General features: G+C 62.9%; 104 protein-coding genes, 2 tRNA genes, 2 rRNA genes, 1 other RNA gene and 1 pseudogene. 60 read left to right on the forward strand and 50 right to left on the reverse strand.

What is annotated here, in order from left to right; translation table 11 throughout:
* The first annotated feature begins 7 nt into the window (after positions 1 to 7).
* From rrf to FCL40_RS13850, 4 genes are all read left to right on the forward strand, one after another.
* Positions 8 to 122, forward strand: a 5S ribosomal RNA gene (rrf, locus tag FCL40_RS13835).
* Between the two features lie 60 nt (positions 123 to 182).
* Positions 183 to 258, forward strand: a tRNA-Thr gene (locus FCL40_RS13840).
* A gap of 60 nt (positions 259 to 318) precedes the next feature.
* Positions 319 to 394, forward strand: a tRNA-Thr gene (locus tag FCL40_RS13845).
* Between the two features lie 130 nt (positions 395 to 524).
* Entirely contained in the window at positions 525 to 1826 is a 1302-nt protein-coding gene (locus tag FCL40_RS13850; protein ID WP_136853897.1) for a CinA family nicotinamide mononucleotide deamidase-related protein, read from the forward strand.
* Here the strand turns inward: FCL40_RS13850 and FCL40_RS13855 are convergent.
* The 3 genes from FCL40_RS13855 to argE form a co-directional block, all read right to left on the reverse strand.
* A complete protein-coding gene (locus FCL40_RS13855) occupies positions 1823 to 2383 on the reverse strand; it encodes a DUF1439 domain-containing protein (RefSeq protein WP_169307132.1) in 561 nt (186 codons plus the stop codon). The genes FCL40_RS13850 and FCL40_RS13855 overlap by 4 nt on opposite strands.
* Positions 2384 to 2428: 45 nt before the next feature.
* Positions 2429 to 5071, reverse strand: coding sequence for a phosphoenolpyruvate carboxylase (ppc, locus tag FCL40_RS13860; protein ID WP_136853899.1), 2643 nt, complete (start codon positions 5069 to 5071; stop codon positions 2429 to 2431).
* Between the two features lie 100 nt (positions 5072 to 5171).
* Complete coding sequence (gene argE / locus FCL40_RS13865; protein ID WP_136853900.1) at positions 5172 to 6332, reverse strand: acetylornithine deacetylase; 1161 nt, start codon at positions 6330 to 6332, stop codon at positions 5172 to 5174.
* Between the two features lie 205 nt (positions 6333 to 6537).
* Here argE and argC point away from each other — a divergent pair, with 205 nt between their 5' ends.
* The 5 genes from argC to argH are packed head-to-tail and all read left to right on the forward strand — an operon-like array spanning position 6538 to position 12332.
* Positions 6538 to 7545, forward strand: a complete 1008-nt coding sequence (gene argC, locus FCL40_RS13870) for an N-acetyl-gamma-glutamyl-phosphate reductase (protein ID WP_136853901.1) — start codon at positions 6538 to 6540, stop codon at positions 7543 to 7545.
* Positions 7542 to 8312, forward strand: a complete 771-nt coding sequence (argB, locus tag FCL40_RS13875) for an acetylglutamate kinase (RefSeq protein ID WP_136853902.1) — start codon at positions 7542 to 7544, stop codon at positions 8310 to 8312. Before argC ends, argB begins: the two co-directional genes overlap by 4 nt.
* Positions 8313 to 8322: 10 nt before the next feature.
* Complete coding sequence (locus FCL40_RS13880; RefSeq protein WP_136853903.1) at positions 8323 to 9225, forward strand: ornithine carbamoyltransferase; 903 nt, start codon at positions 8323 to 8325, stop codon at positions 9223 to 9225.
* A gap of 10 nt (positions 9226 to 9235) precedes the next feature.
* Positions 9236 to 10444, forward strand: coding sequence for an argininosuccinate synthase (locus FCL40_RS13885; protein WP_136853904.1), 1209 nt, complete (start codon positions 9236 to 9238; stop codon positions 10442 to 10444).
* 1 nt (position 10445) lies between these two features.
* The gene (argH, locus tag FCL40_RS13890) at positions 10446 to 12332 is read left to right on the forward strand and encodes an argininosuccinate lyase (RefSeq protein WP_136853905.1); all 1887 of its coding nucleotides are present in this window, start codon (positions 10446 to 10448) and stop codon (positions 12330 to 12332) included.
* Positions 12333 to 12381: 49 nt separating this feature from the next.
* Here the strand turns inward: argH and FCL40_RS13895 are convergent, their stop codons facing one another.
* The gene (locus tag FCL40_RS13895; RefSeq protein WP_407644153.1) at positions 12382 to 14937 is read right to left on the reverse strand and encodes a penicillin-binding protein 1A; all 2556 of its coding nucleotides are present in this window, start codon (positions 14935 to 14937) and stop codon (positions 12382 to 12384) included.
* A 163-nt stretch (positions 14938 to 15100) separates the two neighbouring features.
* On the opposite strand from FCL40_RS13895, the gene pilM reads away from it, so the two are divergent.
* The 9 genes from pilM to FCL40_RS13940 all read left to right on the forward strand — a co-directional run bounded on the left by pilM (position 15101) and on the right by FCL40_RS13940 (position 23718).
* Positions 15101 to 15994, forward strand: coding sequence for a type IV pilus biogenesis protein PilM (gene pilM / locus FCL40_RS13900; protein ID WP_136853906.1), 894 nt, complete (start codon positions 15101 to 15103; stop codon positions 15992 to 15994).
* Positions 15991 to 16542, forward strand: a complete 552-nt coding sequence (locus FCL40_RS13905) for a PilN domain-containing protein (RefSeq protein ID WP_136853907.1) — start codon at positions 15991 to 15993, stop codon at positions 16540 to 16542. Before pilM ends, FCL40_RS13905 begins: the two co-directional genes overlap by 4 nt.
* A complete protein-coding gene (locus FCL40_RS13910) occupies positions 16539 to 17129 on the forward strand; it encodes a type IV pilus inner membrane component PilO (protein ID WP_136853908.1) in 591 nt (196 codons plus the stop codon). Before FCL40_RS13905 ends, FCL40_RS13910 begins: the two co-directional genes overlap by 4 nt.
* The gene (locus FCL40_RS13915; protein WP_136853909.1) at positions 17126 to 17644 is read left to right on the forward strand and encodes a pilus assembly protein PilP; all 519 of its coding nucleotides are present in this window, start codon (positions 17126 to 17128) and stop codon (positions 17642 to 17644) included. The genes FCL40_RS13910 and FCL40_RS13915 overlap by 4 nt, the downstream gene beginning before the upstream one ends.
* A complete protein-coding gene (locus FCL40_RS13920) occupies positions 17641 to 19638 on the forward strand; it encodes a type IV pilus secretin PilQ (protein ID WP_136853910.1) in 1998 nt (665 codons plus the stop codon). The genes FCL40_RS13915 and FCL40_RS13920 overlap by 4 nt, the downstream gene beginning before the upstream one ends.
* 147 nt (positions 19639 to 19785) lie before the next feature.
* A complete protein-coding gene (gene aroK, locus FCL40_RS13925) occupies positions 19786 to 20301 on the forward strand; it encodes a shikimate kinase AroK (protein ID WP_136853911.1) in 516 nt (171 codons plus the stop codon).
* 23 nt (positions 20302 to 20324) lie between these two features.
* Entirely contained in the window at positions 20325 to 21407 is a 1083-nt protein-coding gene (aroB, locus tag FCL40_RS13930) for a 3-dehydroquinate synthase (RefSeq protein ID WP_136853912.1), read from the forward strand.
* Complete coding sequence (locus FCL40_RS13935) at positions 21400 to 22854, forward strand: AAA family ATPase (RefSeq protein WP_136853913.1); 1455 nt, start codon at positions 21400 to 21402, stop codon at positions 22852 to 22854. The genes aroB and FCL40_RS13935 overlap by 8 nt, the downstream gene beginning before the upstream one ends.
* A 39-nt stretch (positions 22855 to 22893) precedes the next feature.
* Entirely contained in the window at positions 22894 to 23718 is an 825-nt protein-coding gene (locus FCL40_RS13940; protein ID WP_136853914.1) for a Dam family site-specific DNA-(adenine-N6)-methyltransferase, read from the forward strand.
* Positions 23719 to 23728: 10 nt separating this feature from the next.
* Here the strand turns inward: FCL40_RS13940 and FCL40_RS13945 are convergent, their stop codons facing one another.
* The 3 genes from FCL40_RS13945 to FCL40_RS13955 form a co-directional block, all read right to left on the reverse strand.
* Entirely contained in the window at positions 23729 to 23908 is a 180-nt protein-coding gene (locus tag FCL40_RS13945) for a DUF2970 domain-containing protein (protein ID WP_229360337.1), read from the reverse strand.
* Complete coding sequence (locus FCL40_RS13950) at positions 23905 to 24159, reverse strand: hypothetical protein (protein WP_136853915.1); 255 nt, start codon at positions 24157 to 24159, stop codon at positions 23905 to 23907. The genes FCL40_RS13945 and FCL40_RS13950 overlap by 4 nt, the downstream gene beginning before the upstream one ends.
* A 99-nt stretch (positions 24160 to 24258) precedes the next feature.
* Positions 24259 to 24900: a TorF family putative porin gene (locus FCL40_RS13955; protein ID WP_136853916.1), complete on the reverse strand. Its 642-nt coding sequence runs from the start codon at positions 24898 to 24900 to the stop codon at positions 24259 to 24261.
* A 188-nt stretch (positions 24901 to 25088) separates the two neighbouring features.
* Here FCL40_RS13955 and rpe point away from each other — a divergent pair, with 188 nt between their 5' ends.
* The 3 genes from rpe to trpS are packed head-to-tail and all read left to right on the forward strand — an operon-like array spanning position 25089 to position 27461.
* Complete coding sequence (gene rpe / locus FCL40_RS13960; protein WP_136853917.1) at positions 25089 to 25763, forward strand: ribulose-phosphate 3-epimerase; 675 nt, start codon at positions 25089 to 25091, stop codon at positions 25761 to 25763.
* Positions 25763 to 26467 (forward strand): phosphoglycolate phosphatase, encoded by a 705-nt coding sequence (locus tag FCL40_RS13965; RefSeq protein ID WP_136853918.1) that lies wholly within the window; start codon positions 25763 to 25765, stop codon positions 26465 to 26467. Before rpe ends, FCL40_RS13965 begins: the two co-directional genes overlap by 1 nt.
* Positions 26460 to 27461, forward strand: a complete 1002-nt coding sequence (gene trpS / locus FCL40_RS13970) for a tryptophan--tRNA ligase (protein WP_136853919.1) — start codon at positions 26460 to 26462, stop codon at positions 27459 to 27461. The genes FCL40_RS13965 and trpS overlap by 8 nt, the downstream gene beginning before the upstream one ends.
* 64 nt (positions 27462 to 27525) lie before the next feature.
* Here the strand turns inward: trpS and dolP are convergent, their stop codons facing one another.
* From dolP to FCL40_RS13990, 4 genes are read right to left on the reverse strand one after another with little or no spacing between them, the layout of a single operon-like run.
* A complete protein-coding gene (dolP, locus tag FCL40_RS13975; protein WP_136853920.1) occupies positions 27526 to 28086 on the reverse strand; it encodes a division/outer membrane stress-associated lipid-binding lipoprotein in 561 nt (186 codons plus the stop codon).
* A 1-nt stretch (position 28087) separates the two neighbouring features.
* A complete protein-coding gene (locus FCL40_RS13980) occupies positions 28088 to 28678 on the reverse strand; it encodes a phosphoheptose isomerase (protein WP_136853921.1) in 591 nt (196 codons plus the stop codon).
* Between the two features lie 9 nt (positions 28679 to 28687).
* Positions 28688 to 29023, reverse strand: a complete 336-nt coding sequence (locus FCL40_RS13985; protein WP_136853922.1) for a YraN family protein — start codon at positions 29021 to 29023, stop codon at positions 28688 to 28690.
* Complete coding sequence (locus FCL40_RS13990) at positions 29020 to 30846, reverse strand: penicillin-binding protein activator (RefSeq protein WP_136853923.1); 1827 nt, start codon at positions 30844 to 30846, stop codon at positions 29020 to 29022. The genes FCL40_RS13985 and FCL40_RS13990 overlap by 4 nt, the downstream gene beginning before the upstream one ends.
* A gap of 87 nt (positions 30847 to 30933) precedes the next feature.
* On the opposite strand from FCL40_RS13990, the gene rsmI reads away from it, so the two are divergent.
* Together rsmI and rnpB are read left to right on the forward strand one after the other, a co-directional pair.
* On the forward strand, positions 30934 to 31773 hold the full coding sequence (gene rsmI, locus FCL40_RS13995) for a 16S rRNA (cytidine(1402)-2'-O)-methyltransferase (protein WP_136853924.1): 840 nt from the start codon (positions 30934 to 30936) through the stop codon (positions 31771 to 31773).
* 19 nt (positions 31774 to 31792) lie between these two features.
* Positions 31793 to 32170: RNase P RNA component class A (gene rnpB / locus FCL40_RS14000), an RNA gene on the forward strand.
* 356 nt (positions 32171 to 32526) lie between these two features.
* Here the strand turns inward: rnpB and FCL40_RS14005 are convergent.
* The 3 genes from FCL40_RS14005 to FCL40_RS14015 all read right to left on the reverse strand — a co-directional run bounded on the left by FCL40_RS14005 (position 32527) and on the right by FCL40_RS14015 (position 36244).
* The gene (locus FCL40_RS14005; RefSeq protein ID WP_136853925.1) at positions 32527 to 34992 is read right to left on the reverse strand and encodes a prolyl oligopeptidase family serine peptidase; all 2466 of its coding nucleotides are present in this window, start codon (positions 34990 to 34992) and stop codon (positions 32527 to 32529) included.
* Between the two features lie 89 nt (positions 34993 to 35081).
* Positions 35082 to 35660: an anthranilate synthase component II gene (locus FCL40_RS14010; protein WP_136853926.1), complete on the reverse strand. Its 579-nt coding sequence runs from the start codon at positions 35658 to 35660 to the stop codon at positions 35082 to 35084.
* Between the two features lie 152 nt (positions 35661 to 35812).
* On the reverse strand, positions 35813 to 36244 hold the full coding sequence (locus FCL40_RS14015) for an autonomous glycyl radical cofactor GrcA (protein ID WP_136853927.1): 432 nt from the start codon (positions 36242 to 36244) through the stop codon (positions 35813 to 35815).
* A gap of 276 nt (positions 36245 to 36520) precedes the next feature.
* Between FCL40_RS14015 and FCL40_RS14020 the strand changes: the two genes are divergently transcribed.
* From FCL40_RS14020 to FCL40_RS14040, 5 genes are all read left to right on the forward strand, one after another.
* A complete protein-coding gene (locus FCL40_RS14020; protein ID WP_136853928.1) occupies positions 36521 to 37606 on the forward strand; it encodes an HDOD domain-containing protein in 1086 nt (361 codons plus the stop codon).
* A gap of 339 nt (positions 37607 to 37945) precedes the next feature.
* Complete coding sequence (locus tag FCL40_RS14025) at positions 37946 to 39157, forward strand: aspartate aminotransferase family protein (RefSeq protein ID WP_407644154.1); 1212 nt, start codon at positions 37946 to 37948, stop codon at positions 39155 to 39157.
* A gap of 40 nt (positions 39158 to 39197) precedes the next feature.
* Complete coding sequence (gene astA, locus FCL40_RS14030) at positions 39198 to 40220, forward strand: arginine N-succinyltransferase (RefSeq protein ID WP_136853930.1); 1023 nt, start codon at positions 39198 to 39200, stop codon at positions 40218 to 40220.
* A 10-nt stretch (positions 40221 to 40230) separates the two neighbouring features.
* Positions 40231 to 41691: a succinylglutamate-semialdehyde dehydrogenase gene (gene astD, locus FCL40_RS14035; RefSeq protein ID WP_136853931.1), complete on the forward strand. Its 1461-nt coding sequence runs from the start codon at positions 40231 to 40233 to the stop codon at positions 41689 to 41691.
* A gap of 9 nt (positions 41692 to 41700) precedes the next feature.
* On the forward strand, positions 41701 to 42498 hold the full coding sequence (locus FCL40_RS14040; RefSeq protein ID WP_136853932.1) for a DUF1338 domain-containing protein: 798 nt from the start codon (positions 41701 to 41703) through the stop codon (positions 42496 to 42498).
* Positions 42499 to 42590: 92 nt separating this feature from the next.
* Here FCL40_RS14040 and crp read toward each other — a convergent pair whose 3' ends face one another.
* From crp to FCL40_RS14075, 7 genes are all read right to left on the reverse strand, one after another.
* Complete coding sequence (crp, locus tag FCL40_RS14045; RefSeq protein WP_028109677.1) at positions 42591 to 43226, reverse strand: cAMP-activated global transcriptional regulator CRP; 636 nt, start codon at positions 43224 to 43226, stop codon at positions 42591 to 42593.
* Between the two features lie 211 nt (positions 43227 to 43437).
* Positions 43438 to 44352, reverse strand: a complete 915-nt coding sequence (locus tag FCL40_RS14050; protein ID WP_136853933.1) for a phosphoribulokinase — start codon at positions 44350 to 44352, stop codon at positions 43438 to 43440.
* A gap of 73 nt (positions 44353 to 44425) precedes the next feature.
* The gene (locus FCL40_RS14055; protein ID WP_136853934.1) at positions 44426 to 44677 is read right to left on the reverse strand and encodes a YheU family protein; all 252 of its coding nucleotides are present in this window, start codon (positions 44675 to 44677) and stop codon (positions 44426 to 44428) included.
* Between the two features lie 2 nt (positions 44678 to 44679).
* Positions 44680 to 45627 carry a DUF3187 family protein gene (locus FCL40_RS14060; RefSeq protein ID WP_136853935.1) on the reverse strand — a complete coding sequence of 316 codons (948 nt, stop codon included), beginning with the start codon at positions 45625 to 45627 and terminating at the stop codon, positions 44680 to 44682.
* 64 nt (positions 45628 to 45691) lie between these two features.
* Positions 45692 to 46654 (reverse strand): hydrolase, encoded by a 963-nt coding sequence (locus tag FCL40_RS14065; protein ID WP_136853936.1) that lies wholly within the window; start codon positions 46652 to 46654, stop codon positions 45692 to 45694.
* A 91-nt stretch (positions 46655 to 46745) separates the two neighbouring features.
* A complete protein-coding gene (locus FCL40_RS14070) occupies positions 46746 to 47246 on the reverse strand; it encodes a TIGR02444 family protein (RefSeq protein WP_136853937.1) in 501 nt (166 codons plus the stop codon).
* A gap of 1 nt (position 47247) precedes the next feature.
* The gene (locus tag FCL40_RS14075) at positions 47248 to 49149 is read right to left on the reverse strand and encodes an ATP-binding cassette domain-containing protein (RefSeq protein ID WP_136853938.1); all 1902 of its coding nucleotides are present in this window, start codon (positions 49147 to 49149) and stop codon (positions 47248 to 47250) included.
* Between the two features lie 56 nt (positions 49150 to 49205).
* Here FCL40_RS14075 and FCL40_RS14080 point away from each other — a divergent pair, with 56 nt between their 5' ends.
* Positions 49206 to 49415 (forward strand): YheV family putative zinc ribbon protein, encoded by a 210-nt coding sequence (locus FCL40_RS14080; protein WP_407644155.1) that lies wholly within the window; start codon positions 49206 to 49208, stop codon positions 49413 to 49415.
* Positions 49416 to 49435: 20 nt separating this feature from the next.
* Here FCL40_RS14080 and lpoB read toward each other — a convergent pair whose 3' ends face one another.
* The 4 genes from lpoB to FCL40_RS14100 are packed head-to-tail and all read right to left on the reverse strand — an operon-like array spanning position 49436 to position 52146.
* Positions 49436 to 50029, reverse strand: coding sequence for a penicillin-binding protein activator LpoB (gene lpoB / locus FCL40_RS14085; protein ID WP_136853939.1), 594 nt, complete (start codon positions 50027 to 50029; stop codon positions 49436 to 49438).
* A gap of 14 nt (positions 50030 to 50043) precedes the next feature.
* A complete protein-coding gene (locus FCL40_RS14090; protein ID WP_136853940.1) occupies positions 50044 to 51393 on the reverse strand; it encodes a COG3014 family protein in 1350 nt (449 codons plus the stop codon).
* Positions 51390 to 51932, reverse strand: coding sequence for a peptide deformylase (gene def / locus FCL40_RS14095; RefSeq protein ID WP_136853941.1), 543 nt, complete (start codon positions 51930 to 51932; stop codon positions 51390 to 51392). The genes FCL40_RS14090 and def overlap by 4 nt, the downstream gene beginning before the upstream one ends.
* Before the next feature lies 1 nt (position 51933).
* The gene (locus tag FCL40_RS14100) at positions 51934 to 52146 is read right to left on the reverse strand and encodes a SlyX family protein (RefSeq protein ID WP_136853942.1); all 213 of its coding nucleotides are present in this window, start codon (positions 52144 to 52146) and stop codon (positions 51934 to 51936) included.
* 142 nt (positions 52147 to 52288) lie between these two features.
* Here FCL40_RS14100 and FCL40_RS14105 point away from each other — a divergent pair, with 142 nt between their 5' ends.
* Entirely contained in the window at positions 52289 to 52645 is a 357-nt protein-coding gene (locus tag FCL40_RS14105) for a YacL family protein (RefSeq protein ID WP_136853943.1), read from the forward strand.
* Positions 52646 to 52666: 21 nt separating this feature from the next.
* On the opposite strand, the gene FCL40_RS14110 is transcribed toward FCL40_RS14105, so the two are convergent.
* Positions 52667 to 53290: a response regulator gene (locus tag FCL40_RS14110; protein WP_136853944.1), complete on the reverse strand. Its 624-nt coding sequence runs from the start codon at positions 53288 to 53290 to the stop codon at positions 52667 to 52669.
* Positions 53283 to 54983 (reverse strand): nitrate/nitrite two-component system sensor histidine kinase NarQ, encoded by a 1701-nt coding sequence (narQ, locus tag FCL40_RS14115; protein ID WP_136853945.1) that lies wholly within the window; start codon positions 54981 to 54983, stop codon positions 53283 to 53285. Before narQ ends, FCL40_RS14110 begins: the two co-directional genes overlap by 8 nt.
* 152 nt (positions 54984 to 55135) lie before the next feature.
* On the opposite strand from narQ, the gene nrfA reads away from it, so the two are divergent.
* The 4 genes from nrfA to FCL40_RS14135 all read left to right on the forward strand — a co-directional run bounded on the left by nrfA (position 55136) and on the right by FCL40_RS14135 (position 59473).
* Positions 55136 to 56485, forward strand: a complete 1350-nt coding sequence (nrfA, locus tag FCL40_RS14120) for an ammonia-forming cytochrome c nitrite reductase (protein WP_136853997.1) — start codon at positions 55136 to 55138, stop codon at positions 56483 to 56485.
* Positions 56486 to 56709: 224 nt separating this feature from the next.
* Positions 56710 to 57048 (forward strand): P-II family nitrogen regulator, encoded by a 339-nt coding sequence (gene glnK / locus FCL40_RS14125; RefSeq protein WP_136853946.1) that lies wholly within the window; start codon positions 56710 to 56712, stop codon positions 57046 to 57048.
* Positions 57049 to 57061: 13 nt separating this feature from the next.
* The gene (locus FCL40_RS14130; RefSeq protein ID WP_136853947.1) at positions 57062 to 58312 is read left to right on the forward strand and encodes an ammonium transporter; all 1251 of its coding nucleotides are present in this window, start codon (positions 57062 to 57064) and stop codon (positions 58310 to 58312) included.
* 234 nt (positions 58313 to 58546) lie between these two features.
* On the forward strand, positions 58547 to 59473 hold the full coding sequence (locus tag FCL40_RS14135; protein WP_136853948.1) for a Dyp-type peroxidase: 927 nt from the start codon (positions 58547 to 58549) through the stop codon (positions 59471 to 59473).
* A 55-nt stretch (positions 59474 to 59528) separates the two neighbouring features.
* On the opposite strand, the gene argR is transcribed toward FCL40_RS14135, so the two are convergent.
* Positions 59529 to 59999, reverse strand: coding sequence for a transcriptional regulator ArgR (gene argR / locus FCL40_RS14140; protein ID WP_028109695.1), 471 nt, complete (start codon positions 59997 to 59999; stop codon positions 59529 to 59531).
* A 212-nt stretch (positions 60000 to 60211) separates the two neighbouring features.
* Here argR and mdh point away from each other — a divergent pair, with 212 nt between their 5' ends.
* A complete protein-coding gene (mdh, locus tag FCL40_RS14145; RefSeq protein ID WP_136853949.1) occupies positions 60212 to 61150 on the forward strand; it encodes a malate dehydrogenase in 939 nt (312 codons plus the stop codon).
* A gap of 62 nt (positions 61151 to 61212) precedes the next feature.
* Here mdh and ispB read toward each other — a convergent pair whose 3' ends face one another.
* A complete protein-coding gene (gene ispB / locus FCL40_RS14150; protein ID WP_136853950.1) occupies positions 61213 to 62181 on the reverse strand; it encodes an octaprenyl diphosphate synthase in 969 nt (322 codons plus the stop codon).
* A 277-nt stretch (positions 62182 to 62458) separates the two neighbouring features.
* Here ispB and rplU point away from each other — a divergent pair, with 277 nt between their 5' ends.
* The 7 genes from rplU (at position 62459) to FCL40_RS14185 (ending at position 66941) form a co-directional block, all read left to right on the forward strand.
* Positions 62459 to 62770 (forward strand): 50S ribosomal protein L21, encoded by a 312-nt coding sequence (gene rplU, locus FCL40_RS14155; protein ID WP_028109698.1) that lies wholly within the window; start codon positions 62459 to 62461, stop codon positions 62768 to 62770.
* A gap of 17 nt (positions 62771 to 62787) precedes the next feature.
* Positions 62788 to 63045: a 50S ribosomal protein L27 gene (gene rpmA / locus FCL40_RS14160; protein WP_136853951.1), complete on the forward strand. Its 258-nt coding sequence runs from the start codon at positions 62788 to 62790 to the stop codon at positions 63043 to 63045.
* Between the two features lie 125 nt (positions 63046 to 63170).
* Positions 63171 to 64337, forward strand: coding sequence for an Obg family GTPase CgtA (cgtA, locus tag FCL40_RS14165; RefSeq protein ID WP_136853952.1), 1167 nt, complete (start codon positions 63171 to 63173; stop codon positions 64335 to 64337).
* A gap of 174 nt (positions 64338 to 64511) precedes the next feature.
* Entirely contained in the window at positions 64512 to 65219 is a 708-nt protein-coding gene (locus FCL40_RS14170; protein ID WP_229360340.1) for a threonine/serine exporter family protein, read from the forward strand.
* Positions 65216 to 65677 carry a threonine/serine exporter family protein gene (locus tag FCL40_RS14175; protein WP_136853954.1) on the forward strand — a complete coding sequence of 154 codons (462 nt, stop codon included), beginning with the start codon at positions 65216 to 65218 and terminating at the stop codon, positions 65675 to 65677. Before FCL40_RS14170 ends, FCL40_RS14175 begins: the two co-directional genes overlap by 4 nt.
* Before the next feature lie 255 nt (positions 65678 to 65932).
* Positions 65933 to 66424, forward strand: a complete 492-nt coding sequence (gene folA / locus FCL40_RS14180) for a type 3 dihydrofolate reductase (protein WP_136853955.1) — start codon at positions 65933 to 65935, stop codon at positions 66422 to 66424.
* A 127-nt stretch (positions 66425 to 66551) separates the two neighbouring features.
* Complete coding sequence (locus tag FCL40_RS14185; RefSeq protein WP_136853956.1) at positions 66552 to 66941, forward strand: DUF3718 domain-containing protein; 390 nt, start codon at positions 66552 to 66554, stop codon at positions 66939 to 66941.
* Positions 66942 to 67012: 71 nt separating this feature from the next.
* Here FCL40_RS14185 and FCL40_RS18840 read toward each other — a convergent pair whose 3' ends face one another.
* The 7 genes from FCL40_RS18840 to lptD all read right to left on the reverse strand — a co-directional run bounded on the left by FCL40_RS18840 (position 67013) and on the right by lptD (position 75833).
* A complete protein-coding gene (locus tag FCL40_RS18840) occupies positions 67013 to 69037 on the reverse strand; it encodes a methyl-accepting chemotaxis protein (RefSeq protein WP_136853957.1) in 2025 nt (674 codons plus the stop codon).
* Between the two features lie 118 nt (positions 69038 to 69155).
* The gene (locus FCL40_RS14195) at positions 69156 to 69974 is read right to left on the reverse strand and encodes a symmetrical bis(5'-nucleosyl)-tetraphosphatase (protein ID WP_136853958.1); all 819 of its coding nucleotides are present in this window, start codon (positions 69972 to 69974) and stop codon (positions 69156 to 69158) included.
* A gap of 2 nt (positions 69975 to 69976) precedes the next feature.
* Positions 69977 to 70351 (reverse strand): Co2+/Mg2+ efflux protein ApaG, encoded by a 375-nt coding sequence (gene apaG / locus FCL40_RS14200; protein ID WP_136853959.1) that lies wholly within the window; start codon positions 70349 to 70351, stop codon positions 69977 to 69979.
* 7 nt (positions 70352 to 70358) lie between these two features.
* Positions 70359 to 71159, reverse strand: coding sequence for a 16S rRNA (adenine(1518)-N(6)/adenine(1519)-N(6))-dimethyltransferase RsmA (rsmA, locus tag FCL40_RS14205; RefSeq protein ID WP_136853960.1), 801 nt, complete (start codon positions 71157 to 71159; stop codon positions 70359 to 70361).
* Positions 71156 to 72142 (reverse strand): 4-hydroxythreonine-4-phosphate dehydrogenase PdxA, encoded by a 987-nt coding sequence (gene pdxA, locus FCL40_RS14210; RefSeq protein WP_136853961.1) that lies wholly within the window; start codon positions 72140 to 72142, stop codon positions 71156 to 71158. The genes rsmA and pdxA overlap by 4 nt, the downstream gene beginning before the upstream one ends.
* On the reverse strand, positions 72139 to 73428 hold the full coding sequence (gene surA / locus FCL40_RS14215) for a peptidylprolyl isomerase SurA (protein WP_136853962.1): 1290 nt from the start codon (positions 73426 to 73428) through the stop codon (positions 72139 to 72141). The genes pdxA and surA overlap by 4 nt, the downstream gene beginning before the upstream one ends.
* A gap of 83 nt (positions 73429 to 73511) precedes the next feature.
* Positions 73512 to 75833 carry an LPS assembly protein LptD gene (lptD, locus tag FCL40_RS14220; protein ID WP_136853963.1) on the reverse strand — a complete coding sequence of 774 codons (2322 nt, stop codon included), beginning with the start codon at positions 75831 to 75833 and terminating at the stop codon, positions 73512 to 73514.
* A gap of 277 nt (positions 75834 to 76110) precedes the next feature.
* On the opposite strand from lptD, the gene FCL40_RS14225 reads away from it, so the two are divergent.
* From FCL40_RS14225 to FCL40_RS14245, 5 genes are all read left to right on the forward strand, one after another.
* Positions 76111 to 77106 carry an aminoglycoside phosphotransferase family protein gene (locus FCL40_RS14225; RefSeq protein ID WP_169307133.1) on the forward strand — a complete coding sequence of 332 codons (996 nt, stop codon included), beginning with the start codon at positions 76111 to 76113 and terminating at the stop codon, positions 77104 to 77106.
* Positions 77103 to 77774: an N-acetylmuramate alpha-1-phosphate uridylyltransferase MurU gene (murU, locus tag FCL40_RS14230; RefSeq protein WP_136853965.1), complete on the forward strand. Its 672-nt coding sequence runs from the start codon at positions 77103 to 77105 to the stop codon at positions 77772 to 77774. Before FCL40_RS14225 ends, murU begins: the two co-directional genes overlap by 4 nt.
* Positions 77758 to 78519: a co-chaperone DjlA gene (gene djlA, locus FCL40_RS14235; protein WP_136853966.1), complete on the forward strand. Its 762-nt coding sequence runs from the start codon at positions 77758 to 77760 to the stop codon at positions 78517 to 78519. The genes murU and djlA overlap by 17 nt, the downstream gene beginning before the upstream one ends.
* Positions 78520 to 78773: 254 nt before the next feature.
* Entirely contained in the window at positions 78774 to 79727 is a 954-nt protein-coding gene (locus FCL40_RS14240; RefSeq protein ID WP_136853967.1) for a D-2-hydroxyacid dehydrogenase, read from the forward strand.
* Positions 79728 to 79838: 111 nt separating this feature from the next.
* Positions 79839 to 81779 carry an exoribonuclease II gene (locus FCL40_RS14245; RefSeq protein ID WP_136853968.1) on the forward strand — a complete coding sequence of 647 codons (1941 nt, stop codon included), beginning with the start codon at positions 79839 to 79841 and terminating at the stop codon, positions 81777 to 81779.
* A gap of 75 nt (positions 81780 to 81854) precedes the next feature.
* On the opposite strand, the gene FCL40_RS14250 is transcribed toward FCL40_RS14245, so the two are convergent.
* The 3 genes from FCL40_RS14250 to FCL40_RS14260 all read right to left on the reverse strand — a co-directional run bounded on the left by FCL40_RS14250 (position 81855) and on the right by FCL40_RS14260 (position 87437).
* Positions 81855 to 82274 carry a YbaN family protein gene (locus tag FCL40_RS14250; protein ID WP_136853969.1) on the reverse strand — a complete coding sequence of 140 codons (420 nt, stop codon included), beginning with the start codon at positions 82272 to 82274 and terminating at the stop codon, positions 81855 to 81857.
* Positions 82271 to 85942: a response regulator gene (locus FCL40_RS14255; RefSeq protein WP_229360338.1), complete on the reverse strand. Its 3672-nt coding sequence runs from the start codon at positions 85940 to 85942 to the stop codon at positions 82271 to 82273. The genes FCL40_RS14250 and FCL40_RS14255 overlap by 4 nt, the downstream gene beginning before the upstream one ends.
* A gap of 103 nt (positions 85943 to 86045) precedes the next feature.
* Complete coding sequence (locus FCL40_RS14260; RefSeq protein ID WP_136853971.1) at positions 86046 to 87437, reverse strand: PhoH family protein; 1392 nt, start codon at positions 87435 to 87437, stop codon at positions 86046 to 86048.
* 193 nt (positions 87438 to 87630) lie between these two features.
* On the opposite strand from FCL40_RS14260, the gene rapA reads away from it, so the two are divergent.
* A complete protein-coding gene (rapA, locus tag FCL40_RS14265; protein ID WP_136853972.1) occupies positions 87631 to 90537 on the forward strand; it encodes an RNA polymerase-associated protein RapA in 2907 nt (968 codons plus the stop codon).
* A gap of 49 nt (positions 90538 to 90586) precedes the next feature.
* Here the strand turns inward: rapA and FCL40_RS14270 are convergent, their stop codons facing one another.
* Entirely contained in the window at positions 90587 to 90859 is a 273-nt protein-coding gene (locus FCL40_RS14270) for a hypothetical protein (RefSeq protein ID WP_136853973.1), read from the reverse strand.
* A 138-nt stretch (positions 90860 to 90997) separates the two neighbouring features.
* Here FCL40_RS14270 and FCL40_RS14275 point away from each other — a divergent pair, with 138 nt between their 5' ends.
* On the forward strand, positions 90998 to 91594 hold the full coding sequence (locus FCL40_RS14275; RefSeq protein WP_136853974.1) for a DUF3530 family protein: 597 nt from the start codon (positions 90998 to 91000) through the stop codon (positions 91592 to 91594).
* 206 nt (positions 91595 to 91800) lie between these two features.
* Positions 91801 to 93144: a magnesium transporter gene (mgtE, locus tag FCL40_RS14280; protein WP_136853975.1), complete on the forward strand. Its 1344-nt coding sequence runs from the start codon at positions 91801 to 91803 to the stop codon at positions 93142 to 93144.
* Between the two features lie 51 nt (positions 93145 to 93195).
* Here mgtE and FCL40_RS14285 read toward each other — a convergent pair whose 3' ends face one another.
* Positions 93196 to 95016 carry a protein kinase domain-containing protein gene (locus FCL40_RS14285; RefSeq protein ID WP_136853976.1) on the reverse strand — a complete coding sequence of 607 codons (1821 nt, stop codon included), beginning with the start codon at positions 95014 to 95016 and terminating at the stop codon, positions 93196 to 93198.
* A gap of 175 nt (positions 95017 to 95191) precedes the next feature.
* Between FCL40_RS14285 and FCL40_RS14290 the strand changes: the two genes are divergently transcribed.
* Together FCL40_RS14290 and FCL40_RS14295 are read left to right on the forward strand one after the other, a co-directional pair.
* On the forward strand, positions 95192 to 95551 hold the full coding sequence (locus FCL40_RS14290) for a hypothetical protein (protein WP_136853977.1): 360 nt from the start codon (positions 95192 to 95194) through the stop codon (positions 95549 to 95551).
* Positions 95552 to 95611: 60 nt separating this feature from the next.
* Positions 95612 to 96265 carry a thiopurine S-methyltransferase gene (locus FCL40_RS14295; RefSeq protein ID WP_136853978.1) on the forward strand — a complete coding sequence of 218 codons (654 nt, stop codon included), beginning with the start codon at positions 95612 to 95614 and terminating at the stop codon, positions 96263 to 96265.
* Positions 96266 to 96283: 18 nt separating this feature from the next.
* On the opposite strand, the gene FCL40_RS14300 is transcribed toward FCL40_RS14295, so the two are convergent.
* Positions 96284 to 97186, reverse strand: a complete 903-nt coding sequence (locus FCL40_RS14300) for a lysine exporter LysO family protein (protein WP_136853979.1) — start codon at positions 97184 to 97186, stop codon at positions 96284 to 96286.
* Between the two features lie 266 nt (positions 97187 to 97452).
* Here FCL40_RS14300 and FCL40_RS14305 point away from each other — a divergent pair, with 266 nt between their 5' ends.
* A complete protein-coding gene (locus FCL40_RS14305; RefSeq protein WP_136853980.1) occupies positions 97453 to 98772 on the forward strand; it encodes a DEAD/DEAH box helicase in 1320 nt (439 codons plus the stop codon).
* 47 nt (positions 98773 to 98819) lie between these two features.
* On the opposite strand, the gene FCL40_RS14310 is transcribed toward FCL40_RS14305, so the two are convergent.
* From FCL40_RS14310 to prmA, 6 genes and pseudogenes are all read right to left on the reverse strand, one after another.
* Positions 98820 to 99176 (reverse strand): ribonuclease E inhibitor RraB, encoded by a 357-nt coding sequence (locus FCL40_RS14310; protein WP_136853981.1) that lies wholly within the window; start codon positions 99174 to 99176, stop codon positions 98820 to 98822.
* A 90-nt stretch (positions 99177 to 99266) separates the two neighbouring features.
* Positions 99267 to 99488: pseudogene (locus tag FCL40_RS14315) on the reverse strand (RNA-binding S4 domain-containing protein); the annotation flags it as partial.
* A gap of 107 nt (positions 99489 to 99595) precedes the next feature.
* Complete coding sequence (locus tag FCL40_RS14320) at positions 99596 to 100015, reverse strand: glutaredoxin family protein (protein WP_136853983.1); 420 nt, start codon at positions 100013 to 100015, stop codon at positions 99596 to 99598.
* A gap of 340 nt (positions 100016 to 100355) precedes the next feature.
* Positions 100356 to 100661, reverse strand: coding sequence for a DNA-binding transcriptional regulator Fis (gene fis / locus FCL40_RS14325; protein ID WP_028109733.1), 306 nt, complete (start codon positions 100659 to 100661; stop codon positions 100356 to 100358).
* A gap of 25 nt (positions 100662 to 100686) precedes the next feature.
* Entirely contained in the window at positions 100687 to 101646 is a 960-nt protein-coding gene (gene dusB / locus FCL40_RS14330; protein WP_136853984.1) for a tRNA dihydrouridine synthase DusB, read from the reverse strand.
* 197 nt (positions 101647 to 101843) lie between these two features.
* Positions 101844 to 102728, reverse strand: coding sequence for a 50S ribosomal protein L11 methyltransferase (gene prmA, locus FCL40_RS14335; protein WP_136853985.1), 885 nt, complete (start codon positions 102726 to 102728; stop codon positions 101844 to 101846).
* A 258-nt stretch (positions 102729 to 102986) separates the two neighbouring features.
* Between prmA and FCL40_RS14340 the strand changes: the two genes are divergently transcribed.
* The 3 genes from FCL40_RS14340 to FCL40_RS14350 are packed head-to-tail and all read left to right on the forward strand — an operon-like array spanning position 102987 to position 106374.
* Positions 102987 to 103685 carry a fumarate reductase cytochrome b subunit gene (locus FCL40_RS14340; protein WP_136853986.1) on the forward strand — a complete coding sequence of 233 codons (699 nt, stop codon included), beginning with the start codon at positions 102987 to 102989 and terminating at the stop codon, positions 103683 to 103685.
* Between the two features lie 11 nt (positions 103686 to 103696).
* The gene (locus tag FCL40_RS14345; protein WP_136853987.1) at positions 103697 to 105646 is read left to right on the forward strand and encodes a fumarate reductase flavoprotein subunit; all 1950 of its coding nucleotides are present in this window, start codon (positions 103697 to 103699) and stop codon (positions 105644 to 105646) included.
* Positions 105643 to 106374: a fumarate reductase iron-sulfur subunit gene (locus FCL40_RS14350; RefSeq protein WP_136853988.1), complete on the forward strand. Its 732-nt coding sequence runs from the start codon at positions 105643 to 105645 to the stop codon at positions 106372 to 106374. The genes FCL40_RS14345 and FCL40_RS14350 overlap by 4 nt, the downstream gene beginning before the upstream one ends.
* A gap of 51 nt (positions 106375 to 106425) precedes the next feature.
* Here FCL40_RS14350 and maoP read toward each other — a convergent pair whose 3' ends face one another.
* Entirely contained in the window at positions 106426 to 106803 is a 378-nt protein-coding gene (maoP, locus tag FCL40_RS14355) for a DUF413 domain-containing protein (RefSeq protein ID WP_136853989.1), read from the reverse strand.
* Between the two features lie 205 nt (positions 106804 to 107008).
* Here maoP and FCL40_RS14360 point away from each other — a divergent pair, with 205 nt between their 5' ends.
* The 3 genes from FCL40_RS14360 (at position 107009) to FCL40_RS14370 (ending at position 108737) form a co-directional block, all read left to right on the forward strand.
* Positions 107009 to 107347 carry a DUF3302 domain-containing protein gene (locus FCL40_RS14360; RefSeq protein ID WP_136853990.1) on the forward strand — a complete coding sequence of 113 codons (339 nt, stop codon included), beginning with the start codon at positions 107009 to 107011 and terminating at the stop codon, positions 107345 to 107347.
* 3 nt (positions 107348 to 107350) lie between these two features.
* Positions 107351 to 108346: an efflux RND transporter periplasmic adaptor subunit gene (locus FCL40_RS14365; protein WP_136853991.1), complete on the forward strand. Its 996-nt coding sequence runs from the start codon at positions 107351 to 107353 to the stop codon at positions 108344 to 108346.
* A 112-nt stretch (positions 108347 to 108458) separates the two neighbouring features.
* On the forward strand, positions 108459 to 108737 hold the full coding sequence (locus FCL40_RS14370; protein ID WP_229360339.1) for a helix-turn-helix domain-containing protein: 279 nt from the start codon (positions 108459 to 108461) through the stop codon (positions 108735 to 108737).
* 71 nt (positions 108738 to 108808) lie between these two features.
* Here the strand turns inward: FCL40_RS14370 and udp are convergent, their stop codons facing one another.
* Positions 108809 to 109573, reverse strand: a complete 765-nt coding sequence (udp, locus tag FCL40_RS14375) for a uridine phosphorylase (RefSeq protein ID WP_136853993.1) — start codon at positions 109571 to 109573, stop codon at positions 108809 to 108811.
* Between the two features lie 530 nt (positions 109574 to 110103).
* On the opposite strand from udp, the gene FCL40_RS14380 reads away from it, so the two are divergent.
* Positions 110104 to 110218: ribosomal RNA gene (locus FCL40_RS14380) — 16S ribosomal RNA — on the forward strand; the annotation flags it as partial.

Raw genomic sequence — 110218 nt, forward strand, 5'->3', positions numbered from 1 at the left:
AATTTCGTCTGACGACCATAGCGCTGTGGTCCCACCTGATCCCATGCCGAACTCAGCAGTGAAACACAGTAGCGCCGATGGTAGTGTGGGAGTTCCCATGTGAGAGTAGGTCATCGTCAGGCACCAATTCCTTGATGTGAGAGTGCTAATTAGGTTCTTGCGTCAGGCACCAAATACAGTGTGCTGATATAGCTCAGTTGGTAGAGCGCACCCTTGGTAAGGGTGAGGTCCCCAGTTCAAATCTGGGTATCAGCACCAGTTACATGGAACCCCGGTTTAACCGGGGTTTTCCATATCCGCAGAGCGGATGCCGAGTCTGCTGATATAGCTCAGTTGGTAGAGCGCACCCTTGGTAAGGGTGAGGTCCCCAGTTCAAATCTGGGTATCAGCACCAGATTAAGCCCCGACCGAAAGGTCGGGGCTTTTTTGGTTTCTATGCCATAAAACTGATTTTACGGATAGATCTCCTTACTATTGCCATCGTTTCAACCCTGCTCTAGTGTGAGTCTCACAAGGAGGAGCCTATGAAGATTGAGATGATCTGCACCGGCGAAGAGGTGCTGTCGGGCCAAATCGTGGATACCAATGCCGCCTGGGTGGCCAACACCCTGATGGAGAGCGGCTACGAACTCAGCCGCAAGACTACGGTGGGTGACCGGCTGGAGGACCTGGTGCAAGCGTTCCGGGAGAGCGCCGCCAGGGCCGAACTGGTGATCGTCAATGGTGGCCTCGGTCCCACCAGCGATGATCTCAGCGCCGAGGCCGCCGCCCAGGCCCTGGGAGAGCCGCTGGTGATGTTTGAGCAGTGGCGTGCCGCCATGGAGCAGATGTTTGCCGCCCGGGGCAGGACCATGACCTCCAGTAACCTGAAGCAGGCGATGCTGCCCACCTCTGCCGTCGTGGTGGATAACCCGGTGGGTACCGCCTGTGGTTTCCGGGTTAAGCTGGGTGACGCCTGGTTGTTCTTCACTCCGGGCGTGCCCCACGAGCTGTTCCGTATGGTGAAGGAGCAGTTGTTGCCCTTCCTGGTGGATCTGGACCCCAACAGCGGTGGGTCGGTAACCGTGCACAAGCTGCTGACCCTGGGACAGGCGGAGTCCGCCATGGCTAATGATATTGATGAGATTGTCATGGCCTGCCCCGACGGCGTCAGTATCGGTTACCGCGCCTCCATGCCCCATATCGAGGTGAAGTTGTTCCATCGTGCTCGGGTGGATGAGACGCAGTGGCAGGCCTACCTGGCCGAAGTCAGACGGGTACTTGGTGATTCCCTGGTGGGCGAGAACCAGAAAAGCATGGGGGAGATCCTTCACTCACTGTTGGTCGATTGCGGTCAGACCCTGGCCCTGGCAGAGTCCTGCACCGGTGGCATGGTAGCGGATCAGCTGGTGACCCAGGCGGGGAGTTCCGCCTACCTGCTGGGTTCGCTGGTGACCTACAGCAACAGCGCCAAGCAGTCCCAATGCGGGGTCCGGGCGGATACCCTGGCGAAGCACGGGGCGGTGTCGCTGGAGACGGTGGCGGAGATGGCCGCAGGGGCACGCCGTGCCCTGGGCAGTGATTATGGCGTCAGTGTCAGCGGCATCGCCGGGCCAGATGGTGGCACCGAGGAGAAGCCGGTGGGAACCGTCTGCTTCTGCGTCTGCAGTGACCGGGGCCGCTGGAGTCAGGCCCTGGCGTTTGGCAGCGGTGGCAACCGGTCGCGCACCCTGATTCGGAAGCTCTCCACCGCTGTGGCCCTGGATATGCTCAGGCGTCATCTGCTGGGGCTGGACCCCGTGGCCGACTACCCCTTCCTCACCCGGATCGAGGCCCGACGCGGCTAGTCACTGTGGCCATCCAGGTGGAAGCGGATCACCCCGGGCTCGATGGTGATCTCCCGGCCGAATCGGCCCAGAATACCCTGGGCCCAGTCGCCGTCATCCAGGGTATAGATGGGCTGGCTGGCCAGGAACAGTTTGACCGCCATCAGGCTTTCCTGGCCCAGGCGCTCCAGCGGCAGTGACAGGTCGTCCGGCTCTGCCTTGACCTCCACCAGGGTGAGATCCCTCAGGTAGATTCCCCTGTCTTCCGGACGGTACCAGGGGGTGGCAGCCAGGGTGGCCGTCAACGACGCCCGCAGTGGCAGCAGCGGGGTACGTACCACGAACTCCGACCGGGTGGTGACCTGCACCTGGTTCTTCCGGTGGCGACCGATCTCCACGTCGATGTGGTTGAGGCGGATCTCGGTATCCAGTACCGGAACAGGCGAGTGCCGCTCCTCGATGGTGAGCTTCTCCCGCAGGTAACCCTCCACCTCCCTCTCGTCGAGGGTATAACTGGTCGCGCATCCCGCCAGCAGCGCGGGCAGTGCAACCAGAATCAGCCTCTGTCGCAGTCTCATCGACCCCTCCATAAAGAGAAAGCGGGCCTGAGCCCGCTTGTTGTCTTAGCCTGTGTTGCGCATACCGGCGGCGATGCCGGCGATGGTGACCATCAGAGCCTGCTTGATGTCATCCAGCTCCTCCTCCTTGCCCCGGCAGCGGCGCAACAGCTCCGCCTGCAGGAAGTTGAGGGGATCGATATAGGGGTGGCGCAGCTCGACCGATTCCCGGTTCCACGGGGTGTGCTCCATCAGAGTCTGCTCCTGGGTCAGCTGCAACACGGTGCGGATATCCTGTTCCAGCTGTTCGCGCAGGGCATGTCCCAGGCCATGAAGCTCCTCGGGCACCAGTACACGATCGTAGTAGGCGGCCAGGTGGGGTTCCGCCTTGGCGTACACCATCTCCAGCATGGAGAGGCGGGTGCGGAAGAAGGGCCAGGACTGGAACATGGCGGTCAGCGTCGGCTGTTCACCGCCATCGATCGCCTCCTTGAGGCCGGCGCCGGCCCCCAGCCAGGCGGGCAGCATCAGCCGGTTCTGGGTCCAGGCAAAGATCCAGGGGATCGCCCGCAAGGACTCCACTCCGCCGTCGGCGCGGCGCTTGGCGGGGCGGCTGCCCAGGGGCAGATCCGCCAGCTCCTGCTCCGGTGTGGCGGCGCGGAAGTAGGCAACAAACTGGGGCTCCTCCCGAACCACGGCGCGATAGGCGGTGACCGAGGTATCGGCGATGCGATCCATCAGGTCACGCCAGGCCTGCTTGGGCTGTGGCGGAGGCAGTAGGGTGGCCTCTAGCACCGCAGAGGTGTACAGCGCCAGACTCTGAACCGCCACCTTGGGCAGGCCGAACTTGAAGCGGATCATCTCCCCCTGTTCGGTGACCCGCAGACGGCCATCGACGGAGCCCGGGGGCTGGGACAGGATTGCTTCGTGGGCGGGGCCGCCCCCGCGGCCGATGCTGCCGCCGCGGCCGTGGAACAGGGTCAGGGCGACATTGGCCTGCTTGCACACTTCGACCAGCGCCTCCTGGGCACGGTACTGGGCCCAGGAGGCGGCCATCACCCCGGCATCCTTGGCCGAGTCCGAGTAGCCGATCATCACCTGCTGCTTGCCGCGGATGTAGCCCAGATACCAGTCGATGGCCAGCAGCTGCTCGATACACTGAGCCGCATTCTGCAGGTCGTCAAGGGTCTCAAACAGCGGTACGATGGGCATGGCAAAGGTGCAGCCACACTCCTTGAGCAGCAGTGCCACCGCCAGAACATCTGAGGGGGCGCTGGCCATGGAGATCACGTAGGAGCCCAGGGCCTCCGGATGCTGCTGGGCGATCAGCTTGCAGGTGTCCAGCACCTCCCGGGTATCCTCGGTGGGCGACCAGGTGCTGGGAAGCAGCGGACGACGGTTGGCCAGCTCCCTCAGCAGGAAGGCCTGTTTCTCCTCCTCCTGCCAGTGCTCGTAATCCCCGAGGCCGAGATAGCGGGTGATCTCGGCCAGGGCGCTGGTGTGACGGGCTGAGTCCTGGCGGATGTCCAGCCGAATCAGGCCAACACCAAAGCAGTGCAGCCGTCGCAGGGTGTCCAGCAGCAGGCCGTTGGCGATCAGGCGCATCCTGGATTGCACCAGGCTGTCGTAGATCAGCTGCAGCGGCTCCAGCAGCTCCTCCTTGCTGGTGATCTTCTGCTCCGGTTCCAGATAGGGGGGATAACCGTCGAGGCAGGCATGCACCTCCTCCAGGTTGATCACCAGCTTGTCCCTCAGCTGGCGCAGCGCCACCCGATAGGGTTCATTGGATTCGCCGACCCGGGCCCGCAGTGCTTCGGTGCATTCCGCCATGGAGAGTTCACTGATCAGCGTCTTGATGTCGGCCAGGTACAGGTTCAGGGCAATCTTACGGTTCTTCAGCAGAACCCTGGAGGTCACCTTGGCGGTGACATTGGGGTTGCCGTCACGGTCGCCGCCCATCCAGCTGGAGAACTTCACCGGTACGGTGTCCGGCGGCAGCTGTACGCCGGCGTGGGCTTCGAGGCGGTCGTTGACCTGGCGCAGGAAGTCCGGCACCGCCTGCCACAGGCTGTCCTCGACCGCAGCCCAGCCCCAGCTGGCCTCATCTTCCGGTGTGGGACGCTGGGTACGGATCTCATTGGTGTGCCAGATCTGGGCGATCAACTGGCGCAGCCTCAGCCGCTGCTGCTGCAGCTCCCGCTCGCTGAGCTGGGGATTCTCCAGTTCGGCCAGGCATTCGATGATGGCACTGTACTTGGTGATCAGGGTGCGGCGGGTCACCTCTGTGGGGTGGGCGGTGAGCACCAGATCGATCTCTAGCCGTCCCAGCTCCTCCAGCAGCCTCTGGGGATCCAGCTGCGCTTTGCCATTGAGCAGTCGGCCCAACAGCAGATCGACCGGATCCGGTACGCACACCAGCTGGTCGCAGTTGCGGGAGATGGTGTGGAACTGCTCCGCTAAGTTGGCCAGATTAAGGAACTGGTTGAAGGCGCGAACAAAGGGAACAAGCTCTTGATCGCTCAGCTGATCCAGCAGCTCCAGCATCTTGTGACGCGCACCGGGCTCGCGTTTCCTGGAGGCCTTGGAGAGCTGGCGGATGGACTCCACTTTATCGACGAAACCTTCACCCAAATGGTCGCCGATGGTCTCCCCCAGCAACTGCCCCAACATGCTGATGTTGGCCTTGAGTGGTGCGTTGATGTCGCTCATGTTGATGGTTCTCCCTCTGCATAAATACCGCACTGCGATCGGTCAAAGTATCACGAATGGCTGGGCTCAGATAGTCCGGCCAGTGATATTAAACAGTCGTTTACTCCCCAGATAAGCAAAATTTATTGATGAAGTGGCCAAGCAGCCTTGGGGTAGAGGTGAGATATTCCATGGCCAGGTACTCATCGGGCTGGTGGGCCTGCTCAATGCTGCCCGGCCCCAGCACCAGGGTCTGGCACCCCAACTGATTGATGTAGGGGGCCTCGGTGGCGTAGTTCACCGCCCTGGCCTCCTCGCCACAGAGTTGGGCCGCCAGTTTCAGCAGGGTGTCCTCTCCCTGATAGGCGAAGGGCTCCGAACCCGGGTAGAGGTGACTGAGACTGACCGCGCCGGGATAGCGGTCGTTGACCGGCTTGAGCGCCTGCTCCAGAAGCTGCTGCAGCTGTTCCAGGCTCATCCCCGGCAGGGGGCGCAGATCCAGGTGTAGGGTGCAGCAGCCGCAGATTCGGTTGACCGCATCGCCGCCGTGGATGTGACCCAGGTTGAGGGTGGGGTAGGGGACGGTGAACTCCGCCTGGTGGAACTCGCTGACCAGGGTGCGCTTGAGTTCAAGCAGCCGGCCAATTACCAGGTGCATCACCTCGATGGCGTTGAGCCCCTTGTCGGGATCCGAGGAGTGACCGCTGCGGCCGGTGACCCGGATGCCCAGGGCGGCGTGGCCCTTGTGCATATGGACCGGCTTAAGGCCGGTAGGCTCGCCGATAAGGGCGTAGTCGGGAGAGATCGCCGCGCCGGCGGCAAACGCCTTGGCGCCGGCCATGGTGGTCTCCTCGTCGGCGGTGGCCAGCACATAGAGGGGGCGGGTCAGCTTGGCGAGATCCACCGACAGCGCCGCCTCCAGCACCAGGGCAAAGAACCCCTTCATGTCGCAGCTGCCCAGACCGTACCAGCGGTTGTCCCGCTCTTCCAGGATAAAGGGATCCCGGCTCCAGCGTCCTTCATCATAGGGGACGGTGTCGGTATGCCCCGCCAACAGCAGCCCACCAGGCAGATTGGGGCCGATGCGGGCCAGCAGGTTGGCCTTGCCCGGCTGGCCCGCCAGGGGCAGAATCTCACACCGGAATCCCAGCTGGCTGAACCAGTCCTCGAGCAGTTCGATCACCGGCATATTGCTCTGGTCCCACTGGCTCTCCAGGGCGCTGATGGAGGGGGTGGCGATCAACTGCTGGAAGCGGTGCTTCAGGTCCGGAATCTTCTTCATAATTAAAAATTCAAAAAGGTTGCATAAATATATGTTGATGGTAGTCTATCAAGGTCGCAGCCGTTAGACGATAGCCAAGGTTATGAAAACTCAAATCAGCACAGTACAGACTCCCCTCCTACGACGACGATAAACCTTTATCGTTGCCGCCCCTGCTGGCGCCTCTCCGCTACCCTTATATTTGCTAGTTAACGGACACAACCTCATGACCACTATAGCCGTAATCGGTGCCTCCGGGTACGCCGGCGCCACCTTGGCCAAACTGATTGCCAGTTCGCCGGCCCTGACCCTGGGCGGACTCTATGTTTCTGAAAACAGCCTGGATGCAGGCAAGCCGCTGAGCCAGCTCTACCCGGGGATGTTGGGCGTGGTGGATCTTCCCCTGCAGGGGCTGAGTGCCCAGGCACTGGCCGGGTTGTGTGCCCAGTGTGACGGGGTGGCCCTGGCTACCGAGCACCTGGTGTCGGCCTCCCTGGTGCCCCAACTGCTGCAGGCGGGGTTGTCGGTGTTCGATCTCTCCGGCGGCCACAGGTTCAAAGACGCGGCCATCTACCCCACTTACTACGGCTTCGAACACCCTCACCCGGCCCTGCTGCTGGAGGCGGAGTATGGCCTGGTGGACTGGTACGCCCACACCCTGAAGGGCTGCAAGCTGATCGCGGTGCCGGGCTGCTACCCCACCGCCTCGCTCCTGGCTCTCAAGCCCTTGAAGCAGGCCGGCATTTTTCAGGAGTCGACCATGCCGGTGATCAATGCGGTCAGCGGGGTCAGCGGCGCCGGGCGCAAGGCCCAGCTCAATACCCACCTGTGTGAGGTGAGCCTGACCCCCTATGGGGTGCTGGGACACAGACACCAGCCCGAGATCGAGACCTACCTGGGACAGCCGGTGGTGTTCACCCCCCACCTGGGCAACTTCAAGCGGGGCATCCTGGCCACCATCACCTGCCAGGTGAAGCCGGGCACCACGGAGGCGGAGATCGCGGAAGCCTTTGAGATATATCAGGGTAGTGACAAGGTGAAACTGCTGCCGGCAGGCAGTTGGCCTAAAGTAGATGATGTGGCGGGCAGCGATCTCTGTCTGCTGGCGTGGAAGCTGGATTCCCAGCGTAACGTCCTGGTGGTGGCCAGCGCCATCGATAATCTGATGAAAGGGGCGGCCAGCCAGGCGCTCGAATGCATAAACATTCATTTTGGTCATGAGGTGTATTCATGAAGCTGATGGTGATTAAGGTGGGGGGCGCCCTGCTGGAGTGTGACAAGGGGATGAGCCGGCTGTTCGATACCCTGACCAAGCTGACCGCCCAGGGGTGGCAGCCGGTGCTGGTCCACGGTGGTGGAGTGCTGGTGGAGCAGCAGTTGAGTGCCAACGGCATGACCTCCACCAAGCATCAGGGCCTGCGCGTCACCCCAGAGGAGCAGATGCCCATCGTTGCCGGTGCCCTGGCGGGGATTGCCAACACCAAGCTGGTGGCCGCCGCCAAGGCGTCCGGACTCAACCCGGTGGGCCTGACCCTGGCGGATGGTGAGATGGTCAGCGCCCGGGTGCTGGACCCCCAGCTGGGCTGTGTCGGTCAGGTCGCGCCCAAGAGTGGTGCCTTGCTGTCGGCCCTGCTGACCTGCGGCATGCTGCCCATCATCAGCTCCGTCGCCGCCGACGAGCAGGGGCAGCTGCTCAACGTCAACGCCGATCAGGCCGCCACGGTGATCTGCCAACTGCTGAAGGCGCCGCTGACCCTGCTCTCGGACGTGTCCGGGGTACTGGATGGCAAGGGTCAGCTGATCGCCGAATTGACTCCGCAGTTGGCCCAGGAGCTGGTACGCAGCGGCGTCATCGAGGGCGGAATGAAGGTCAAGGTGGAGGCGGCCCAGGCGGCGGCCCAGGCGATCAACAACAAGGTGACGGTGGCCAGCTGGCGCCACCCGGAACAGCTGGCGGGCCTGGTGGATGGCCACAGCGTCGGTACCCAGATTTTTCCATAAGGAGCGTCGGATGCAGCATCTGTTAACCCTGAAACACTGGAGCAGCGCCCAGATCGAGGCGGTGCTGGAGAAGGCCCTGGCCCTGAAGGCGGACTACACCCCCTATCAGGAGGCCCTCAAGGGCAAGAGTGTGGCCACCCTGTTCGAGAAGCCCTCGTTGCGGACCCGGGTCAGCTTCGATGTGGGGATCAACAAGCTGGGAGGCCATGCGGTCTATCTGGATCAGCAGAACGGCGCCCTGGGTCAGCGGGAGTCGGTGAAGGATTTTGCCCAGAACCTGTCACGCTGGTGCGACGCCATCGTCGCCCGGGTGTTCGAACACACCACCCTGGAGGAGCTGGCGGCCCATGCTACGGTGCCGGTGGTCAACTCCCTGTGCAATCTCTATCACCCCTGCCAGGCGATGGCGGACATGCTGACCCTCAAGGAGAGGTATGGCTCGCTGAAGGGCAAGACCCTGGCCTACGTCGGCGACGGTAACAACGTCACCCATTCGCTGATGATCATCAGCGCCAAGCTGGGGGTGAACATGGTGGTGGTGTGCCCCCCCGGTCACTTCCCCGATGGCCAGCAGGTGGTGGAGGCCCAGGCCCTGGCGGCGGAGCATGGCACCACGCTGACCCTGAGCAGCGAGCTTACGGCCCTGAAAGGGGTGGACGCCATCTATGCCGATACCTGGATCTCCATGGGCGACGACACTCCCATGGAGCAGATCACAGCCAAGTTCGCCCCCTATCAGGTGAACGCCAAGATGATGGCCGACAGTGGCGCCAGCTACTTCCTCCACTGTCAGCCGGCCCACCGCGAGGTGGAAGTCACTTCAGAGGTGATGGATTCGGAGCTCTCCCTGGTAATGGACCAGGCGGAGAATCGGATGCATGCCCAAAACGCCATACTTCTGACCCTAATTTGAGGACAACTCTATGACAACCATTAAAAAAGTCGTTCTGGCCTACTCCGGCGGCCTGGATACCTCTGCCATCATTCCCTACCTGAAGGAGCAGTATGACTGCGAAGTCGTCGCCTTCGTGGCCGATGTGGGCCAGGGGGCCGAGGAGCTGGAAGGGGTGGAGCAGAAGGCCCTGGCCTCCGGCGCCTCCAGCTGTCATGTGGTGGATCTCAAGGATGAGTTTGTCGCCGACTACATCAACCCCATCCTCAAGACCGGCGCCCTCTATGAAGGCACCTACCTGCTGGGGACCGCCATGGCCCGGCCCATCATCGCCAAGGCCCAGGTGGAGCTGGCCCTGCAGGTGGGCGCCGACGCGGTGGCCCACGGTTGTACCGGCAAGGGCAACGATCAGGTGCGTTTCGAATCCACCTACGCCGCCCTGGCGCCCCAACTGAAGGTGATCGCCCCCTGGCGGGATTGGACCATGAAGTCCCGGACTGACCTGCTGAACTACCTGGCCAGCAAAAATATCCCCACCACCGCCAGCGCCGAGAAGATCTACAGCCGTGACGCCAACTGCTGGCACATCTCCCACGAAGGGGGCGAACTGGAGGATCCCGCCTGTGAGCCCAGCGACCAGGTGTGGACCTGGAGCGTCTCGCCTGAGCAGGCGCCGGACCAGGCCGAGTACGTCACCCTGGCGTTCGAGGCCGGTGTGCTGACCCAGGTGAACGGTGAATCGATGACCCCCTACAACGCCCTGGTGCTGCTGAACGAGCTGGGTGCCAAGAATGGCGTGGGCCGCATCGACATCGTCGAGAATCGGCTGGTGGGGATGAAGTCCCGTGGCTGTTATGAAACTCCCGGGGGCACCATAGTCAATGCCGCGCTGCGCGGTCTGGAGACCCTGGTGCTGGACAAGTCCGCCTTCAAGTTCCGTGAGCAGGTGGGCCTGGAGTTCTCCCATGTCCTCTATGACGGCCGCTGGTTCACCCCGGTGGCCAAGGCGCTGCTGGCGGCGGCCACCAGCCTGGCCGAGCCCCTGACCGGTGAGATCACCGTCAAGCTTTACAAGGGCCAGGCGGTGGTGGTGAAGCGGTCCAGCCCCAACAGCCTCTATTCCGAAGCCTTCTCCACCTTCGAGGAGGATGAGGTGTACAACCAGAAGCACGCCGAGGGCTTTATCCGGCTGTTCTCCCTCTCCAGCCGGATTGCGGCACTGCATAAGGAGCAACACTGATATGGCGCTATGGGGTGGACGGTTCAGCGGCCCGGCAGACAGCCGCTTCAAGCAGTTTAATGACTCCCTGCCGGTGGACTACCGGCTGGTGCAGCAGGACATCACCGGTTCCATCGCCTGGGCCGGCGCCCTGGTGCAGGTGGGGGTGCTCAATGAGCTGGAGCACGGTCAGTTGATCCGTGCCCTGCATCAGCTGGCCCAGGAGGTGACCGACGAGCAGATCCTGGCGTCCGGTGCCGAGGATATCCACAGCTTTGTGGAGCAGCAGCTGATCGCCAAGGTGGGCGATCTGGGCAAGAAACTGCATACCGGCCGCTCCCGTAACGACCAGGTGGCCACCGACCTCAAGCTGTGGTGCAAGGACCAGGGTCAGGAGCTGATCGAGGCGCTGGTCAAGGCCCAGCAGCAGCTGTTGACCCTGGCGGAGCGGGAAGCACAGACCGTGCTGCCTGGCTACACCCACCTGCAGCGGGCCCAGCCGATCACCTTCGGTCATTGGTGCCTCTGCTATGTGGAGATGCTGGAGCGGGACCTGACCCGGCTCAAGGATGCCCTGACCCGGCTGGATACCTGTCCCCTGGGCAGCGGAGCCCTGGCCGGTACCGCCTACCCGGTGGACCGTTTCGCCCTAGCGGCGGAGCTGGGCTTCCGTGGCCCGGTGACCAACAGTCTGGACGCGGTCTCCGACCGGGACCACGTGGTGGAGCTGTGCAGCGCCGCCGCCACCTCCATGATGCACCTGTCACGGATGGCGGAGGATCTGATCTTCTACAACAGCGGCGAGGCGGGCTTTATCGAGTTGTCTGACGCGGTGACCTCCGGCTCCTCGCTGATGCCGCAGAAGAAGAACCCCGACGCCCTGGAGCTGATCCGCGGCAAGGCGGGCCGGGTCTATGGTGCCCTGATGGGGATTCTGACCACCATGAAGGCCCTGCCGATGGCGTATAACAAGGATATGCAGGAGGACAAGGAGGGGCTGTTCGATGCCATCGACTCCTGGCTGATGTGCCTGGATATGCTGACCCTGGTGCTGGAAGGGGTGAAGGTCAACAGCCAGCGCACTCTGGCGGCGGCTCAGCAGGGGTACGCCAATGCCACCGAGCTGGCGGATTACCTGGTGGCCAAGGGGATCCCCTTCCGCGAGGCCCACCACATCGTCGGCGAAGTGGTGCTGGGCGCCATCGCCCAGGGCAAGGCCCTGGAAGATTTCACCCTACAGGAGTTGCAGGAGTACAGCGACACCATCGAATCGGATGTCTATCAGCACCTGACCATCGAGGCGACCCTGGCCAAGCGGGAAGCCCTGGGGGGTACCTCCATCAAGCAGGTGCAGCAGGCGCTGGCACTGCAGGCGGTCTCCCAGATCGAGGTACCCGCCATTGAGGAGGCCCTGGGGGCCAGCCAGCAGCGGCTCAATGCTCACGTGGCGGAGATCCTGATGGTGCGTCCTGCCCGCCTCTCCGACGTGGATGCCATCACCGGCATCAACGATCACTGGGCGCTGCAGGGGGAGACCCTGCCACGCAGCCGCGACCAGGTTCTGAGGGACATCCTCGACTTCGCCGTGGCTGAAACCGAAGGCCAGGTGGTGGGTTGTGCGTCCCTCTACATCTATGAGACCGGGCTGGCGGAGATGCGCTCACTGGGGGTGTCTCCCGAGCACCAGGGTCACGGTCAGGGCAAGGCCCTGGTGGATTACATGCTGCAACGGGCCAGGGAGCTGGAGCTGCAGCGGGTGATCGTCCTCACCCGGGTGCCCAAGTTTTTCGCCAAGTCCGGCTTCGAACTGACCGAGATGGAGAGTCTGCCGGAGAAGGTGATGAAGGATTGCGAGCTGTGCCCGCGCAAGCACGCCTGCGATGAGGTGGCCATGGAGTACCGCTTCTAGCCGAGTGGCCAAGAGAAAGGGGACGCCTCGGCGTCCCCTTTTTGTTGGTCTAGAACAGCTCCTCGGTCTCCTGCTCGAACACCGGCTGTTCGCTCTGCTGGGACTCGGCGTACTCCGTGGGTTCGGTGCCGGCGATGAAGTACTCGAACATGGAGCTGTAGTCGTTGCGCCGGGACAGCTTGCCGGTGGCCAGATCGATGCGGGCGGTGACCACCCCTTCAGGGGGAGTACGGCTCTCGCTGGGTACGCCCTGAAGGTAGTGGTACATGAACTGGTTCCAGGCGGGGCCGGCGGTCTTGGCCCCGGACTCTGCGCCGGTGATCTGGCCCCGGGGACCGTAGTTGTCCCAGGCGGTGCGCCCCAGCTCGCGGCTGTGGTCGTCGAAGCCGACCCAGGCGGTGGCGACGATGCCTGGACCGAAGCCGGAGAACCAGGTATCCCTGGATTCATTGGTGGTGCCGGTCTTGCCGCCGATGTCCCGGCGTTTAATCAGCTGTGCCGCCCGCCAGGCGGTGCCGTTCCAGCCGGTGCCCTGACTCCAGTCGCCCCCTCCCCAGACCACGCTGCGCAGGGTGTCCTTGATCAGGAAGGCCACCTGGGGGGAGAGGATGATCGGCGCCAGCTGTTCTTGAGGGATGGGGCAGACGGCCGCCAGGCTGTTTTCTTCAGGCTGGGAAGGCTGCGCCAGGGCCTTCAGGCACTCGTCACAGGCCAGCCTGGGCTGGGCCTGGTAGAGCACCTGGTCCAGGGCGGAGTCGACCCGCTCGATCACGTAGGGGTCCACCTTGAAGCCACCATTGGCAAAGGTGGCGAACCCCCGGACCACCTCCATCGGGGTGGCAACGGCGCTGCCCAGTGCCAGGGATTCGTTGCGGGGCAGATCGTCTCGGTTGAAGCCAAACTTCACCAACTGGTCGATGGCGCCGTCGATGCCGACGTGGCGCAGGGTTCGCACCGCCATCACGTTGACCGACTGGCCCAGGCCCTTACGTACCCGGGTGGGGCCGGTGTAGACATCCGGTGAGTTTTTCGGGCGCCATGCGGTGCCCTGGCTGCGATCCCACTGGTTGATGGGGGCGTTGTTCACCAGGGTGGCCAGGGTGTAGCCGTGCTCCAGGGCGGCGGAGTAGATAAAGGGTTTGATGTTGGAGCCCAACTGGCGCTTGGCCTGGGTCACCCGGTTATACTGGTTGTTGCGGAAGTCGTAACCGCCCACCAGGGCCTGGATGGCGCCGTTGTCCGGTCGCATCGCCACCAAGGCGCTGCTGACCTCGGGGACCTGGGCCAGCATCAGGCTCTCTTCGACCTGCCGTACCCAGATCAGATCACCCCGGCTGAGTACCTCGCCAGCACTGTTGATGGCGGGTCCCTGGCGGGTATCGGAGATGAACTCCCTGGCCCAGTTCAGCCCCTCCCAGGGAATGAGGCGATGCTGGCCATCGCGGGTGAACACCCAAGCCTGCTTCTCTTCGACCCCGGTAACCACCGCCGGCTCGAGATCCTCCACCGGGGTCACGCTGGCCAGCCTCTCCAGCATCTGCTCCCGGGTCCAGGTGGGATCCTCCGCCGGGGCCACGGCCCGGGCAGGGTCCGTTTCCGCACCTGGCTGGGCGTTTGGCTCGGGCATCTGCCACAGGGAGGCGATGGGGCCGCGGTAGCCGTGGCGACGATCGTAGGCGTAGAGGTTCTCCTTGACCGCCTGCCGAGCCATCGTCTGCGCTTCGGAGGTGATGGTGGTGTAAACCTTGTAGCCGCCGGTGTAGGCCTCCTCCTCACCATAGCGCTGTACCATGAAGTCGCGGGCCATCTCGGCCACGTAGGGGGCACTCAGCTCGATTTCGGCGCCATGATAGCGGGCGCTGACCGGTTCCAGCCGGGCCAGCTCGAACTCCTCCTGGCTGATGGCACCCACCTCCAGCATCCTGCTCAGCACCACATTGCGCCGTTTCATGGCGCGCTCCGGGTTGCGGATGGGATTGGCGGCGGAGGGGGCCTGGGGCAGGCCGGCGATCATCGCCATCTGGGCCAGGTCCAGCTCGCCTACCTCTTTGCCGTAATAGACCTGTGCAGCGGCACCCACCCCGTAGGCGCGGTTACCCAGGAAGCTGCGGTTGAGGTAGAGCTCGAGGATCTGCTCCTTGGTGAGCAGCTGTTCGATCTTCAGTGCCAGGAAGATCTCCTTCACCTTGCGAATGTAGGTCTTCTCGCGGGTCAGGAAGAAGTTGCGCGCCACCTGCATGGTGATGGTGCTGGCGCCCTGGGCCTTGCGGCCGGTGGTGATCAGCACCACGGCGGCTCGGATCACGCCGATGGGATCCACCCCCTTGTGCTCGAAGAACCGGGCGTCTTCGGTGGCCAGGATGGCATTCACCAGTTGGGAAGGCACATCGTCGTAGCGAACCGGAATGCGGCGCTTCTCACCAAACTGGGAGATCAGCTTGCCGTCGGCACTGTAGATCCGCATCGGGGTCTGCAGCTGCACCGTCTTCAGGCTGGTGACATCGGGCAGGCTCGGGGCCACCCAGAAGTAGAGTCCGGCGATGCCCGCCACACCCAAGAGTCCACATACCAGAAAAATCCAGAAAATTCGCTTTAACCAGCTCACCAGCCACCTACATCAGGGTTGATTCAAGCCCACCAGTATACCGGTTCGCGGCCAATGCTCAAAAAACAACTCGGGGGCCGAACCGGGCGAAAGCTCAAAAATCCATCCCTGTGCTACGCTCAAAGTACGCAAAAGGAGTTGCGCAGGAACAGGATAAGCAAGGATGTTTTTTCGGTTCACTAGGCCGGTCCTCCCCCTGGTGGGGGTGGACATCGGTTCCTCCCATCTTAAGGCGGTGATGCTGCAGCGGGATGACAGCGGCTACCGCGTGTCTCTGGCCCTCGCCCTGCCTCTGGCCGACGGCGACCCCGATGCGGCCCTGGCCCGGCTCAAGTCGCTGCTGCCCAAGGGCGCGACCCGGGCGGCGGCGGCCGTCAGTGGTGCCACGGTGATGACCAAGGTGATCACCATGGATGCCACCCTCTCCGATGTTGAGCTGGAAACCCAGATAGAGATCGAGGCGGACAACCTGATCCCCTACCCCCTGGATGAGATCAACCTGGACTTTGAACCCACCGGCCGCCCCTCGTCCTCCGGACAGGTGGAGGTGTTGCTCAGTGCCTGTCGCACAGAGGATGTGCAGGCCAGGGTGCGGGCCCTGGCGCGGGCCGGGCTCAAGGCGGAAGTGATCGATGTGGAGGGCTACGCCCTGGGGCGGGCCCAGGTTCTGCTGGAGGAGGATCAACAGGGTGACCTGGCCCTGGTGGAGGCCGGAGCCTGCAAGAGCCTGCTGGCGATAAACCAGGATGGCGAGACGCGGTTTGTCCGGGAGATCTCCCTGGAGAGGGCACGCTTCGCCGAATTTTCAGAGTGGGTGGAGCAACTGGCTCAGCAACTGCAGCGCAGCCTCCAGATCTACCTGGGAGGCGGAGAGGGGCGGGGGGTGCCCAGGCTGGTGATCTGCGGCCACAACCCGAAGGCTCTGGCGTCGCTGCTGGCGCCGCGGCTCGGGTTACCCTGCTGCGGCGCCCGATTGAAGTGCGGCGCCGGCGTCGAGCTGCAGGACCCCGCCCGCTTCCTGCTGGCTGCCGGCCTGGCGATGCGGGAGGCACCATGAGTCGAATCAACCTGTTGCCCTGGAGAGAGGCGCTGCGACGGCGGCAGAAGCGCGACACCGCAGTCGGGTTGGCCGGAATCGCGATGGCCGCTCTCCTTCTGGTGGTGCTGGCCCACCTGCTGGTGGGAGCCAGGGTCGAAGCGCAGAGGGCGAGAAACGGCTACCTGCAGGAGCAGATCACCCTGGTCGAAGCCCGCATTCAACAGTTGGGACTTATTGAGCAGCAGACGCAGCAGCTGATGCAACGCATGGGGCTCATCGGCCGGCTGCAGCAGGAGCGAAGCCGGCCGGTGCACCTGCTCAATGAGCTGCACAGGGTGGTGGTTCCCGGGGTTCAACTCAGCCGGTTGCAGATGGAGGGCGGGCATCTCAGCCTCGCCGGTTACTGCGAGTCCAACAACCAGCTGGCGGAGCTGCTCAGGCGAGTGGAAGCCTCCCCCTGGCTGGAGCACCCCAGGGTTCAGCGGATCCGGGCGGATGATGACGGCCAGAGGCGCCGTCACCGCTTCGAGCTGACCCTGGCACTGAGGCGGGAGGCGGCGGAATGACCCTGGAGGAGCTGAAGGCGCTCGAACTGGAAAACCTGGGTCAGTGGCCGACACCGGTCAAGCTGGCTGCCGCGGCGATGCTGGCGCTGGGGATCCTGGGACTCGGGAGCTACCTGCTGCTGGCCGAGGACCTGGCCCTGCTGAGCGCCGAGCGGCAGCGGGAGAGCCTGCTCAGGCAGGAGTTCAGGGACAAGTATCAGTTTTCCGCCCACCTGGATCGTCATCGGCAGCGGCTGGTTGAGACTCAGGTCGCCCTGAAGCAGCGGTTGGGGATGTTGCCCAAAGAAGATGAGATGCCTGGGCTGCTGGATGACATCACCTACCTAGCCACTCGCACGGATCTGCGCATCGAGGGGATCGGCTGGTTGCCGGAACAGCCGGGTGAGCTCTACGTGGCGCTGCCGCTGAAGATGGAGCTTATCGGGGATTATGCCCAGTTTGGCGAGTTTGCCGCCAGCCTGGCGGCCCTGCCGAGGATCGTCAGTCTGCAGGAGCTGTCGATGAGTGCTCAGCAGCAGGGATTGAGCATCGAACTGGTGGCCCGCACCTACCGGCTGGCTCCCGCCGCCGGGGAGGGGCAGCAATGAGGTGGGGGGCACTGAGTCTGCTGCTGCTGGCGGGGTGCGGCGGCGACAGCGGCGATCTGCACGCCTATGTGCGTCGGGTGCAGGCCAATCCCCCTCCCTACGAGCAGGCGTTGCCGCCGATGCCCCAGTTCGAGGCGGTCGCCTATCAGCCCGGCGAGCGTGTCAGTCCCTTCGTCGATGACGTCCGGCCGGATCTCAGCCCGCACCACGCCCGCCCCGGCTGCCTGGGGCCTCTGGGCGGACCGACGCCGCCGCTGGCGCGGGTGGCACTGGATTCTCTGTCGATGCGGGGCATCCTGATGGAGGGGGAGCGGCGCTGGGCGCTGGTACAGAGTGCTGACGGCCGGATTCACCGGGTCAGGGTCGGCGATCGCCTCGGGTTGTTTGGCGGCCGGGTGGTGGGGATCTCTGACCAGGCGATAGCGCTGGTGGAGCGGGTCGAGCAGGGGATGGGGTGTTACGTGGAGCGGCAGGCCAATCTGAGTCTGCAAGTGCCGGGAGGGGAGAGTCTATGACGCGACGTGTGTGCTGGCTGCTGCTGATGCTGCTGGGATTGCCCCTGGGGGCCGCCGAACTCAGGGAGGTGCGGCTGCTGGACCTTCCGGGAAGCCGCCTCTCTCTCCAACTGGTGTTTGATCAACCTGGTCCCGAGCCTCAGCTGGTCCTGTCGGAGGAGGGGGCCACCCTGAGCCTGTGGTTCGCTCACGGGCGCACCGCCCTTCCCGCCGAACGGGTTCCGGTGTCGACACCGGAGGTCCGGTCACTCAGCGCCCGCAATGAGGGGGAGGGGGTGATGGTGACCCTGGAGCTGGCGCGCAGCGGGCCCTACCGAGGCCGGTGGCAGGACAACCTCTACCTGCTGACCTTCGCCGATCGATCCGGGGTCGCCGCCGCCCTGAAGCAGGAGACGGAGCATGCTCTGCCCGAGGTCCGGGTGGAGTCGATCCGGTTCCGGCCCCGCGGCCGGGGTGGCGAGCTGGTCCTCAGCCTGGACCGTCCGCCGGGCAATGCCAGAATAACCCAGCAGCCGGGGCGGCTGTCGCTGGTGCTGCCTCATACTCATCTGCCCCGGGAGGCGCAGCGGGTAATGGACCTGTCCGAGCTTGGGACCCTGGTGCGCAGCTTCGAGAGCTTCAGCGAGCCGCTGCAGACCCGGGTGGTGCTGCAGCTGGACGGGGAGCTGCGCAGCAGTCAGCAGCGCCGGGGCAACCAGTTGGTGCTGACCCTGACGCCCATGGTCGCCCATGGCGCGCAGCCGGGGTACCAGGGGAACCGCATCTCGCTGAATTTCCAGGATGTGCCTGTGCGCAGCGTGCTGCAAATCCTGGCGGAGCACAAACAGCTGAACCTGGTCACCAGCGACTCGGTGGACGGCAACCTGACCCTGAGGCTGGACGCGGTCCCCTGGGATCAGGCTCTGGCCCTGGTACTCAAGGTGCGCGGACTGGCCAGTCGCCGTGAGGGCAATGTCCTGCTGGTGGCCCCGAGGGAGGAGCTGGCGGCGCAGAAGCAGGCGGAGTTGCAGCTGCAGCGGGAGTCTCAGCAACTGGCGCCCCTGGTTTCACGACACTACCAGATCAACTATGCCAAGGCCGATGACATCGCCACCCTGCTTCGTGGGGCGTCCGGCAGCAACCGGTTGCTCAGTGAGCGGGGATCGGCCACGGTGGATGAGCGCACCAATATCCTGTTGCTGCAGGACAGCGCCCAGCGGCTGGCGGAGGTGGAGGCCTTGATCCGGGTGCTGGATGTGCCGGTCCGCCAGGTGGTGATCGAGTCGAGGATGGTCAATGTTCGCGATAACGTGGACAGTGAGCTGGGGATTCGCTGGGGCCTCGCCTCCGGGCAGAGCGACGGCTCGGTGTCCGGCTCCATCGAGGGCAATGACAGCATCCGCCAGGGGGTGGTGCCCGACATCGGCGATCGCCTCAACATTAACCTGCCGGCGGTCAGCAGCAACGCCTCCAGCTTCGCCTTCCAAGTGGCCAACCTGGGGGACGAGTTCATCCTGGATCTGGAGCTGTCGGCGCTGGAGGCGGAGGATAAGGGGGAGATCATCGCCAGTCCCAGGTTGACCACTTCCAATCAGTACACCGCCTCCATCGAGCAGGGGGAGGAGATCCCCTACGAGGAGAGCACCTCCAGCGGCGCCACCTCCATCGCCTTTAAGAAGGCGGTGCTCAGCCTGACGGTGACGCCGAGGATCACGTCCGATGACAAGGTGGTGCTGGATCTGCTGGTGACCCAGGATACCCGGGGGCGGGAGAGCGCCAGCGGGGAGGTAGGGATCAACACCCAGCGCATCTCCACCCAGGTTCTGGCCAGAAACGGCGAAACCGTGGTGCTGGGGGGGATCTTCCAGCAGCAGGAACTGAAGACGGTGAGCAAGGTGCCGCTGCTGGGTGACCTTCCCTACGCCGGCTGGCTGTTCCGCCATACCCGTAACACGGCCATCAAGTCAGAGCTGTTGATCTTCGTCACGCCCAGGATAGTAGTGGAGAGCTTTTAGCCTGCGCCGTCACCACTGGAGGCCCCTCTATTGCCTTCACCGGGCCTTCCTTGCGATAATCGTCCACCAAATTTATGTCACAGTGGTGTTTTTAAGCCATCTGCTGATGGTCGACTAATTGAAGAATTGAGTATTTAGACGTAGAAAATGGCTGAGAAAAGAAACATTTTCCTTGTGGGCCCCATGGGCGCAGGCAAGAGTACTATTGGCCGTCATCTGGCCCAGATGCTGCACCTGGACTTCTATGATTCCGACCAGGAGATCGAAGCCCGCAGTGGCGCCGACATCGCCTGGGTGTTTGACGTAGAGGGCGAAGAGGGGTTCCGTGTCCGCGAAGCCCGTGTCATCGAAGAACTGACCGAGAAGCAGGGCATCGTCCTGGCAACCGGCGGCGGCTCCGTCAACAGTAAGGATATCCGCAACCGTCTGTCTGCCCGTGGTATTGTGGTTTACTTGGAGACCACCATCGACAAGCAGGTTGCCCGTACTCAGCGCGATAAACGCCGGCCCCTGCTGCAGGTGGACGATCCGCGTCAGGTGTTGGAAGACCTGGCGGAGCAGCGTAACCCTCTCTACCAGGAGATCGCCGACATCACCATCCGCACCGACGATCAGAGTGCCAAGGTGGTCGCCAGCCAGATTGTCGAGAAGCTGGGCTTCTAGGGCTTACCAACGTTGGGGGATGCATGGAGCAGATTCAGGTTGAACTGGGGGCGCGCAGCTACCCCATCATGATCGCCGAGGGGGTGTTGGACCAACCCTCTCTGTTTCGGCCCTATGTGGATAACCGCCGCCTGCTGGTGGTCAGTAACGACACCGTGGCTCCCCTCTATCTCGATACCCTGACAGACACTCTCACCCAGGCGGGAGCCCGGGTGGAGAGTCTGGTGCTGCCCGACGGTGAGCAGCACAAGAACCTGGACAACCTCAACGCCATCTTCACCCGCCTGCTGGAGGCCAACTTCGGCCGGGACACCCTGTTGGTGGCCCTGGGCGGGGGAGTGATCGGCGACATGGTCGGCTTTGCCGCCGCCTGTTATCAGCGTGGTGTGCCCTTCCTGCAGGTGCCCACTACCCTGCTGTCCCAGGTGGACTCCTCCGTGGGTGGTAAGACCGCCATCAACCATCCATTGGCCAAGAACATGATCGGCGCCTTTCACCAGCCCCAGGCGGTGTTCATCGACACCGCCTGCCTGACCACCCTGCCTGCCAGGGAGTTTGCCGCAGGCATGGCTGAGGTGATCAAGTACGGCATCATCTGGGACGCCTCCTTCTTCGACGAACTGGAGCGGCAGAGCGAGCGGCTGAAGAGGCTGGAGCCTGCTCTGCTGGCCCGCATCATCGCCCGCTGCTGTGAGATCAAGGCGGAGGTGGTGGCCGAGGATGAGACTGAGCGGGGGGTGCGCGCCCTGTTGAACCTGGGGCATACCTTTGGCCACGCCATCGAGGCGGATCAGGGCTATGGGGTGTGGCTGCACGGTGAGGCGGTGGCCGCTGGCACCGTGATGGCCGCCAGGCTGGCCCATCGCCGCGGTCAACTGACTGCCACCGAGCTGGAGCGTATCATCGCCATTCACCAGGCCTATGATCTGCCGGTTGCCCCTCCGGGGGAGATGACCCTGGAGCGCTTCCTGGCGCCGATGCAGAAAGACAAGAAGGTGGTGGCTGGTACCCTGAGATTTGTCCTGCCCCGCTACATCGGTCAGGCGGAACTGGTGGCGGACGTCTCACGGGGCGAACTCGCCGATCTCGTGTTCGCCGATGAGTGACACCACCCCCTCCCTGCTTCCCAGCCAGCAGGTGTTGCTGGAACGACTGAAGTACCTGATTGAGTATGGTGAGCACGCCATCCTGCTTCATGGCCGGCCGGGGGTGGGCAAGAGCACCATGGCCCAGTCACTGCTGGGCTGTGCCGAGGGATTCAACCAGGGGCTGGTGGTGTGTCCTCCCCAGCCGGATCCTGCCCAGCTCAGGGTGGAGATTCTCCACCAGCTGTTTACCGATCCCCTGTTCGATCCCCATGAACCCCTGATCGACAGTTTCGAACGACTGCTTCAGGGAAGCGGGCAGCGTCTGTTGCTGGTGATCGACGATGCCCACAGCCTGCCGCAGGTGATCCTGGCCGAGTTGCTGGCGATGCTGCTGGAGCAGGGGCAGCGCAGTTGGCGAATGACCCTGGTGCTGGTCTCCCAGCCCAAGCTGGTGCAGCATCTGCTGGCGGAGTTGCCCGCGGAGTGCCAGCAACATCTGTTACCGGTAATCATCGAGCCCCTCTCCCTGAGTGAGCAGAAACAGCTCTACCGGATGCTGACCGCAGACCGGCCTCTGTCCCGGTTTATCAACCAGCTGGGGATCGAGCCCCAGCTGCAGGGATCCGATGGCAGCGCTCAGGCGGTGGTGGAACTGGTCAGCGGTCAAGGGGAGGTCACCCCTGCCCAAGCCGGGCTGCTGCGTCACCGTAACCTGATCCTGGTCCTGCTGGGGCTGGTGGCGTCGATGGCGCTGTGGGTCGCGATGGTTCCTCCGGGGCCCAAGACCGAATCCGGTGGCGGCGGCCGTTCTGACAGCGTCCGGCTGATGGAGGTAGCTCCCGGGTTGGCGGAGCCGGCCCGGTCCAGTTCGGCACCTGCGCTGGCGTCCGCTAAGGGTGAGGCGCTGGGGCTGGCCGGCGAGTGGCAGGCGATCAACACTCCCCAGGCCAAGCCCCAGACCGGGGAGGAGGACCCCCTGCTGCAGTCCGCCCGGGAGGGGCTGGTCGATCTTGAGCAGCAACTGGCTGCCAAACAGGCGGCTGCCAGGCCGGCTGTAGAACCGGCTTCTCCCGACCCGGCCCAGGCTGACGAGCCGGACCCTGAGACGCCCCAGGCCAAGGAGGCGCCGCAGCCCCGGTTGCCCCTGGCGCAACGGTCGCTGATGGAGCGGCCGGCGGACAGCTACACCCTGCAACTGGCGGTCTACTCCTATCCCAAGCTGGCGGCTCGCTATCTGAAGCAGCTGCCGTTGCAACAGGGGCTGGCCCTCTACGTCAACAACCGTCAGCCCCGCCCCTGGTATGTGGTGGTCTACGGCGGTTTCGAGGATAAGGGAAAGGCCCAGGCGGCGGTCTCTGCCCTGCCCGAAGCGGTGCGCAGCACCAGTCCCTATGTCAAACCGATGCAAGACGTGCACGAGGAGTTGGTCGAACAACTCGATTTAGCTGCGTTTTTGTCGGAGTGACGGTAGAATCCTATCTTTTCCACGGTGGTCCGCGAGCCAATGACAACGAAAACAAGGGCTTTTTTGAAATGGGCGGGGGGTAAGTTTGCCCTGGTCGAGGAGATCGCCCGCCGTCTGCCGGACGCCGACAGGTTGGTTGAGCCCTTCGTGGGGGCTGGCTCGGTGTTTCTCAACACCAATTACCCCTCCTATCTGCTGAGCGACATCAACCCGGACCTGATCAACCTGTATCAGACCCTGAAGCACGATGCGGACCACTACATCGTCGAGTCCCGCAAGCTGTTTGTGGCCGAGCAGAACAACAAGGAAGCTTACTACCTGGCCAGGCAGAGGTTTAACGACACCAACGATCAGTTTGAGCGAGCGATGCTGTTCCTCTACCTCAACCGTCATGGCTACAACGGCCTTTGCCGCTACAACAAGAAGGGGGGCTTCAACGTGCCGTTCGGCTCCTATAAGCGTCCCTACTTTCCCCAGAAGGAGATGGAGTTCTTCGCCGAGAAGGCCCAGCGGGCCACCTTCCTCTGTGCTGACTACCACACCACCTTCGCCCAGGTGCGCAGCGGTGATGCGGTCTACTGTGATCCGCCCTACCTGCCTTTGTCTGCCACCGCCAGTTTCACCAGCTATGCCAGCGGCGGGTTTAACCTCGAGGCCCAGCACGCCCTGGCCGGCTGTGCCCGTGACGCGGCCGCCAAGGGGGTCAGTGTGCTGATCAGCAATCATGACACCGGTGAAGCCCGCGAGATCTATCAGGAGGCGGACCGGCAGGAGTTCCTGATGGTAAAGCGCACCATCAGTCCCAAGGGGAACGGTCGAAAGAAGGTCAATGAGATTTTTGCCGGCTACGGCCCAGCCCGTTAACTCGGCGGTGCTAGACCAGGACCCGGTTCACCAGGGCGATCAGTCCCAGAACAAACAGGGTGACCAGCACCACGCCGGTCAGGATAAAGGGCAGGGGAGAGGTTTGGCTGAAGTCGCGCTGGCGGTTGGCTTCACTCTGAACACCAAACAGGGCCGCCAGGACGCTGGCCACCACCTTCAGCGGGCTCACTGCCGGTCCATGAAGGCGTTTTGCTTCTCCTGATCGTCATCGTGGGTGGCACGATAGAGCAGTTCGAGGAGATCGATGAAGTGGTATTGACTGGAGCCGCTGCTGCCGGCCAACCAGGTACGCCACTTGATGGAGGCGATCTCAGTGTGGTCACACTCCTGACCACACTGGTGGAGATTCCAGGCGACCGTGCCTGCAAGCGGCAGGGACAGGGCCAACGCTAACAGCCAAATTTTCCTTTTTTTCAGCATGATGACGCATTCCTAGAACACACAAGTTTCCCGAGTATAACAGTGCGATGAGAAATTGCACAGCCCCGCCAGCGGCGGGGCTGTGATCTTCATCAACCGTTAGAAGTAGACGGATACCCCCACCAGGTAGGTTTCATCTTCCTCTTCGTGATAGGCCACGCCGCCGTAGAGATCGACGTTGCCGTTGACGCTGTAGTTGAGGGTGGCCATCAGGTCGTAGGCACCGTCGCCCTTATCGGGCTCGGCGTAGCCGCCGTGCAGGCTCAGACTCAGGGGATCGGTCAGGGTGATGTCGTAGTTGGCCTCACCATACCAGGCTTCCAGGGTCTGGTCGTAGTGCAGGGCGGTACCGACGCCGTACAGGTCCAGGCCAACGTGCCACTCGGTGGTGTGGCCGCCCACATCGGCGTAGTAGTAGCGCACACCGCCAAGGTCGACGCTGACGTCATCGCTCAGGTTGAAGCTGTAACCTGCGTACCAGTCCACTTCGACCTCGGTGTCACCGCCGTCGTCGTAGCTGGAGGCCCAGATGCCGGCGTAGAGGCCGCTGTCGTGGGCATAGTCCACTCCGCCCTGGAGGGCCGGATCTTCATCGGACAGGGAGACGCCTCGGAAGATGTAGTTGCTCACCAGGCTGGCGTTAAAGCTGACCTCGTGACCACCTTCAAACTCAACGGCGGCAACGGAAGTGGAAGCCAGAACCAGTGCGGCAATGGCGGAAGTTTTGAACAGAGTTTTCATGTGTCCAGACCCTTATTAAGTAACCGGCGGATTTTGCCATAAAAAACGAAAAAAGGAGTTGGACCTGGGGGTCTTTCTGACAGTAATTACTTTTTGATAACAATGCAAGGGATTTGCCGCTTGGGTCGCGTCCCCATAGGGGCTAAAATATGCGCCAGTTATCTGACTATACCGAATAAGGAATGGCGATGAGCAAGTTTCTGATTGCGCCCTCTATCCTCTCTGCCGATTTCGCCCGCCTGGGTGAAGAGGTGGAAAATGTCCTGGCCGCCGGCGCCGATGTCGTTCACTTCGACGTGATGGACAACCACTATGTGCCCAACCTGACCATCGGCCCCATGGTGTGCCAGGCCCTGCGAGACTACGGCATCCAGGCTCCCATCGATGTGCACCTGATGGTGAAGCCGGTGGATCGCATCATCCCTGATTTTGCCAAGGCGGGGGCGTCCATCATCACCTTCCATCCCGAGGCGTCCGAACATGTGGACCGCACCCTGCAACTGATCAAAGATCACGGATGTCAGGCGGGCCTGGTGTTTAACCCGGCCACGCCGCTGCACTACCTGGACTATGTGATGGACAAGGTGGACGTGATCCTGCTGATGAGCGTCAATCCCGGCTTCGGCGGTCAGTCCTTCATTCCCGCCACCCTGGACAAGATCCGCCAGGTGCGTCAGCGTATCGATGCCTGCGGCCGCGACATCCGCCTGGAGATCGACGGTGGCGTTAAGGTGGACAACATCGCCGAGATCGCCGAGGCCGGCGCCGACATGTTCGTGGCCGGCTCCGCCATCTTCGCCAAGGAGGATTATCAGGAGGAGATCGACAAGATGCGCGCCGAACTGGCTAAGGTAGCCGGCTGATGAACGCCCTCTCCGCCATTCGCGCCATCGCCTTCGATCTGGACGGCACCCTGGTGGACAGTGTACCGGACCTGGCGGTGGCCTGCGACGGGGCCCTGAGGCAGTTGGGGCACCCAGGCTGCAGCGAAGCCCAGGTGCGCAACTGGGTGGGCAATGGTGCCCGGGTGCTGATGCGGCGGGCCCTGGCCTCGGTGGGCATCGACGCCGATGAGGCCCAGTCTGACCAGGCCCTGGCCGCCTTCCAGCACCACTATCGCCAACATTTGAGCGGTGGCAGTCGCCTTTACCCCGGTGTGTCTGATACCTTAGCCTGTCTGGCCCGGCGTGGTTACCGGATGGCGCTGATCACCAACAAGCCGATGGAGTTTGTCCCCGATCTGCTGAAGGCCCTGGAGATCGACGGTTACTTCGACCTCTGCCTCGGTGGCGACTCCCTGGCGGAGAGGAAGCCCTCGCCCCTGCCCCTGAACCATGTGCTGGGCCTGTGGCAACTGGCCCCGGAGCAGATGCTGATGGTGGGGGACAGCCGCAACGACATCCAGGCCGCCGCGGCGGCGGGCATCGCCAGCGTTGGCCTGAGCTACGGCTACAACTATGGTGAGGATATCCGCGACAGCGGCCCCACCCTGGCCCTGGACCACTTTGAAACCCTGCTGGCACACCTGCCGGCACTGAACCAAGAAGAGAACACTGAACATGAGTAAACCTGTAGTATTGAGCGGCGCCCAGCCCTCCGGCGAACTGACCATCGGCAACTACATGGGTGCCCTGCGCCAGTGGGTCAAGCTGCAGGAAACCCATGACTGTCTGTTCTGCATCGTCGATCAGCATGCCATCACCGTGCGTCAGGAGCCCGAGGCCCTGCGCAAGGCCTGCCTGGATACCTTGGCCCTCTACCTGGCGGTGGGCATCGATCCCAAGAAGAGTACCGTCTTCGTCCAGTCCCAGGTACCCGAGCACGCCCAACTGGCCTGGGTGCTCAACTGCTACACCCAGATGGGCGAACTGAATCGGATGACCCAGTTCAAGGACAAGTCCCAGAAGCACTCCGGCAACATCAACGTCGGCCTGTTCAGCTACCCCACCCTGATGGCGGCGGACATCCTGCTCTACCAGGCCAACGAGATCCCCGTGGGCAATGACCAGAAACAGCACCTGGAGCTGACCCGGGACATCGCCACCCGCTTCAACAACGTCCACGGTGACATCTTCACTGTGCCTGAGCCTTTCATCCCGCCGGTGGGTGCCCGGGTGATGAGCCTGCAGGATCCCACCAAGAAGATGTCCAAGTCCGACGACAACAACGCCAACGTCATCGGCCTGCTGGAGGACCCCAAGAAGGTCACCAAGAAGATCAAGCGGGCGGTCACCGACTCCGACGAGCCGCCGATGGTGCGCTTCGATGTGGAGAACAAGCCCGGCGTCTCCAACCTGCTGAGCATCCTCTCCGGTGCCACCGGCAAGGGGTTCGACGAGTTGGAGAAGGAGTTCGAGGGCAAGATGTACGGCCACCTCAAGGGCGCCACCGCCGAGGCGGTGGTGGCGATGCTGGAGCCGCTGCAGGAGCGCTACCACGCCATCCGCAACGACCAGGCGTACCTGGAGACGGTGATGCGCGACGGTGCCGCCGAGGCGCGCCAGCGTGCCGCCGTGACCCTGAAGAAGGTGTATCAGGCCATCGGCTTCCCCGTGCTGTAACGGGCGGGGCGATAGAAAAGCCGGGCAGAAGCCCGGCTTTTTTGTGCGTCACTTTTGGTGGAGCTCAGAGCATCTCGAACACCTTGACCACCTTGCGCACCCCGCTGGTGGTGCGGGCGATCTCCACCGCCTGGGCGGCCTCCGCCCGGGTCACCAGCCCCAGCAGGAACACCTCGGCGTTCTCGGTGATCACCTTGACCCGGGTGCTGTCAAACTTGTCGTCCGCCAGCATGCGGCTTTTCACCTTGGTGGTGATCCAGCTGTCGTTGCTAAGGGTGCTGAACCCCACCGGGTTGCCGATGCGGATCTGGTTGTGCACCATGCGCACCCCCTGAAGAGCCCTGGCCTTGGCCACCGCCCGGTCTCGTAGCATGGTGTTGGGGGCCTGGCCCACCAGCAGCACCGACTGGTTCATGCTGATGGCGGTGATGCGGGTCTGGTTCTTGATCCCCTCATCCTCATCCAGGGCGCGTCGCAGTTGCACCTCCAGGGTCTGGTCGTCGATCTGGCTGCCCACGGTGCGGCGATCGTTGACCATCATGGCACCGCCGACGGTGCCCAGCATCACCGCACCGGCACAGCCGTTGAGGATCAGCACAATCAGAGCGGTAACGGCCCAGCGCATATCAATCCTCCTGTTGGGGGAACAGAGTGCGATCGATGGCGTCGCACAGGCAGTGGATCGCCAGCAGGTGCACCTCCTGGATGCGGGCGGTGCGGTTGCTCGGCACCCGGATCTCCTCGTCCCGGTCGGAGAGCAGGCCGGCCATGGCGCCACCATCTTTGCCGGTCAGGGCGACGATGGTCATATCCCGGTTGACCGCTGCTTCCATTGCCTTGATGACGTTGTCGGAGTTGCCGCTGGTGGAGATCGCCAGCAGCACGTCGCCGGGTTGGCCCAGGGCCCGCACCTGCTTGGAAAACACCTCCGAGTAGCTGTAGTCGTTGGCGATGGAGGTGAGGGTGGAGGAGTCCGTGGTCAGGGCGATGGCCGGCAGGCTGGGGCGCTCGGTCTCGAAGCGGTTCAGCAGCTCCGAGGAGAAGTGCTGGGCATCGCCGGCGCTGCCGCCGTTGCCGCAGCTGAGGATCTTGTTACCGTTGAGCAGGCACTGAACCATGATGTTGGCCGCCTTCTCCAGGCTCTCCGGCAATGCCTCCAGGGCATCGATCTTGGTCTGGATGCTTTCGGTAAAACTCTCTTTGATCCGCTCTAACATTGAAACCTCTTAAAATGCGTTTTGAATCCAGTCGATCTGGCCACCCTCCACGGTGACCACATCGAAGCGGCAGGGGCGGTCGCTCCACCCCTGCTGCTGCAGATAGAAGGCTGCGGTACGCCGCAGTTTGTGCTGTTTGCTCGGGGTGATGGCGGCCAGGGCGCCGCCGTAGCCTGGCGTTTTCCGGTATTTTACCTCAACGAACACCAGCTCGTTACCCTGGGTCATCACCAGGTCCAACTCCCCGAAGCGGCTGTGGACATTGCACGCCAGCGGTGTCAGCCCCTGGTCTGCCAGCCAGTGCTGTACCTGCCGTTCAACGATGTGACCCTTGTGACGGCTCATGGTTCGGCGCGCAGGCGTCCGCGGCGATACTGGGCCCAGCCCAGCTGTCGGCTCAGCACCCCATTTTCTGTTACCGCCAGTTGGCCGGAGAGGCCCTGGATGCGGTAGCCGGAGAACACCCGCATCTGCGCCAGACGATCGATCAGCGCCCAGCTGTCGTGGCCCATGGCGTAGAGGCGCAGCTGGCTGTCGCTGCGATCCGGCCACAGTTGCGCCACCTGGCTGCGCATGGGGGTCTCTCCCAGCAGCCAGGGCATGTCGCTGATGTAGAGTCGGTCCAGCTCCCGGCGCTCCTGGCCGTTGTTCGCCTTGGCGTTGGCGCGGCTGCTGGTGTACAGCTGCGGTGGCTGGGCAAACACCGAGATGTTGACGTCGATGAAGGGCTTGAGCAGGCGGATCTCGCCGGCGTCGGCGATGAGGAAAATGGCGTCCACGTCGTCCCGGGAGCGGAAGTCGGCCTGGGTGCCGCGGCCAAATGCCTGTTTCACCGCCCGGATTCTTTCCAGGCTGGCATCTACCTGCAGGGCGCTGCGCACCGAGTCCTGCATGGTGTCGGTGCGGTCGAAGTAGTGCACCTCCACCGGTTCCTCGGTGAGGGTCTGCCAGGTGGCGTCGAACTCCCGGGCCATGCGCCGCCCCAGAGAGGAGGCGGGGGCCAGCACCAGGGGATGCAGTCGGCCATCCTGGAACAGCTTTTCGGCGACGTGCATCGCCTCCTCCTCGGGGGAGAGGGCGAAGAAGTAGTGGTGCTCCCTGGGCTCCGGCAGCTCTGCGGGCTGGTTCAGCAGCAGCATCGGCAGCTGCGGATCGGCCACCGCCAGCACCTTGTCGACGTTGGCCTTGAGCAGCGGGCCGATGATGAACTCGGCGCCGTCGGTCACCGCGGCCTGGTAGGCCTCGGCGGCGTCCTGGGCACCGGTGTCGTAGAAGCGCAGCTGGCGGCCGCCATCCTGCTCCAAGGCCCGGGAGAGCAGTCCATCCTGGATCGCCTTGGCCTGGGCAGCAACCCGGCCGGTGAGAGGCAGCAGTACCGCCACGCTCTGGGGGCGATAGGGCTGAACCGTCAGCGCTCGCTGCAGATCCGCCGGCAGGGCGCGGGCGGCGGGGTGGCCGGGGTTGTCCCGCTGCCAGCGGGCCAGCTCACCCACCAGGGTGGAGGGCTGGATGGCAAAATGCTTGGCCAGCCAAGCCAGTTCCAGCCAGCCACGCCACTGGGGATCCTGACTCTGGCCGACGGCGCTCAACAGTGCCTGCTCATCCACCTGGCCCAGGTTGTGCCACAGCCGCTCATGGCTCTCCGGCCGCTCTGCCTTTTCCTGATATTGGCCCAGGGTGTAGTAGGCGGCTGCGGCGGGCAGTGGCGCTGCCGACAGCTGGTACAGCTCACCCTTGAGACGGTAGTAGTGTTGCCACTGGGCCCGGTCCAGCGTCCAGTCGGAGGGCCAGTCCAGCCGGGCTAGGGCGTTGCCACGGTTCTGCTCCGCCTTGGCCAGCTCGCTCATCAGCAGGGCGAACTCCGCCTGCAGCCTGGGGGCCGGGTCCAGCTTGCCGTCGAGGGAAGCCAGCAACTGGGCGGCAGAGGCGATATCGCCCTGGGCGATGTAGGCCCGGGCCGCCAGCAGCAGCCACTGCTGCCGGGTGTCGCCCTCGCTACTGGACGCCTTCTGCAGGTACTGGGCGGCACTCTGGGTGACTCTGCCCATCTCGACCTTGGCTTCGGGTGCCTCGGGGGAGGGGGCGGGGCCAGTGGCGCAGGAGGCCAGCAGGGCGGTCAGCAGCAGGGGCAGCACCCTTTTGGTCAATTTGCAGGAGAAGTTTTTCAACAGCCAAACCCACTCTGATAAAATCACAGCCAATAGTGTAACCCCCCGTCGATGCTAAACCAATCAACAGACACCAAGAGATTTTCCATGGAATCCACAGCAACCCTCTATATTGTGCCCACCCCCATCGGCAACCTGGCGGACATCACCCAGCGGGCACTGACCGTGCTGGAGCAGGTGGATCTCATCGCCTGTGAAGATACCCGCCACAGCGGCAAACTGCTCAGCCACTTCGGCATCGGCACCAAGACCGTGGCCATCCACGACCACAACGAGCGGCAGCGGGCCCAGTGGGTGATTGGCCGTCTGGAGCAGGGGCAGTCCATCGCCCTGGTCTCCGATGCCGGCACCCCGTTGATCTCCGATCCCGGCTACCACCTGGTGACCCAGGTGCGGGAGGCGGGACACCCCGTGGTGCCTCTGCCGGGCCCCTGCGCCGCCACCACCGCCCTGTGCGCCGCCGGCCTGCCGTCGGACCGGTTCAGCTTCGAGGGTTTCCTGCCCGCCAAGGGCAAGGGGCGGCTGGATCGGCTGGGCGTCCTGGCCAGGGAGCCACGAACCATGATCTTCTATGAGTCTCCCCGGCGGGTGCTGGATACCATCGCCGACATCATTGAGGTGATGGGGCCGGATCGCCCCCTGGTGCTGGCCAGGGAGCTGACCAAAACCTTCGAGACCATCGAGGGGCGGCCCGCCGCTGACCTGCTGGCCTGGCTCAAGGAGGACGACAACCGCACCCGGGGGGAGATGGTGCTGATGGTCCACGGCCACAAGGCCCAGGAGGATGAGCTGGATGGTCAGACGGTTAAGACCCTGAAACTGCTGGCCAAGGAATTGCCGCTGAAGCGGGCGGCGGCGCTGACCGCCGAGATCTTTGGTCATAAAAAGAACGCCCTGTACAAGTACGGCTTGGAGCAGGGCTGGTAGCGGGTTATACTCCGCCTCCGGAGTCGGCCAGACAATCGCTGCCTTGTCGTTGTGCGGGTTCGCTCGCAGACGGGCAAGGGGGAGGAAAGTCCGGGCTCCACAGGGCAGGGTGCCAGGTAACGCCTGGGGGGCGCAAGCCTACGACCAGTGCAGCAGAGAGCAGACCGCCGATGGCTCCCTCGGGAGCACAGGTAAGGGTGAAAGGGTGCGGTAAGAGCGCACCGCGCGGCTGGTAACAGACCGTGGCACGGTAAACTCCACCCGGAGCAAGACCAAATAGGCCCCCATTGGCGTGGCCCGCGTTGGGGGCGGGTAGGTTGCTTGAGCCCAGGAGCGATCCTGGGCCTAGAGGAATGATTGTCCACGACAGAACCCGGCTTATCGGCCGACTCCAACCTACAACCTAGAGAAGCCGCTGTTTCATCAGAAGCAGCGGCTTTTTCTTTATCCGAAGCTTGGGTGCTCGCAGGCCACCGTTGTGGTGGGCGGATGATTGTCCACTCCGCTTACACCAGGATCGCGGTTTATCGGCCGATGCCACCAGGTCGTACGGTGTCTTCGCCTGGCATCCCGGCGCAGGTCCCTGCCGAAGGAAACGGCAATAAAACGCCCCGCCAAACTCCCTGGCGGGGCGAAGAGGACAAACACAACCATTCAAGGCAGCCACCATGCAGTGACCCATCCAATCTAGAATGGGCTGCTCAAACATTCAACTGTGAATGGGCAAATGATCGCCATCCCGGGAGGGGTCCTTCAAGGGTTGAGATTCTCCTCGAACAGCCTGAAGATGCGGCGGTACTCGTCCAGCCAGCTGGAGGGCTGACGGAAGCCATGGGGCTCCACTGGGTAGATGGCGGTCTCGAACATCGGTTTCTCCAGTTCGATCAGCCTCTGTACCAGGCGCACGCTGTCTTGGAAGAACACGTTGTCGTCCAGCACACCGCTCATGATCAGCAGTGGCTTCTGCAGTCCCTGGGCGAACTCGATGGGAGAACTGCGCTCATAGGCGATGGGATCCAGATCCGGCGTATTGAGGATGTTGGAGGTGTAGCCATAGTTGTAGTGGGCCCAGTCGGTCACCGGGCGCAGGGCGGCGCCGGCCTGGAAGCGCTCGGGCTGGGTGAACAGCGCCATAAAGGTGAGGAAGCCGCCGTAGGAGCCGCCGTAGGTGCCTACCCGCTGCGGGTCGACCGATTGGGTAGCGGCCATCCAGTCGATGCCGTCGATCATATCCTCCACTTCGCTGTGGCCCATGTTGCGGTAGATGGCGGTGCGCCAGTCGCGGCCATAGCCCTTGGAGCCTCGGTAGTCGATGTCCATCACCACATAGCCATGCTGGGCCAGCAGGTTGTGGAACATGAATTCACGGAAGTAGCCGGACCAGCCGAAGTGGCCGTTCTGCAGGTAGCCGGCACCGTGGTTGAAGATCACCGCCGGGTATTGGCCGTTGCGCTTCCTGCTGTCATTGAGGGGGCGGAACAGGCGGGCGTACACCGGTTTGGCCTGGTGGCTGGAGGGGATGGCCACCACCTCAGGCGCCTGCCAGGGGTACTTTAGGAACTCACTGCTGGTGGTGTGGGTCAGCTGGCTGGGGCGGCCCGACAGGGGCTGCAGGAACAGCTCCGGTGGCCGGGTGCGGCTGGAAGCGGTCAGCAGCAGCCGGGATTCATCCGGGCTGAGGTGGTAGTCGAGGCTGCCCTTGAGATCGGTCTCCTGGCGCAGCTTGCCGCTGTCGGTGGCGACGCTGAATACCTCGTACTGGCCCGGGTGATGACGGTTGGCCTTGAAGAAGAAACGGTCGCCGTCCCGGCTCTGGGTGACGCTGCTAACCACGAACTCACCCTGGGTCAGCGCCCTGGCCTGGCCGGTCAGGGGCTTGAGGTACAGCTGGGAGTAGCCGCTCTCCTCGGAGAGGTAGTAGAGGCTTTGGCCATCGCGGCTCCAGCCGAACTCGTTATGGGTGTAGTTGACCCAGGCCTCGTCGTGCAGCCGGTGCTGGGTGGTCAGCCTGCCTGTGGTCAGATCGACGGTCGCCAGCCAGCGATCCTTGTTGTCTGCTTGGGCTTCCAGCATCAACGCCAGCTTGTCCCCCTGGGGGGACCACTGGATGGGGCTCTGGCTCCAACCCCAGTCCTGCATCAGGGTAATGACTCGCAGGGCCGGCGCGCTGTGGTAGTGCTCGCCGCGGCGTGCGGCGTTCTCCGCCTTGACGCCGGCCAGCACATCCTCCTCGAACCCCGCCAGTCCCTCCCAGCTGATGTGGGTGGTGGTGCCGGTGACGGTGTCCAGCAGCATCAGTCGGTGGGGCGCCACTTCGGCCTCGGCCACCCGGGCACGGGCCGGCTGGGCCGCCACATAGCCCTTTTTGTCCAGGTAGTTGGGCATGATGTCGTGATCCTGGCGCCAGCGGTTCTCCTTGTCGGTGACTACCGCCAGCAGCATCCGGCCGCTGGGAGAGGGACTCAGGGTCACCAGGCGTTCGCTGGCGTTGAGGTAGAAGGGCTCAGGCGCCAGGCTGGCATCGGCGGCGCGGCGCTCCGCCTGGCGGGCGGCCAGATCGGCGGCGTCCCTGTACTGGTTGTCCACATAACGGATCAGCCGCTTCTGCTGCCTGGCCAGGTAGCTGTCGGTTACCTGGGCGTTGTCCGGCTTCTGGCCAAACACCAGTTCGGCCTGGAGCAGGCTGCGGCCGGTGGCGGGGTCAATGCGGTAGAGCTTGTTGCCGCGGCGCACCAGCAGCCGGTTGTCCAGGGTGAAGCTGAACTGGTCGACGGCGCTGCTGTCCCGGGTCAGCTGTCGGGGAGGGTGGCCGGCCTGGGCGACGAACAGGTTGCCCTCGTAAAGCCAGGCGGCCAGGGTACGGTCGGCGCTCAGGGTCTTCTCCTGGGCCAGGACCCAGTCGCTGTAGGGCAGGGCGCCGCCATTGCCCTGGGCGTCCACGGCAAAGGCGCGGCTCAGTTTGGATCCCTGCTCTTTCTGCCAGTAGTAGATGCGGCGGCCGTCCAGGGACCACTGCGGGGTCTGGGGGGCGTTACCCATCCAGTCCGGATCCGCCATGATCCGCTTCAGGGTCAGCGGATCGGCGGGTGACAGCGCCGGCACCGGCAGGGGGGGGAGCTGTTGACTGAGGGGGGCGGGGCTGGCCGTGGGGGGCTCGGGGGTGGCGGCGCAGGCGCTTACCAGGCTGAGGGTTAGGCCCAGACTAATCCATTTTTTCATTGTTGTAGGGGGTCCTTGGCTTTGCTGTGACCGTGATTTATATCACAGCCTCCCCAAGTGCTGGAGTCCTGGCGAAGAGAGAGGGGGGTTCAGTATTGTTTCAAGAAGTTATCCAGCAGGGCCAGCCCCTGTTCGGTAAGCACCGATTCCGGGTGGAACTGCACCCCCTCCACGGGCAGGCTCCGGTGTTTCAACCCCATGATTTCCTGTTGGCCCAGTTCGTTCCGGCACCAGGCGGTGACCGCAAGGGTTTCCGGCAGCGAGTCGGGGGCGACCACCAGGGAGTGGTATCGGGTCACGGTCAGGGGATCGGGCAGCCCCCGGAACACGCCGCAGCCATCATGGCGGATGGCGGAGGTCTTGCCGTGCATCACCTTGTGGGCCCGGACAATGCGGGCGCCCAGGCTCTGGGCGATGGTCTGATGCCCCAGGCAAACCCCGAGGATAGGCAGCCGTCCGGCAAAGTAACGGACCAGATCCAGGGCGATGCCCGCCTCGTTGGGGGAGCAGGGGCCGGGCGAGATCACCAGGTACTCGGGATTCAGGCGCTCGATCTCGGCGAGGCTGGTGGCATCATTGCGACGCACCTCCACCCGCTGTCCCAGCTGCTGGAAGTACTGCACCAGGTTGTAGGTGAAGGAGTCGTAGTTGTCGAGCATCAGCAGCATGGGCGATCCCTGTCGGCGTAGGTGAAGCGCAGGCATTCTACCTGTTGGACGCAGAGAGATCATCCCGGTTGACGGGCATCGCGGCGAGCGGTGGGGGAAGCGACAACGCCGCCGGCAGGCGGCGTTGTCATCACCAGGAAGCGCAGTCTGGCTTACATGCTCTCGGTGAAGGTCCGGGCGATAACGTCACGCTGCTGCTCGAGCGTCAGGGAGTTGAAGCGGACGGCGTAGCCGGAGACGCGGATGGTCAGCTGGGCGTTGTCGCTGATCAGGGCGTAGTCGTCGTCGTTGGCGGAGCCGGCTTCCACCCGCTCACGGGCTGCCATCAGCTTCTGCAGAACGTCACGCTGCAGGACGTTGACGTTCAGGTGCTGGCCACCCTCACGTCCGGTGGCGTTGGCGGACTCGACGGGCAGCTCGCGGGACTCGAACTCACCCAGCTCGGCCAGGGAGACCACCTGGTCGGCCTGATACTGCTCTTTGGCCGCCACGCAACGGGCTTGGCCGGCTTGTTTGTCTACCAGCCAGATGCTGCCTACCAGGGCGTCATTGGCGGATTGAGTGATCTGGATTCCTGTTACCATCTTGTTACTTCCTAATCGTGAGGACTGGCTCAAGATTACGTGATCCCACCCCCGTTGACACATGACTTATTTCATGGTGGTCAATGAAGTCCGCTCATCCGATGGGGTTTTTCGTGATCCGAATCTGTGTTAGGGCGGCGGGAGCGGAGCGTCGACAGCCGGTTGCCCCATTCTGGGGCGTCCGGCGCTTCCGGGGCGGAAAAACCGTTCCGGGAGTCGGCACATCCCTAAGTGCTTGTGATATAACAGTCAAAAAGGCCCAACCCTTGGTTAACCGTGAGTACACAACTACCCAAACCCAGGCTGCTGGATCAGCTTGAACAGCAATTTTGGCAGTATCAGAGCCTGTCGGAACCCATCCATGCCCCCAGTCCGACCATGGAGGATGAGGTGGCGTTTGTCTGGCGCTATAAGCTGGCGGTGGAGCGGGCCGCCGAGTTCAAGCGGATCCAGAAGAATCAGCAGCGGAGCGAGCAGCAGCAGAAACTTAGGCAGTTTTTCTGCCGGGCCTTTGAGGCTGAACTGGGCAGGTTGTTGGCCCAGCCGGAGGGGGCGCGCAAGGTGATGGGCATCGAGGTGGCTCAGTTGGATATGCTCGAGTTGCTGCTGGATCCGGACGGGGATGTGCGTCGCCTGACCCGCTGCATCGAACTGGATCCCTGGCTGAGCCAGGCGCTGATTCGCCACATCAACTCCAACCGTTTCGAGTTTCGCCGCGCCAGTGAGCTCCACGACGTACAGCTGGCCATCAACTACCTGGGCTATGAGAAACTGTGCCAGCTGATCCCCAGCCTGGTGTATGAGCACTGGAGCTGGTCGCCGGACCAGAGCCAGGGGCTGCACCAGCGCAAGCTATGGCGCTGGTGTCGCCTGTTGAAGAGCCGGGCCGAGTACTGGCTCGGGGAGGAGGGGATCGGTGGCGACTCGGCCCGCATCTACGCCTGCCTGTTTGCCCTCGGGCCTATCCTGGTGCATCGTCAGGCCACCCACCTCTATCAGAGGATGCGGGGGGAATGGATGAACCAGGCGCGGCTTGAGCCGGAAGGGGATCTTTCTGAGGGGCTGCGTCATCTGCGTCTGCCCTGCGAGCCGGTGGCGGAACATCTGCAGCGACATCTGGCGATTGCCCGTCGCTTCCTGGAGGGGGTGGGCTACAGCGGACGCTTTCTCCGGTTGCTGACTGCCCTGGAACAACCCTGGATGCAGTCGGAGCCGGCGGCACGGGCGCTGAGCCGGGCCTTTGGAGAGGTGGTCTACCTGACCCTGTCGGGACGGGTCATGAAACAGGAGGACGGGCTGGAGGTGATCACCGGCTACTACCAGATCCCCGAGGCCAGGGTGAGGGTCCTTCACCGGGGGTGAATCGATTTTTTTTGATGAATGAGGCGGCGATATTGCTGCATAGATAACGTAAAACGGGGGTTTGCTAGAAAAATTCTTCATAACGCGCAATAAGTTGGCGTAATTCAAAGATATTCTTTCTTAACAGTAGGTTAATTACTGTTCGACTATTATATATGGATACATCAGTGTCTTTAATGGTGAATAATTACCCTGATTTTGCGCTTTTGTCCCTAAGTTCACCGTTTTGACTGCAAAGCGACAATTTTATATGGTTGGTTGTTATCAGAATGATAATTAGGTCACATTTGCGTCCTTCACACGGAAGGGGCAAAGAGAAAGACCAAGGAGAACATGACAATGCAATCACAGCTAAACCGCGCCCTGTTTGACCAGGTAATGGTCCCCAACTACAACCCCTCCAGCGTCATCCCCGTCCGCGGCGAAGGCGCCCGCGTCTGGGATCAACAGGGGCGAGAGTATATCGACTTTGCCGGCGGCATTGCCGTGAACTGCCTGGGGCACTGCCATCCCGCCCTGGTCGGGGCCCTGAAGGAGCAGGGAGAAAAGCTGTGGCACCTGTCCAACGTGATGACCAATGAGCCGGCCCTGCAACTGGCCAAGACCCTCACTGAGGTGACCTTTGCCGATCGCGTCTATTTCGCCAACTCCGGCGCCGAGGCCAACGAGGCGGCGCTGAAGCTGGCCCGCCGCTGGGCCCTGGAGCAGGGGGGGGAGGAGAAAAACCAGATCATCGCCTTTACCAAGGCGTTTCATGGCCGCACCTTCTTCACCGTAACCGTTGGCGGCCAGCCCGCCTACTCCGACGGCTTCGGTCCCAAGCCGGAAGGGGTGGATCACATCGAGTTCAATGATCTGGCCGCCCTGGAGGCGGTGATCTCCGACCGCACCTGCGCGGTCATGTTGGAGCCGATCCAGGGCGAGGGCGGCATCATCCCCGCCACCCAGGAGTTTATGGAGGGGGTGCGCGCCCTGTGTGACAAGCACAACGCCCTGCTGATCTTCGACGAGGTCCAGACCGGTGTTGGTCGTACCGGTGCGCTGTATGCCTATCAGCACTACGGCGTCTCGCCCGACATCCTCACCACCGCCAAGGCCCTGGGCGGTGGCTTCCCTGTGGCTGCCATGCTGACCAGGGCGGAGGTCGCCAGCAGCCTCAAGGTGGGTACCCACGGCTCCACCTATGGGGGGAACCCCCTGGCCTGTGCCGTGGCCAACGCGGTACTGAGCGTGGTCAATACTCCTGAGGTGCTGGAAGGGGTGATCGTCAAGCATCGCAAGTTTCTCGATGGCCTGAGCGCCATCAACGACAAATACCAGGTATTCTCCGAGGTGCGGGGCCAGGGGCTGTTGATCGGCGCCGTGCTCAATGACGAGTTCCAGGGCCGTGCCCGTGACTTCCTGGTGGCTTCCGCCGACGCCGGCCTGATGTGCCTGGTGGCCGGTGCCAACGTGGTGCGCTTCACCCCGTCACTGGTGATCAGCGACGAAGAGATTGAACAGGGACTGGCGCGCTTCGAGCAAGCGGTCGCCAAGGTTAAACAGGGCTAACTCCCTCCCCGCCAGGGGCGGGCTGGAGAGGAGACCGGCCATGCTTAGAGTACGACCGATCGCCGAGCGGGACTATCCCGCTCTGCTGCAGATTGCCGAGGATTCGGGACACGGATTCACCTCGTTGCCAATCGACGAAACACTGCTGAAGAGCAAGATTCAGCGCTCTGTCCGCAGCTTCGCCAAGGAGGTGAAGCGGCCGGGGGATGAGCTGTACCTGATGGTGCTGGAGGAGAGGGAGACTGGCGAGGTGGTGGGCACCTGCGCCATCGAAGCGGCGGTCGGTATCGAGGATGCCTTCTACCACTATCGCCTGGGCAAGGATGTGCACGTCTCGCCGCAGTTGGGCATTCGTCGCGAAGTGCACACCCTGACCCTGTGTAACGACTACACCGGAGCGGCGGAGTTGTGCACCCTGTACCTTAAGCCTGAGTGGCGCAAAGGGGACAATGGGCGCTTCCTGTCCATGTGCCGATTCCTGTTGCTGGCGGCCTTCCCCGAGCGCTTCGGTGACAAGGTGATCGCCGAGATGCGCGGCGTCAGCGACCACAACGGCGGTTCCCCCTTCTGGCAGTGGCTGGAGGATCATTTCTTCGGCATCGACTTCCCTACCGCCGATTACCTCACCGGCATCGGTGACAAGGTGTTCGTGGCGGAGCTGATGCCCCGCCACCCCATCTACGTCGACCTGCTGAGCCCCGAGGCCCAGGCGGTGGTGGGTGAGGTGCACGAGACCACCCGGCCGGCGCTACGGCTGCTGCAGAGCCAGGGCTTCCGCTGTCAGGGATATGTGGACATCTTCGATGCCGGCCCCACGGTGGAGTGTCAGCGGGAGGAGATCAAGGCGGTGCGCGAATCTGCCAGGCTGACCCTGCAGGTGGGTGAGCATGACGGCGATGACAGGATGATGGTGACCAACGCCGATCTGAACAATTTGACCATCATCAAGGCCAGGGCCAAGGTGGATGAGCAGGCCGGGGTGATCACCCTGAGCCGGGCCGACGCCGACGCCCTGGGCTGTGACAGTGGGGCCGAACTGTGGGCCCTGGCGATGAATCGATAAGGATGTAGTGATGAGCCATTTGATTAACGGCCAGTGGGTCGATGGCCTGGGCCATGAGATGCACTCGGTCAATCCGGCCACCAACCAGGTGATCTGGCAGGGGCGCAGTGCCACCGAAGAGCAGGTGGATGCCGCCCTCAAGGCCGCACGTGCCGCCCAGTTCCGCTGGTTTAGCCAGGGACTGGAGGCGCGCCTGGCGATCATCAACGCCTACAAGGCGCAGTTGGAAGCCAACAAGGAGCAGATGGCGCTGACCATCGCCGAGGAGACCGGCAAACCTCTGTGGGAGACCCGCACCGAGGCCGCCGCTATGATCGGCAAGGTGGGTCTGTCCATCACCGCCTACCAGGAACGCACCGGCTCCAAGGAGGGGGAGACCCCCGCCGGTCGCGCCGTGCTGCGTCATAAGCCCCACGGCGTGGTGGCGGTGTTTGGTCCTTACAACTTCCCGGGTCACCTGCCAAACGGCCACATCGTGCCGGCGTTGATCGCCGGCAACACCGTGGTGCTGAAGCCCTCCGAGCAAACCCCCAGGGTGGCGGAGCTGATGCTGAAGCTGTGGCAGGAGGCGGGCCTGCCCTCCGGCGTCGTCAACCTGGTACAGGGTGAGCTGGATACCGGCAAGGCCCTCGCTTCCCACCCGGAGATCGACGGCCTGTTCTTTACCGGCAGTTCCCGCACCGGTCACCTGCTGCACCAGCAGTTCGGTGGGGAGCCGGGCAAGATTCTGGCCTTGGAGATGGGGGGCAACAACCCGCTGATCGTTCGCCAGGTGGCCGACGAAGCGGCGGCGGTGCATGACATCATTCAGTCTGCCTTCATCTCCTCCGGTCAGCGCTGTACCTGCGCCCGTCGCCTCTACCTGCCCCGTACCGACCAGGGAGATGCCATCCTGGCGCGCCTGGTGGAAGCCACCGGCAAGATTCGCGTGGGCAAGTTTGACGCCGAGCCCCAGCCCTTCATGGGGTCGATGATCTCCGCCTCGGCCGCCCAGGCGATGGTGGATGCCCAGGCCAGGTTGCGCGATCTGGGGGGAGAAACCCTGGTTGAGCTGCGCCAGCTGGAGGCGGACACCGGCCTGGTGAGCCCCGGCATCATCGACGTCACCGCCATCGGCGATCTGCCGGACGAGGAGTACTTCGGTCCGTTGCTGCAGGTGATCCGCTACGACGACTTTGACCAGGCCATCGAGCTGGCCAACCGCACCCGCTACGGCCTCTCGGCCGGCCTGCTGTCCGACAGCCGTGACGAGTGGGAGTATTTCCTGGCCCGCAGCCGTGCCGGTATCGTCAACTGGAATAAGCAGATCACCGGCGCCGCCGGTTCCGCCCCCTTCGGTGGCATCGGCGCCAGTGGCAACCACCGTGCCAGTGCCTACTACGCCGCCGACTACTGTGCCTACCCTGTCGCCTCGGTGGAAGCGGATCGGGTGTCCCTGCCCGCGACCCTGGCCCCGGGCCTGGAGATCTAGAGGAGCTTATTGGAAATGGATATTCAAAACCTGTTCGGCCAGCTGTGGCAGGACTATCTGAAGCAGTGCCCCAGCGCCGACCAGGTGCACCAGTTGCTGGGCAGGGGCGAGGCGATCATCAACGACCATGTGGCGTTCCGCACCTTCCGGGCCCCGGGTCTGGGGATCGACAAGCTGGCCCAGCACTTCCTGGCCCTGGGCTATGTGCAGAAGGGGGAGTACCAGTTCGAGCAGAAGAAGCTGTACGCCCGCCACTATGAGCACCCGGACAGCACCCAGCCTAAGGTGTTCATCTCCGAACTGAAGCTGGAGGAGTGCAGCGAGCAGCTGCAGCAGATCGTCGCATCGCTGCTGGCCCAGCTGCCCGAGGGACTGGTCGATGATGTGGCTCACGTCTACGGTGGCGCCCCGTGGAAGGCCACCCAGGAGCAGTACCGCACCCTGCTGGCGGAGAGCGAGTACGCCGCCTGGCTGGCAGCCTTCGGTTTCCGCGCCAACCATTTTACCGTCAGCGTCAACCATCTGAGCGAGTTCGGCACCTTGGAAAGCGTCAACCGCGCCCTGAAGGAGGCCGGGTTCGAACTCAACGGCTCCGGCGGCGAGATCAAGGGCAGCCCCGAGGTCCTGCTGGAGCAGTCCTCCACCCTGGCCGACAAGGTGGCGGTCACCTTTGCCGACGGTCAGATGGTCATCCCCGCCTGCTTCTACGAGTTTGCCCTGCGCTACCCCATGGCCGATGGCGAACTCTACAGCGGCTTCGTGGCCGCGTCCGCCGACAAGATCTTCGAGTCCACCAACGCCCGTTAGAGTCAAAACTCGGCAGGGGCGCCGCCAGGCGCCCAGTTTCAGGCATTAAAAAACCCCGCATCGGCGGGGTTTTTCGATTCTGAGCCCTGTCCTTAGCGAGTGCCGTAGACCACGATGGTCTTTCCGTGCGCCTGGATCAGGTTCTGCTCTTCCAGCATCTTCAGGATGCGGCCGACGGTCTCACGGGAGCAGCCGACAATCTGACCGATCTCCTGGCGGGTGATCTTGATCTGCATGCCGTCTGGGTGAGTCATGGCGTCGGGCTGACGGGCCAGGCTCAGCAGAGTCTGGGCGATGCGGCCAGCCACATCGAGGAAGGCCAGGTCGCCCACCTTCTGAGAGGTGTTTTGCAGGCGGTTGGCCATCTGAGCGGACAGCTTCATCAGGATGTCAGGGTTGACCTGAATCAACTGACGGAACTTCTTATAGGAGATCTCGGCGATTTCACAAGGAGACTTGGCGCGAACCCACGCGGTCCGCTCTGGCTGCTCTTCGAACAGGCCCAGCTCTCCGATGAAGTCACCCTGGTTCAGGTAGGACAGGATCATCTCCTTGCCCTCTTCATCCTTGATCAGTACCGCGACGGAGCCCTTGACGATGTAGTACAGGGTGTCGGACTCTTCACCGGCGTGGATCAGAGTGCTCTTGGCTGGGTACTTGTGGATGTGGCAATGGGAGAGGAACCACTCAAGAGTTGGATCCGGTTTTGGCTTGCCAATTAGCGCCATAAGTGCTGTCCCTCAGTTTGGTAAGGAAAAGATAAACAACTCAGAATTCTAGGTTCAAATGTTAAATAGGTCTAGCCCAAAGCTCTATGACCTTGATCCAAGTTTTTTATATCCATTGAAAAAAAAGCTCGGATTAAGAAGATGATCTGCCCGAAAAGACCCAACTTGGTCAAACAACATTACTGATGACGGGATCCTGGGTTATTTCAGGTCAGCTCAGCTCTCCGTTATTTCCCTGTTCAAACTGCTCTTTGATCAGGGTTTGTTTACGCTGCTGTATCAATTTTTTGATCACCGGCGTCAAGATCAGCTCCATGGCCAGCCCCATTTTGCCGCCGGGGACCACCAGGGTATTGATCCTGGACATAAAACTACCCTGAATCATCCTCAAATAATAGGGGAAATCCACATCTTTCAGGCCGCGGAAGCGGATCACCACGAAGCTCTCATCGTCGCTGGGAATGTCTTTGGCGCTGAAGGGGTTGGAGGTGTCCACCGTGGGGACCCGCTGGAAATTGATGTGGGTACGGGAGAACTGCGGGGTCATGTGGTTCACATAGTCCTCCATGGAGCGGACGATGCTGCCCATCACCTTCTCCCGGCTGTGGCCCCGGTCACCGGTGTCGCGGATGATCTTCTGGATCCACTCCAGGTTGACGATGGGCACCATGCCGATGAGCAGGTCCACCTTCTCGGCCACGTTCACCTCGTCGGTGACCACTCCGCCATGGAGTCCCTCGTAGTAGAGCAGGTCGGTGTCGGCATCCAGGGGCTGATAGGGGGTGAAGGTGCCGGGCATCTGGTTGAAGGGCACCGCCTCGTCGAAGGTGTGCAGGTAGCGGCGTACCTGGCCCTGGCCAGATTGACCATAGGTCTCGAACAGCGTTCCCAGGGCGGGGAAGTCGTTGGCTTCGGGACCGAAATAGCTGATGCTCTTGGCCTCCTCCCTGGCCCTGCGGATTGCCAGCTCCATCTCCGCCCTGGTGTAGCGGTGGAAGCTGTCCCCCTCCACCAGCGCCGCCGTCACGCCGAGCTGGCGGAAGATGTGTTTGAACGCCTTGGTGGTGGTGGTGGTGCCGGCGCCGCTGCTGCCGGTGACCGCGATGATGGGGTGCTTGGCTGACATATCCTTGGGCCCTTCCCTGTTGTTGGTCTTTTGTTATAAAAGTGTTGGTCCGGTGGGTCAAGGGTCGGCGCCTTCAGGCGGGGAGGCCGCAGGCCACCTGATCCGCCGGGCGAATCGCCACCGACTCCTCCTCTTCGCTGTACTCCACCACCAGTTCACCCCGCCTGAGGGCGGCTTCCACCCTCGGCAGCGCCTCGGCCAGCACCCGGTCGTCGGTCTGGTCGAAGCCCTGATCGGTGATCTGCTGCAGCAGGAACTCCCGCATCAGGTTGGTCAGCGCCTCGGCGGACAGGCTCTGTTTCAGTTGGTCGTAGGGGATCAGCATGGTCAGAACTTGTATCGGATCTTGGCCACCAGCGCCACATCGGCACTGTTGTCCGGGTATTTGAAGTTCTCCATGATAACCCCTTCCAGGGCCAGATTGCGAACCTGGTAGCGGTAGCCGGCATTGATCTCGTGGACCGAATTGGCGAACTGCCCCAGATCCGGCAGGATGCCGTCGGAGGCGTTGTACTCCAGCAGCAGTTGGTGACGCTCGCCGAAACGGCGGCGGTAGCCCAGGCCCCAGTGCCAGCTGGATCCCTCCATGTCGAAGCCGAAGATGGCGTCGCCGTCTGTCCAGGCCATGGCACCCATCAGGTAGAGGGCATTGCTGCGCCAGGCGTACTGGTAGTCCAGTTGTACGCTGCCATCCCAGCCGCCACCGCTGCGGGGGTTGGTGTCGTCCTCGTAGGCGACCACCACAGTCCCACTCAGATCGTGGCGGTGGTGGTGGTAGAGGGCGTAGCCCAGGGAGAGCTCCAGCTGACGGCCGATCGCCTGACCACTGAAGTCCTCGATCAGCAGATCCGCCTTGGGGATCTCCAGATAACTGCGGTGTTTGGCCACCTGGTCTCGGCCGTTCTGGGAGATGCCAAACAGCTTGTGGAAGGAGAGGGTCAGCTGATCCAGGTGGGCGTCATCCGTGGTGTGGCTGGCGATGGAGGCCCCCAGCTGCCAGCGGTCAGACAGGCTCCAAAGCAGGCTGAAGCGGTATTGGATGGTGTAGTAGTCCATCAGGTAGTCATCGTCGACGGCCCAGATGCTGGCGGCATAGAAGGCGGCGTCGGCCACCAGGTCGCCCTGGGTGTAGCTGGCCGGGCGGAAGATGGGACTGAGGACCAGGGACTTCACTGGTGCCTGGGAACGCACCATCAGCGGACCGTCGGCCCAGTAGCGACCGTGGGCCGGTGCGGTGGCCAGCAACAGGCCACCGAGGATCCAGACAGCTTTCATCCCAGCCTCCTTTGCGCACTCTTTAGGATCTCAGTGTAGGAGGCGGACGGAGGAAGTGCCGGATTTATGGGGATTCATTCAAGAAACTCAGCGCCCTGGGCTCGAGGTAGAAGGTGGGGCGCCACAGGGGGCCACCGCTGATAAAGCCCACGTGGCCGCCGAAGGGACACAGCTCCAGGGTGACGCTGGCGGCCAGTTCATGGGGCGCAGGAATGACGGCGGCGGTCATAAAGGGATCGTCGGCGGCGTGCAGCACCAGCAGGGGGGTTCGAACCCCCTTGAGGAACTGCTTACCGCTGGCGCGGCGGTAGTAGTCGTCGGCGCCGTCGAAGCCGTGCAGTGGGGCGGTGACCCGGTGGTCGAACTGGTAGAAGGTGGTCAGTCGGTCACACTCCTCCAGATCGATCGGCATGGCGCTGGCGTGAGGACCGTTGAGTTTCTGGCGTATCTTGCCGCGCAGCCGGGTCAGCAGGTGGTGCTGGTACAGTCTGGAAAACCCCCGCTCCATCCGTCGGGCACAGGCGGCGAGGTCCAGTGGCGGCGATACCGCCACCGCCCGCCGGATCAGGCTGGCCTCTCCCCGCTCTCCCAAGTATTTGCACAGCAGGTTGCCACCGAGGGAGTAGCCCACCGCCAGGATCGGTCGGGAACCAAACCTCTGGGTCAGGTGGGACAGCAGTTGGCCCAGGTCGGCGGTTTCGCCGCTGTGGTAGGTGCGGGGCAGGCGGTTCAGTTCACCGCCGCAGCTTCGCTGGTGCATCACCAGGGCGCAGGCATTCCGGGCATTGAGCCGGTGCAACATTCGCCTCACATAGTGTGAGTCGGCCCCCCCTTCGAGGCCGTGGAGGATCAGATAGAGGGGCCCCTCTGCGTTGCGGTTGAGCCAGTCCAACTGCAGGAAATCACCGTCATCCAGGGTAAAACGCTGCCGGGTCAGGGGCAGGGGGGCGGGTCTGACCATCAGCGGCCAGATGGTCTGCAGGTGCGGGTTGCGCCACCAGAGGCTAGGGGTAAATGGGCCGGTCATCCGTGTCGTCGAATCCATGAGGGCAGGCTGTTAAGGGTAGCCGAAACCGCAGGCCAGGCAAAAGAGAGGGCCCCTTGAGGCCCTCGGTGGGTTAGGGCACCGCCCTGAGGGCGGGCTGGTTGATCGCCTGGCTGGCCAGATCAAACAGCTCCGACAGCTGTCCCAGCAGCTCCGAGGGCAGGTCCCCAGGATTGAGGTCATGGGCCTGCAGGCAGGCGGTGAGATTGTCTCCCTCCTGCTCCACCCTGAGGTGCTGCAGCGCCTTGACCATCAGCCGTTGACTGCGTTTCTCCATCACCAGCTCCACCTCCAGCATCTGGCGGTAGCTCTCTTCCGGCAGGCTGGTCTTGGCCAGCTTGCGCAGTTGGCGGTAGGGGCCGACCATCCTCTGCTCCCACTCGTCCTTGGCCTTGCGCAGGGTGGTGAAGCGCTCACCGTCGAGGAACATCTGCTCATGTTCCATCAGGATGGCCAACAGCAGCAGGTTGGGGTCGATATGGTACTGATCCTGCATCAGCAGGCAGATCTGCCGCGCCTGTTCATGCTGCCAGATCTTGTCGCCGAACTGCCACAGGCTCTCGTGACTGATCATTCTATTGCTCCTTCGCGGTGTCCCGGATGGCTTCCATCTGTTCCTGAATCTCCAACCACTCCAGCTCCTGCTGTTCCAGTTGGGATTGCAGTTCGCCGCGCTCCTTCAGCAAGCCATTGAGTTCAGATTTACACTCCTCGCTGTAGAGGCGACTGTCCGCCAGGGACTCTTCAATCTCGTTCAAACGAGTGTGCAATTTTGACATCCGTTTATCGATGGCAGTTTCCAATTTTTTGAGGGGCGACAGCTTTTGGCGAAGTTCCGCCTCGAGGCGCTTGCGATTTCGCTTCTGTTCTGACTGCGAGGGGCCGCCATCGGCGGCCTCTGACGTTCGGGCCTGCTGAATCAGCCACTGGTGGTAGTCCTCCAGGTCACCGTCGAAGTCGTTGACCCGACCGCCGTCCACCAGGTAGAACTCGCTGCAGGTGGCACGCAGCAGGTGACGATCGTGGGAGACCACCACCATGGCGCCATCGAACTGCTGCAGCGCCAGGGTCAGCGCTTCTCTCAACTCCAGGTCCAGGTGGTTGGTGGGCTCATCCAGCAGCAGCAGGTTGGGTCGCTGCCAGATCAGCAGTGCCAGCACCAGCCGCGCCTTCTCGCCGCCGGAGAAGGGGGCCACCGGCTCCTTCGCCTTGTCGCCGCTGAAGCCGTAGCCGCCCAGGTAGTCCCTCAACTGCTGCTCGTTGGCATCCTGGGCGATCAGCGCCAGGTGTTGCAGCGGACTCTGCTCTGGGTGCAGGGTTTCCAGCTGATGCTGGGCAAAGTAGCCGATCTTCAAGGCTGGGTTGGGGGCCAGCTCGCCGCTCATGGGCTTGAGCTCTCCGGCCAGCAGCTTGATCAGGGTGGACTTACCGGCACCGTTGCGCCCCAGCAGGCCGATGCGGCTGCCCGGCACCAAGTTGAGCTTGATCTGCTCCAGCACCGTCTTGTCGCCGTATCCGCCCTGGACCTGTTCCATCTGGATCAGCGGGTTGGGTAGGGCGTCGGGCTCACGAAAACGGATATTGAAGCTGTTCTGGGCATGCAGTGGGGCCAGCTCAGTCAGTTTCTCCAGCGCCTTGAGGCGGCTCTGGGCCTGGCGGGCCTTGCTGGCCTTGTAGCGGAAGCGGTCCACGAAGGATTGCATGTGGGCCCGCTGGCGCTGCTGCTTCTCAAACTGGGCCTGCTGCTGGGCCAGTTGCTCGGCGCGTTGGCGCTCGAACTGGCTGTAGTTACCCTTGTAGTGGTTCAGCTTTTGATGCTCGATGTGTACCACCTCGCCCGCCACCTGATCGAGGAAGTCGCGGTCGTGGCTGATTAGGATCAGGGTACCGGGATAGCGTTTGAGCCACCCCTCCAGCCAGATCAGGGTGTCCAGATCCAGGTGGTTGGTGGGTTCGTCCAGCAGCAGCAGGTCTGAGGGCACCAGCAGGGCCCGGGCCAGGTTGAGGCGCATCCGCCAGCCACCGGAGAAACTCTTTACCGGCTGGCCCTGAGCCGCCTGGTCGAAGCCCAGGCCGTCCAGCAGCTCCGCTGCCCGGGCGGGGACCTGATAGCCGTGGTAGGCCTCGAAGGCATCGTGGGCGGCGGCGATGGCCCGGCCGTCGCCGCTTTCCTGGGCCCGGCCCAACTCCTGCTCCAGGCCGCGGTAGCGGCCGTCGCCGTCGAGCACATAGTCCAGGGCGGTTACCGACAGTGCCGGGGTCTCCTGGTCCACGGTAGCCATCCGCCACCCCTTGGGCAGGCTCAGGTCCCCTGCATCCGGGCTGACCTGTCCGGTGAGCATCGCCAGCAGGCTGGACTTGCCGCAGCCATTGGCGCCCACCAAAGCCACCTTGTGGCCGGGATAGATGGTGAGAGAGGTGTCATCCAGCAGCCGCTTGGCGCCGCGGATGAGTTGCACCTGATTTAGCGTTATCATGGGTCCGGTATTCAGATAGGAAGTGGCCGCAGTGTATCACAGGCCAAAGGAGAAAGATGACCATGGACGCCACCCGCAAGAAGCGGTTTATCGCCGGGGCCAGCTGCCCCCAATGCCAGGCCATGGACAGCATCATGCTGTTCACCGAGCAGGGGGTGGAAGTGATGGAGTGTGTCGAGTGCGGCCACCAGCAGCGTCGGGCCGAGGCGCCCGCCGAGAAACGGGCAGGCGCCGGCCAGGTGATCGGGGTGTTTAACCCCGATTAGAAGCGTCGCACTCCCATGCCCTACAGGCCTAGGAAGGAGCGGTTCTTCTGCTTGCGGATCTCCTTCTCATCCGCCCATTCGATGAGGCCGCTCTCCAGATCCATCAGGCGCATGGTCATCTTGTAGTAGACATCCTTGGTGGAACCATCCTGCTTGACGATGCTGGAGAGGTTACCGTACAGCATGTACTGGGCGCCGATTTGACGGCCGAACTGGATGGCGGTGGCCGGGTTCACCAGGCCACCGTTGTTCTGGAAGTCCAGCTGCCTGCGGACGGTTTCCACCTTGGTCATGTCCACGAAGCGGAACTGACCGCTGCGCAGAAGACGGGTGCTGATGGTATCGGTGATGGACTCGGTGTCGATGTGTTCCGAGGTTTTGTTCTTGATCTTGTCGACAAACACCACGGGACGGCTGTCGCCGGTGAGGCGGATCACCGAGGGGGTGGTCAGCATCGAGTCCACCATCTTGGCGGCCACCGACTGCAGGTCCGAAGAGCCAAACTCGACGGTCACGGTCTCGGTCTCCGTGGCGTCCCGGTACTCCACCTTGGACTGGCAGCCGCCGAGCAGGGCGATGGCCGCGACGGCCATGATCAGTTTTACGCTTTTCATCTTGGGTCTTCCTCTTACAAAATCACTGAGTGCATCCGGATCCCCGGGCCGGCTTTTACCGCCCACACCAGGGTGGTTCGTCCCGCTCTGACCTCTACCGGCTGCGGGTTGCCGTCGATGGCCAGCCGATACTGGCCCGGAGCGACCGCCTTGGGCCACATCCATGCTTGGTGGGGCAGGGTAAGCCAGCTGCGCCGGTCCGCCTGCTCCGTTAGGGCATTGAAAATCTGCATGGCGATGGCGCCCACCTCGCCCCCCTTCTTCTCCGCCCACTGGTTGGTGCCCGCCTTGGCGGCCACCCTCAACGCCTGGCGCAGGACGATGGCGGGGTACTGCTCCTGCAGGGCGCGTATCGCCAGGGTGTCGATCTCACCGATCAACTGGGCCTCGCCCCGATGCCGCTCACTGCCCTCCAGGCTCAGCTCGACCCGGGCGGGGACGGCCTGGTTTCCCCGGTAGGTGGGCAGGGAGACCTGCTGGTAGTAGCCGTCGATGGTGAAGGGCAGGGTCACCGACTCCTTAGCGGGGACGTAGCCGGTCTCCAACAGCACCACCAGCCGGCCCTGGCCGGCCCCGACCTCGGAGGGGGCACCAAACTGCCTGCGGGCGTCGTCACAGTCGATGGCCAACTGGCAGGAGAGGCGGACATACTCCGCCGCCAGCAGCCCGTTGTCCGGGTAGGCCTGCAGCGCCTTGCGCAGATCGATCAGGGCGTCGTTGAGCTCACCCTGGGCTTCGAACAGCACTGCGTTCTGATACAGGGTGTAGCCGTTGATAAAGGAGTGGGTGGCGTTGCCCCCCAGTGACGCCAGCCTGGCCAGTTCACGGTTGAGGCCGGCGCTGCGCAGGGTCTTGATCTCCTCCCTCTCCTCATAGGCCCTTAGGGCCAGGGTCTGGGCCTGGTCGGCCCGCCGGGCCTCCACGGTGGCACCGGTCAGGTCGCCACTGAGCAGGTAGTTGAGGGACTGGTACTGGTGTACCAGGATCCGCTCGTAGGCCTGGCCCGGGTAGGGGATCAGGTTGTCGGAGAGGGTCGCGCCCGCCGCCTGGCTGGTGAGATCGCTCAGGCTCACCAGGGCGATCCAGTCTCGCTGGTCATACAGGGCCAGGGCCTGGTCGAAGTAGCGACGGCTGGCGTCGAAATCACCCTGGAGCTGGGCCACCCGCCCCGCCTCCTGGGCATAGAGCAGGCGGTCCTGGCCCTGGAGGCCGGCTTCCAGGGGCTTGAGCGGCTGACCCTGGCCCCTGTTCAACTGGGCCTTCACCTCGCCCATCTGGGCCGGGTAGGGCAGGAACAGCGAGTTGGAGGCGCAGCCTCCCAGCAGCAGGGCCGTCAGCGCCAGGGCGCCGAGTGCGACTTTCATCGGCCTCGCTCCCTCAGCCATACCTCGGTGGCCAGCAGATCCCGGTTGTTGTCCACCCGGTCCAGGAAGGTCAACCCCTGCAGGTGATCCAGCTCGTGACAGAAGATGCGAGCGGCGAACCCCTCCAGCCTGGTGTGATGCCGGTAGCCGTCGAGGGTGTCGAAGCTGACCTTCACCCACTGCGGCCGGGCGACCAGGCCACGGATCCCCGGCACCGACAGGCAGCCCTCCCAGTCCCGCACCCGCTGTGGCGACTGGGCGGTGATGGTCGGGTTGGCCATCACCAGCGGAGCCATCTGCGGCGCGTCCGGATAGCGTGGGTTGGGTCTTGAGGCGACGATCATCAGCGCCAGGCTGTGGTGCAACTGGGGGGCGGCGATGCCGACGCCGCCCCGGTCGGACATCACCTGCATCATCGTCTCCGCCAGCCGCTCTATCTCGGCATCGGGCAGGCTGACTGCCTGGGCGGACTGGCGCAGCACCGCCTCGCCCAGCAGGGCGATGGTCAGTGGATGGCTGGTCCGGGGCGTGGTACTCATATCAGTAATGGGGGGGTGGGGTCTCTTCCGCCTGGGTGGCGATCTGGCTCGGGCCGGTGGCCATCATCTTGTCGGCCAGCTGCTTGAGCTGACGCTGCATCAGATCCAATCGCCGGTTCAGCTCCACCACGGTGTGGTTGAGGCTGTCGATGGTCTCCTCCTGGAAGGCAACCTTGGTTTCCAATTCACTGACTCTCTGTTCGGTTAGGGACATACTGCTGTGCTCAATAAGAGTTGACTCACTATCATAGAGGAATGGCCCATCGGTTGCATGTGTGGATGTGCAGGGTTTGGACTGCAGCCCCTGAGACCCTGGGTTACACTGTAGGTCGTGATCGTGAAAGTAAGACCCTGATATGGAATATGAGTTCAAGCAAGGCCTCACCGGAGAGCGGGAGGCACGGCTCTCCATGGGCCATGAAGCGTTCGGCCGGCTGCTTACCGAGGAGCTGGGCCGTCCCGAGCGGGTGAGCGAACTGCTGGAGACGCTGATGCGCACAGATGGCCTGGCGGAGAGACGGATCGGCCTGGGGGAGTGGACCCTGACCCTGGAGCTGGGGGAGATCCTACTGAGTCACAACGCCCTGGGCATTGCCGAGGAGCAGGAGCTGGATCCCGAAGTCGAACTCTACGATCAGGAGAGTGAGGCCTGCTGCGGCCTGGAGGATCTGTGCCAGCTGTTGGAGAGCTGGCAGCAGTTCCTCGGTCGTTAGGGGCCGCCCACCTTCGCCGAATTACCTCTGCAGTACCTTCACCGCCAGCTCCACCCGGGAGCGGCAATCGGTTTTCCTCAGCAGGTTCTTCACATGCACCTTGACCGTGCCCTCGCTGATGAACAGTTTCTCCGCCAACAGTTTGTTGCTCATCCCCTCGGCGATCAGCCGGGCAATCTCCTGCTCCCTGGGGGTGAGCTCCTGCCACCAGCTGTCATTGTCATCCGCTGAACCCTGCAGGTAGGCCTGCAGCCGCTCGGTGATCACCTGCCTGCCGGTGAGCACCTGCTCCACCTGGTCGAGGATCTGTTCGGGCTCGCTGTCCTTGAGCAGGTAGCCGTCGGCGCCGGCCTGGATCAGGGCGCGGACGTCCTCGGCGGCATCGGAGACCGTGAGGATGACGATGTGGCTGGTGATCTCCTCCTGGCGCAGGGCGTTGAGGGTGTCCAGGCCGGACATCCCCTTCATGTTCAGATCCAGCAGGATCAGATCCGGCTCATCCTCAGCGACCGCCGCCAGGGCGTCCACCCCGGAGCCCACTTCGGCGAACAGGTTGTAGCGCTCGTCCAGGGTCAGCAACTGACAGATGCCTCTGCGCAGCAGGGGGTGGTCATCCACGACCATCACGCTCCAGGGCTTACTCATGCTTATCGTCCTCTTGTGGTCTGAAGGTCACTTTCACGCACAGGCCGCCGCCGGAGTTGGAGATAAACTGCAGTTCGCCTCCGAGCTTGCGTGCGCGCTCGTGCATGATACCAATTCCGAAATGGTTTTCTCTCTCTTTCAGGTTTTCAATCCCTACGCCGGTGTCGCAGACGCTCAGCTCGATGCGGCCGTCGTCGGTGGAGAGGGCACTCAGGGTGATGGTGTCGGCGCCGGAGTGCTTGATGGCGTTCAGTACCGCCTCCCGGCTCAGTTGCAGCAGGTGGACATGCTGCTGTGGTGAGAGAGAGGGGGTGTTGAGGTGGTAGTCGAGCAGCAACTGGCTCTCGGTGCGTGCCTCCAGCTGCTCCAGCATCTGTTCCAGGCTGGCACGCAGATCCTGCTCCGAGATGGTCAGGCGGAAGGTGGAGAGCAGCTCACGCAGCTGCTGGTAGGCCTGGTTGGTGCCGGAGACGATCTCCTCCATCGCCTGATCCCGCAGCTCCCGGTTGCCGGCGGCAATGGCCCGTTTCAGCAGTGAGGTCTGGATCTTCATGTAGGCCAGCACCTGGCCCATGGAGTCGTGCAGCTCCCGGGCGATGGTGCCCCGCTCCTCCATAAGGGTCAGTCGCTCACGCTGTTGACTGGCCCGGTCCAGCAGCACCGCCCGGGCGACGATGATGGCAAAATTGTGCAACATCTGCGGCGGCAGGGGGTGATGGCCGATCAGCGCCAGGGTGCCCAGACGTTCGTGCTCAAACACCAGGGGCTCGGTGGTGGAGATGGGGCTGTTGCGGCTGGGATCCCCCAGGGCCATGGTCAGGTCGCTGCGCCCGTCGATGGCGAGGGTGACCCCATGGGCGCCGGTGTGCTTCTGCAGCCGCTCCAGGGCCTGAAGCATGGAGTCGGCGCCGAGGCGGTCCCGATGGAACCACAGGGAGGTCTGGTAGAGGAACAGCAGGCCAGCGTTGGCCTGCTCCAGTTCCCGGGTCTTCTCCTCCACCTGCTGCTCCAGGTTGCTGTAGAGCGCCTCCAGTTCGGCGGCGGTCTCCTTGAAGGTGTCGCTCAGGGTCTGCAGCTCATGGTACTCACTCTCGGGCAGATCCAGGGTGAACTTGCGGCGGCTGATGGAGAGGGCCGCCTCCTCCAACTGGTGCAGGGGGCGCAATACCCGTCTGCCCACGGCCCGCATCAGCAGGAACCCCATGGCCATCACCGTCAGCAGCCCCAGAAGCTGGGTGGCCAGCAGCAACAGGATCTTTTTCTCCGCCTGGTTCTCCAGCATGTCCACCAGCATGTCGATCTCATCGACAAACTGGCGCACTTCGTTGACGTAGGCGCGGGAGTTGCCGTTCATGGCATACAGTTTCATCTGATGCCAACTGGCGATCACCTGATCGTACTGGGCATGGGTGGAGCCGGGGTTGTACCAGCTGCGCGCTTTCCCCAACTCGTCCGAATAGAGGATCTCCTCGAACTCGGCGATCTTGCGATCCACCACCGAACTGCCGGAATTGGCCAGGAAGATCAGCTGATAGGAGCGCATCCGCAGTGAGCCCGAGGCGTTGATCGCCTTAGCGTCGTCCACGCTGTACATCAGGGTGATCACCGAGAAGACCGCCAGGCCGCCAAAGATGAAAATCACGCTGACAATCAGTGACAACACTGTGGTGGAGAGGCTTTTGTTGTGGCGCATGACGGGCCCTGTTGACGAGGTTTGCTGCAAGCCTATCGCCAAGCTTCGGTAAATGACAAGAGAAGTGGATGATTAACGGGCGAAATTGGCCAGGTACTCTATCCTTAGGTGGCCACCCAAAACAGCAATAATGGAGCGCAATCGTGAACAGGATGAAACTCATTGCGGCGCTGATCTGCCTGGCTGCGCCGCTGGCCACCGCCAAAGAGGTGACCGAAGCGGACAGCAGTAAGTTCGCCAAATTCAGCAAGCAGTACGCCAGCTGGCAGCAAACCGAACAGAGCCGGGAGATCGTCGACGCCCTGGCCGAGGACCCCAGGCTGGTGGTGCTCTGGGCCGGATACGGCTTTGCCAAGGATTACAACAAGGCCAGGGGCCACCATTACACCATTACCGACCTGCGCAATACCCTGCGTACCGGGGCCCCGACCGGCAAGGAGGATGGCCCCATGCCGATGGCCTGCTGGTCCTGCAAGAGTCCCGATGTGCCCAGACTGATCGATACCCTGGGTGAAAAGGAGTATTTCCACGGCAAGTGGGCCAAGCGGGGTGACCAGATCACCAACGAGATCGGCTGTGGCAACTGCCACACCAACAAGGGCAAGCTTCGGTTGTCGGTGCCCTTCGCCGAGCGCGGCCTGGCCACGGTCGGACTGGAGTGGCAGAGTGCCTCAAAGTCTGACAAGCAGACCATGGTCTGTGCCCAATGCCATGTGGAGTACTACTTCACCAAACCCGACGTGATGGTGAAGTTCCCCTGGGATAACGGCACCTCGGTGGAGGCGATGGAGGCCTATTACGATGCCCTGGAGTTCAAGGACTGGACCCATGGCCTGTCCAAGGCGCCGATGCTTAAGGCGCAGCATCCGGGATTCGAGACGGCCCGCACCGGTCCCCACGGCCGCAACAATGTCTCCTGTACCGATTGCCACATGCCGCGGGTGACCAATGCCGAGGGCAAGAAGTTTACCGACCACAACGTGGGCAACCCTTTCGACCGCTTCGAGTTCACCTGTGCCCGTTGTCATGAGCAGGGCAAGGAGGCGCTGCAGGAGGTGGTGGCCAACTACAAGAAGATGGTCACCGACCTGAAGATTCAGGCTGAGGATCAATTGGTCAAGGCTCACTTCGAAGCGAGGGCGGCCTGGGATGCCGGGGCCACCGAGGCACAGATGAAGGGGGCCCTGACCGCCATCCGTCATGCCCAGTGGCGCTGGGATTACGCCATCGCGTCCCACGGGGTGCATGCCCACAACCCGGCCGAGGCGATGCGGGTGCTGGGCACCTCCCTGGAGCGCAGTGCCGAGGCCCGTGCCATGCTGGCTCGGATCCTGGCCGCCAATGGGGTCACCGCCGAGGTGCAGTTGCCGGACATCTCCACCAAGGCCAAGGCCCAGGCGGTGGTCGGACTGGATATGGATAAACTCCGTGCCGACAAGGCGGCCTTCAAGGAGACCCTGGTGCCCCAGTGGGACAGGGACTACCCAGGTAAGACTGACTAGCCGGCAGATCCTGTCGCAAGCCCCGCCCTGAGCGGGGCTTTTTTGTGGCCTCCTTTGCTGCACCAAAAGGGTGCGCGGGGCGCATAGGTGTGCGGTCTATGGTGCATGGTCAGTCACTTTGTCTGGGGTGTATTTAAATAAGTTCATGTTTTATTTAGAAAAAGAAAAAGTGGCACGCCGCTTGTAGAGAGTATCACATCAGCACTGGATGAGGGATTGGGAAGATGAAATTGGTAAGCGTCATTATCAAGCCGTTCAAACTGGACGATGTGCGGGAGGCGATCGCCGACCTGGGGGTCGACGGGCTGACGGTGACCGAGGTCAAGGGGTTCGGCCGCCAGAAGGGGCATACCGAGCTCTATCGGGGGGCCGAATACCAGGTGGATTTCCTGCCCAAGGTGAAGCTGGAGATCGCCACCTCCGCCGACAAGGTGGATCACCTGATCGAGGTGATCAGCCAGGCGGCTCACACCGGCAAGATCGGCGACGGCAAGATTTTTGTTTATGACCTCGAGCGGGCGGTGCGGATTCGTACCGGTGAGCTCGATGCGGAAGCGATTTAAAGGGGGACGAGAGATGGAAGAGTTAACCAAGCTGGGCACCACGGTGTCTGAACTGCGATTTGCCCTGGATACCTTTTACTTCCTGATGTCCGGCGCCCTGGTGATGTGGATGGCGGCGGGGTTCGCCATGCTGGAGGCGGGATTGGTGCGCTCCAAGAACACCACCGAGATCCTCACCAAGAACATCTGCCTGTACGCCATCGCCTGTGCCATGTACCTGCTGGTGGGTTACAACATCATGTACGTGGACAATGTCGAGGCGAGCTGGCTGCCCAGCCTGGGTGGCCTGATTGGCAGCCAGGGGGCCGATGCCGACCATGCCCTGGAGTCTGACTTCTTCTTCCAGGTGGTGTTCGTGGCTACCGCCATGTCCATCGTGTCCGGTGCCGTGGCGGAACGTATGAAATTGTGGGCATTTCTGGCGTTTGCTGTTGTCCTTACCGGCTTCATCTATCCAGTTGAGGGATATTGGACCTGGGGGGGTGGCTTTGTTTCTGAGCTGGGATTTGTGGACTTCGCCGGATCCGGCATCGTCCACATGGCCGGTGCGGCAGCAGCAATCGCCGGGGTGCTCCTCTTAGGCGCCCGTAAGGGCAAGTATGGGGCCGATGGCAGCGTCCACCCCATTCCGGGATCCAACATGCCGATGGCCACCCTGGGAACCTTCATCCTGTGGCTGGGCTGGTTCGGCTTCAACGGTGGCTCCCAGTTGATGGTGTCCGACGCCGAGAACGCCACCGCCGTGGCCAAGATCTTCGTCAACACCAACTCCGCTGCGGCCTTCGGATCCATCGCCGCCCTGGTGGTGTGCAAGCTGATGTGGGGCAAGGCGGATCTCACCATGATCCTCAACGGCGCCCTGGCGGGCCTGGTGGCGATCACCGCCGATCCGTTGTCGCCCTCCCTGCCCCTGGCCGCCATCATTGGCCTGATTTCCGGGGGACTGGTGGTGTTCTCCATCGTCGCCATGGATAAGGTGAAGCTGGACGACCCGGTGGGGGCCATCTCGGTGCACGGTGTTTGCGGCGTGTTCGGCTTGATGGCGGTACCTCTGTCCAACGGTGACGCCAGTTTTGGGGCACAGGCCCTGGGGGCCATGGTGATCTTCGGCTGGGTGTTCGCGGCCAGCCTGGCGGTGTGGTATCTGCTGAAGAAGACCATGGGGATCCGGGTCAGCGAGGAGGAGGAGTACCGTGGTATGGACACTGCGGATTGTGGCATCGATGCCTACCCTGAGTTTGTCACCGTCAAGGGAGCGAACTGACTCCATAACAATAACAACAACTCTCTCTACTGCAGTTGCGCCCTCCATCGGAGGGCGCTTTTTTGTGAGTGATTGATCTTTAATCATTTTCGTTGAAGGCATGAGGCAGAGCAAGATCTGTGTCACCGGCTTAGGGCAGACTGACGGGCGGCGATTGCACCGGCGGTGATCGCCGGGTATTTTGTAATCTAATCGGAGTTCGGAGTCATCATGACCACAGACACAGGGAGCGCTATGCCTCGGGAACAAGCAGGGGTGTGTGCAGAGGGCAACCTTCACGGGTTGTATCTGCTGTTTAACGCGGAGGAGCAGGCGGAGCCGGCCCTGAGAGGGGTGCTGGCGGAGATCGCCGCCTGGCTGCAGGCCTCGGTGGATCAGAATGCGGACAGCGCCTTCAATGGATTTGTGGCCGTGGGGGCCAACTACTGGGACACCCTCTATCCGGAAGCCCGTCCCGCCAATCTTCGCCCCTTCCCCAGCTTCGAACAGGAGGACCGTAAGGCGCCGGTGCAGCCGGTGGACCTGTTCATCCACATCCGCTCCGACCGGGTCGACATCAACCATGTGGCGGCCATGGAGGTGTGTCATCGCCTCACCGGGCTGGTGCAACTGGTGGAGGAGGTGCGAAGCTTCCGGTACCTGGACAACCGCGATCTGACCGGCTTCGTGGATGGCACCGAAAACCCCCAGGGTGTGCACCGCCGCGAGGTGGCCCTGGTGGGCGGAGAGGATGAGGCGTTCCGGGGCGGCAGCTACATCCACGTCCAGCGCTACCAGCACAATATGGACCGCTGGAACGGCATCAGCCTGAAACAGCAGGAGGACACCATTGGCCGTACCAAGGTGGAGAACATCGAGTACGTCGGCCAGGACAAGCCGCTGACCTGCCACATCAAACGTACCAACCTGAAGGATGAGCAGGGCAACTCCATGGAGATCCTGCGCCAGAGCATGCCTTACGGCACCATGAAGGAGCAGGGGCTGTTCTTCATCAGTTGCTGCCGGACTCCGGTCCATTTCGAAGCCCAACTGAAGTCGATGATCCATGGCGATGGCCAGGGTCACTACGACCATCTGCTCAACTTCACCCAGGCGGTAACCGGGGCGGCGTTCTTCGCCCCGTCACTGGACTTCATGGAGTGCGCCGCCGAACGGGATTGACCCGATCAACAAGGCCCGCCGGAAGCGGGCCTTGTCAGCTCTTTCTCTACTCGGGTCAGCCCTTGTAGTTGAACAGGTCCTTGACCGTCTGCAGCGCCTTGTCGATGTTGTCCGCCTTGGTCGGGGCAATAAAGATGGTATCGTCACCGGCGATGGTGCCGAGGATCCCCTCGGGCTTGCCGATGGAGTCCAGCAGGCGGGCGATCAGTTGGGCGGCACCCGGGCTGGCCTTCACCACGATCATGGCGCCGTTATGGTCCACGTCCAGCACCAAATTCTTCAGCGGGCTGGTGGCGGTGGGCACCCCCAGCTCCGCCGGCAGGCAGTAGACCATCTCCTGCTTGGCGTTGCGGGTACGGACGGCGCCGAACTTGCTCAGCATGCGTGACACCTTGGACTGGTTGATGGTGCTGAATCCGGCAGCCTGCAGGGCGTTGACGATCTCCCCCTGGGAGCCGAAACGCTCCTCTTTCAGCAGGGATTTGAACACGCGGATTAGCTCATCCTGATTGCGGGTCGACTTCATTCTGGCAGCTCGTTGTTTCTAGAGAGTTATTTATATTTTGCCCCTTTGCCGCGGGATAGGCAACAACAGGCCCTGAGGAGCAAGTGGAGCAGAGCCCGGGTTAAGGGTCAATAAGAGATTGGTAAAATTGCCTTTAAACCCGTGTTTGGGTATGGTGAGCGCAGACATCCAAACGCGATCCATGTCACATCAAAGGATAGATGGAGAACACCATGAAAGTAGCAGTACTCGGCGCGGCCGGCGGGATTGGCCAGGCTCTGGCTCTTCTGTTGAAACTGAACCTGCCCAAGGGCAGCGATCTGGCTCTGTATGATATCGCCCCGGTGACCCCTGGCGTGGCCGTGGACATCAGTCATATCCCCACCGCCGTGAACGCCAAGGGTTACGCCGGTGAGGATCCCACTCCCGCCCTGGAAGGGGCCGACGTGGTGCTGATCTCCGCCGGTGTGGCCCGCAAGCCCGGCATGGATCGTGCTGACCTGTTCAATGTCAATGCCGGCATCATCCGCAACCTGGTGGGCAAGGTCGCCGAAGTGGCGCCCCAGGCCTGCATCGGGGTGATCACCAACCCGGTGAACACCACGGTGGCCATCGCTGCCGAAGTGCTGAAAAACGCCGGCGTCTACGACAAGCGCCGCCTGTTCGGCGTGACCACCCTGGATGTGATCCGCTCCGAGACCTTCGTGGCGGAAGCCAAAGGGCTGGAGCCCGAGCAGGTGAAGGTCAAGGTGATTGGCGGTCACAGCGGCGTGACCATCCTGCCGCTGCTGTCCCAGGTCGAGGGGGTCACCTTCTCCGACGAGGAGATCGCCTCCCTGACCCAGCGCATCCAGAACGCCGGCACCGAGGTGGTGGAAGCCAAGGCCGGTGGCGGCAGCGCCACCCTCTCCATGGCCCAGGCGGCCTGCCGCTTCGGTACCTCCCTGGTGCGTGCCCTTCAGGGGGAGCAGGGCGTGGTGGAGTGTGCCTACGTGGAGGGCAGTGGTGAGCACAGCCGCTTCTTCGCCCAGCCGGTGCTTCTGGGCACCAAGGGCGTGGTCGAGGTGCAGAACTACGGCGCCCTGAGCGCCTTCGAGCAGAAGGCCCTGGACGACATGATGGAGACCCTGGCGGCGGACATCGACAAGGGCGTGGCCTTCGTCAACGGCTAAGCCGCCGGACCGATAGCAGAAAGGCCCCGACGGGGCCTTTCTTGATCCTGCCGTACAAACTGTTAACTGCGGCGGTCGACGGCGATGCGCGCCAGGGACTCCAGGGCGGTCTTGGCGTCGCTGGCGGGCAGGGGCGCCAGGGCGGCAATCGCCTTGTCCGACTCCTGGTGGGCCCGCTCCATGGTGTACTCCAGGGCGCCGCAACGGTGAAGGGCGGCCAGGATGGGATCGATCTCCTCGGTGCCGCCGTTCTCGATGGCGGCCCGGATCAGCTGCCGTTCCTCCTCGCTGCCCTGGGCCATGGTGTAGATCAGCGGCAGGGTGGGTTTGCCCTCCGCCAGATCGTCGCCAATGTTCTTGCCCAACTCATCCGCCTCGGCGGTGTAATCCAGTACATCGTCCACCAGCTGGAAGGCGGTACCCAGGAAGCGGCCGTAGTCGGAGAGGGCTTTGACGATGGTCTCTTCCTGATCGGCCACCACCGCTGCCAGCCCGGTGGCGGCTTCGAACAGCTTGGCGGTCTTGCAGTAGATCACCTGCATGTAGCTCTCTTCGGTGGTGTCGGGATCGTTGCAGTTCATCAGCTGCATCACTTCCCCCTCGGCCAGCACGTTGGTGGCCTCCGCCAGCCCCTCCAGCACACGGTGGTTGCGCATGTCGGTCATCATCTGGAAGGAGCGGGTGTAGAGGAAGTCGCCCACCAGCACGCTGGCCTGGTTGCCAAACAGGGCGTTGGCGGTCTCACGGCCGCGGCGCATGGTGGACTCGTCCACCACGTCGTCGTGGAGCAGGGTGGAGGTGTGGATAAACTCGATGATGGCAGCCAGACGGATATGGTTCTCCCCCTGATAGCCGACCGACTGGGCGGCCAGCAGCGTCAGCAGGGGCCTCATCCGTTTCCCGCCACCGTTGATGATGTAGAAGGAGAGCTGGTTGATCAGGACAACATCGGAGTGGAGTTGCTCATAGATCATCTGGTTGACCAACTTCATGTTGTGGTCGGCCAAGTCACGGATGGCGTTCAGGTCCATAATATATCCGGCTGTAGGCTGCCAAACTCGGCAGCTGTAAGTATAATGTGCACAGTATGGAAGCGAATTCTACCCAAATTCCACGCGCATAACAGCCGCATTTGCCTAATGATTGAGGTGCTACTCAATTCGGCCCGATCCTTTCGCGATCTTTTTTATCGTGGGTCTTGCCTGTTTTGTGTCCTTGGCGTAGAATGCCCGGCCATTGTCAACAAGTTTTAAGCCACACCCTGACCCCAATCTAAGCGCGGTCGGCGTGTGAAGCGGAGTTTTTACTATGTACGCGGTTTTCCAAAGTGGTGGTAAGCAACACCGTGTTAGCGAAGGCCAGACTGTTCGTCTGGAGAAGCTAGACGTTGAAACCGGCAGCACCATCGAGTTCGATAAAGTTCTTCTGGTTGCTAATGGCGAAGACGTAAAGGTAGGTGTTCCTTACGTAGATGGCGGCAAGATTGTTGCCGAGGTTGTGACCCACGGTCGTGGCGACAAGGTTAAGATCGTCAAGTTCCGTCGTCGCAAGCACCACCGTAAGCAGATGGGCCACCGTCAGTGGTTCACTGAAGTTAAGATTACTGGCATCAACGCCTAATTACGGAGTAACGAGAAATGGCACACAAAAAAGCTGGCGGTTCTACTCGTAACGGCCGTGATTCAGAAAGCAAACGCCTTGGTGTTAAGCGCTTCGGCGGCGAGTCTGTACTGGCAGGCAACATCATCGTTCGTCAGCGTGGCACCAAGTTCCACGCCGGTGACAACGTAGGCGTAGGCCGCGATCACACTCTGTTCGCCACCGCGAACGGCAAGGTGAAGTTCGAAGTGAAAGGCAAGCAAAACCGTAAATTCGTGAGCATCGTTGCCGAGTAATTCGTTCACCGAACGATCTGCAAGCCCCGCCATCGGCGGGGCTTTTTGCGTCCAAGGGGGGAGGCCGATCCCAGGTGATCCCATCCTTGGTATACTATTAGCTGTTTTCCTGACGGGTTTGAGCGATGAAATTTGTAGATGAGGTGCTGATCCGGGTTGAAGCCGGAGACGGCGGCAGCGGCGTGGTGAGTTTCCGCCGTGAGAAGTACATCCCCAAGGGGGGACCGGACGGCGGCGACGGCGGTGATGGCGGCGATGTGTACCTGATCGCCGATGAGAACCTGAACACCCTCATCGACTATCGTTTCGAACGCTGTCACCGCGCCACCCGGGGCTCCAACGGCGCCAGCGCCAACTGCACCGGCAAGCGCGGTGAAGACAAGATCCTGTCGGTCCCCGTGGGCACCCGTGCCGTGGACGCCGATACCCAGGAGCTGATCGGCGATCTGACCAAGCATGGCCAGAAACTGCTGGTGGCCAAGGGCGGCTACCATGGCCTGGGCAACACCAGGTTCAAGAGTTCGGTGAACCGCACTCCGAGGCAGAAGACCCTGGGCACCCCGGGTGAGCATCGTGAGCTGAAGCTGGAGCTGCTGCTGCTGGCGGATGTTGGGATGCTGGGCCTGCCCAACGCCGGCAAGTCCACCTTTATCCGGGCGGTGTCCGCCGCCAAGCCCAAGGTGGCCGACTACCCCTTCACCACCCTGGTGCCCAACCTGGGCGTGGTGCGAGCCAACGCCTCCGAGAGCTTCGTGGTGGCGGACATTCCCGGTCTGATCGAGGGCGCCGCCGACGGTGCCGGCCTGGGGGTGCGCTTCCTCAAGCATCTGGAGCGATGCCGTGCCCTGGTGCACCTGGTGGACGTGGCCCCCATCGACGGGAGCGATCCGGTCGATGGCGCCAAGGCGATCATCAAGGAGCTGGAAACCTACTCCCCCAAGCTGGCGGCCAAACCCAGAATCCTGGTGCTGAACAAGCTGGACCTGGTGCTGGATGAGGAGAGAGATGAGCTGGTTCAGCGCATCGTCGACGGCCTGGAGTGGCAGGGGCAGGTGCGCACCATCAGTGCCCTGTCCCGCACCGGCACCGATGACCTTATCCAGGAGCTGATGACCCTGCTGCGAGACATGCCCCGTGAGGAGCAGCAGCAGAGTGCCGAGGAGGAGGTGGAGTTCAAGTGGGAGCACCACCACAAGGAGCAGATGGATCAGGCCGTGGTCGACGAGGATGACGACGACTGGGATGACTGGGACGACGACGACTACGACGTCGAAGTGGTGTACCAGCGTTAATCCATAGAGTGAAAAAGGGGGCTTCGTGCCCCTTTTTGTTGAGCAAAAAAGAGTATGATTCGAAGGTGTGGTGAAAAACCCACCTCATCGTGTGACGTTTTTTTGGGGAGTCTGGGGTTGGAACTCGCTCAGCAGAATGAGATCACCCGGCTGGCGGTGCGCGCCGCCCAGCTGATGTTGGCCTGGGGGGCCGAAAGTGAACTGGTGGAAGATGTGGGCCAACGCCTGGGGGTGGCCCTGGGGGTGGAGAGTGTGGAGCTGTCCATCTCCTCTACCTCCCTGGTGCTGACCACCCTGTATAAGCAGCGTTGCGTCACCACCACTCGCCGTTTGCGCGACCATGGGCTCAATATGGATATGGTGTGCGAAGTGCAGCGCGTCTGCGTGATGGCGGAGAAGGGTCTGCTGGACCTGGATCAGGTGGGCCGTAAGCTGCGCCAGCTGAAACCCAAGACCTGGAACCGCTGGCTGGTGGTGGCGATCATCGGCCCCTCCTGCGGCAGCTTTGCCTACCTGTTCGGGGCCGATGATACCGCGGTGATGCTGACGGTGCTGGCCGCCTGCCTCGGCATGGTGGTGCGTCAGCAACTGGCCAAGGGCCACTTTAACCTGCTGATCAACTGGGCGGCCACCGCCTTTGTCACCACCCTGGTGGCCAGGCTGGCGGCCATGGTGTGGCCCACCCCGGACGCAGATGTGGCGATGGCGGCGGCGGTGCTGATGCTGGTGCCCGGCTTTCCCCTGCTCAATGCCATCGCCGATATGGTGAAGGGCCACTACAACGTCGGCCTGGCCCGATGGGGTCAGGCCACCCTGATGACCGCCTCTGCCGCCATCGGCATCACCCTGGCGATGCAACTGACCGGGATGGGGTGGATATGAACCTGCTGCAACTGCTGATCAACGGCGCCATCGCCGCCATTCCCGCCGTGGGGTTCGCCATGGTGTTCAATGTGCCGGGACGGTTCCTGTGGCGCTGCGGCCTGGCTGGGGCGGCAGGGCACATGGTCCGGGGCCTGTGCATGGGCTGGGGAGCGCCCATCGAGTGGGCCACCTTCGCCGCCTCGGTGACCGTGGGCTTCCTGTCGGTGCGCTGGTCCCGTCAGACCCTGGCACCGATGCAGCTGTTCGGGGTGGCGGCCATCATCCCGATGATCCCGGGCACCTTCGCCTTCAATACGGTGATCGGCCTGGTGGAGATGAGCGCCCTGGGGGTGACCACCGACAGCCTGATGCCGGTGGTGTACAACGCCCTCAAGACCCTGTTTATCCTCGGGGCCCTCAGCGTTGGCCTGGCGATGCCCGGTCTGCTCTGGTACCGCAACAAACCCATTATCTAGGGCATGTTGACCTTTGCTGAATGTTTTTGCTTCAGCATCTGACCCTTGAGGCTTTAAGATGCAGGGAGTCCGCTGCAAAAGAGCCGCCACCCTGGATGATGGGGACGCCCTTCGGGGCCGGACTGACGGCAACCACTCGGCGTTGTTCGACTTTGACGTAGGGCCACTATGCCTACCATCGAACACCTTGATTGGTTGCCGCCACCCTCGGCCAAATACGAGACACCAAAGATAAACACCCCCTAGGAACTACGGATGCGCCTATCCATGATCGCCTGCATGGCCCGGGACCGGGTCATCGGCAAAGAGAACCAGATGCCCTGGCACCTGCCTGCGGATCTCAAGCATTTCAAAGCCGTCACCATGGGCAAGCCGGTGGTGATGGGTCGCCGCACCTTCGAGTCCATCGGTCGCCCCCTGCCGGGACGCCACAACGTGGTGATCACCCGCAACCCGGCGTTCCGGGCCGACGGGGTCACCCTGGTAGCCAGCATCGATGAGGCCCTGGCGTTGCTGGCCCATGAGGAGGAGGTGATGATCATCGGCGGCGGTCAGCTCTACGCCAGCCTGCTCCCCAGGACGGACCGGCTCTACCTGACCCTGGCGCAGATGAGCGTCGACGGGGATACCCGTTTTCCGGACTATGGTCAGTTGCAATGGCGGGAGATCGAGTGTCGGGTGCGCCCCGCCGACGATGCCAACGACTGTGATCTGCACTTCGTCACCCTGGAGCGGGTGCGCGACTGAGTCACACCCCAGGGATCCTGTTATGGTTCCATATGCCCCAAGTTTGCATCGTTAAGCAACTAGGGTAAGCTGTCGCTGTTACCCTATGTAAATCTTTTAATAACGATAAGTAACAAGGAGTGGTGAGATGAAATTCCATCTGAGTCTGGCGGTGGCGGCAGCCCTGGTAGTCAACATGGCCTGGGCCCCGCAGGTTCAGGCGAACGATCAGTTGATTGCCAATATCTGCCAGTATGTACATGACGATAACAAGAGCCGGCTGCGCAAGAAGCTGAAGGAGTCCAATGTTAAGGTGCGCAACATCTACGACGGGATTCGCTGCAACGGCGAGACCATGATCCGCAGCGCCATGACCAACAACGCCAACGACGTAGGTGTGTTCCTGGTGAAGCGGCTGTCGGCCAAGAGCCTGCAGCAGCCGGAGTTTGATGGCCAGACCGTGCTGGACTGGGCCAGTGCCAATGGCCACGAGGGCTCAGAGATCGTCGGTGCCATCCGCGAGCGCATCGGCGGCTAGTCCGGCAGAGACAGCGCAAGGCAAAAAAGGCGACCTCCTGGGTCGCCTTTTTGTTGTCCCGCTTTCCTCGGTCACACCACTTTGAATCGGCGCACCTGCTGCTGCAGCTCTTCCGCCAGCTGGGCCACCTGCTGGCTGGAGGTGGCGGTCTGGATAGCACCGGAGGAGGTCTGCTCGGAGATGGTGGCGATCTGCTCCAGTTTCTCGGAGATGGTCTGGGAGACGGTGTTCTGCTCCGCCGCCGCCTGGGAGATCTGGTTGCCGGCATTGACCACGCCGGCGACGGAGCGGGTGATCGCCTCCAGGGCGGCGTTGGCTTCCTCTGTGGTGGTGACACTGCGACGGGCCTGGTCCTGGCTCTTCTGCATCACCTCCTCGGCCTGACGGGCCCCGTCCTGGACCACCTCGATCATCTGCTGGATCTCGGTGGTGGACTCCTGGGTACGGGAGGCCAGGGAGCGAACCTCGTCCGCCACCACGGCGAAGCCGCGACCCTGTTCGCCGGCCCGGGCCGCCTCGATGGCGGCATTCAGGGCCAGCAGGTTGGTCTGTTCGGCGATGCCGCGGATCACGTCCAGGATGCTGCCGATGGCGGCGGTGTCGTTGTTGAGCTTGTTGATCACCTGGGCGGTGCGTTCCACCTCGTCCGCCAGGTTCTGGATGATGGCGCCGTTGTTCTCCGACAGGGCCCGGGCCTGGCGGGTCTCCTCATCCGCCTGCTGGGTCTCGCCCAGGGCATCGTTGGCGTTGGTGGCCACCTGGTTGGCGGAACTGGAGAGCTGGTTGGTGGCGCTGGCCACCTGCTCGATCTGGCTGGTCTGTTCCTGGATGCCGGAGGTGGTCTGGGCGGTCACCGCCGAGGTCTCCTCGGCGGCGGCGGCCAGCTGGTCGGCCCGCTCGGTGATGGACTGGATCAGCTCTCTCAGGGCGTCGGAGAGGGCGTTGATGTTGCCCGCCAGTTTGCCAAACTCGTCGTGGTTGGTCAGGCTCAGTCGTTTGGTCAGGTCGCCGCTGGCCAGCACCGCCAGCACCTCGTTGATGTGGCCCAGGGGCTTGGTGATCGACTGGCGGGTTCGCAGGCTGATGAGGGTGGCCACCAGGATCGAGCCCAGCATCACCGCCATGGTCAGGCTGCGGGTGGACTCCAGGGACGCCATGGCCAGGTTGCCGGCGTCGTCGCTGATGGTGGCCAACTGCTGCTGCAGGGTCTGGGTCAGGGCGATCAGGGCGTCGTACTGGCTGCGGGCGTCATCCAGCCTGGCGTCCACCGCCTGGGCCTGGCGCAGGTTGGCCTGCTGCAGATCGATGAGGTTGCCGTCGCCGCGGAGGAAGGTGGTCATGGTGTTGAGGTTGTCGGTCAGCTCCTGCACCAGCGCCTGCTGGCCGGTGGCTTCGCCGTCGGCCACCATCCCCTCCAGCCGGTAGTCCAGGCTGCGCAGCAGAAACTCGGTTTCACCCCTCAGGGTGTCCAGGTTGTCCTGAGTGGCCATCTTGCCCAGCTCCAGGCCGATGGCCACCATGCTGGCCACGGCGCTGTCCATGTTGTTGGCCTCGCCGGCCATCTGGCGTTCGGTGGGGTTGTCGGACACTTCCAGATCCATCAGGTCCAGCAGGATGGAACTGGCATCGTCACCGGCGATCTCCAGGGTCTCCACCTGGGTCTTCAGCTTGGTCCGGCCCTGGCCCAGCGCCAGCTTGGACTGCAGCAACTGGCTCCAGGCCTGCTGGAAGGCGTCGTTATAGGCACTGGCCTGACCGGCGTCCAGGGCAAACTCGGGATGGGTCTGCAACAGGCTGTTCAGTGAGGCAATCTCATTGCTCAGCTGACTCTGCTGTGCCTGCAGCCGCTGCTGTAATCTGTCCAGCTCACCGCTGCCCTCGGCGTCGTGGGCCGACTGGATGGTGATGAATTGGCGGTTGAGACTGAGGCTGAGCTGATTGACCTTGTCCTTGGCCGGCACTGCAAACCTCTTGAAGGTGTTGGTGTGCTCCTCCACCGTGTTGATGCTGGAGAGGGAGAGCCCTCCGAGAATCAGCAACAGCAGGGTGACGAAGGTGAACCCTCCAATGATGCGGAGTGAGACGGTAAGTTTCATTATTAGTATGGTCCTTGGTGTGTGATCCCCCAACACACACCATGTTATCAATCTGACAACCAGTTTGCAGCAGTCATTGCGCCGATTTATCCAACAATAAGCGGGTGTTTAGTGGGCATCAGCCCCAGACGCGCTCCGCCTGCTGAGTGTGTCTCCGACCCGTTTCCAACTGCCAGAAGGTGAGCCAGTGACCCCAGCAGGCGCCGGTATCCAGGCTGATGGCGTTGCGGGTGCGGGAGTTGCCCATCAACGCCGCCCAGTGGCCAAACACCAGGCGGTACTCCCTGAGCAGGGGGTGGGGAAAGCGGAACCAGGGTATCAACGCCCCTTCGCCGTCCGGATCGCCCTTGGCGTAGAAGTCCAGTCGGCCGTCCGGGTGCAGCAGGCGCATCCGGGTCAGGCAGTTGATGGTGTAGGTCTGGCGGCGGAAGGGAGGCGCATCCGGCTCCTCATGATCCGGCTTATCGCCATACATCTGGGCGACAAAGTCCAGATAGTGGTCCGATTGCAGGGTGGCGCTGACCTCGTCAGCATGGCGGATCACCTCGTCCACCCCCCACTGGGGCGGAACCCCGGCGTGGGTCAGCAGAATCTTGTGCTGCGGCAGGTGGCGGTAGAGAGGCTGACGACGCAGCCACTGGATCAGCTCATCGCGGTCCGGGGCCTCGAGGAACGCCTTGAGCCTATCCTTGGGCTTGCTTTTCTTGAGGCCGGCATGGACGGCCAGCAGGTGCAGGTCGTGGTTGCCCAGCACGGTACGGCCGGCCTGACCCAGGTCGCGGAACAGCCTGAGCACTTCCAGGGAGCCGGGGCCGCGGGCCACCAGGTCGCCGGTGCACCACAGGGTATCCAGGGCGGGATCGAACCCGACCTTGTCCATCAGTGCCCGCAGCTCGTCGTAACAGCCCTGGATGTCGCCGACAAAATAGTTGGCCATGCCTAGTGCAGGCTCCTGGGATTGGTCAGGGCAAAGCGGTCGATGGGGCTCTGCAGCACCTGGCCATCGTCGCTGAGCAGGGTGTAGAAGCCGGTCATACTGCCGACCGGGGTGGGCAGGGTGACGGCGCTGGTGTAGCTGAAGCTTTCCCCCGGTGCCAGGGTGGGGGTCTGGCCCACCACCCCTTCGCCACTCACCTCGTTGAGGCTGCCATTGCCGTCGGTGATCTTCCAGTGCCTGTGGGTCAGCGTCAGGGTTTGGTCATGGCGGTTCTCCATGGTCACCCGGTACTGGAACAGGTACAACTGCTTCTCCGGTTGCGACTGTTCGGCGACGTACCGGCTCTCAACCTGGATCTGCAGCGGCGGAAGGCGCATGGCGGCCTCAGGTGCGGCAGAGGTGGTTGGCGATGGCGATGAAGCCGGAGACTGGCAACTGCTCCGGGCGCAGGCTGGGATCGATGCCCAGGGCCTCGAAGGCGGCATCGTCCAGCTTGCCCTTGAAGCTGTTTCTCAGGGTTTTTCGGCGCATGTTGAAGGCGGTCAGGCACACCTGGCTCAGCACCTCGACATCGTCCACCGGGTAGGGCTTCTCTGCGTGGGGGACCAGCCGCACCACGGCGGAGTCCACTTTGGGCGGTGGGGTGAAGGCGCCGGGGCCCACTTCCAGCACCGGCACCGCCTTGCAGTAGTACTGGGCCATCACCGTCAGGCGGCCATAGTTCTTGTGGCCAGGGGCGGCACACAGGCGCTCCACCACCTCTTTCTGCAGCATGAAGTGCATGTTCTCCACCTTGTCGGCGAACTCGAACAGGTGGAACATCAGCGGAGTGGAGATGTTGTAGGGGAGGTTGCCGAAGATTTTCATCTTCTTGCCCTCCTCCATCAGGGTGGTGAAGTCGAACTTCAGCGCATCCCCCTGGTGGATCTTCAGTTTTTCGCCCCAGCCGGGTTGGCGGGTCAGGCGGTCGGCCAGATCCCGGTCCAGCTCCACCACGTTCAGGCAGTCTACCTGCTCGGCGACCGGTTGGGTCAGGGCGCCCAGGCCGGGGCCGATCTCGACCAGGGTGTGCTCATTGCTGGGGTTGATGGCGGCGACGATGCGATCGATCACCGACATGTCATGGAGGAAGTTTTGGCCGAAGCGCTTACGGGCGCGGTGGCCCATATGAACATTGTTGCTCATCGATTCTGTTTACTTGTCAGTTCAATAGCTTTGTTAAGGGCGACCAGGAAACTGCCTGGATCTGCCTGGCCGGTGCCGGCCAGATCCAGGGCGGTGCCGTGGTCCACAGAGGTGCGGATGAAGGGCAGTCCCAGGGTGATGTTGAGGGACTTGCCGAACCCCTTGTATTTTAGCACCGGCAGGCCCTGGTCGTGGTACATGGCCAGGACCACATCGCAGTTATCCAGGTACTTGGGCTGGAACAGGGTGTCCGCGGGCAGGGGGCCGGTCAGGTCCATCCCCTCGGCGCGCAGGTGGCTCAGGGTGGGCTCGATCACCTCGATCTCCTCCTTGCCCAGGTGGCCCCCCTCGCCGGCGTGGGGGTTAAGGCCACACACCATGATCCTGGGTTGCGCCAGACCGAACTTATCCTGCAGATCCTGGTTGAGGATGCGGATGATCCTCTCCAGACGCAGCGGGGTGATCGCCTTGGAGACGTAGGCCAGGGGGATGTGGGTGGTCACCAGGGCCACCTGCAGCCCCTCGGTGGCCAGCACCATCACCACATCCTGGCACCCGGCCTGCTGGGCGAAATACTCGGTATGGCCGGAGAAGGGGATGCCCGCCTGATTGATGATCCCCTTGTGCACCGGGCCGGTGACCACCGCGGCGAAGTCGCCGTTGATGTTGCCGTCACAGGAGAACTTCAGCGTTTCCACCACATAGGCGCTGTTGGCATCGTTGAGCTGGCCGCACACCACCGGAGCCGCCAAGGCGAAGGGAGCGATGGTCAGGGTGCCCGCCTCCTGGGGCTGGGGAGGTTTGCCCGGTTGGTAGGGCTGCAACTTGATCGGCAGCCCCAGTATTCTGGCGCGGTCGGTGATCAACTGGGGATCGGCACAGACCACCAGCTCCACCGGCCAGGCCTGCTGAGCCAGGGTCACCACCAGGTCCGGACCGATGCCGGCAGGCTCGCCCGGGGTTACCGCGATACGGACCGTCATTTGCCGTCCACCATCTCGATGTAGGCCTTGGCACGCATCTCCTGGGACCAGACCGCCGCCTGCTCGTTGAACTTGCGGCGGAACAGCAGCTGATAGGCGCGGTCGGTGTTCATCTTGTCGGTGGTGTCTGTGGTGCGGCGATCGGTCAGCTGCACCACGTGCCAGCCGTGGCTGGAACGGAAGGGCTGGCTGTATTCGCCCCTGTTCAGCTTGGCCAGGGCGTTCTTGAACGCCGGCACGTAGATCTCCGGATCGGACCAGCCCAGGTCGCCGCCCTTGAGGGCGCTGCCGGGATCCTCGGAGTGCTCCCTGGCCAGGTCGCCAAAGTCGGCATCGCCGCTCTTCACCTCGGCCAGCAAGTTGTCCAGCATCTGCTTGGCCATATCTTCACTGAGGATCGGGGAGGGTTTGAGCAGGATGTGACGGGCACGCACCTCCTCCACCTCCTGCACCTGCTGGCCGCGGGTCTCCTGGATCTTGACGATGTGGAAACCGGCGCCGCTCTTCACCGGGCCGATGATGTCACCCGACTTGGCGTCTTTCACCAGTTCGGCAAACAGGGTGGGCATCTCGTTGATGTTCATCCAGCCCCAGTCCCCGCCCTCCAGGGCCTTGGGGCCGGCGGAGGCGGCGATGGCGGTCTTGGCAAAGTCGGCACCGTCGTTGAGCAGCTTCAACACCTTGTCGGCGCGCTGGCGGGCCTCCTCCACAGTCTGGGGAGAGTTGTCCTTTACCTCGATGAGGATGTGGCCCACGTGGAACTCGGCGTTTTGCAGGCCCTGCTCCTCGATCATCTTCACCAGGGTGTCGATCTCCTGGGGGGAGATCTGTACCCGGCGCTGCACCTGGAAGCGCTGGACCTGGCCCAGGGTGATCTCGCGGCGAACCTGTTCTCGGTACTGGGCGTAGTTGTCGCCGGAGGCTTCCACCTCGGCCTTGAGCTCGGCCAGGGTCTGGCCCTGCTCCTGGGCCATGTTCTCCAGGGTCTGGTCCAATTGGATATCGCTGATCACCAGGCCCATGCGCTCAGCCATCTGCAGCTGCAGGCTCTCGTTGATCAGGCGATCCACCACCTGGGTGCGCAGGGCGGAGTCCGAGGGCAGGGACTGGCCGGCACGCAGCGCGCCCCGCTTGATGTTGGCGATACGGTCGTCGATCTCGCTTTGCAAGATGATGCCGTTGTTCACCAGCACCGCGACCCGGTCCAGGGTCTGAGGCTGAGCCATCAGGGAACCGACCATGGCCAGGGAAGCCACGGCGCCAAACAGAATATTGCGAACCTTCATCCTCTAATCCATCTCTCTGGTGCAGTTATCGCTTAGAGCACCAGGCTCGGCGACGGTTCCTGCACTGTAACACATTTGTTTCCTCAGTTTCTGAGGTAGTAGGGGCGGCGGTAGTTGAACAAGCCTGCGTCCAGCATGTCGCTGACCCCGAGCGGGCCGGAGGAGCCCAGCCCCTTCAGTTCGAAGGTCAGGGACCAGCTGGTGTCGAAATCGTTGCGCTGGCTGATGTTGGTAAAGCCGCTGTCGCTGTAGTTGGTGTTCAGGTGGCGATCGTAGCTTAGACGGATGGCCCAGCAGCAGGATTCCCACTGGATACCGGCAAAGGTTTCCACTGAACGGTTGAGGTTGGCATCGTAGTAGTAGTTGCCCACCAGATAGGTGTTATCGGTCAGCGGCCAGGTGGTGCGCAGGCCAAACTGGTTGATGTCCACCGACTCACCGGTGTCGGCGTCGATGGCCAGCTCCGGCACATAGCGGTGGGACAGCTGCACCAGCTTGTCCCGGCCCGGCCGGTAATCCAGGGTCAGTTCCGACTTGTTGGTGATGCCGGAGTTGGTGTCCAGTTGCAGGGAGCCGGCGAGGAACCAGTTCCTGGCGGCCTGCATATCCAGCTCCATCGCCAGGGCGGAACTGGATTGCTGAATCTGGTTTGACTGGTCCGGCAGGCTTACCTCGCTGTCGGACAGGTAGAAGATCTGGCCAAGGGCAAAACGCAGCCTCTCGTCATTGCCGTCGTCGAAGATCCGGGTCGCCACCCCCAGAGTCAGCTGGTTGGCATCGGCGATGCGATCCAGGCCTGAGAAGCGGCGGTCGCGGAACAGGCCGCTGTAATCGTCCTGCAGCAGGGCGGTATCGTAGACACCGATGTCACTCTGATCCTCGTGGGGGATGTAGAGGTACTGGGCCTGGGGCTCAAGGGTCTGGCGCAAGGGCTGACCGCGGAAGCTCAGCCGCCGCTCCAGGTTGATCTGGCCGTGCAGCCGCAACTGGGGCAGGGTTCGGCTGACGAAGTCGTCCAGGTTCTGCTCCAGGGGATTGGTGGTGTTGTCGGGCACATCCTGCTGGTAGAAGGTCTGCATCAGCTTCACTTCGCCCAGCAGGCTGGCTGCCGGGGTCTGGAAAGGCAGGGACAGGGTGGGTTCCATATGCCAGCGGATCGCTTCCAGCTGGTTGTTGCCCTGGCTGGCGAAGCGGGTCAACTCGGTGCCGAAGGCGAAATCCAGGCCGCGGGAGACATCGGGCCGGTGATACTGGAAGCTCAGTTGCGGCAGCACCTGAAAGGGCGACTCGGCCTCACCCAGCACCTTGATGTCCTGCACCCGGGCGGCGAAGTTCCACTCCTTCTGGAAATAGGCGGCTTCACCCACCCGGCTTAGCTGGTTGTCGGTGCTGGTGCTGATGGCGGAATCGAAGTCGTTGAAGTAGTTGTCATCGCTGATGTCGGCAATGTCGGCGTGCAGGCGCCAGCCGTTGTCCAGCCTGGCGGAGTGCTCCCAGGAGTAGGCCCAGCGATCGGGGCGGCCGTTGAGGCTGTCCAGGCGGTCGTTGCCGATGTACTCCAGATTGATCAGCCCGGCGCTGTCACGCTGCAGGTAGCGCCCTTCGGCACCCAGCCACACCCCTCTGGAGCTCATGACCTGAGGGCTCAGGGTCAGGTCGTAGTTGGGGGCGATGTTCCAGTAGAAGGGGGCGGTGATGTCGACGCCGTTCTTGGTGCTGGTGCTGATGGAGGGGAACAGGAAACCGGTCTTACGCTTGTCCGATACCGGCACCGTCATATAGGGTACGTAGAATACCGGGGTGTCGAACAGGCGCACCTGGGCGTTGTAGATGCGGCCCCACTCCTCGCTGGAGTCGATGACGATCTTCTCCGCTTTCAGCTCCCAGTCGGGCACCTCGGAGGGACAGGTGGTGAAGCTGCTGCCTAGCAGCACCAGGTCGTTGTCACCGGTGATCTGCAACTGGCCGGCATCGCCATGGACCTGCTGGCCATGCAGCCAGTACTGCGCCTGGTTCAGGGTGGCGTTGTAACGGGTCAGGTCGGCGTTGAGATCCTCGGCGGTGATGGTGATGGCGGGATCCTGGTACACCAGGTTGCCGTTGGCCTGGACTTTCTGCTCCTGCTGGCGCACCTCGGCGCTGTCGGCGGTGATGGCGCGGTTGCCCTGAGTCAGTTTGACGTCGCCCCGGAACCGGGCCGTTTCACCGGCGATCGCCTCACTGCGGTCCGCCCTGACGGTCACCGGCTCCCGCGAGGCGTCCTCCTCCATAGGGGCATTGGGGTCCACCATCAGGGGCACCGGCAGCCTGACGATACACTGGTTGTCCGGCACCACCACCTGACCCTCCTGGCTCCAGGCGGCAAAAGGCAGGCAGCAGCACGCTAAAGCGAGTTGAAAACGCATTGTTATCCTTTTGGATTGTGTGCGGACGCCGGTCCGGATTCTGTCGGCGCGGCCGCTGCCGTCCCCGTTCCCCGATGGGTGGTGCCCCGCCGGTTATGGTCCGGCTTGCGGCGTGTTCGTTGACCCCATCATCGGTGGTGTGACCCCGGGTGAACAGAGACGGACTCGATTCGGTCTGAGAGCCTATTTTTCAACGCGCCGAACAAAACCATTTTTCGTTGGCGCAAAAGACGTATGATAAAGCAATTTTTCCGTTTGGGCTATGCGGAGGAGAGAGATGAGCGACAGCCGCCAGGCAGCGCTGCAGCAATGGTTAAACCAGCTATTTACCCCCCCTGTCGAGGGGGTGGACCTGATCTTCGGTGACGCCAGTCACCGGCGCTATTTCCGCTTCCTCCATCGGGGGGAGAGCTACATCGCCGTGGACGCCCCCCCGGAGCTGGAGGACAGCACCCCTTTCCTGACCATGACCGAGGCCTATGAGCGGGCGGGTCTGCCCGTGCCCAGGGTGATCGCTGCGGATCTCGATCTGGGCTTTATGTGTCAGAGCGATCTGGGGGATACCCACCTCCAGGGCCGGCTCAGTGCGGACTCCCTGTCCCTGTGGTATGGGCGGGCCCTGGCGCTGCTGCCCCGGATCGCCCGGGTGACCACTCGGGCGGGGCAGTCCCTGCCCCCCTATGACGAGGGGTTCCTGCGCCAGGAACTGGCGCTGCTGCCCGAGTGGTTCCATGGCGCCCACCTGGGCAGGGAGGAGGCGCAGCTGCAGCCGTGGTGGCCGGCCCTGTGCGACCGGCTGGTGGCCACTGCCCTGGAGCAGCCCCAGGTGGGGGTGCACCGGGACTTTCACTGCCGCAACCTGATGGTCAACGGCGACGCCCTGGCGGTGATCGATTATCAGGGCGCGCTGCTGGGGCCGGTCACCTATGACCCGGTCTCCCTGTTGAAGGACTGCTATGTGAAGTGGTCCTGGGATTCGCTGGAGCCCCTGTTGCGGACACACTTCCAGCGGCTGCTGGAGCTGGGGGTGATCCCGGCAGACACCGGCTGGCAACGGTTCCTGCGCTGGTATCACCTCACCGGGCTGCAGCGTCACCTCAAGGTGCTGGGGATCTTCGCCCGCCTGAGCCACAGGGATGGCAAACACCACTACCTAACGGATCTGCCCCGGGTGCTGGAGTACGTGATCGAGGCCGCCGGGCTCTATCCGGAGACCGCACCCCTGGCCAGTGCCGCCCTGGAGTGGCGGCAACAGTTGGAGGAACGGCGATGAAGGCGATGATCCTGGCCGCGGGGCGCGGCGAACGGATGCGGCCGTTGACCGACACCACCCCCAAGCCGCTGCTGCCCCTGCAGGGGCGGCCGATGATCGAGCACCACCTTGTGCGCCTGGCCCGGGCCGGTTTCCGGGAGGTACTGATCAACACCGCCTGGCTTGGGGAGCAGTTCCCGCAGGCCCTGGGGGACGGCAGCCGTTTCGGCCTGGCGATCCACTACCAGCATGAGACCGAGGCCCTGGAGACCGGGGGGGGCATCCATCGCGCCCTCGACTGGCTGGGGGCGGAGCCCTTCCTGGTGGTGAATGGCGATGTGTACAGTGAACTGGCGTTCGAGGCGTTGCCGCGGTTGGCGGAGGGGGACCTGGCCCACCTGTGGCTGGTGGCCAACCCGCCCCACAATCCCGGCGGAGACTTCGCCCTGGAACGGGGGCGGGTGCACAGCCAGGGGCCGACGCGGCTGACCTTCAGCGGCATCGGCCTCTACCGGCCGACGCTGTTTGCCGGTTGCTCCCCGGGTCGGTTCCCCCTGGCGCCCCTGCTGAGGCAGGCGATGGCCCGTGGGCGGGTGGCGGGGAGCCGGTTGAACGGACCCTGGTGCGATGTGGGCACCGAGCAGAGATTAATCAAACTGGAGCAGAGACTTAATGCAAATATGGGGTAAGGTGTTCGGCGCACTGCTGGGCTTTTTCTTCGGCCGATTCGCGGGGATGATCCTCGGAGCCTGGCTGGGCCACATCCTGGTGGACAAGCGCCGCGCCCCCAAGGCCGGCCCCCGGCAGAACCTGTTCTTTCACACCACTTTCGCGGTAATGGGGCACGTGGCCAAGGCGTCCGGCCAGGTGACCTCGGCCGACATCGCCCTGGCGTCGGCGGTGATGGATCAGCTGCGCCTGTCTGGGGAGGCCCGCCGGGCGGCCCAGCAGGCGTTCCGCGAGGGCAAGTCCGCCGACTATCCATTGCGGGAGCGCCTGAGGCAGCTGAAGCTGGTGATGGCGTTTCGTCGAGATCTGGCGCGGATGTTCCTGGAGATCCAGATTCAGATCGCCCTCTCCGACGGCAGCATCGATGGTCGTGAGCAGGCGATCCTGGCGGAGATTGCCCACCAGCTGGGCTTCAGCCAGGAGGAGCTGGTGCAGATCATCTCCATGATCAAGGGGGGCAGCCACTACCACAGCAGTGGCGCCCAGGGGCCCAGCCTCGAGGATGCCTACCGCGTATTGGGGGTCAAGCCCAGCGACGATGAGCGCAGCATCAAGCGGGCTTACCGCAAGCTGATGGCCCAGCACCATCCGGACAAGCTGGCCAGCCAGGGGTTGCCAGATGAGATGATGGCCCTGGCCCGTCAGAAGAGCCAGGATATCCAGGCGGCCTGGGAGCGGATCTGCCGGGAAAGGAAGATGAGGTAGCGCCGAGGCTGCAGGTCGGTGTCCGGCGAACAGATCGATGCAAATAAGAATTGTTTGCATCTTGGCGGGTTTGGTGTAGAGTAACCCCAGGGTCGGCCGAGGGCGGCCCTCTCTCATCATCTCCTGCACCCCCTTCTCCCGCTGGGGAGAACCTTCTGCCCTCTGACGCACCATCAGAGGGCATTTTTGTCTCTGTGGCCTTGTGCGCCACTTTTGGTTTCTAATGAAGACTTGGCCATGACAGGAGAACGACGATGAAACAATTGGTGGTTCTGGATGGATACACCCTCAATCCCGGCGACCTCAGCTGGGCCCCCTTCGAGCGGCTGACTTGCTGCCGGGTGTTTGATCGTACCGAGGAGGAGGTGATCCTGGAGCGGGCGTCCGGCGTCCCGCTGCTGCTGACCAACAAGACGCCCCTGACCGCCACCACCTTGGCCAAACTGCCGGAACTGCGCTACATCGGAGTGCTGGCGACCGGTGTCAATGTGGTTGACCTGGATGCCGCCCGGGCCCTGGGAATCACCGTTACCAATGTACCCGCTTACGGGCCGGGTTCGGTAGCGCAGATGGCCATGGCCCACCTGCTGCACCACGCCAGCCGGGTCGCCCACCACCACCGTCAGGTGGCAGCGGGTCAGTGGTGTTCCTGCCCCGATTTCTGTTTCTATGACGGTCCGCTGATCGCCCTGGAGGGGAAAACCCTGGGGGTGGTGGGCTATGGCGAGATCGCCAGGCGGCTGGCGACCATGGCCGAGGGGTTTGGTATGAAGGTGGTGGTCACCAGCGCCACCGAGAAGTGTGACCTGCCGGCGGACCGTCGCTGGATGCCGCTGAATGAGCTGCTGGGTTGTGCCGATGTGGTCAGCCTCCATTGCCCGCTGACTCAGGATAACCACAGGATGATCAACGCCCACACCCTGGGATTGATGAAACCCGGTGCCATACTGCTTAACACCGCCCGGGGTCCCCTGGTGGACGAAGAGGCCCTGGCCCACGCCCTGGAGCAGGGGCACCTGGCCGGGGCGGGGCTGGATGTGCTCTCCAGCGAGCCCCCCGCTGCCGACAACCCACTGCTGACTGCGCCCAACTGCAGCATCACCCCCCACAACGCCTGGGCCACCCAGCAGGCGAGGACCCGGTTGATGCGGATCGCCGCCGACAACCTGGCGGCTTTCCTGGCGGGGACCCCGAAAAACCTGGTCTAAAGGGTGGCCAAGGGGGGTCATTGGCCGTGGTGATCCCCGCCGCTATCCCTTACACTTGGGCCAACTCGTCGTCCGGTGGACGGCCCCTTTTTATGACGATGGAATGGAGTGATGTTCCAGGACAACCCGCTGCTGCAGCAGCTCAAAGCACAGATTCGTGAAACCCTGCCCACGGTAGAGGGCCAGATCAAGGCCACCGAGCGGGGCTTTGGCTTCCTCGAGACCGACAAGGGGGACAGCCACTTCATTCCGCCTGCCTACATGAAGAGGGTGGTGCACGGCGACCGGGTCTCCGCGGTACTGCGTACCGAGAAGGAGAAGGCGGTGGCCGAGCCCGACGCCCTGCTGGAGCCGGGACTGGGCCGCTTTATCGCCCGGGTGAAGTTTATCCGTGAGCGCCTCAATGTCATTCCGGATCACCCGCTGATGAAGGAGCCGCTGAGGGCCAGGTGCAAAGGGGTCAAGGGCTCCGAGCTGAGCAATGGCGACTACGTGGTGGCCCATCTGCTCAAGCACCCCCTGCAGGAGGGCGAGCAGCACTTCCTGGTGGAGGTGACCCAGTTGGTGGCCGCCAACGACGATCCACACATCCCCTGGTGGGTGATCCTGGCCAAGCATGATCTGGCCAAGGCGGAGCCGGCGGATCCCCAGGGCTGGCAGGCCCCCGCCGAGGTGGAGCGCCGCGATCTGACCCAGATGCCCTTCGTCACCATTGACGCTGAGTCCACCAGGGACATGGACGACGCCCTCTGCGTGGAGCAGACCGAGCATGGCTGGGACCTGTGGGTGGCCATCGCCGATCCCACCGCCTATGTGAGCGCCGGAGACGAGGTGGACCAGGAGGCGCGCAAGCGGGCCTTCACCCAGTACCTGCCCGGTTTCAACGTGCCCATGCTGCCCCGGCAGCTGGCGGACGAGCTCTGCTCCCTCCACGAGGGGGAGATCCGCCCGGCGCTGGTGGCGCGGATCCCGGTCGCGGCCGACGGTGCCGCCGGCGAGGCGCAGTTCTGCCTGGCCAACATCCGCTCCCACGCCAAGCTGGCCTACGACAAGGTCTCCGATTACCTGGAGCAGCAGGGGGCGTGGCGGCCGAAGGATGCGCTCATCGATGGCCAGATCCAGGCGCTGCACCGGCTGGCCCTGGCCCGCATCGCCTGGCGCGAGCAGCACGCCCTGGTGTTCCCGGACCGCCCCGACTTCCGCTTCGAGGTGGACGACGCCGGTAACGTGCTGGCGATCCACGTGGATCACCGTCGCATCGCCAACCGCATCGTCGAGGAGAGCATGATCCTGGCCAACGCCTCGGCGGCGCAGCTGTTGGCGGAGAGGGCGGGGCAGGGGGTGTTCAATGTCCATGCCGGCCTCGACAGCGAGCGACTGGAGGGGGCCCGCGAGATGCTGGCGGAGAACGGGGTAACCTTCACCAGTGACCAGTTGCAGACCCTGGAGGGCTACTGCCAGCTGCGCCGCGCCCTGGACGCCCAGCCTGACGGCTACCTGGATGCCCGCCTGAGGCGGATGCAGGCGTTTTCCGAGATGGCCGCCACCCCGGGGCCGCACTTCGGCATGGGCCTGCAGGGCTATGCCACCTGGACCTCCCCCATCCGCAAGTATGGGGATATGGTCAACCACCGCCTGCTCAAGGCGATCATCGGTGGCGAGGCCATCGAGGGCCCGGACGCGGAGCTGATCGATCACCTGGCGGCGATGCGCAAACTGCACCGCTTGTGTGAGCGGGATGTGGGCGACTGGCTCTATGCCCGGTTCATGGCGCCTCTGGCAGGCACGCCGCAGCGCTTTACCGGCGAGATCATCGACATCAACCGCGGCGGCGTGCGACTGAGGCTGAAGGAGAACGGCGCCGTGGTGTTTATGCCGGCGCCCTTCATTACCGATCACAAGCCGCGGCTGACGCTGAGCGCCGAGAAGGGCCAGGCCCTGTTCGACGATCAGCCCGCTTTCCGCCTGGCTCAGGAGCTGGAGGTGACGGTCAACGAGGTTCGGGTGGCCAGCCGCAGCATCGTGGTGCAGCCGGTGATCAAGCTGGACTAGTCCCGTGGGGCTCGCCAAAGGCCGCCGTAGGGCGGCCTTTTCCGTTTCTGGGGGGAGATCGCACCCCGGTCGGCATCAGTCGGTGAGCCTGGGCAATCGCGCCAGGTGGATGGAGACGGCGATGCCGATCAGGGCCAGCAGGATCTGGACCGCCGTCACCGGGGCCAGGTAGATGGCGATGGCCATCCCTACCCAGATGCTCACCAGGCTGCCCAGCAGCTGGCGCAGGGTCAGCCCCCGGCGCTCCAGGTAGTTGCGGATCACCGGACCCAGCAACCTGTGGTTGAACAGCCAGGCCTGCATCCTCGCCGAGGAGCGGCTGAAACAGGCCGCGGCCAGCAGCAGGAAGGGGACCGTCGGAATCAGCGGCAGGAACAGGCCCAGCAGCCCCAGTCCGGCGCACAGGGCGCCGGCGCCCATCAGCAGATAGCGAATCGGGGCGGCTCGCCGGTAGGTCTTCACCTTGGCCGGCGCCGCCTGTGGTTGCCGGCTCATCCCTGCACCTCTTCACCCAGCCAGCGCTTTACCGTGGCGAACAGCTCCGGCAGGATGATCGGCTTGGTGATGTGGTCGTTCATCCCCGCCGCCAGGCTCTTCTCCCGGTCGCCGGTCATGGCGTGGGCGGTCATGGCGATCACCGGCAGGGTCTGGGCGTCGGCAAACTTTCGTATGACCCGGGTGGCGGTGAGGCCATCCATTACCGGCATCTGGATATCCATCAGCACCAGATCGAACTGCCCCTCCCTGGCCTGGTCGACGGCGACCTGGCCGTTCTCCGCCACCGTGACCCGGTAGCCGGCGCTCTTAAGCAGCTCGGTGGCCACCTGCTGGTTGATCAGGTTGTCCTCCACCAGCAGGATGTGGGCCTGGGATTCCGGTGCCTGTTCGCTCTCCCTCTCCGCCTGGGGCTGGCTGGCTTCGGCCGGACCCAGGGAGGTCGCCAGCTGGTCGTAGAGGGCGGAGGCGTCAAACGGCTTCTGCAGTACCGCGGCGATCTTGCCCTCCTCCACCTGAGCGGTGAGGGAGGCCCCGGTGTAGGCGGTCATGATCAGTATGGTGGGACGCTTCTCCAGGGTGCCGTCTGCCACCATCTCATCGATGCGCTTGACCACCTCGATGCCGTCCATGTCCGGCATCATCCAGTCCAGCAGCACCACATCCGGGGTGTGCTGAGTCAGGGAGGTCAGGGCCTGCTGACCGTTCTGGGCCAGCTCGACGCTGAACTGGAAGTCCCTCAGGTAGGTGGAGTAGATCTGCAGGGCGGTGGGGTTGTCGTCCACCACCAGGGCGCTGAATTGGCCGCCGTGGGGGGCGCGCAACCTGGTGTCCTGGGGCGGTTGTTCCACCCGCTTGGCGTCGATGGTAAAGCTGAAGGTGGAGCCCTGTCCCGGGACACTGTGGACGCTCAGATCTCCCCCCATCAGGTTGACCAGGTGCTTGCTGATGGAGAGCCCCAGGCCGGTGCCGCCGAAGCGGCGGGTGGTGGAGCCGTCCGCCTGGTTGAAGGCGTCAAACAGGTGCTTCTGCTTCTCCTCCTCGATGCCGATGCCGGTGTCGCGCACCCAGAACTTGAGGCGGATGCGGCCGTTGTGCTCCTTGAGGTCTTCACAACCCAGCTCCACCTCGCCGTTCTCGGTGAACTTCACCGCGTTGGAGAGCAGGTTGATCAGTACCTGGCCCAGGCGCAGGGGGTCGCCAATCAGGTGCAGGTTGGCGCTGACCGAGGAGAACAGCTGCAGGTCCACCCCCTTCTCCTGGGCCTTGAGGGCGTTGAGGCTGACGGCGTGCTCCAGCACCTGGTCCAGGCTGAAGCGGGTCTGCTCCAGCTCCAGCTTGCCCGCCTCGATCTTGGAGAAGTCGAGAATGTCGTTGATGATCCGCAGCAGGGATTCGGCGCTGTACTTGGCCTTCTCCAGGTAATCCTTCTGCTTGGGGTTGAGCTCGGTGCGCAGCGCCAGGTGCATCATGCCGATGATGGCATTCATCGGAGTGCGGATCTCGTGGCTCATGTTGGCCAGGAACTCACTCTTGGTGACGTTGGCCAGCTCGGCATCCTGCTTGGCCTCCAGCAGGATCACCTCGTGCTCCTTCTGCTGGGTGATGTCCTTGTGGGTACCCAGCAGTCGTTTGGGTTCGCCCTCCTCGTCCCGCTCCACCAGCCGGCCCCGGGAGAGGATCCAGCGGTAGTGGCCATCCTTGCCCTTCATCCGGAACTCGATGTTGAACGGGTTGCTGGAATCGTCCAGGTAGGCATCGATGTAACTCTCCACCCGCTGGCGGTCGTCGGGGTGCATCAGCCGGTAGTAGGTCTCGATCAACAGGGGAAACTCACCCGGTTCATAGCCCAGCATGGTGTAGTAGGCGGGGTTGCAGATCAACTGGTTGGCATCCAGGTACCAGTCCCACACCCCGTCCTCCACCGAGTCCATCGCCAGATGGTAGCGCTCTTCAGACTGTTTGAGCTTCTCCTGCTGCTCCGACTCCCTGGTGACGTCACGCCAGACGATGATCAGCCCCAGCAGTTCGCCCCGGCCGTTGTAGAAGGGCAGTTTGAGGACATCCATCAGCAGGGAGCGGCCATTCTGTTCGCTCTGTTCCCGGTAGCGCAGCGGCACCCGGTCACGCAGGATGCGGGCGTTCTCCTCGGTGATGCGCCGCCCCTCCTCGCCGCCGAGGATGTCGTTGACCGTCAGCCCCAGCAGTTCGCTCTCCTTGTGGCCCATCAGGGTCTCGGCGGAGCGGTTGCAGCCGAGGATCCGCCCCTCCACATCCTTGAACATGATCGCTTCCGGCATGGCGTCGATCAGCGAGCGCATCAGGGAGAAGTCGCGCTCGCGCCGCTCGTTGGCCTCCTTCAGCCGGGCGGTGCGTTTGGCCACCAGTTTGTCCAGGCGCCGGTTCTGGGCCGCCAGGTGCTGGGTATATTGCTGGTTCTCCTCGAAGGTGCGGGAGATCAGCTCGAACCAGGGTTGCCAGCCCTCCACCACCCTCTCCGGGGGCGGGGTCGGCTGGTGGGCGCAATCCTCCAGGTGGTTCAGCAGCTTGGATGCCGGGCTGACGAAGGCTCGCCGGGTCAGCCAGTGGACCACGGTCACCAGCAGCGACAGGGCGATGATCACCATCAGGAAGGTGGACTCCAGCTTCTCCCAGGCGTCCGCCACCACCTCCTGCTCCGGCTGCAGGTAGAGCAGCGACCAGGGGGCGTTGCTCAGCTTTACCGCCCGCACATAGTAGCCGTTGATCAGCCTGGCCCGGCTGTCGTCCAGCAGCTGATCCAGCGGCACGCTGTGCAACTGGGCGGGGATCCGCTGGCTCAGGTGGTAGGTGCGCGGCAGCTCGTCCAGGTGCATGTCCGGGTAGGAGAGCACGTTGTTGGCCCGGTCCAGCAGCAGCACGGTACCGGGCAGATCGAAGTAGCGTTCCAGCTGCTCGGTCAGGGTGGAGAGCTTCAGCTCCATGAAGATCGCCGCCAGGAAGGTGTCGCCGATATACACCGGAATCCCCACGGTGGTGGCCAGCTTGTCGTCGGTGGTGCGGTGGGCGTCCGACCAGAACACCCGGCGGTCTGGGTTCATCTGCGGCCCGGCCATGTCGAACAGCGGGTTCTCCAGCATCTGCGGATCGAACCGGTGATCCGGGCCGGGCCAGGGATAGATGGACATCATCTGCTGCCTGGAGAGGTAGTAGATGTTGGCGCTTTTGGGGGCCATCTGCTTGGTCACCGGCATGCTCAGGGACATCTGGTAGAGGGTGTCCAGCTCGCGGTAGAACAGGGGGGAGCGCCCCTCCAGGGGGCCGACGCCGGAGATGTGGCCCTTCTCGGCGAAGGTGTGGCGGGCGTTGCGGTAGTCGGGTTTGAGGGAGAAGCGCTCCCCCTCCAGCACGAACTGGTTGTGGGAGGAGAGCTGCTCCAGGGTGTTGGCGCCGGAGTTGCGCATGTGGATGGTGGTGAACTCCTGCAGCGCCTGCACCGCCCGGATGCTGGCGTCCAGCAACAGCTCCACCTGGTGGGAGTGCTGGGTCACTTGCTCGACCTTCTCCGCCAGCAACTGCTCTTTCTGTTTGGTGAATACGCCGGCCGCCACCAGCAGGGAGAGGACCACCACCCCCAGGTAGGTGTAGAACACGGCTTTGTTGTAGTTGTTGAGAATCGGCGTCTTCACGAGTGCGCTTTCCAGGTGCGATGGAGCTGAGAGGACCCCAGTGTAACAGAGCTTAGATTGGGATGGGACTGAGGCGCCTGCCCAAGGCAGGCGCCATTAGGGGTTACATCTCCTGTTCGGCAAACTTGGCCAGCCGCGAGCGCACCACGCCATTGAGGTAGACGTTGGCGCTGCCCTCGAACATCTTGAACCGCTCCACCACATAGGTGAGCCCCGAGGTCACCGCGGTCAGGTAGTTGGAGTCGATCTGGGCCAGGTTGCCGGAGCAGACCAGCTTGGTGCCCTCGCCCATGCGGGTGATGATGGTTTTCAGCTGCGAGGGTGTGAGGTTCTGGCATTCATCCAGCAGTACGAAGGCGTTCTGGATGGAGCGGCCGCGCATGAAGTTGATGGATTTAAACTGGATGTTGGCCTTGTCCATGATGTATTGCAGGCTGCTGGCGGGGCTCTCATCCTGCTTGTGCAACACCTCCAGGGTATCGGTGACCGCCGCCAGCCAGGGGGCCATCTTCTCCTCCTCGGTGCCCGGCAGGAAACCGATGGACTCGGCGATCTCCGGGGTGTTGCGGGTGACGATCACCTTGTCGTACAGTCGCTGCTCCACCACCTGCTCCAGGGCGGCGGCCAGGGAGAGCAGGGTCTTGCCCGAGCCGGCCGGGCCGGTGAGGATCACCATGTCGATCTCCGGATCCATCAGTGCCTGCAGCGCCATCCCCTGGTAGATGTTCTTGGGGTTGATGCCCCAGGCGTGATAGCTCATCAGCCGATCCTGGCCGAGATCGCGGATCACCACCTCGCGGTCGTTGACCGATTTCACCTGGCCGCAGAAGTCCCGGGAGTCGTCGATCAGGTATTGGTTGAGGTAGAGAGACTCCTCCTCCAGGGCTTCTCTCGACAGGGTGTGGAACACCTCCCGGCCAAATTGTTCGCTGGTGACCTCCTTGATCCGCTCCCACAGGCTACCCTTAAGCTCGGCAAAACCTTTGGCGAGGAACTGGATGTCGTCCACCAGCTGGTCGGTGCGATAGTCCTCCACCTTCTCCAGGCCGGCGCCCTTGGCCTTGAGGCGCATGTTGATGTCCTTGGTCACCAGGACGATCTCGTCGTTGCCGATCTGCTGCAGGTAGAGGGCGGAGTTGATGATCAGGTTGTCGTTGTTGTCTCCGGGCAGGGCCACGGGATTGGTGAAGGTGATCTGATGGTCGGGGAAGATGGAGAGGGTGCCCAGTTCCTCCTCTGGGGCGTTGGGGTGGTTTAGGGGAACCCCTTTGAGGATCTGCTCCGGCGACGCGTCGCTCAGACAATCTTCCAGGGTGCGGATGGCAACACGGGCATCGCGGCTGACGTCTTTTCTTCGGTCCTTAATCTGGTCGAGTTCTTCGAGGACGGTCATGGGAATGACCACGTCGTGTTCTTTGAATGAGTAAATGGCGAGGGGTTCGTGCAGCAATACGTTGGTATCCAGCACAAAGCGTCTTTTGTTCTCTAAACCCATGGCACCTCCACTATGACGGATGGAATTTAGGCTAGGCTCGACAGATAACAGTTCTATGACGGCTTCAACCCTAACATGGCAGATGGAAGGGCGTTTGACCAGCATAATTTGAGGGTGAATCACCGGCCCGCTTCCGGTAACATACGCCCCCTTTTCAGCCCTCTAGCCGAAATAATTAGGAGACAATTCGTCCATGTCATTCGCTCTCGGACAACGTTGGATCAGCGATGCTGAATCCGACCTGGGCCTGGGTACCGTGGTCGCCATCGAAGGGCGTATGGTCACGGTTCTGTTCCCCGCTACCGGAGACAACCGCATGTTTGCCCGGGAAGATGCCCCCCTGACTCGGGTGGTGTTCAACCCCGGTGACACCATTACCAGCCACGAGGGATGGACTCTGGAAGTAGAGCTGGTGCACGACAGGGATGGCCTGCTCTCCTACGAGGGGGTACGCGGCGACACCGGAGAGAACGACACCCTGAGGGAGACCATGCTGGATCACCAGATCCGCTTCAACAAGCCCCAGGATCGCCTGTTTGCCGGCCAGATCGACCGCATGGAGTACTTCGTGACCCGCTACCTCAGTCAACACCAGCGGCACGCCATGTTGAAGAACCCGCTGCGCGCCCTGCAGGGGCCCCGCGCCGGGTTGATCCCTCATCAGCTCTATATCGCCAACGAAGTGGGCCGCCGCCACGCCCCCCGGGTGCTGCTGGCGGACGAGGTGGGTCTGGGCAAGACCATCGAGGCGGGTCACATCCTCCATCAGCAGCTGCTCTCCGGCAAGGCGGAGCGGGTGCTGATCCTGGTGCCCGAGACCCTGCAGCACCAGTGGTTGGTGGAGATGCTGCGTCGCTTCAGTCTGCGCTTCTCCCTGTTCGACGAGGAGCGCTGCATCGAGGCCCTGGCCGACTGCGACAACCCCTTCGAGACCGAGCAGCTGGTGATCTGCTCCCTGGATCTGCTGCGCAAGAAGAGCCGTGTCCAGCAGGCGCTGGAGGCCGACTGGGATCTGCTGGTGGTGGATGAAGCCCACCACCTGGAGTGGAGCGAGTCCGCCCCCAGCCGTGCCTACCAGATCGTCGAGCAGTTGGCCGAGGCCGTTCCCGGGGTGCTGCTGCTGACCGCCACTCCCGACCAGCTGGGCCACCAGAGCCACTTCGCCCGGCTGCGGCTGCTGGACCCGGACCGTTTCTATGACTACGACGCCTTCATCCGTGAGGAGCAGAGCTACCAGCAGGTGGCCGATGCCGCCGACGCCCTGCTGGCCCGCCGCCCGCTGTCCGAGGCGGAGCAGCAGGCCCTGGCCGAGCTGCTCAGCGAGAGCGACATCGCCAGCGAGCTGACCACCATCCAGGGCGGGGACGATGGTGCCCGGGATGTCGCCTGCGAGGCGCTGGTGAGGGAGCTTCTGGATCGTCACGGCACCAGCCGGGTGCTGTTCCGCAACACCCGCAGCGGTGTCTCCGGCTTCCAGGGGCGTGAGCTGAACCTGCATCCCATGGCGATGCCCAAGCAGTACGCTACCGCCATGCGGGTGAACGCCATGCTCGGTGGCGGCAACGCCAGCCAGAAACTGATGAATCAGCTCTATCCCGAGAAGCTCTACCAGGAGTTCGAGGGGGCCAACGGTACCGCCAGCTGGTGGCAGTTCGACCCAAGGGTCGGCTGGATGATGGAGTTCCTCAAGGCCAACCGCAGCAAGAAGGTGCTGGTGATCACTTCCAAGGCCGCCACCGCCCTGCAGCTGGAGGAGGCGATGCGCACCCGTGAGGGGATCCTGGCCTCGGTGTTCCACGAGGGGATGTCGATCCTGGAGCGGGACAAGGCCGCCGCCTTCTTCGCCCAGCAGGAGGGCGGTGCCCAGGTGCTGATCTGTTCAGAGATCGGCTCCGAGGGGCGTAACTTCCAGTTTGCCCACCAGCTGATCATGTTCGATCTGCCGCTGAACCCTGACTTGCTGGAGCAGCGCATCGGCCGTCTGGACCGCATCGGCCAGAGCCGCACCGTGCAGATCCATGTGCCCTACCTGGAGGGGACCGCCCAGTACGCCCTACTGCGCTGGTACCACGAGGGAATGAGCGCCTTCACCGAGACCTGCCCCAGCGGTCACCTGCTCCACGGCGAGTTCGGCGACAGGATGCTGGCGCTGCTCTCGGGTGACCAGGATGAGGCGGCCCTGGAGGCGCTGATCCGGGCTACCGCCGAACGCAATGCCGAGCACAAGGCCAAGGCGGAGGCCGGTCGAGACAAGCTGCTGGAGCTCAACTCCCACGGCGGCGAGGCCGCCGCCGTCCTGGTGACCGCCCTGGAGCAGGCGGACGAGGACACCGACTTCATCAGCTTCATGCTGAAGTTGTGGGATGTCATCGGCGTGGCCCAGGACGACAAGGGGGAGAACGCCGTGGTGCTGCAGCCCACCGAGCAGATGTTGTTCCCCAGCTATCCCGGACTGCCGGAGGATGGCCTGTCGGTCACCTTCGATCGCGATACCGCCCTCTCACGGGAGGATTTCCAGTTCCTCACCCCGGCCCATCCCCTGGTGGCATCCGGCATCGATCTGATCACCTCTAGTGACACCGGCAGCACCAACGTGGCCCTGCTGAAGAACAAGGCGCTGCCCGCCGGCACCCTGTTCCTGGAGATGATCTTCCTGGTGGAGGCGGTGGCCCCCGGCGAGGTGCAGATCGGCCGCTTCCTGCCTCCCACCCCGGTGCGGGTGCTGCTGGACAAGAGCGGCAAGGACCTGGCGGCCAACGTCAGCTTCGACAGCTTCAACCGTCAGCTGACCCCGCTCAACCGTCACACCGCCACCAAGCTGGTGAGCGCCAGCCAGGCACTGCTCCACAGCCTGATCAAGCAGGGTGAAACCTTGGCCCAGGAGCAGCTCACCACCCTGGTGGCCGAGGCGGAGCTGGAGATGACTCGCCAGTTGGGCGGCGAACTGAGCCGTCTCGAGGCGCTGAAGCGGGTGAACCCCAACATCCGTGACAGCGAACTGGACGCGGTGCGTGAGCAGGTCAGCCTGGTGAGCGCCCACCTGGGCCGGGCCCAGGTCCACCTGGATGCGTTGCGGATGATCGTGGTGACCCCGGAGTAACCACGAAAAAGGCGACCCTGGAGGTCGCCTTTCTTTTTTGGGGAGCCAGTTACTCCTGCTTGGAGTCGACCACCTCGCCCTCGATGATCACCCCGGAGGCATGATCCACATCGGTGTCCCTGGGGGAGCCGGTGCGCCCGGGACGACGGTAGCGCCAGACGGCGTTCATGGTCCAGAACACCAGGCTGGCCAGCAGCACCAGGGGCAGCATCAGCAGCAGCAGCGGTACCATCAGCAGCAGAAGGACCAGCCCCATCCCCGAAGGCTTGATGATGCGGAACCTGTGTTGCCAACCCGCGATGCCGCTGGAGAACTGATTCATAGTCCGTCCTATCTCTGTCTTTGTCGGAAAATCGTACACCTCTTAGTATTGTAAAGCCCCTTGGGCTGATGACAAGGGGTTGGGGCTAGTTGTCACGGGTGATACAGTGTGGGTCAAGTTGTGTGTCCAAGTCGTCCCATGCTGTTACGAACCGTTCTGTTTCTTCTGCTCGCCGTGCCTCCCGCCTTGCAGGCGGCGGGGCGTCTTACCCCAAGTCATACCGCCGGAACCCTGGGCGATGTGCTGCTGCTGGCCCAGGCCGAGGATCCGGGGTTTACCCTGCTGGCCAACGCCTTGGAGCGTCAGCTGCCGGAAAAGGGCTGGCAGGTGCGCCGGGTGGACGCCCTGCCGGAGCAGGCGCCGGCCCCGGACGGCGTGTGGCTGGCGGCGGGGGCCAGTGCCGGAGCCCTGGTCAGCCGCATCACCCGGGAGGGCTGGGCCTCTCCCCGGGCGCTGGTGCTGATCGGCGCCTACCAGAGTGGTGAGTCGCCGTTGGCCGAGGCCCTGGTGGAGCTGCCCTCGGCGGTGCTGGATGTGGTGTCCGACTGGGATCACCCCGTGGCCCTGGCGGAGCGTACCGAGCGAAGACGGCAGGCCCAGCGCAGCAACAAGCGCAACTACCGTCAATGGCGCAGCTACCTGAACTACCATGAGGGGGAGGACCACGATGAGCTGGTCAGTCGCATCCATGGCTGGTTAAAGCGGCAGTTGCACACCGGCAAAGCGAAGCGTTGAGTATACTGCCTTGAGTTGAAAGGAGATTGGCCCTACAATCGGCGCGCCAAATTTTTTGAGTGGATCAAAATGGACCCTAGCACGAGTAGTCCCGGTTGGGACGACACGAAAAACTCGAACACCAAGCTGAAAGACGGCACCGAAGCCCGCCTCTGACAGGGATCCTCTCCCTGGCGTGCATGCTTCGATGTCCATGGAGATGAAGCATGCAAAAAGACACCCTTTTTGCCACCCTGGAAACTGCAGTAACGGCCGGCGACAAACAGTCTGCCCGGGCGACGCTGGAGCTTGCCCACCCGGCGGACATCGCCGAAGCGATCTGCGAATTCACCGCCCAGCAGGCGGTGCACTACCTGTCGCTGCTGTCCCTGCCGGATCACGCCGTACTGTTCGGCTACCTGACGCCCCATGCCCAGGCGGAGATCGCCCGGGAGATGAGCCGCAACGATCTGGCGGCGCTGTTTTCCCAGATGGAGGCGGATGAGCGGGCCGACCTGTTCAACCGCCTCAGTGAGGAGGATCAGCACACCCTGCTGCCCGGCTTGGCCCAGGCAGAGCGGGAGGATGTCCGTCGTCTGGCCAGCTACCCGGAGGAGACCGCCGGGGCGTTGATGACCTCCGACTACGCCACCCTGCGCGGCCACTGGCCGGTGCGTAAGGCACTGAAAAAACTCCGTCTGGAGGCCCCGGACAAGGAGACCATCTACCAGACCTATGTGATCGATGCCAACCGCCACCTGGTCGGCACCCTGTCGCTGCGGGAGCTGATCCTGGCCAACCCGGACCGGCTGGTGGAGGAATTGATGCGCACCGAGGTGGTGCACACCCAGGTGGATGAGGACCAGGAGGTGGTGGCCAAGAAGATTCGGCACTACGACCTGCTGGCCCTGCCGGTGCTGGACGCCGAAGATCGCCTGGTGGGGATCGTCACCTACGATGACGCCATGGACGCCGCCGTCGAGGAGGCCACCGAGGATGCCCAGAAGAGTGCGTCGGTGGCCAAGCTGGACGCGCCGATGAACCAGGTGACCGGCTGGGAGCTGTACCGCAAGCGGGTGTTTTGGCTGGTGCTGCTGGTGTTCGGCAGCCTGCTGTCGGGGGCGGGGATCGCCTATTTCGAGGACACCATCGCCAAGTACGTGGCCCTGGTGTTCTTCATGCCGCTGCTGGTGGGCAGCGGCGGTAACGCCGGGTCCCAGTCGGCGGCCCTGATGGTGCGGGCCCTGGCCACCGGAGAGGTGGCGATGAAGGACTGGGCCAAGGTCCTGGGGCGGGAGTGCCTGGTGGCCGGCGCCCTGGGGCTGACCATGGCCGTGGCGGTGTTTGCCCTGGGCTGGTTCCGCGGCGGGGTGGAGATCGCCTGGGTGGTGGCCTTCGCCATGGTGTCGGTGGTGATGGCCGGTTCCTTGATCGGCCTGTGCCTGCCCTTCATCCTCAGCCGGGTGAAGCTGGACCCGGCGACCGCCTCCGGCCCCCTGGTGACCACCATAGTGGACGCCACCGGGGTGCTAATCTACTTCGGTTTCGCCACCACGATTCTCGGGTTGTAATCACCCACTGAAAAAAACAGGAAGCCCTGGCCATGCGCCGGGGCTTTTCGTTTAGGCCCGGGTTTCCCCCAGGGTCTGCCTCGGGGGCATCTGATAGTTCACCGGGTGGCGCTCCCGGTGCACAAAGTGACGGGTGTTCTTGTAGGGCAGCTTCATAAAGCCGGAGATCCCCTGGTCGCGAATCTGGGGTACCTGGGCCAGGATCCGCTCCAGGCAGTTGCTGAACTCCCCCTGCCGTTCGGGATCGAGCAGCCTCAGGTAGGAGTGCAGCTTCATGTGGGTGGGCAGCACCTCGAAGATGATGCAGCCGGTGTGGTGGATGGCGTTGAGCTCCCCCAGGGCGGTCATGATCCCCTCGGGCAGGGTCAGGTTCTCATCGGGATCCCGGCCATCCTCGAAGTAGCTGTGCAGCCGGCTCTGGTCTTCCAGCTCCGGTACGTCGGACAGATCGAAGCGGATCCGCTGCTCCGGCACCGGCAGGAAGGGGTGTTGCGCCGAGTCACGCTCGAAGTGCAGGGTGTCGCGGGCGTTGAAGAAGCACGCCTTGAACAGCCCCAGGTGAGGGATGGACTGGGCCAACTTCACCAGGGTGTTCACCGCATGGGTGAAGGGGGCCCGCAGTGTGGGGTCGAACAGGTTGAGGCTGGAGTCGATGGCCACCCCGCCGCCATGCCAGTGCAGGGCCAGGCCGCCGAGGATGGGGAACTCCCCCAGTCGGCCGACGGCGGTGACGAACGCCTTCTCCACGTCCCCCATGCCCACCAGATAGTCCCGGTAGTAGCGGTCGATTTGGATGTCGCCGCTGGGCAGGGCCGCTTCCCCCTGGTGTTGCTGCAGGAAGGATTTGCGCGAACTGTAGGCCACGGTGTCGATCCCCTGGCCAAACTGGTGCACCCACACCGGCAGGGTGGGGCTGAGTGGCGGCTCCGGTTGGGCCGGCGGCTGCCAGGCCGGCCCCTGGGTCAGCCGCCGAATGAACTGGTCGCCTCCCTGGCGCTGAACCCTGGGGTCGTCGCTGAGCATGGCGTCCAGGGTATCGGCGAAGGGCTTGGGCAACCCCAGGCTGGCGGCGGGCAGCACCGTGTGGCCGAACCGGCTGGGCAGTCCCGAGGCCAGGGCGTAGAGGGTGCCGGCGACCCCCTGTTCATCGAACCTGGGGGAGGAGGGGCGCCCGGTCAGCTGGTCGGCGCCGATGAAGTAGAGATCCCCCATGCGGGCGTTGCTGTGCAGGGGCTCGCCGCCGACACCCAGGCCGGTGGCGGCGATGGGTTCCCCCTGGTCATCCTGCTGGGCGAACACCGCCGACCCCCAGTCGATGAGAGACAGCTTGTGGGAGAGGGGGTCGAACACCAGGTTGGAGGGTTTGATGTCGCCGTGGACGATGGGGCGGGGCAGATCCTGCCTCAGGTAGCGCAGCAGTTCCGCCAGCTGGCGGCTGATGGCGGCCAGCCAGGGCAGGGGCAGCGGACCGCAGCGCAGGGCCAGCTGGGCCAGGTCCCGCCCCGGGGCCAGGCTCATCACCATGATCCCCTGCAGCTTCAACTGCTGATAGCGGATCAGCCTGGGGATGTTGGGGTGGCTGACCTGATTCAGCATCCAGGCCTCCTCCTCCAGCCGGGCCTGCAGGTGCACCGGTAGGGTGATGCGGGAGAACTTGAACACCTGCTCTCCCTCCCTGGGGTGGCGCCCGGCAAAGACGAAGCCATACACCCCCTTGCCGACGAAGCGGATCTGCCGGTATCCCAGCCTGGTCAGCTGCTTCTCACACAGCCTCAGCCATTGCTTCAGCTTCTGGGCATCGTCGTGCTTGAGAAGATAGATCGACTGCTCTTCGGCGATGTAAAAATGGTGTAGCGGCGCCGTGTCTCTCATGGAACTCCCTGTATTTCACAGCCTTGCGTACAGTCACCGGGTGAAGTTGGACTTTTCTTTCCTGTTAAGCCCGATTACCGCCATAGAAAAGCGGTCATTACCTTGATCAAAATCAAGGGTTTCGGGACGGTTTGTGTGATTATTGGATCCGCATTGTAACACGGGAGACCTAGAGATGGCCGAGGTTGCCGCCGCGCCCACAGTCGCCGAACTGGTTGAATTGTTAAATTATCCGCGCAATAAGATGCGCGACAACATGGATGTGCGCTTCTGTCCCCATGCGGTGTTCTATAACCCGGTGGACGAGCGGTGCATCTATTGTCATCAGGGCATGGAGTGCAAGTGGCTGAATCATAATGATGAGCTGGTGGCTGTCGAGCGTAAGTCCATGAAGGAGTTTCGCCGCGAGCTGACCCTGGCTTGTGACTACGTGGAGGCTCAGTTAACGCCGGCCCACCTATCCCGCCGCGCCTGCAGTTGCGACAACTGCAAGTGGCTGGAGAGAGTTCGGGCAGTCCTCTCCAAAGAGTGGTAATGACATTCTTCCAGTGAGCAGGTAAGGTGCCAAGCCTGGACAGAGCAGGATTGGCACTTTATGGACGCATCATTCTGGCACGATAAGTGGGAGAACCAGCTTATCGGCTTTCATCAGGACGACATCAACCCCTTCCTCAAGCGCCACTGGTCGGCCATCGGCCACGACCGTGGGCGCATTTTGGTCCCCCTGTGCGGCAAATCCCTGGACATGGTCTGGCTGGCGGATCACGGTGAGACCGTGGTGGGCTGTGAGCTCAGTGAGCTGGCGGTGACCAGCTTTTTCCGGGAGCGTGGCCTCTCGCCCGAGGTGGAGACCCATTCTTCCCTGACATGTCACCGCGCCGGGGCGTACGAGCTGTGGCAGGGGGACATGTTTCAGTTGCAGAGCCAGGACCTGGAGCCCGTCAGCGCCTTCTACGACCGGGCGGCGCTGATCGCCCTGCCTCACGAGATGCGTGGCGCCTACTGGCGGAAGCTGGCCAGCCTGATGGCGCCGGGGACCCAGGGCCTGCTGATCACCCTGGATTACCCGCAGCAACAGCTGTCCGGTCCCCCCTTCGCCATCGGTGAGTCGCAGCTGCGGCAGCTGAGTGACGGGCTGTTCCGGGTGGAGCTGCTGGCGCGCGTCGACGTACTGGCTCAGAACCCCCGTTTCCTCAACAAGGGGGTCGAGCGCCTGGACGAACTGGTGTTCCGGTTGACGAGGCTGTAACCGGGAACGGATGCCTCCCTAGGCCAGCGACAGCAGGAACGGGATCAGGATCGGTGTGGCCAGGCTCAGCAGGAACCCCGAGACGATGGCCACCGGCACCACCCGGGGGCCGCCGGTCTGCTGCAGCACCGGCAGGGTAAAGTCCATGGCGGTGGCGCCGCCATAGCCGATGGCCGAGGCGGGCGACCAGCGCATCAGCGCCGGGATCAGTACGATGGCGATCAGCTCGCGGCTGAGATCCGCCAGGAAGGCCACCGAGCCCAGCACCGGCCCCAGGCCGTCGGTAATCAGAATCCCCGACAGCGAGTACCAGCCGAACCCGGAGGCCAGGATCACTCCCTGCAGCAGCGGCAGGCCGTGAATCGCCGCGGTCAGTGCCCCGGCGGCCAGGGAGGTGAGCGCCACCACCGCGGCGATGGCCAGCCCCCTGGGATTGAGCAGGATGCCGCGCAGTCCCAGGTTGGAGCCCCTCAGCTGGATGCCGATCAGCGCCAGCAGCACCATCAGCGCACCGTTGGCAGTGGATTCGATCAGGCTGTGGGGCAGGGTCACCATCAGTCCCACCACCACCCCGGCCGCCACCACCAGCGCCAGCTTCAGCGATTCCATCACCAGCTTGGCCAGCGGTTGTTTGCTCTGGCCCAGATCCAGGCTCAGGGGCCAGCGCCGGTCCACCAGGGGTAGCGCCGCCAGGTTCAAAGTCAGGGTCAGGCTGATCAGGGTCAGCAGCAGCACGCCAATGGTGCCCAGTTCCGACGCCAGGTTGTCCACCTGGGCCAGTGAGAGCCCCATCAACGCCAGGATCAAGTAGACAATGCCGCTCAGGATCCGGTCGATGCCAGCAAGCAGGCGACGGTTGGTCACAGGCACCAGGTAGCCGCCGAACAGGGGCAGAAGAATGATCAGGGATTCCAGTGACATGAACGCTTACCTCAGTTTTGGACACCGCAGGTTAGCAGGGCCGTCTTCAACCTACAACTTCCAGGCCGAGGGAGCCAGGACGACGATTTCTTCAGGCCGCCGGCTGCGCCAGGGAACGATGACTCCGCCCTGGGGCCCCGTCAGCCGGGGTCTTCAGGTTGGCACTCCCCGCGCCAGACAGGCGGTTCTCCCCCCGCCGGCGGGAGAGGATCCGCTCGGTTTCGTGTATACTGTGCGCTTCGATTTTTTAGGTTGGAGTAGCACCTTTGCAATTTTCTGAACTGGGCCTGGATAGGCGGCTGGTAGAGCGGATGGATCATCAGGGGTTTCAGCAGGCGACTGAGATCCAGCAGCAGGCCATTCCGGTTGCCATCGCCGGCAAGGATCTGCTGGCCTCCTCCAAGACGGGATCCGGCAAGACCCTGGCCTACCTGCTGCCGGCGGTTCAGAGAGTGATGAAGCAGAAGGCCCTGAGCAAGCGCGATCCCCGGGTGGTGGTGCTGACGCCAACCCGTGAACTGGCCAAGCAGGTCTACGGTCAGCTGCGCAGCCTGATCTCCAACACCAGCATCAAGGGGATGCTGATCCTCGGCGGCGAAGATTTCAATCAGCAGAGCAAGGATCTGGCCAAGGACCCACACTTCGTCATTGCCACCCCGGGCCGCCTGGCGGATCACCTGGAGCACGGTCACCTCTACCTCAACGGCTTGGAGCTGCTGATCCTGGATGAGGCGGACCGGATGCTGGATCTGGGGTTTGCCGATCAGCTCAACGCCATCCACAAGGCGGCGGATCATCGCCGCCGCCAGACCCTGATGTTCTCCGCCACCCTGGACAGTGCGGTGGTCAGCGAGTTTGGTCAGGATCTGCTGAGCGCCCCGGCCCGGGTGCGCATTGACGCCGAGCAGCAGATGCACGCCAACATCCGCCATACCTTTATTTTGTCGGACCATCTTGACCATAAGCAGGCGCAGCTGATGAAGCTGCTGCAGGAGAAGCCGTTCAACCAGGCGATGCTGTTCACCGCCACCCGGGCAGACACCGACCGTCTGGCCCAGTTGCTGGCGGAGCAGGGCTACACCACCCTGGCCCTCTCCGGTGATCTTGGCCAGGCGGCCCGAAACCGCATCATGGAGGAGTTCGCCGCCGGTAAGGCGCAGATCCTGGTGACCACCGATCTGGCCAGCCGCGGCCTGGACATCAGCCAGGTCTCCATGGTGATCAACTTCGATCTGCCCAAGCACTCCGAAGAGTACATCCACCGCAGCGGTCGTACCGGCCGGGCCGGTGCCACCGGCGACGCCTACTCTCTGGTGGGCCCCAAGGACTGGAAGGCGGCGGAAGATCTGCAGCGTTTCCTGGGCCAGAGTCTGAGCTTCGAAGCCCTGGAGGGGATGGAAGCCAAGTTCAAGGGATTCAAGCCCAAACCCAAGGCCAAGAGCGTCAGCAAGGGCGACAAGGGTGGCCCGAACAAGGCGGCGCCGAAGAGATCTGCCGCGCCCAAGAAGAAGCGCAAGACCGCCTTTGTGCTCAAGGACGCCGGCGAGCTGCCCTTCATTCCGAAGAAGCCCAGCTCAGAGGAATAAAGAAACGCGCCGGAAGGCGCGTTTTTCTTTTGGGGGCGGAGTCGCTGTTACTCCAGGCCGTCGTCGACGTCGTCGTCCTCAGGCTCCAGCATGCCCCAGCCGTCGCTCTTACCCTTGTACTTCTTGCACAGGGCGGTCAGGGTCTTCTCTATCTCGCAGATAGGACCATGCTCAGGCACCATCTCCGTCACCAGGCGCAGCTCCCACTCCTTGGCGGCTTCGTTGTAGTTGAGGTAGAGGCCACTGCCCGGGTACTCCTTCTGTACCCGCTCAGCCGCCTTGCGGCCCTGCTCCTCGTCGGCAAACAGCACGTAGAAGTCCAGCATATAGGGCTGGCTCAGATCGATGCCTTCACCCTGCATCAGTTCCAGCAGTTCGCCGGTGGGATCGGAGGGAAATGTCATGGGATCTCTCTTTGGTTAAAACTCGATGGAGGGGCGGGCCCGCTTCTTGGGGGCACCACTGCCGACCTTGGCTTTGGGTTGGGCGTTGCCATCGGCGGGGGCGATGATCACCTGTTCGCCGTTGAACTGGACATGGTCGCCGGCCACCAGCTTACGGCGCTTGCGGGTTTCCAGCTCGCCGTTCACCTCGACCAGCCCTTCGCTGATCACCAGCTTGGCGTCACTGCCGGAGCCGACCCAGCCCTGAACCTTCAGCACTTTATACAGCTCGACGAAATCACACCCCGGCATTAGGGGCAGTTGCTCACTCATCTGTCTCTGTCCTGTTACATCAACGGCGATAGTATAGCGGCATTCGCCGGAGAAGCGGGAGCGTCAAAGGAAGGAAAAAAGGTGCAGACTGGGGTAGTGCTGCATCCTTAAGGTAAAACTTTCTCATCAGCCAGCTGCTGCTCTATCAGCTTTGGCTTGAAACCATAGATCAGGGTGTCGCCAATGAGGAGGATGGGCACGCTGTCACAACCCAGGGGTACATGTCTTTGGAGCCAGGTCGGGCCGGCCCCCAGATCACGCTCCTCAAATTTCACCCCCCGGTAAGCAAGTAGTGAGTGGATCTCCCTGCTCGCAGGACACCAGCCGGCGTTGTAGATCACCACCTGGGCCTTGCGGTCACCGGCATGGGTTGAGAAGTCTCCTTGAAATCGGACCGGGGGGTGGGTCAGGCGCTCCAGGCCGACAACCAGAGCCAGTGCCGACAGGGGCAGAAGCAGAAGTTGCGCCAGATTGGTCAGCAGGGGCCAAAGAGAAGACTTGGCTCGCTGGTCCCGGAGCGTCAGCATGACGTACCTCCCGTAGGGATAACAGGAACTGTCCGTTGGGCAGCGAAAAAGGGGGAGAGGTTGTCTGGACCTATCACTCCCTTGACTGCTGCCCAGACGCCGAAAGAATACCGGCTGGGGCGGGGTGCCAACAGTGGCGACTACCGTTCCTTCGTGTGCGAGATCGGCCAGTTACAATGTAAAGCAATGGCCGTTCTGGCTGAAACGAGATCGCATATGCTGCGGGAGGCGGCGACGGTGGCGGCAGCGAGAGGGATGGACGAGCGGGCCAGGCAGAACGAAAAAAACCCTTAGCTCAGAGAGCTAAGGGTTTGAATTTTAAAACTTTAGAGCAGAGCTCTTAGTTCATGCCGTACTTCTTCAGCTTCTTGCGCAGAGTACCGCGGTTGATGCCCATGATGTTGGCAGCACGGGTCTGGTTACCCCGGGTGTACTGCATGATGATGTCCAGCAGAGGCTGTTCTACTTCGCACAGGACCATCTCGTACACTTCAGAGGCTTCCTGACCGTCCAGCTGAGCAAAGTAGTTGCTTACTGCGCGCTTGACGGAGTCGCGCAACAGCTGAGGCTTCACGGTGCCGTTGGGGGTTTCGATCTGGCCTACGGTCAGTTGTGCTTCTGGATGGGAGTTCTGCTGATCAAACATACTGCCTTGCTCTTCAATTAATTTGTTAAACCTGGTCAAAATAACGCGTCAGCGCTTCGAGTTGCGCTGTGGCACTGTCCAAGCGATTAAAGTCGCGGCGTACCGAATCCTGCTGCTGGTGCGTCAGGTACCACCCCACATGCTTCCGGGCGATGCGAAGACCGCGCTCTTCGCCATAGAAGCGGTGCAGTGTGTCCAGGTGCTCCAGCATGATGCCCTGAATCTCTTCCTTTTTCGGGGCGGCCAGTTTGGTGCCGGTACGCAGAAAGTGCTCAATTTCCCGAAACAGCCATGGCTGCCCCTGGGCGGCTCGACCAATCATGATCGCATCCGCCTGGGTAACCTCCAGGACATGACGCGCTTTCTCCGGGCTGTCGATATCACCATTGGCGACAACCGGGATGGACACCGCCTGCTTGATGGCAGCGATGGTGTCGTATTCCGCCTCACCCTTGTACATGCACTGTCGGGTACGACCGTGCACGGCGAGGGCGGCGATCCCCTGTTGTTCGGCAATCTGGGCGATCTCGATGCCGTTTCGATGCTCTGGATCCCAACCGGTGCGGATCTTCAGGGTGACCGGTACCGTCACGGCGTTAACCACCGCCTCCAGTATCCGCTTCACCCGGTCCGGTTCCCGCATCAGTGCGGACCCAGCCATCTTCTTATTCACTTTTTTTGCCGGGCAACCCATATTGATGTCGATGATCTGGGCGCCTCGCTCTACATTGAAGCGAGCCGCCTGGGCCATCAACTCGGGTTCTGCTCCGGCGATCTGTACTGAACGAATTCCGTCTTCATCACCGTGGTCCATCCGCGAGCGCGACTTGTCCGAATCCCAGACTTTGGGATTGGAGGACAACATCTCAGACACGGCTAAACCAGCGCCTAAACGGCGACACAGTGTGCGGAAGGGAAGATCCGTTACCCCGGCCATGGGAGCCACGATCAGCCGGTTTTCCAGTTGATAGGGTCCAATGTGCATGATGACAAATCTCCTCGTACGTTCACGAGGGAGCGCATATTACTCTTTTTTGTCAGTGGTGGGAAGGTCAATAAATGTACGAGGAGCAACTTTTTTTGCTTGACATTATTGGAGTTATTTCAATGGGGTCAGGGCGGCCAAAGTGAGTGGGTACTCACATACCCGACCAGCCCTGAAATTGGTCGTTTTTTAAACGTTTATCTGCGGGTGCCGCTGATTCGACACCAATCCTCCATGACGGCGGTATCATCCAGTTCGAACCACTGGCTGTAAATTTTGCGAAGTTCGTCATTCTGCTCTTTCAGCAGACCGGAGAGTGCCAGGCGGCCGCCGGGCTTCACCAGGCCGGCGATCAGCGGCGCCAGCTCTCTCAGGGGGCCGGCCAGGATGTTGGCAACCAGCACGTCCGCCTGCAGGTTGTCCGGCTGATCATTGGGCAGGTACAGGTCGAGCCGGCTCTCCTCGATGCCGTTGCGGCCAGCGTTGTCGCGGCTGGCGGTCAGCGCCTGGGGATCGATGTCAATGCCGGTGCAGTGCTGCGCCCCCAGCTTCAGGGCCGCCACCGCCAGGATGCCGGAACCACAGCCGAAGTCCACCACCTGCTTGTCCGACAGGTCCAGGCCATCGAGCCACTGCAGGCACAGGGCGGTGGTGGGGTGGGTGCCGGTGCCGAAGGCCAGGCCGGGATCCAGCAGCACGTTGACGGCATCCGGCTCCGGGGCCTCGTGCCAGCTGGGGCAGATCCACAGGCGCTGGCCGAAACGCATCGGCTTGAAGTTGTCCATCCACTCTCGTTCCCAGTCCTTATCCTCCAGGGCTTCCACCTTGTGGGTGAAATCTGGGCCCAGTTCCGGCTGCTCCTGCAACTGGGCCACCACCGACTTCATGTCGGTGATGGCGTCATAGAGGCCGATGACGTCAGTGTCGCCCCACAGCCGGGTCTCGCCGGGCAGGGGTTCGAACACCGGGGTGTCCTTGGCGTCCACGAAGGTCACCGAGACCGCGCCGGTTTCGCTCAGGTGATCGCCGATGCTCTCGGCCAGCTCACCACTGGTGTTAATGCGGATCTGAATCCAGGGCATAGTGCACTCATAGTTAAGGAGGTTTGATTGCCTCTATTGTATGCGACAACGCCTGTGGCTGCATCCGGCCCAGGTGCAAAGCCGGGCGCGTGCTGATATTTTGAACTGGGGTCAATTAGTGTGATTGACCTCACGTGGGCGAAAATCTCATGGGTGATCTTGATCAATGACTGGTGTTTTGTCCCTTAACGAGGAAGTGATGGGGCCGTATCGTTGATCTTCCTCTTCCTATCCCTACAACAACAATAGGTTTTATCTATGACCCCTAATGGAGTAAGCGGTCGTACCGCAGCCAGGCTGGATCGCTGGCAGGGGCTCTCCGGAGCCGCGCTGGCGATCTTCCTGCTGTTCCACCTGCACTTCGAGTCCAGCATTATCTTCGGCAAAGAGGCGTTCTACCGGGTGGTGCGGATCCTGGAGGCGGGCTTTCTTGATCCACAAGGTCACGGCTTCCCGGCGCTGACGGTGCTGGTGGCTCTGATCCTGACCACGCTGCTGTTGATCCACGCCATTACCGCCCTGCGCCGTTTTCCGCAGAAGTACCGCCAGTGGCGTGCCCTGAAGCAGCAGGCGGGTCTGCGCCTGCTGGATACCCGCCTGTGGCTGGTGCAGCTGTTGAGCGGCTTTGCCCTGTTCTTCCTGGTGCCGGTGCACCTGCTTGGCATCCTGCTGGATCCGTCCGCCATCGGCCCCCACCAGTCTGCCTACCGCATTGTCGAGCAGGGTTTTGGCTGGCTGTACATGCTGCTGATGCCCCTGGTGGTGTTGCATGCGGTGATCGGCCTCTACCGGCTCAGCCTCAAGTGGTGGGGGGACAAGCTGTCCCGGGCCACCGTTCGTAAGCTGGCCCTGGGCGTCACCCTGTGGCTGCTGGTGCTGGGCAGCGCCAGCCTGGTGGTATGGCTGGCCGTCGGCCAGAGCCTGCCGGTTCCCCTGACCCCCTACAGCCCCAACTGAGGACAACAATAATGAAAACCATCTATACCGATGCCTTGGTGATTGGCGGTGGGTTGGCCGGACTGCGGGTGGCCATTGCCTGTAAGGAGCGGGGCCTCAACACCCTGGTGCTGTCGCTGATCCCCGCCAAACGCTCCCACTCCGCCGCTGCCCAGGGAGGCATGCAGGCCAGCCTGGGCAACAGCGTCAAAGGGGTGGGCGACAACGAAGATGTCCATTTCCAGGATACGGTGAAAGGCTCCGACTGGGGCTGCGATCAGAGGGTGGCGCGGATGTTCTCCCACGTGGCCCCCAAGGCGGTCCGGCAGGCGGCAGCCTGGGGGGTGCCCTGGAGCCGGGTCAACAGGGGCGATCGCAAGGCGATCGTTAACGCCCAGGAGGTGACCATCACCGAGCCGGAGGAGGCCCACGGGCTGATCACCGCGAGGGATTTCGGCGGCACCAAGAAGTGGCGCACCTGTTATACCGCCGACGGCACCGGCCACTCCATGCTCTACGCCATGGACAACAAGGCGATCAGCCTGGGGATCCCAGTGCATGAGCGTAAGGAGGCGATCGCCCTCATCGAGGATGGCGAGCGCTGTCACGGTGCCATCGTCCGTGATCTGATCACCGGGGAACTGGTGGCCTACCTGGCCCGTACCACCACCATCGCCACCGGCGGTTACGGCCGCCTGTGGTCGGTCTCTACCAACGCCATCATCTGCGAAGGCACCGGCCAGGGGATCGCCCTGGAAACCGGCAAGGTGGCCCTGGGCAACCCGGAGGCGATCCAGTTCCACCCCACCGCCATCGTCCCCGTGGGGATCCTCACCACCGAGGGCTGTCGCGGCGACGGCGGCATCCTGAGAGACAAGGACGGCTACCGCTTCATGCCCGACTACGAGCCGGAGAAGAAGGAGCTGGCCTCACGGGATGTGGTCTCCCGCCGCATGACCGAGCACATGCGCAAGGGCAAGGGGGTGGACAGCCCCTATGGCCCCCACCTGTGGCTGGACATCACCCTGCTGGGACGGGAACACATCGAGAAAAATCTGCGGGAGGTGCAGGAGATCTGCCAGTACTTCCTCGGCATCGATCCCGCCGAGGACTGGATTCCGGTGCGTCCCACCCAGCACTACTCCATGGGGGGGATCCGCACCGATGAGCAGGGGGAAGCCCCCAACCTCAAGGGACTGTTCTCTGTGGGCGAAGCCGCCTGCTGGGATATGCACGGCTTTAACCGACTGGGGGGCAACTCCCTGGCAGAGACCGTGGTGGCGGGGATGATCGTCGGCGAATATGTCGCCGACGCCTGTGACCGCTACGACATGGGCAGCCAGGCCCTGGCCCAGCAGTGCCTCAACCGTGAGCAGGCGGAGCTGGACCGGCTGCTGGCCCGGGAGGAGGGGGAGGATCCCTTCATCCTGCGCCAGGAGATGGAAGCGATCATGATGGACAAGGTGGGGATCTTCCGCACCGGAGAGGAACTGGGCAAGGCGGTGGCCGAGCTCAAGTCCCTGGCGGAGCGCTGCGAGAACCTGGTGGTGAACAACAAGAAGCGCCATGCCAACCCGGAACTGGTGGCCGCCATCCGTCTGCGTAAGATGATCAAGGTGGCCCTGGCGGTGGCCATGGGCGCCGAGGCGCGCACCGAGTCCCGGGGGGCCCACTCCCGTGAGGACTACCCGCAGCGCAACGACCGCGACTGGCTCAAGCGCACTCTGGCGTTCTGGCGCGACCACGACATCGAGCTGGAGTACGAGGCGCTGGATGTGATGGCGATGGAGCTGCCGCCGGGGTACCGGGGGTACGGCGAGGACAACGCCATTGCCCATCCGGACACCGCGCGTCGCCTGCAGGAGGTGGAGGCGATCGCCAAGGAGTTCGATGACCGTCACCAGCGTCAGCAGCAGACCATGGCGTTCGAGCTGCCCGCCAAGTTCAAACCGAAAAACCAGCGCCGTGGAGAGGATCTATGAGCCGTACCCTGACTTTCCGTATCTTCCGTTTTGATCCCCAGCTCCCCGGCGACAAGCCGATGATGCAGGAGTACCAGCTGCAGGAGGCGCCGGGGATGACGGTGTTCATCGCCCTCAACGTGCTGCGCGAACAGCAGGATCCCACCCTGCAGTTCGACTTCGTCTGCCGGGCCGGCATCTGCGGCAGCTGTGCCATGGTGATCAACGGCCTGCCCACCCTGGCGTGCCGCACCCTCACCAGCAACTTCAACAATGGGGTGATCACCCTGATGCCGCTGCCGGGGTTTGAGCTGATCGGCGATCTGTCGGTGAACACCGGCAAGTTCATGCGTGCCCTGTCCGAGCGGCTTCAGGCCTGGCTCAACCCCAAGGAGGTCAACCAGGACATGCACCGGCTGGAACGGCCCATGGAGCCGGAACTGGCGGACGCCATCTACGAGTCGGAGCGTTGCATCGAGTGCGGTTGCTGCGTCTCGGCCTGTGCGACCGCCCAGATGAAGGAGACCTTCGTCGGTGCGGTCGGGTTCAACAAGGTGGCGCGGTTCGCCCTGGATGACCGGGATGCCCGGGACGCGGAGGAGTTCTACCACATCATCGGCGACGAGGATGGGGTGTTTGGCTGCATGACCCTGCTGGGGTGCCAGGACACCTGCCCCAAGAACCTGGACCATCAGGGGCAGATCGCCTACCTGCGCCGCAAGCTGAGCAGCCCGGAACGGATCATCTGAGCTTCTCCGGGACACAGATAAAAAGGCCAGCGCGATGCTGGCCTTTTCTGTTTAATCCAGTTCGATGATGTCGTCCGGCTCACTGGCCAGGTCATCGCTGCTGTCGTCCTCATCCTCGTCGGTGGCGGCGGGGGACTTGGAGCTCATGGTAAACAGCTTGCGCCTTTGGCTCTTGGCAATGTACTTGGTCCAGGCGTGTTCCACGGCGGACTCGGCAGGGCGTTCGCCGTGGGCCATGGAGACAAACTGCTCCTCTTGTGGGGTGGTGGGGGACTGGGTGCCCTCGGCCAGTGCTTTGAGGCGCCGACCGTAGATCTCCAGCAGGTCGGACTCTCTCATGGTGAAGTGGCCTGAACGGGCAAAACCACGGGGAAAATGCTTGTCATCGAAGAAACGACCGGCTGGTTGAAATCCTTCAATTTGGCTCATGACATTCTCTCTCGGTGTACTGTCTAACAGTGCCCTCTTGTAGAGGGCGTTGGTGGAAGATTTGATGGCAAATATAGGACACTTTTATTACTTCGAGATGGGGATTTTGGCAAGTGCCGAGTGCTCATTTGGTGAGGCAATAAACTGCGGTTTGTTTCCTGCGTTGTGTTATGTTTAAAAAACGTTAAGTCGCGCCAGGTGTCTTATGTTTTTAGATTATTTTGCTCTCGCTTTGCTGTTTTTTGTGGGGCTGGTCCTGTTCTACGGCATCATTGCCATCCATGACATCCCCTACGAGATCGCCAAGAAGCGAAATCACCCCCACCAGGACGCCATCCACGTGACCGGATGGGTCAGCCTGTTCACCCTGCATGTCATCTGGCCCTTCCTGTGGATCTGGGCAACCCTCTACCGCGAGGACAGGGGCTGGGGCTTCAAGCATCTGCAGGAGCAGGAGCAGGCGTTGGAGGTCAAGGTGGCCTCTCTGGAGAATGAAGTCGCCAGCCTGAGGGAGCTGGTGACCAGGCTGGACGGGGAGCGATGACAGATGGACCTGCTACTGATACTGACCTACACCGCCCTGTGCGTTGCCATCTTCAAGATCTTCAAGATCCCCCTGAACAAATGGACCGTCCCCACCGCGGTCCTGGGGGGCGTGCTGCTCATCGGCACCCTGCTGCTGCTGATGAACTATAACCACCCCTTTACTCCGGTGGCCCGGCAGATCTTTGTCACCACGCCCATCGTGCCCTCGGTACGTGGCCCCGTGGTAGAGGTACCGGTGGTGGCTAACCAGCCCCTGAAGCGGGGGGACGTGTTGTTCCGCATCGATGATACCCGCTACCGGGAGGTGGTCCAGGAGAAGCGGGCCCAGGTGACCGCCGCCACCGCCGATCGTGATCGCACCAAGGGCGAATACCTCCGCTATAAGGAAGGCTACGACAAGGGTGGCGCCTTCACCCGCTCAGAACTGGATATCCGCGAGCAGCTCTATCTGGCGGCCGAGGCCAAGCTGGCGGCACGCCAGGCGGATCTCACCAAGGCGGAGTACGACCTCAGCGAAACCGTAATACGGGCCCCCAGTGACGGCTATGTCACCCAGGTGGCGCTGCGCCCCGGTATGATGGCGGTCCCCCTGCCGCTGCGACCGGTGATGGTGTTCATCAACAGCAGCGATTCCGCTTATGTCGGGGCCTTCAATCAGCGCTCGCTGCTGCGCATTGCCGAAGGCTTCGAAGCGGAGGTGATCTTTCCTGCCGTACCCGGACGGGTGTTCAAGGGGCGGGTGTCCCAGGTGCTGCCCAACATCGGAGAGGGTCAGTTCCAGGCCCAGGGACAGCTGTTCACCACCGCCAGCCTGATGGGGCAGGGACGTGCCTTCGTTCAGGTTGAACTGGATGACCAGATCGACCAGTACTCCCTGCCCGACGGGGCCAGTGCAGAGATGGCGGTGTATTCGGACCAGTTTACCCACGTGTCGATCATCCGTCGGGTATTGCTGCGGATGAAGAGCTGGCAAAACTACTTGTTCCTTGAACACTGATTTTGTGTCGCGCCAGGCAGCCTGGAACTTAAGCTGTTGTTACCAAGGATGGAATTTGTTAAGAGACGGGAAATAGCGCCGTCGGTATGGCGGACCCAATAAGGAAAATATGATGCTGAACCCTACCTTCAGTCGCCGGCTGATATTGATGCATGAGATCGCCAACCATGAGAAGGCCAGTGTACCGGCGCTGATGAAGAGCCTGGGCTGGCCCCGACGTACCATCCAGGATGTGCTCAAGGCACTGATCGGCATGGGAGTGCAGGTGGAGTTTATCGAAGATGGCGTGCGCCACAACGACGGTTACTACCGGGTCACCGACTGGGGGCCGATCGACCGGATCTGGGTGCGCGACAAGTTGCCCGAACTCCTGTCCACCCTCGAGCGCTGAGCGCCACATAGCAATAAAAAAGCTTCGCGCCGGGCGAAGCTTTTTTATTGGGTGCCGGCTTAAGAGTCGGCTTAGGACTCGGCAACCATGCGGCGGGCGGCTTCCACAACAATGGATACCGCGGCGGATTCGGTCTTCTTCATGGTGGCTTCGTCAGGGATCTCCTGCTGGGTGCGGTTCACAATCACACCGGCCACACAGCCTGCGTACCAGCCCTGGCTGGCGCACATGGTCAGCAGAGTCGCGGATTCCATCTCGTAGTTCAGTACGCCCATCTCTTGCCACTCCTTCATGGAGCCCTTGAAGCGGCGGGTGACGCGACCGGCAACGGTGTCGTAGCGTTCCTGGCCGGGGTAGAAGGTGTCGGAGGAGGCGGTGATGCCCACGTGCGGCTCGTGGCCCAGATCGTTGGCAGCATTCACCAGGGCGGTGGTGCAGGCGAAGTCGGCTACGGCGGGAAACTCCATGGGAGCGAAGTGCAGGCTGGCACCGTCCAGGCGCACGGAACCGTTGGTTACGATTACATCGCCCACGTTGACGTAGTTCTGGATGGCGCCGGTGGTGCCCACACGCAGGAAGGTGTTGATGCCCAGTTGAGCCAGCTCTTCCACCGCGATAGAGGTGGAGGGACCGCCGATACCGGTGGAGCAGATCACCACAGGCTTACCGTCGAGGTAGCCCAGGTAGCTGGTGAACTCTCGGGCACTGGCCAGGAAGGTGGGATTTTCCATCAGTTCTGCAATGCGCTTTACACGCTCTGGATCGCCGGGAACGATGGCCACGGTGGCGCCGTCCAGCATCTCTTTGGTCAAGCCGAGGTGGAACACTGTGCTCATGGTTGTTTCCTTAATAGAAGTAGAAGTCGGTGGTACTAAAGCCGGTGAAACTGGTTTTCGTAATTAAACAACATTCAGTTCACGTATTTGTAGACCCATGTGGCATAAATAGCCCATTTTTGCGTCCATGCCTGTGATCTAAGCACAAAAAAAGTAACTTTTGCCCGGCGTGACCAAAAAAAAACCAATCAAACCGGTTTGGTCAGATTTCCCTTGCAGGAAGCGTTCCAGCCCCTATAATGCGCTTCCTGTCGACGGGGCACAGCGGGTCATCAAACACCGTGCTGAGCAAAACATCGACACCCGGAAAATCCTTTGAAAATAGGGGTTGACGGGGGATGAGGAAAGCGTAGAATGCGCAGCCTCGGCAACGCAAACAACGTTGCCACGCTCTTTAACAATTAGTCAGACAATCTGTGTGGGCACTCGCGCAGGATTGATATCTCATATATCAATGTTGCACTGAGTGACTATAACAAGTTAATTCAGTAATTCATTGAGTCGAAGTTTTCGGACTTCAAAAAACTTTTTAATTGAAGAGTTTGATCATGGCTCAGATTGAACGCTGGCGGCAGGCCTAACACATGCAAGTCGAGCGGAAACGACATCATTGAAGCTTCGGTGAATTTGATGGGCGTCGAGCGG

The organism is Ferrimonas sediminicola (assembly GCF_005116715.1).
Classification (GTDB): domain Bacteria; phylum Pseudomonadota; class Gammaproteobacteria; order Enterobacterales; family Shewanellaceae; genus Ferrimonas; species Ferrimonas sediminicola.

Bases quoted from the DNA above. Each gene is read 5' to 3' on its own strand.
- pilM (WP_136853906.1), top strand. From the start codon at position 15,101: ATGTTTTTTCGGTTCACTAGGCCGGTCCTCCCCCTGGTGGGGGTGGAC.
- FCL40_RS14105 (WP_136853943.1), top strand. From the start codon at position 52,289: ATGGAATATGAGTTCAAGCAAGGCCTCACCGGAGAGCGGGAGGCACGG.
- FCL40_RS18840 (WP_136853957.1), bottom strand. From the start codon at position 69,037: ATGAAACTTACCGTCTCACTCCGCATCATTGGAGGGTTCACCTTCGTC.
- FCL40_RS13880 (WP_136853903.1), top strand. From the start codon at position 8,323: ATGCAGCATCTGTTAACCCTGAAACACTGGAGCAGCGCCCAGATCGAG.
- FCL40_RS14075 (WP_136853938.1), bottom strand. From the start codon at position 49,149: ATGATAACGCTAAATCAGGTGCAACTCATCCGCGGCGCCAAGCGGCTG.
- FCL40_RS14320 (WP_136853983.1), bottom strand. From the start codon at position 100,015: ATGCTGACGCTCCGGGACCAGCGAGCCAAGTCTTCTCTTTGGCCCCTG.
- mdh (WP_136853949.1), top strand. From the start codon at position 60,212: ATGAAAGTAGCAGTACTCGGCGCGGCCGGCGGGATTGGCCAGGCTCTG.
- rsmA (WP_136853960.1), bottom strand. From the start codon at position 71,159: ATGAGCAACAATGTTCATATGGGCCACCGCGCCCGTAAGCGCTTCGGC.
- FCL40_RS13855 (WP_169307132.1), bottom strand. From the start codon at position 2,383: ATGAGACTGCGACAGAGGCTGATTCTGGTTGCACTGCCCGCGCTGCTG.
- FCL40_RS13850 (WP_136853897.1), top strand. From the start codon at position 525: ATGAAGATTGAGATGATCTGCACCGGCGAAGAGGTGCTGTCGGGCCAA.
- astA (WP_136853930.1), top strand. From the start codon at position 39,198: ATGCTTAGAGTACGACCGATCGCCGAGCGGGACTATCCCGCTCTGCTG.
- glnK (WP_136853946.1), top strand. From the start codon at position 56,710: ATGAAATTGGTAAGCGTCATTATCAAGCCGTTCAAACTGGACGATGTG.
- FCL40_RS14060 (WP_136853935.1), bottom strand. From the start codon at position 45,627: ATGAAAGCTGTCTGGATCCTCGGTGGCCTGTTGCTGGCCACCGCACCG.
- FCL40_RS13940 (WP_136853914.1), top strand. From the start codon at position 22,894: ATGACAACGAAAACAAGGGCTTTTTTGAAATGGGCGGGGGGTAAGTTT.
- FCL40_RS14350 (WP_136853988.1), top strand. From the start codon at position 105,643: ATGAGCCGTACCCTGACTTTCCGTATCTTCCGTTTTGATCCCCAGCTC.
- argE (WP_136853900.1), bottom strand. From the start codon at position 6,332: ATGAAGAAGATTCCGGACCTGAAGCACCGCTTCCAGCAGTTGATCGCC.
- djlA (WP_136853966.1), top strand. From the start codon at position 77,758: ATGCAAATATGGGGTAAGGTGTTCGGCGCACTGCTGGGCTTTTTCTTC.
- FCL40_RS14310 (WP_136853981.1), bottom strand. From the start codon at position 99,176: ATGACATTTCCCTCCGATCCCACCGGCGAACTGCTGGAACTGATGCAG.
- rplU (WP_028109698.1), top strand. From the start codon at position 62,459: ATGTACGCGGTTTTCCAAAGTGGTGGTAAGCAACACCGTGTTAGCGAA.
- FCL40_RS14260 (WP_136853971.1), bottom strand. From the start codon at position 87,437: ATGGGTTTAGAGAACAAAAGACGCTTTGTGCTGGATACCAACGTATTG.
- FCL40_RS14195 (WP_136853958.1), bottom strand. From the start codon at position 69,974: ATGGCCAACTATTTTGTCGGCGACATCCAGGGCTGTTACGACGAGCTG.
- rapA (WP_136853972.1), top strand. From the start codon at position 87,631: ATGTCATTCGCTCTCGGACAACGTTGGATCAGCGATGCTGAATCCGAC.
- FCL40_RS13950 (WP_136853915.1), bottom strand. From the start codon at position 24,159: ATGCTGAAAAAAAGGAAAATTTGGCTGTTAGCGTTGGCCCTGTCCCTG.
- FCL40_RS13915 (WP_136853909.1), top strand. From the start codon at position 17,126: ATGAGGTGGGGGGCACTGAGTCTGCTGCTGCTGGCGGGGTGCGGCGGC.
- FCL40_RS14250 (WP_136853969.1), bottom strand. From the start codon at position 82,274: ATGAGCCGGCAACCACAGGCGGCGCCGGCCAAGGTGAAGACCTACCGG.
- FCL40_RS14050 (WP_136853933.1), bottom strand. From the start codon at position 44,352: ATGTCAGCCAAGCACCCCATCATCGCGGTCACCGGCAGCAGCGGCGCC.
- murU (WP_136853965.1), top strand. From the start codon at position 77,103: ATGAAGGCGATGATCCTGGCCGCGGGGCGCGGCGAACGGATGCGGCCG.
- FCL40_RS14100 (WP_136853942.1), bottom strand. From the start codon at position 52,146: ATGTCCCTAACCGAACAGAGAGTCAGTGAATTGGAAACCAAGGTTGCC.
- apaG (WP_136853959.1), bottom strand. From the start codon at position 70,351: ATGCGCCTTCCGCCGCTGCAGATCCAGGTTGAGAGCCGGTACGTCGCC.
- FCL40_RS13985 (WP_136853922.1), bottom strand. From the start codon at position 29,023: ATGAGCCGTCACAAGGGTCACATCGTTGAACGGCAGGTACAGCACTGG.
- FCL40_RS14065 (WP_136853936.1), bottom strand. From the start codon at position 46,654: ATGACCGGCCCATTTACCCCTAGCCTCTGGTGGCGCAACCCGCACCTG.
- dolP (WP_136853920.1), bottom strand. From the start codon at position 28,086: ATGCGCTGGGCCGTTACCGCTCTGATTGTGCTGATCCTCAACGGCTGT.
- lptD (WP_136853963.1), bottom strand. From the start codon at position 75,833: ATGCGTTTTCAACTCGCTTTAGCGTGCTGCTGCCTGCCTTTTGCCGCC.
- cgtA (WP_136853952.1), top strand. From the start codon at position 63,171: ATGAAATTTGTAGATGAGGTGCTGATCCGGGTTGAAGCCGGAGACGGC.
- pdxA (WP_136853961.1), bottom strand. From the start codon at position 72,142: ATGACGGTCCGTATCGCGGTAACCCCGGGCGAGCCTGCCGGCATCGGT.
- folA (WP_136853955.1), top strand. From the start codon at position 65,933: ATGCGCCTATCCATGATCGCCTGCATGGCCCGGGACCGGGTCATCGGC.
- FCL40_RS13935 (WP_136853913.1), top strand. From the start codon at position 21,400: ATGAGTGACACCACCCCCTCCCTGCTTCCCAGCCAGCAGGTGTTGCTG.
- FCL40_RS14295 (WP_136853978.1), top strand. From the start codon at position 95,612: ATGGACGCATCATTCTGGCACGATAAGTGGGAGAACCAGCTTATCGGC.
- FCL40_RS14090 (WP_136853940.1), bottom strand. From the start codon at position 51,393: ATGAAAGTCGCACTCGGCGCCCTGGCGCTGACGGCCCTGCTGCTGGGA.
- aroK (WP_136853911.1), top strand. From the start codon at position 19,786: ATGGCTGAGAAAAGAAACATTTTCCTTGTGGGCCCCATGGGCGCAGGC.
- FCL40_RS14285 (WP_136853976.1), bottom strand. From the start codon at position 95,016: ATGAGAGACACGGCGCCGCTACACCATTTTTACATCGCCGAAGAGCAG.
- rpe (WP_136853917.1), top strand. From the start codon at position 25,089: ATGAGCAAGTTTCTGATTGCGCCCTCTATCCTCTCTGCCGATTTCGCC.
- FCL40_RS14055 (WP_136853934.1), bottom strand. From the start codon at position 44,677: ATGCTGATCCCCTACGACCAACTGAAACAGAGCCTGTCCGCCGAGGCG.
- FCL40_RS14275 (WP_136853974.1), top strand. From the start codon at position 90,998: ATGCTGTTACGAACCGTTCTGTTTCTTCTGCTCGCCGTGCCTCCCGCC.
- astD (WP_136853931.1), top strand. From the start codon at position 40,231: ATGAGCCATTTGATTAACGGCCAGTGGGTCGATGGCCTGGGCCATGAG.
- udp (WP_136853993.1), bottom strand. From the start codon at position 109,573: ATGAGCACAGTGTTCCACCTCGGCTTGACCAAAGAGATGCTGGACGGC.
- FCL40_RS14110 (WP_136853944.1), bottom strand. From the start codon at position 53,290: ATGAGTAAGCCCTGGAGCGTGATGGTCGTGGATGACCACCCCCTGCTG.
- trpS (WP_136853919.1), top strand. From the start codon at position 26,460: ATGAGTAAACCTGTAGTATTGAGCGGCGCCCAGCCCTCCGGCGAACTG.
- nrfA (WP_136853997.1), top strand. From the start codon at position 55,136: ATGAAACTCATTGCGGCGCTGATCTGCCTGGCTGCGCCGCTGGCCACC.
- mgtE (WP_136853975.1), top strand. From the start codon at position 91,801: ATGCAAAAAGACACCCTTTTTGCCACCCTGGAAACTGCAGTAACGGCC.
- FCL40_RS13965 (WP_136853918.1), top strand. From the start codon at position 25,763: ATGAACGCCCTCTCCGCCATTCGCGCCATCGCCTTCGATCTGGACGGC.
- FCL40_RS14130 (WP_136853947.1), top strand. From the start codon at position 57,062: ATGGAAGAGTTAACCAAGCTGGGCACCACGGTGTCTGAACTGCGATTT.
- FCL40_RS13910 (WP_136853908.1), top strand. From the start codon at position 16,539: ATGACCCTGGAGGAGCTGAAGGCGCTCGAACTGGAAAACCTGGGTCAG.
- FCL40_RS13955 (WP_136853916.1), bottom strand. From the start codon at position 24,900: ATGAAAACTCTGTTCAAAACTTCCGCCATTGCCGCACTGGTTCTGGCT.
- argR (WP_028109695.1), bottom strand. From the start codon at position 59,999: ATGAAGTCGACCCGCAATCAGGATGAGCTAATCCGCGTGTTCAAATCC.
- FCL40_RS14015 (WP_136853927.1), bottom strand. From the start codon at position 36,244: ATGGTAACAGGAATCCAGATCACTCAATCCGCCAATGACGCCCTGGTA.
- FCL40_RS14225 (WP_169307133.1), top strand. From the start codon at position 76,111: ATGAGCGACAGCCGCCAGGCAGCGCTGCAGCAATGGTTAAACCAGCTA.
- FCL40_RS14360 (WP_136853990.1), top strand. From the start codon at position 107,009: ATGTTTTTAGATTATTTTGCTCTCGCTTTGCTGTTTTTTGTGGGGCTG.
- ispB (WP_136853950.1), bottom strand. From the start codon at position 62,181: ATGGACCTGAACGCCATCCGTGACTTGGCCGACCACAACATGAAGTTG.
- FCL40_RS14025 (WP_407644154.1), top strand. From the start codon at position 37,946: ATGCAATCACAGCTAAACCGCGCCCTGTTTGACCAGGTAATGGTCCCC.
- argH (WP_136853905.1), top strand. From the start codon at position 10,446: ATGGCGCTATGGGGTGGACGGTTCAGCGGCCCGGCAGACAGCCGCTTC.
- FCL40_RS14175 (WP_136853954.1), top strand. From the start codon at position 65,216: ATGAACCTGCTGCAACTGCTGATCAACGGCGCCATCGCCGCCATTCCC.
- FCL40_RS14245 (WP_136853968.1), top strand. From the start codon at position 79,839: ATGTTCCAGGACAACCCGCTGCTGCAGCAGCTCAAAGCACAGATTCGT.
- FCL40_RS14370 (WP_229360339.1), top strand. From the start codon at position 108,459: ATGCTGAACCCTACCTTCAGTCGCCGGCTGATATTGATGCATGAGATC.
- rsmI (WP_136853924.1), top strand. From the start codon at position 30,934: ATGGAATCCACAGCAACCCTCTATATTGTGCCCACCCCCATCGGCAAC.
- argB (WP_136853902.1), top strand. From the start codon at position 7,542: ATGAAGCTGATGGTGATTAAGGTGGGGGGCGCCCTGCTGGAGTGTGAC.
- FCL40_RS13980 (WP_136853921.1), bottom strand. From the start codon at position 28,678: ATGTTAGAGCGGATCAAAGAGAGTTTTACCGAAAGCATCCAGACCAAG.
- lpoB (WP_136853939.1), bottom strand. From the start codon at position 50,029: ATGAAAAGCGTAAAACTGATCATGGCCGTCGCGGCCATCGCCCTGCTC.
- FCL40_RS14005 (WP_136853925.1), bottom strand. From the start codon at position 34,992: ATGAAAAAATGGATTAGTCTGGGCCTAACCCTCAGCCTGGTAAGCGCC.
- FCL40_RS14270 (WP_136853973.1), bottom strand. From the start codon at position 90,859: ATGAATCAGTTCTCCAGCGGCATCGCGGGTTGGCAACACAGGTTCCGC.
- narQ (WP_136853945.1), bottom strand. From the start codon at position 54,983: ATGCGCCACAACAAAAGCCTCTCCACCACAGTGTTGTCACTGATTGTC.
- FCL40_RS14345 (WP_136853987.1), top strand. From the start codon at position 103,697: ATGAAAACCATCTATACCGATGCCTTGGTGATTGGCGGTGGGTTGGCC.
- FCL40_RS14135 (WP_136853948.1), top strand. From the start codon at position 58,547: ATGCCTCGGGAACAAGCAGGGGTGTGTGCAGAGGGCAACCTTCACGGG.
- ppc (WP_136853899.1), bottom strand. From the start codon at position 5,071: ATGAGCGACATCAACGCACCACTCAAGGCCAACATCAGCATGTTGGGG.
- FCL40_RS14010 (WP_136853926.1), bottom strand. From the start codon at position 35,660: ATGCTGCTGATGCTCGACAACTACGACTCCTTCACCTACAACCTGGTG.
- FCL40_RS14340 (WP_136853986.1), top strand. From the start codon at position 102,987: ATGACCCCTAATGGAGTAAGCGGTCGTACCGCAGCCAGGCTGGATCGC.
- dusB (WP_136853984.1), bottom strand. From the start codon at position 101,646: ATGCACATTGGACCCTATCAACTGGAAAACCGGCTGATCGTGGCTCCC.
- fis (WP_028109733.1), bottom strand. From the start codon at position 100,661: ATGTTTGATCAGCAGAACTCCCATCCAGAAGCACAACTGACCGTAGGC.
- FCL40_RS14365 (WP_136853991.1), top strand. From the start codon at position 107,351: ATGGACCTGCTACTGATACTGACCTACACCGCCCTGTGCGTTGCCATC.
- FCL40_RS14290 (WP_136853977.1), top strand. From the start codon at position 95,192: ATGGCCGAGGTTGCCGCCGCGCCCACAGTCGCCGAACTGGTTGAATTG.
- FCL40_RS14070 (WP_136853937.1), bottom strand. From the start codon at position 47,246: ATGATCAGTCACGAGAGCCTGTGGCAGTTCGGCGACAAGATCTGGCAG.
- FCL40_RS13905 (WP_136853907.1), top strand. From the start codon at position 15,991: ATGAGTCGAATCAACCTGTTGCCCTGGAGAGAGGCGCTGCGACGGCGG.
- prmA (WP_136853985.1), bottom strand. From the start codon at position 102,728: ATGCCCTGGATTCAGATCCGCATTAACACCAGTGGTGAGCTGGCCGAG.
- FCL40_RS14170 (WP_229360340.1), top strand. From the start codon at position 64,512: ATGTTGGCCTGGGGGGCCGAAAGTGAACTGGTGGAAGATGTGGGCCAA.
- rpmA (WP_136853951.1), top strand. From the start codon at position 62,788: ATGGCACACAAAAAAGCTGGCGGTTCTACTCGTAACGGCCGTGATTCA.
- crp (WP_028109677.1), bottom strand. From the start codon at position 43,226: ATGGCGCTAATTGGCAAGCCAAAACCGGATCCAACTCTTGAGTGGTTC.
- FCL40_RS13920 (WP_136853910.1), top strand. From the start codon at position 17,641: ATGACGCGACGTGTGTGCTGGCTGCTGCTGATGCTGCTGGGATTGCCC.
- maoP (WP_136853989.1), bottom strand. From the start codon at position 106,803: ATGAGCCAAATTGAAGGATTTCAACCAGCCGGTCGTTTCTTCGATGAC.
- def (WP_136853941.1), bottom strand. From the start codon at position 51,932: ATGAGTACCACGCCCCGGACCAGCCATCCACTGACCATCGCCCTGCTG.
- FCL40_RS13885 (WP_136853904.1), top strand. From the start codon at position 9,236: ATGACAACCATTAAAAAAGTCGTTCTGGCCTACTCCGGCGGCCTGGAT.
- surA (WP_136853962.1), bottom strand. From the start codon at position 73,428: ATGAAGGTTCGCAATATTCTGTTTGGCGCCGTGGCTTCCCTGGCCATG.
- aroB (WP_136853912.1), top strand. From the start codon at position 20,325: ATGGAGCAGATTCAGGTTGAACTGGGGGCGCGCAGCTACCCCATCATG.
- argC (WP_136853901.1), top strand. From the start codon at position 6,538: ATGACCACTATAGCCGTAATCGGTGCCTCCGGGTACGCCGGCGCCACC.
- FCL40_RS14300 (WP_136853979.1), bottom strand. From the start codon at position 97,186: ATGTCACTGGAATCCCTGATCATTCTTCTGCCCCTGTTCGGCGGCTAC.
- FCL40_RS14185 (WP_136853956.1), top strand. From the start codon at position 66,552: ATGAAATTCCATCTGAGTCTGGCGGTGGCGGCAGCCCTGGTAGTCAAC.
- FCL40_RS14080 (WP_407644155.1), top strand. From the start codon at position 49,206: ATGACCATGGACGCCACCCGCAAGAAGCGGTTTATCGCCGGGGCCAGC.
- FCL40_RS14240 (WP_136853967.1), top strand. From the start codon at position 78,774: ATGAAACAATTGGTGGTTCTGGATGGATACACCCTCAATCCCGGCGAC.